Origin of the sequence: Pseudomonas sp. NBRC 111124, assembly GCF_001320245.1 — a bacterium.
Classification (GTDB): domain Bacteria; phylum Pseudomonadota; class Gammaproteobacteria; order Pseudomonadales; family Pseudomonadaceae; genus Aquipseudomonas.
Genome location: NZ_BCBA01000001.1, coordinates 57,672 through 171,058, shown reverse-complemented (window position 1 = coordinate 171,058; position 113,387 = coordinate 57,672). Strand labels below are relative to the sequence as shown.

At 63.3% G+C, this 113,387-nt stretch carries 105 protein-coding genes, 2 pseudogenes and 1 riboswitch (2 of these 108 cut by a window edge); of the genes and pseudogenes, 49 read left to right on the top strand and 58 right to left on the bottom strand.

All coding sequences use genetic code 11. The annotated features are described in order from the left end of the window. Positions 1-48: the 3' end of a Rieske 2Fe-2S domain-containing protein gene (locus APH28_RS00730; RefSeq protein ID WP_060507130.1), read on the top strand. Its footprint begins 279 nt before the window's first position; only the last 48 of its 327 coding nucleotides appear in the window; its start codon lies beyond the left edge, outside the window; the stop codon is at positions 46-48. Beyond that, positions 45-1,055: a YeiH family protein gene (locus APH28_RS00725; protein ID WP_060507129.1), complete on the top strand. Its 1,011-nt coding sequence runs from the start codon at positions 45-47 to the stop codon at positions 1,053-1,055. The genes APH28_RS00730 and APH28_RS00725 overlap by 4 nt, the downstream gene beginning before the upstream one ends. Here APH28_RS00725 and APH28_RS00720 read toward each other — a convergent pair. Continuing rightward, a complete protein-coding gene (locus APH28_RS00720; protein WP_060507128.1) occupies positions 1,052-2,062 on the bottom strand; it encodes an AraC family transcriptional regulator in 1,011 nt (336 codons plus the stop codon). The genes APH28_RS00725 and APH28_RS00720 overlap by 4 nt on opposite strands. 179 nt (positions 2,063-2,241) lie before the next feature. Here APH28_RS00720 and APH28_RS00715 point away from each other — a divergent pair, with 179 nt between their 5' ends. From APH28_RS00715 to APH28_RS00680, 8 genes are all read left to right on the top strand, one after another. Further along, on the top strand, positions 2,242-2,808 hold the full coding sequence (locus APH28_RS00715; RefSeq protein WP_060507127.1) for an alpha/beta hydrolase: 567 nt from the start codon (positions 2,242-2,244) through the stop codon (positions 2,806-2,808). Between the two features lie 87 nt (positions 2,809-2,895). Beyond that, complete coding sequence (locus tag APH28_RS00710; protein WP_060507126.1) at positions 2,896-4,851, top strand: DUF1302 domain-containing protein; 1,956 nt, start codon at positions 2,896-2,898, stop codon at positions 4,849-4,851. 38 nt (positions 4,852-4,889) lie between these two features. Beyond that, on the top strand, positions 4,890-6,248 hold the full coding sequence (locus APH28_RS00705; protein ID WP_060507125.1) for a DUF1329 domain-containing protein: 1,359 nt from the start codon (positions 4,890-4,892) through the stop codon (positions 6,246-6,248). Between the two features lie 22 nt (positions 6,249-6,270). Further along, positions 6,271-7,248, top strand: coding sequence for a YCF48-related protein (locus APH28_RS00700; RefSeq protein ID WP_060507124.1), 978 nt, complete (start codon positions 6,271-6,273; stop codon positions 7,246-7,248). Beyond that, positions 7,248-9,713: an RND family transporter gene (locus APH28_RS00695; RefSeq protein WP_060507123.1), complete on the top strand. Its 2,466-nt coding sequence runs from the start codon at positions 7,248-7,250 to the stop codon at positions 9,711-9,713. Before APH28_RS00700 ends, APH28_RS00695 begins: the two co-directional genes overlap by 1 nt. Continuing rightward, a complete protein-coding gene (locus APH28_RS00690) occupies positions 9,706-11,475 on the top strand; it encodes an acyl-CoA dehydrogenase C-terminal domain-containing protein (RefSeq protein ID WP_060507122.1) in 1,770 nt (589 codons plus the stop codon). The genes APH28_RS00695 and APH28_RS00690 overlap by 8 nt, the downstream gene beginning before the upstream one ends. Before the next feature lie 11 nt (positions 11,476-11,486). Beyond that, positions 11,487-13,133 carry a fatty acid--CoA ligase gene (locus tag APH28_RS00685; protein WP_060507121.1) on the top strand — a complete coding sequence of 549 codons (1,647 nt, stop codon included), beginning with the start codon at positions 11,487-11,489 and terminating at the stop codon, positions 13,131-13,133. A 77-nt stretch (positions 13,134-13,210) separates the two neighbouring features. Continuing rightward, entirely contained in the window at positions 13,211-13,711 is a 501-nt protein-coding gene (locus APH28_RS00680) for a methylated-DNA--[protein]-cysteine S-methyltransferase (protein WP_060507120.1), read from the top strand. 20 nt (positions 13,712-13,731) lie between these two features. On the opposite strand, the gene APH28_RS00675 is transcribed toward APH28_RS00680, so the two are convergent. Both APH28_RS00675 and APH28_RS00670 read right to left on the bottom strand, forming a co-directional pair. Beyond that, a complete protein-coding gene (locus APH28_RS00675) occupies positions 13,732-14,466 on the bottom strand; it encodes a carbon-nitrogen hydrolase family protein (protein ID WP_060507119.1) in 735 nt (244 codons plus the stop codon). Between the two features lie 79 nt (positions 14,467-14,545). Then, positions 14,546-15,061, bottom strand: a complete 516-nt coding sequence (locus APH28_RS00670) for a DUF3016 domain-containing protein (RefSeq protein ID WP_060507118.1) — start codon at positions 15,059-15,061, stop codon at positions 14,546-14,548. A 74-nt stretch (positions 15,062-15,135) separates the two neighbouring features. Here APH28_RS00670 and APH28_RS00665 point away from each other — a divergent pair, with 74 nt between their 5' ends. Continuing rightward, entirely contained in the window at positions 15,136-15,861 is a 726-nt protein-coding gene (locus APH28_RS00665) for a metallophosphoesterase (RefSeq protein WP_060507117.1), read from the top strand. On the opposite strand, the gene APH28_RS00660 is transcribed toward APH28_RS00665, so the two are convergent. Continuing rightward, positions 15,809-16,423 carry a LysE family translocator gene (locus tag APH28_RS00660; RefSeq protein ID WP_060507116.1) on the bottom strand — a complete coding sequence of 205 codons (615 nt, stop codon included), beginning with the start codon at positions 16,421-16,423 and terminating at the stop codon, positions 15,809-15,811. The two genes, APH28_RS00665 and APH28_RS00660, sit on opposite strands and share 53 nt — an antisense overlap. A 62-nt stretch (positions 16,424-16,485) precedes the next feature. Continuing rightward, positions 16,486-17,304, bottom strand: coding sequence for an AraC family transcriptional regulator (locus APH28_RS00655; RefSeq protein WP_060507115.1), 819 nt, complete (start codon positions 17,302-17,304; stop codon positions 16,486-16,488). 131 nt (positions 17,305-17,435) lie between these two features. Here APH28_RS00655 and APH28_RS00650 point away from each other — a divergent pair, with 131 nt between their 5' ends. Continuing rightward, on the top strand, positions 17,436-18,059 hold the full coding sequence (locus APH28_RS00650; protein WP_060507114.1) for a LysE family translocator: 624 nt from the start codon (positions 17,436-17,438) through the stop codon (positions 18,057-18,059). Here the strand turns inward: APH28_RS00650 and APH28_RS00645 are convergent. From APH28_RS00645 to APH28_RS00595, 11 genes are all read right to left on the bottom strand, one after another. After that, entirely contained in the window at positions 18,056-20,434 is a 2,379-nt protein-coding gene (locus APH28_RS00645) for an autotransporter outer membrane beta-barrel domain-containing protein (RefSeq protein WP_060507113.1), read from the bottom strand. The genes APH28_RS00650 and APH28_RS00645 overlap by 4 nt on opposite strands. Before the next feature lie 133 nt (positions 20,435-20,567). After that, a complete protein-coding gene (locus tag APH28_RS00640) occupies positions 20,568-20,843 on the bottom strand; it encodes a peptidylprolyl isomerase (protein ID WP_008095636.1) in 276 nt (91 codons plus the stop codon). Between the two features lie 99 nt (positions 20,844-20,942). After that, positions 20,943-21,422 (bottom strand): serine protease inhibitor ecotin, encoded by a 480-nt coding sequence (gene eco / locus APH28_RS00635; protein WP_060507112.1) that lies wholly within the window; start codon positions 21,420-21,422, stop codon positions 20,943-20,945. Between the two features lie 55 nt (positions 21,423-21,477). Further along, entirely contained in the window at positions 21,478-22,248 is a 771-nt protein-coding gene (gene hbdH / locus APH28_RS00630; protein WP_060507111.1) for a 3-hydroxybutyrate dehydrogenase, read from the bottom strand. An 11-nt stretch (positions 22,249-22,259) separates the two neighbouring features. Beyond that, positions 22,260-23,651 carry a GntP family permease gene (locus tag APH28_RS00625; protein ID WP_060507110.1) on the bottom strand — a complete coding sequence of 464 codons (1,392 nt, stop codon included), beginning with the start codon at positions 23,649-23,651 and terminating at the stop codon, positions 22,260-22,262. 272 nt (positions 23,652-23,923) lie between these two features. After that, positions 23,924-25,306: a sigma-54-dependent Fis family transcriptional regulator gene (locus APH28_RS00620; RefSeq protein WP_060507109.1), complete on the bottom strand. Its 1,383-nt coding sequence runs from the start codon at positions 25,304-25,306 to the stop codon at positions 23,924-23,926. Positions 25,307-25,323: 17 nt separating this feature from the next. Continuing rightward, positions 25,324-26,340, bottom strand: coding sequence for an ABC transporter permease (locus tag APH28_RS00615; protein ID WP_060507108.1), 1,017 nt, complete (start codon positions 26,338-26,340; stop codon positions 25,324-25,326). Beyond that, positions 26,340-27,398, bottom strand: a complete 1,059-nt coding sequence (locus APH28_RS00610; protein ID WP_060507107.1) for a microcin C ABC transporter permease YejB — start codon at positions 27,396-27,398, stop codon at positions 26,340-26,342. Before APH28_RS00610 ends, APH28_RS00615 begins: the two co-directional genes overlap by 1 nt. Continuing rightward, positions 27,395-29,320: an extracellular solute-binding protein gene (locus tag APH28_RS00605; protein WP_082432228.1), complete on the bottom strand. Its 1,926-nt coding sequence runs from the start codon at positions 29,318-29,320 to the stop codon at positions 27,395-27,397. Before APH28_RS00605 ends, APH28_RS00610 begins: the two co-directional genes overlap by 4 nt. 13 nt (positions 29,321-29,333) lie before the next feature. Then, a complete protein-coding gene (locus APH28_RS00600; RefSeq protein WP_009686645.1) occupies positions 29,334-29,615 on the bottom strand; it encodes a peptidylprolyl isomerase in 282 nt (93 codons plus the stop codon). 82 nt (positions 29,616-29,697) lie between these two features. Then, on the bottom strand, positions 29,698-30,759 hold the full coding sequence (locus APH28_RS00595; protein WP_060507105.1) for a 3-deoxy-7-phosphoheptulonate synthase: 1,062 nt from the start codon (positions 30,757-30,759) through the stop codon (positions 29,698-29,700). Positions 30,760-31,392: 633 nt separating this feature from the next. Here APH28_RS00595 and benA point away from each other — a divergent pair. From benA to APH28_RS28530, 10 genes are all read left to right on the top strand, one after another. After that, on the top strand, positions 31,393-32,751 hold the full coding sequence (gene benA / locus APH28_RS00590; protein ID WP_060507104.1) for a benzoate 1,2-dioxygenase large subunit: 1,359 nt from the start codon (positions 31,393-31,395) through the stop codon (positions 32,749-32,751). Next, entirely contained in the window at positions 32,748-33,233 is a 486-nt protein-coding gene (benB, locus tag APH28_RS00585; RefSeq protein ID WP_060507103.1) for a benzoate 1,2-dioxygenase small subunit, read from the top strand. The genes benA and benB overlap by 4 nt, the downstream gene beginning before the upstream one ends. A 70-nt stretch (positions 33,234-33,303) precedes the next feature. Further along, positions 33,304-34,314, top strand: a complete 1,011-nt coding sequence (gene benC, locus APH28_RS00580; protein ID WP_060507102.1) for a benzoate 1,2-dioxygenase electron transfer component BenC — start codon at positions 33,304-33,306, stop codon at positions 34,312-34,314. A 78-nt stretch (positions 34,315-34,392) separates the two neighbouring features. Beyond that, a complete protein-coding gene (locus APH28_RS00575; RefSeq protein WP_060507101.1) occupies positions 34,393-35,154 on the top strand; it encodes a 1,6-dihydroxycyclohexa-2,4-diene-1-carboxylate dehydrogenase in 762 nt (253 codons plus the stop codon). Positions 35,155-35,367: 213 nt separating this feature from the next. After that, on the top strand, positions 35,368-36,447 hold the full coding sequence (locus tag APH28_RS00570; RefSeq protein ID WP_060507100.1) for a metal-dependent hydrolase: 1,080 nt from the start codon (positions 35,368-35,370) through the stop codon (positions 36,445-36,447). A gap of 3 nt (positions 36,448-36,450) precedes the next feature. After that, the gene (locus tag APH28_RS00565; RefSeq protein WP_060507099.1) at positions 36,451-37,125 is read left to right on the top strand and encodes a TraX family protein; all 675 of its coding nucleotides are present in this window, start codon (positions 36,451-36,453) and stop codon (positions 37,123-37,125) included. A 63-nt stretch (positions 37,126-37,188) separates the two neighbouring features. After that, positions 37,189-38,100: a LysR family transcriptional regulator gene (locus APH28_RS00560; protein WP_060507098.1), complete on the top strand. Its 912-nt coding sequence runs from the start codon at positions 37,189-37,191 to the stop codon at positions 38,098-38,100. 99 nt (positions 38,101-38,199) lie between these two features. Beyond that, complete coding sequence (locus APH28_RS00555; RefSeq protein ID WP_060507097.1) at positions 38,200-39,180, top strand: LLM class flavin-dependent oxidoreductase; 981 nt, start codon at positions 38,200-38,202, stop codon at positions 39,178-39,180. 152 nt (positions 39,181-39,332) lie between these two features. Then, positions 39,333-39,545, top strand: a complete 213-nt coding sequence (locus APH28_RS00550; RefSeq protein WP_060507096.1) for a cold-shock protein — start codon at positions 39,333-39,335, stop codon at positions 39,543-39,545. Positions 39,546-39,618: 73 nt separating this feature from the next. Beyond that, positions 39,619-39,825, top strand: a complete 207-nt coding sequence (locus tag APH28_RS28530) for a hypothetical protein (RefSeq protein ID WP_156340847.1) — start codon at positions 39,619-39,621, stop codon at positions 39,823-39,825. A gap of 49 nt (positions 39,826-39,874) precedes the next feature. On the opposite strand, the gene APH28_RS00545 is transcribed toward APH28_RS28530, so the two are convergent. Further along, positions 39,875-40,972, bottom strand: a complete 1,098-nt coding sequence (locus tag APH28_RS00545) for an alkene reductase (RefSeq protein ID WP_060507095.1) — start codon at positions 40,970-40,972, stop codon at positions 39,875-39,877. 169 nt (positions 40,973-41,141) lie between these two features. Then, positions 41,142-42,152, bottom strand: coding sequence for an aldo/keto reductase (locus APH28_RS00540; protein ID WP_060507094.1), 1,011 nt, complete (start codon positions 42,150-42,152; stop codon positions 41,142-41,144). Between the two features lie 262 nt (positions 42,153-42,414). Between APH28_RS00540 and APH28_RS00535 the strand changes: the two genes are divergently transcribed. Both APH28_RS00535 and aldA read left to right on the top strand, forming a co-directional pair. Beyond that, on the top strand, positions 42,415-44,583 hold the full coding sequence (locus APH28_RS00535) for a PQQ-dependent dehydrogenase, methanol/ethanol family (protein ID WP_060507093.1): 2,169 nt from the start codon (positions 42,415-42,417) through the stop codon (positions 44,581-44,583). A gap of 7 nt (positions 44,584-44,590) precedes the next feature. After that, entirely contained in the window at positions 44,591-46,024 is a 1,434-nt protein-coding gene (aldA, locus tag APH28_RS00530) for an aldehyde dehydrogenase (RefSeq protein ID WP_060507092.1), read from the top strand. Between the two features lie 43 nt (positions 46,025-46,067). On the opposite strand, the gene APH28_RS00525 is transcribed toward aldA, so the two are convergent. From APH28_RS00525 to APH28_RS00510, 4 genes are all read right to left on the bottom strand, one after another. Beyond that, positions 46,068-47,966, bottom strand: coding sequence for a sigma-54-dependent Fis family transcriptional regulator (locus APH28_RS00525; RefSeq protein WP_060507091.1), 1,899 nt, complete (start codon positions 47,964-47,966; stop codon positions 46,068-46,070). An 85-nt stretch (positions 47,967-48,051) separates the two neighbouring features. Then, entirely contained in the window at positions 48,052-49,572 is a 1,521-nt protein-coding gene (locus tag APH28_RS00520) for an FAD-dependent oxidoreductase (RefSeq protein ID WP_060507090.1), read from the bottom strand. 177 nt (positions 49,573-49,749) lie between these two features. After that, positions 49,750-51,078, bottom strand: a complete 1,329-nt coding sequence (locus APH28_RS00515) for an MFS transporter (RefSeq protein WP_060507089.1) — start codon at positions 51,076-51,078, stop codon at positions 49,750-49,752. A gap of 235 nt (positions 51,079-51,313) precedes the next feature. Continuing rightward, complete coding sequence (locus APH28_RS00510; RefSeq protein WP_060507088.1) at positions 51,314-54,241, bottom strand: RHS repeat-associated core domain-containing protein; 2,928 nt, start codon at positions 54,239-54,241, stop codon at positions 51,314-51,316. Positions 54,242-54,459: 218 nt separating this feature from the next. On the opposite strand from APH28_RS00510, the gene APH28_RS00505 reads away from it, so the two are divergent. Continuing rightward, entirely contained in the window at positions 54,460-55,557 is a 1,098-nt protein-coding gene (locus APH28_RS00505; RefSeq protein WP_060507087.1) for a sugar diacid recognition domain-containing protein, read from the top strand. 112 nt (positions 55,558-55,669) lie between these two features. Then, complete coding sequence (locus APH28_RS00500) at positions 55,670-56,812, top strand: glycerate kinase (protein ID WP_060507086.1); 1,143 nt, start codon at positions 55,670-55,672, stop codon at positions 56,810-56,812. Between the two features lie 34 nt (positions 56,813-56,846). On the opposite strand, the gene APH28_RS00495 is transcribed toward APH28_RS00500, so the two are convergent. The 4 genes from APH28_RS00495 to APH28_RS00480 all read right to left on the bottom strand — a co-directional run bounded on the left by APH28_RS00495 (position 56,847) and on the right by APH28_RS00480 (position 64,793). Then, a complete protein-coding gene (locus APH28_RS00495) occupies positions 56,847-57,797 on the bottom strand; it encodes a site-specific integrase (protein ID WP_060507085.1) in 951 nt (316 codons plus the stop codon). Between the two features lie 136 nt (positions 57,798-57,933). Then, positions 57,934-60,261, bottom strand: coding sequence for a bifunctional diguanylate cyclase/phosphodiesterase (locus APH28_RS00490; RefSeq protein ID WP_060507084.1), 2,328 nt, complete (start codon positions 60,259-60,261; stop codon positions 57,934-57,936). A gap of 80 nt (positions 60,262-60,341) precedes the next feature. Next, the gene (locus APH28_RS00485) at positions 60,342-61,337 is read right to left on the bottom strand and encodes an SCO family protein (RefSeq protein WP_060507083.1); all 996 of its coding nucleotides are present in this window, start codon (positions 61,335-61,337) and stop codon (positions 60,342-60,344) included. A 63-nt stretch (positions 61,338-61,400) separates the two neighbouring features. Further along, positions 61,401-64,793 carry an Ig-like domain-containing protein gene (locus tag APH28_RS00480; RefSeq protein WP_060507082.1) on the bottom strand — a complete coding sequence of 1,131 codons (3,393 nt, stop codon included), beginning with the start codon at positions 64,791-64,793 and terminating at the stop codon, positions 61,401-61,403. 251 nt (positions 64,794-65,044) lie between these two features. Further along, a riboswitch (TPP riboswitch) is annotated at positions 65,045-65,159 on the top strand. A gap of 30 nt (positions 65,160-65,189) precedes the next feature. On the opposite strand from APH28_RS00480, the gene APH28_RS00475 reads away from it, so the two are divergent. Next, complete coding sequence (locus tag APH28_RS00475; protein ID WP_060507150.1) at positions 65,190-65,837, top strand: TenA family protein; 648 nt, start codon at positions 65,190-65,192, stop codon at positions 65,835-65,837. Beyond that, positions 65,834-66,499 carry a thiaminase II gene (gene tenA, locus APH28_RS00470; protein ID WP_060507081.1) on the top strand — a complete coding sequence of 222 codons (666 nt, stop codon included), beginning with the start codon at positions 65,834-65,836 and terminating at the stop codon, positions 66,497-66,499. Before APH28_RS00475 ends, tenA begins: the two co-directional genes overlap by 4 nt. A gap of 15 nt (positions 66,500-66,514) precedes the next feature. Here tenA and APH28_RS00465 read toward each other — a convergent pair whose 3' ends face one another. Further along, positions 66,515-66,709 (bottom strand): hypothetical protein, encoded by a 195-nt coding sequence (locus APH28_RS00465; RefSeq protein ID WP_060507080.1) that lies wholly within the window; start codon positions 66,707-66,709, stop codon positions 66,515-66,517. A gap of 256 nt (positions 66,710-66,965) precedes the next feature. Here APH28_RS00465 and APH28_RS27680 point away from each other — a divergent pair. The 3 genes and pseudogenes from APH28_RS27680 to APH28_RS29035 all read left to right on the top strand — a co-directional run. Continuing rightward, a pseudogene (locus tag APH28_RS27680) lies at positions 66,966-67,454 on the top strand (type VI secretion IcmF C-terminal domain-containing protein); the annotation flags it as partial. A 193-nt stretch (positions 67,455-67,647) separates the two neighbouring features. After that, a complete protein-coding gene (locus APH28_RS00455; protein WP_060507078.1) occupies positions 67,648-68,628 on the top strand; it encodes a DNA-binding protein in 981 nt (326 codons plus the stop codon). Positions 68,629-68,685: 57 nt separating this feature from the next. Next, positions 68,686-68,856: a DUF6021 family protein gene (locus tag APH28_RS29035; RefSeq protein WP_256248211.1), complete on the top strand. Its 171-nt coding sequence runs from the start codon at positions 68,686-68,688 to the stop codon at positions 68,854-68,856. 47 nt (positions 68,857-68,903) lie between these two features. On the opposite strand, the gene APH28_RS00450 is transcribed toward APH28_RS29035, so the two are convergent. Both APH28_RS00450 and APH28_RS00445 read right to left on the bottom strand, forming a co-directional pair. Then, positions 68,904-69,155: a hypothetical protein gene (locus APH28_RS00450; RefSeq protein WP_060507077.1), complete on the bottom strand. Its 252-nt coding sequence runs from the start codon at positions 69,153-69,155 to the stop codon at positions 68,904-68,906. 24 nt (positions 69,156-69,179) lie between these two features. Next, the gene (locus APH28_RS00445) at positions 69,180-69,680 is read right to left on the bottom strand and encodes a DUF4142 domain-containing protein (RefSeq protein ID WP_060507076.1); all 501 of its coding nucleotides are present in this window, start codon (positions 69,678-69,680) and stop codon (positions 69,180-69,182) included. A 162-nt stretch (positions 69,681-69,842) separates the two neighbouring features. On the opposite strand from APH28_RS00445, the gene APH28_RS00440 reads away from it, so the two are divergent. Beyond that, positions 69,843-71,408, top strand: a complete 1,566-nt coding sequence (locus tag APH28_RS00440) for a sensor domain-containing diguanylate cyclase (RefSeq protein ID WP_060507075.1) — start codon at positions 69,843-69,845, stop codon at positions 71,406-71,408. A 4-nt stretch (positions 71,409-71,412) separates the two neighbouring features. On the opposite strand, the gene APH28_RS00435 is transcribed toward APH28_RS00440, so the two are convergent. Both APH28_RS00435 and APH28_RS29370 read right to left on the bottom strand, forming a co-directional pair. Continuing rightward, a complete protein-coding gene (locus APH28_RS00435) occupies positions 71,413-71,919 on the bottom strand; it encodes a GNAT family N-acetyltransferase (RefSeq protein WP_060507074.1) in 507 nt (168 codons plus the stop codon). Between the two features lie 12 nt (positions 71,920-71,931). Beyond that, entirely contained in the window at positions 71,932-72,093 is a 162-nt protein-coding gene (locus tag APH28_RS29370) for a hypothetical protein (protein WP_156340846.1), read from the bottom strand. An 86-nt stretch (positions 72,094-72,179) separates the two neighbouring features. Between APH28_RS29370 and APH28_RS00430 the strand changes: the two genes are divergently transcribed. Continuing rightward, on the top strand, positions 72,180-72,653 hold the full coding sequence (locus tag APH28_RS00430) for a sterol desaturase family protein (protein ID WP_060507149.1): 474 nt from the start codon (positions 72,180-72,182) through the stop codon (positions 72,651-72,653). Here APH28_RS00430 and APH28_RS00425 read toward each other — a convergent pair. Next, positions 72,610-73,497: a bile acid:sodium symporter family protein gene (locus APH28_RS00425; protein WP_060507073.1), complete on the bottom strand. Its 888-nt coding sequence runs from the start codon at positions 73,495-73,497 to the stop codon at positions 72,610-72,612. The two genes, APH28_RS00430 and APH28_RS00425, sit on opposite strands and share 44 nt — an antisense overlap. Positions 73,498-73,690: 193 nt before the next feature. Here APH28_RS00425 and APH28_RS00420 point away from each other — a divergent pair, with 193 nt between their 5' ends. The 9 genes and pseudogenes from APH28_RS00420 (at position 73,691) to APH28_RS00385 (ending at position 80,490) form a co-directional block, all read left to right on the top strand. Continuing rightward, positions 73,691-74,572: a Dyp-type peroxidase gene (locus APH28_RS00420; RefSeq protein WP_060507072.1), complete on the top strand. Its 882-nt coding sequence runs from the start codon at positions 73,691-73,693 to the stop codon at positions 74,570-74,572. A 307-nt stretch (positions 74,573-74,879) separates the two neighbouring features. Further along, positions 74,880-75,020: pseudogene (locus tag APH28_RS00415) on the top strand (KGG domain-containing protein); the annotation flags it as partial. A 59-nt stretch (positions 75,021-75,079) separates the two neighbouring features. Beyond that, positions 75,080-75,277 carry a hypothetical protein gene (locus APH28_RS00410; protein WP_060507070.1) on the top strand — a complete coding sequence of 66 codons (198 nt, stop codon included), beginning with the start codon at positions 75,080-75,082 and terminating at the stop codon, positions 75,275-75,277. An 18-nt stretch (positions 75,278-75,295) separates the two neighbouring features. Beyond that, the gene (locus APH28_RS00405; protein WP_060507069.1) at positions 75,296-76,624 is read left to right on the top strand and encodes an iron-containing redox enzyme family protein; all 1,329 of its coding nucleotides are present in this window, start codon (positions 75,296-75,298) and stop codon (positions 76,622-76,624) included. Continuing rightward, positions 76,624-77,577, top strand: coding sequence for a class I SAM-dependent methyltransferase (locus APH28_RS00400; RefSeq protein WP_060507068.1), 954 nt, complete (start codon positions 76,624-76,626; stop codon positions 77,575-77,577). The genes APH28_RS00405 and APH28_RS00400 overlap by 1 nt, the downstream gene beginning before the upstream one ends. A 4-nt stretch (positions 77,578-77,581) precedes the next feature. Further along, on the top strand, positions 77,582-78,718 hold the full coding sequence (locus APH28_RS00395; protein WP_060507067.1) for a carboxylate-amine ligase: 1,137 nt from the start codon (positions 77,582-77,584) through the stop codon (positions 78,716-78,718). A gap of 74 nt (positions 78,719-78,792) precedes the next feature. Beyond that, positions 78,793-79,371, top strand: coding sequence for a nucleosidase (locus APH28_RS00390; protein WP_060507148.1), 579 nt, complete (start codon positions 78,793-78,795; stop codon positions 79,369-79,371). Between the two features lie 132 nt (positions 79,372-79,503). Beyond that, complete coding sequence (locus tag APH28_RS29330; RefSeq protein WP_305729005.1) at positions 79,504-79,632, top strand: PSPA7_2676 family Cys-rich small protein; 129 nt, start codon at positions 79,504-79,506, stop codon at positions 79,630-79,632. A 9-nt stretch (positions 79,633-79,641) separates the two neighbouring features. Next, positions 79,642-80,490, top strand: coding sequence for a Ku protein (locus APH28_RS00385; RefSeq protein WP_060507066.1), 849 nt, complete (start codon positions 79,642-79,644; stop codon positions 80,488-80,490). Between the two features lie 88 nt (positions 80,491-80,578). Here APH28_RS00385 and APH28_RS00380 read toward each other — a convergent pair whose 3' ends face one another. Genes APH28_RS00380 through ligD form a run of 5 tightly spaced genes read right to left on the bottom strand, consistent with a single transcriptional unit; the run spans position 80,579 to position 86,106 of the window. Further along, on the bottom strand, positions 80,579-81,226 hold the full coding sequence (locus APH28_RS00380) for a glycosyltransferase family 2 protein (RefSeq protein WP_060507065.1): 648 nt from the start codon (positions 81,224-81,226) through the stop codon (positions 80,579-80,581). Further along, a complete protein-coding gene (locus APH28_RS00375) occupies positions 81,223-81,822 on the bottom strand; it encodes a bifunctional 2-polyprenyl-6-hydroxyphenol methylase/3-demethylubiquinol 3-O-methyltransferase UbiG (protein WP_060507064.1) in 600 nt (199 codons plus the stop codon). Before APH28_RS00375 ends, APH28_RS00380 begins: the two co-directional genes overlap by 4 nt. Before the next feature lie 11 nt (positions 81,823-81,833). Continuing rightward, positions 81,834-82,589, bottom strand: coding sequence for a PIG-L deacetylase family protein (locus tag APH28_RS00370; RefSeq protein WP_060507063.1), 756 nt, complete (start codon positions 82,587-82,589; stop codon positions 81,834-81,836). Then, positions 82,586-83,629, bottom strand: coding sequence for an acyl-CoA dehydrogenase family protein (locus APH28_RS00365; RefSeq protein ID WP_060507062.1), 1,044 nt, complete (start codon positions 83,627-83,629; stop codon positions 82,586-82,588). Before APH28_RS00365 ends, APH28_RS00370 begins: the two co-directional genes overlap by 4 nt. Next, the gene (ligD, locus tag APH28_RS00360; RefSeq protein ID WP_060507061.1) at positions 83,626-86,106 is read right to left on the bottom strand and encodes a DNA ligase D; all 2,481 of its coding nucleotides are present in this window, start codon (positions 86,104-86,106) and stop codon (positions 83,626-83,628) included. Before ligD ends, APH28_RS00365 begins: the two co-directional genes overlap by 4 nt. Before the next feature lie 130 nt (positions 86,107-86,236). On the opposite strand from ligD, the gene APH28_RS00355 reads away from it, so the two are divergent. Continuing rightward, the gene (locus APH28_RS00355; RefSeq protein ID WP_060507060.1) at positions 86,237-86,704 is read left to right on the top strand and encodes a hypothetical protein; all 468 of its coding nucleotides are present in this window, start codon (positions 86,237-86,239) and stop codon (positions 86,702-86,704) included. After that, the gene (locus APH28_RS00350) at positions 86,701-86,931 is read left to right on the top strand and encodes a metallothionein (protein ID WP_060507059.1); all 231 of its coding nucleotides are present in this window, start codon (positions 86,701-86,703) and stop codon (positions 86,929-86,931) included. The genes APH28_RS00355 and APH28_RS00350 overlap by 4 nt, the downstream gene beginning before the upstream one ends. Before the next feature lies 1 nt (position 86,932). Here APH28_RS00350 and APH28_RS00345 read toward each other — a convergent pair whose 3' ends face one another. From APH28_RS00345 to APH28_RS00325, 5 genes are read right to left on the bottom strand one after another with little or no spacing between them, the layout of a single operon-like run. Next, entirely contained in the window at positions 86,933-87,361 is a 429-nt protein-coding gene (locus APH28_RS00345) for a hypothetical protein (protein ID WP_060507057.1), read from the bottom strand. A gap of 18 nt (positions 87,362-87,379) precedes the next feature. Beyond that, positions 87,380-88,327 (bottom strand): lysylphosphatidylglycerol synthase domain-containing protein, encoded by a 948-nt coding sequence (locus tag APH28_RS00340; protein ID WP_060507055.1) that lies wholly within the window; start codon positions 88,325-88,327, stop codon positions 87,380-87,382. Beyond that, positions 88,327-89,529 carry a cardiolipin synthase ClsB gene (clsB, locus tag APH28_RS00335; protein ID WP_060507054.1) on the bottom strand — a complete coding sequence of 401 codons (1,203 nt, stop codon included), beginning with the start codon at positions 89,527-89,529 and terminating at the stop codon, positions 88,327-88,329. Before clsB ends, APH28_RS00340 begins: the two co-directional genes overlap by 1 nt. Then, positions 89,526-90,311: an endonuclease/exonuclease/phosphatase family protein gene (locus APH28_RS00330; protein ID WP_060507051.1), complete on the bottom strand. Its 786-nt coding sequence runs from the start codon at positions 90,309-90,311 to the stop codon at positions 89,526-89,528. The genes clsB and APH28_RS00330 overlap by 4 nt, the downstream gene beginning before the upstream one ends. Then, on the bottom strand, positions 90,308-91,225 hold the full coding sequence (locus APH28_RS00325) for a DUF72 domain-containing protein (RefSeq protein WP_060507147.1): 918 nt from the start codon (positions 91,223-91,225) through the stop codon (positions 90,308-90,310). The genes APH28_RS00330 and APH28_RS00325 overlap by 4 nt, the downstream gene beginning before the upstream one ends. A gap of 266 nt (positions 91,226-91,491) precedes the next feature. Here APH28_RS00325 and APH28_RS00320 point away from each other — a divergent pair, with 266 nt between their 5' ends. Beyond that, positions 91,492-92,043: an ATP-dependent Clp protease proteolytic subunit gene (locus tag APH28_RS00320; protein WP_060507050.1), complete on the top strand. Its 552-nt coding sequence runs from the start codon at positions 91,492-91,494 to the stop codon at positions 92,041-92,043. A gap of 24 nt (positions 92,044-92,067) precedes the next feature. On the opposite strand, the gene APH28_RS00315 is transcribed toward APH28_RS00320, so the two are convergent. Continuing rightward, positions 92,068-95,841 (bottom strand): CheR family methyltransferase, encoded by a 3,774-nt coding sequence (locus tag APH28_RS00315; RefSeq protein ID WP_060507047.1) that lies wholly within the window; start codon positions 95,839-95,841, stop codon positions 92,068-92,070. Positions 95,842-96,150: 309 nt separating this feature from the next. Between APH28_RS00315 and APH28_RS00310 the strand changes: the two genes are divergently transcribed. After that, positions 96,151-96,363, top strand: a complete 213-nt coding sequence (locus tag APH28_RS00310; RefSeq protein WP_054884495.1) for a general stress protein — start codon at positions 96,151-96,153, stop codon at positions 96,361-96,363. A 172-nt stretch (positions 96,364-96,535) separates the two neighbouring features. Next, positions 96,536-96,805: a DUF6555 family protein gene (locus APH28_RS00305; protein ID WP_060507045.1), complete on the top strand. Its 270-nt coding sequence runs from the start codon at positions 96,536-96,538 to the stop codon at positions 96,803-96,805. A gap of 4 nt (positions 96,806-96,809) precedes the next feature. Here the strand turns inward: APH28_RS00305 and APH28_RS28520 are convergent, their stop codons facing one another. Together APH28_RS28520 and APH28_RS00300 are read right to left on the bottom strand one after the other, a co-directional pair. Then, the gene (locus APH28_RS28520) at positions 96,810-96,980 is read right to left on the bottom strand and encodes a hypothetical protein (RefSeq protein WP_156340845.1); all 171 of its coding nucleotides are present in this window, start codon (positions 96,978-96,980) and stop codon (positions 96,810-96,812) included. A gap of 154 nt (positions 96,981-97,134) precedes the next feature. After that, complete coding sequence (locus APH28_RS00300) at positions 97,135-97,749, bottom strand: response regulator transcription factor (protein ID WP_060507043.1); 615 nt, start codon at positions 97,747-97,749, stop codon at positions 97,135-97,137. A gap of 116 nt (positions 97,750-97,865) precedes the next feature. On the opposite strand from APH28_RS00300, the gene APH28_RS00295 reads away from it, so the two are divergent. Beyond that, positions 97,866-99,527 (top strand): hybrid sensor histidine kinase/response regulator, encoded by a 1,662-nt coding sequence (locus tag APH28_RS00295; protein ID WP_060507041.1) that lies wholly within the window; start codon positions 97,866-97,868, stop codon positions 99,525-99,527. Here APH28_RS00295 and APH28_RS00290 read toward each other — a convergent pair. The 3 genes from APH28_RS00290 to APH28_RS00280 all read right to left on the bottom strand — a co-directional run bounded on the left by APH28_RS00290 (position 99,514) and on the right by APH28_RS00280 (position 101,405). Further along, the gene (locus APH28_RS00290; protein WP_060507039.1) at positions 99,514-99,813 is read right to left on the bottom strand and encodes a hypothetical protein; all 300 of its coding nucleotides are present in this window, start codon (positions 99,811-99,813) and stop codon (positions 99,514-99,516) included. The genes APH28_RS00295 and APH28_RS00290 overlap by 14 nt on opposite strands. 99 nt (positions 99,814-99,912) lie before the next feature. Next, entirely contained in the window at positions 99,913-100,713 is an 801-nt protein-coding gene (gene fetB, locus APH28_RS00285) for an iron export ABC transporter permease subunit FetB (RefSeq protein WP_060507037.1), read from the bottom strand. Continuing rightward, the gene (locus APH28_RS00280; protein ID WP_060507035.1) at positions 100,710-101,405 is read right to left on the bottom strand and encodes an ATP-binding cassette domain-containing protein; all 696 of its coding nucleotides are present in this window, start codon (positions 101,403-101,405) and stop codon (positions 100,710-100,712) included. Before APH28_RS00280 ends, fetB begins: the two co-directional genes overlap by 4 nt. Positions 101,406-101,547: 142 nt before the next feature. On the opposite strand from APH28_RS00280, the gene APH28_RS00275 reads away from it, so the two are divergent. Next, a complete protein-coding gene (locus APH28_RS00275; protein WP_156340844.1) occupies positions 101,548-101,862 on the top strand; it encodes a hypothetical protein in 315 nt (104 codons plus the stop codon). Between the two features lie 3 nt (positions 101,863-101,865). Here the strand turns inward: APH28_RS00275 and APH28_RS00270 are convergent, their stop codons facing one another. From APH28_RS00270 to APH28_RS00225, 10 genes are all read right to left on the bottom strand, one after another. Next, on the bottom strand, positions 101,866-103,461 hold the full coding sequence (locus APH28_RS00270) for a glycosyltransferase family 39 protein (protein WP_060507031.1): 1,596 nt from the start codon (positions 103,459-103,461) through the stop codon (positions 101,866-101,868). After that, on the bottom strand, positions 103,458-104,831 hold the full coding sequence (locus APH28_RS00265; protein ID WP_060507029.1) for a UDP-glucose/GDP-mannose dehydrogenase family protein: 1,374 nt from the start codon (positions 104,829-104,831) through the stop codon (positions 103,458-103,460). The genes APH28_RS00270 and APH28_RS00265 overlap by 4 nt, the downstream gene beginning before the upstream one ends. Further along, positions 104,828-105,241 (bottom strand): 4-amino-4-deoxy-L-arabinose-phosphoundecaprenol flippase subunit ArnF, encoded by a 414-nt coding sequence (arnF, locus tag APH28_RS00260; RefSeq protein ID WP_060507027.1) that lies wholly within the window; start codon positions 105,239-105,241, stop codon positions 104,828-104,830. The genes APH28_RS00265 and arnF overlap by 4 nt, the downstream gene beginning before the upstream one ends. Next, on the bottom strand, positions 105,238-105,582 hold the full coding sequence (gene arnE / locus APH28_RS00255; protein WP_060507025.1) for a 4-amino-4-deoxy-L-arabinose-phosphoundecaprenol flippase subunit ArnE: 345 nt from the start codon (positions 105,580-105,582) through the stop codon (positions 105,238-105,240). The genes arnF and arnE overlap by 4 nt, the downstream gene beginning before the upstream one ends. Beyond that, on the bottom strand, positions 105,579-107,228 hold the full coding sequence (arnT, locus tag APH28_RS00250; RefSeq protein ID WP_060507022.1) for a lipid IV(A) 4-amino-4-deoxy-L-arabinosyltransferase: 1,650 nt from the start codon (positions 107,226-107,228) through the stop codon (positions 105,579-105,581). Before arnT ends, arnE begins: the two co-directional genes overlap by 4 nt. Then, positions 107,225-108,109, bottom strand: a complete 885-nt coding sequence (arnD, locus tag APH28_RS00245; protein WP_060507020.1) for a 4-deoxy-4-formamido-L-arabinose-phosphoundecaprenol deformylase — start codon at positions 108,107-108,109, stop codon at positions 107,225-107,227. Before arnD ends, arnT begins: the two co-directional genes overlap by 4 nt. Continuing rightward, entirely contained in the window at positions 108,109-110,115 is a 2,007-nt protein-coding gene (gene arnA, locus APH28_RS00240; protein ID WP_060507017.1) for a bifunctional UDP-4-amino-4-deoxy-L-arabinose formyltransferase/UDP-glucuronic acid oxidase ArnA, read from the bottom strand. The genes arnD and arnA overlap by 1 nt, the downstream gene beginning before the upstream one ends. Continuing rightward, positions 110,112-111,134 carry an undecaprenyl-phosphate 4-deoxy-4-formamido-L-arabinose transferase gene (gene arnC, locus APH28_RS00235; protein WP_060507015.1) on the bottom strand — a complete coding sequence of 341 codons (1,023 nt, stop codon included), beginning with the start codon at positions 111,132-111,134 and terminating at the stop codon, positions 110,112-110,114. The genes arnA and arnC overlap by 4 nt, the downstream gene beginning before the upstream one ends. Continuing rightward, a complete protein-coding gene (arnB, locus tag APH28_RS00230; protein WP_060507013.1) occupies positions 111,131-112,282 on the bottom strand; it encodes a UDP-4-amino-4-deoxy-L-arabinose aminotransferase in 1,152 nt (383 codons plus the stop codon). Before arnB ends, arnC begins: the two co-directional genes overlap by 4 nt. Before the next feature lie 405 nt (positions 112,283-112,687). Beyond that, a protein-coding gene (locus tag APH28_RS00225; protein WP_060507011.1) for a glycosyltransferase family 39 protein crosses the window boundary here: on the bottom strand, positions 112,688-113,387 show its end. Its footprint extends 815 nt past the window's final position; the window shows 700 of its 1,515 coding nt (coding positions 816-1,515); the start codon falls outside the window, past its right edge; it ends in the stop codon at positions 112,688-112,690.

The following is a 113,387-nucleotide window of genomic DNA, read 5'->3' as shown; positions in this document are numbered from 1 at the left end:
GGCCAGCAGGCGTTCATCGTGCTGAATGACGAGGAGGGCGGGCAATGAGCACGCTGGCGATAACGGCGACACAGCAGCGCATTCGCGCATTGGCTCCGGGTCTAGCGGTCAGCCTGATCGTGGGCGCGGCGGCGAGCTTTCTCAGTGAGCACTATGCGGCCCCGGTCATGCTGTTTGCCCTGTTGCTGGGCATGGCGCTGAACTTCCTCGCCGTCGACGGGCCGTGCAAGGCCGGTATCGAGTTCACCGCCCGCGGTGTGCTGCGCCTGGGCGTGGCCCTGCTGGGCATGCGCATTACCCTGGACCAGATTGCCAGCCTCGGCTGGAAGCCGGTGGCGTTGGTGGTCATCCTGGTGGTGGTGACCATCGTGATGTCGGTGATTGTAGCCAAGGCGCTGGGCTTTTCTCGGCTGTTTGGCCTGTTGACCGGTGGCGCCACGGCCATCTGCGGCGCCTCCGCGGCCTTGGCGCTGGCGGCGGCGCTGCCCCAGCACCCGCGCAAGGAACACGCCACGCTGTTCACGGTGATTGGCGTGTCGGCGTTGTCGACCCTGGCGATGATCCTCTACCCGATGATTGCCAATTGGCTCCACCTGCCGCCGGGGCAGGCCGGCGTATTCCTCGGGGCCACCATTCACGACGTGGCCCAGGTGGTGGGTGCCGGTTACAGCATGTCCACCGAGACCGGCGACATCGCCACGGTGGTCAAGCTGATGCGTGTGGCCATGTTGCTGCCGGTGATCGTTTGCGCAGCGATGATCACTCGCCGCCAGGGCCTGGATGCCGGTGGTCAGCGCCCGCCATTGTTGCCCTGGTTCGCCGTCGGCTTCGTGCTGCTGGCCTGCGTCAACAGCACGGGCTGGGTACCCGCAGCGGTACAGGGGGGCATCAATGACCTGTCCCGTGGCTGCCTGGTGGTGGCCATCAGCGCCCTGGGCATGAAGACCCAGCTCAAGGCCCTGGCGTCCGTCGGCCTAAAGCCCATCGCGCTGATGGTGGGTGAAAGCGTGTTCCTGGTGTTGCTGGTGCTGGCCCTGATGCACTGGGGGCTTTAAGAATCCTGCACGGCATGCTGCGCCCGCCAGGTGGCGGGCGGCATGCCGAACTGGGCGATGAACCAGCGGGTGAACGAACTGGGCATCGAATAACCGAGCATGTCGGCGATGCGTCCCAGCGAATAGCTGGGGTTTTCCAGGTAACGCATCACCAGGTCGCGGCGCACGTTGTTGATCATGTCCTTGAACGTCAGCCCGTCTTCCTCCAGGCGCCGTTGCAGCGTGCGCACATTCATGCCCTGGGTCTGCGCCACCTGCTCGATGGTGGCGCGGCCCATGGGCAGCAGCAGGTAGATGGTCTTGCGCAGTTCCAGTTCGAGTGATGGCGTGCCGCCGGCCGGCAAGGTGTCCAGGTAGCGCCGCGCCAGGCGCGCCATGGCCTCGTTGGCCTGGGGGCTGGCGCTGTCGAGGTCGGCGGCGGGGCAGACGATGCCGTTGAACTCGCTGCCGAACACCAGCGTGCAGCCGAAGATGCGCCGGTGGATGGCCTGGTCCGCTGGCGCGGCATGGGTGAAGTTGGCGCTGATCGGATGCCACTGGCCCCCCAGCAGCGCTGCGCAAAGGCGCAGCATCACGCCGATGGCCAGCTCCGTGGCCTGGCGGCTGCACGGCGCCCGTTCATTGATTACTTCCTCGCGAATGATCACCGTCTTGCCGGCTTCCTCGACATGGATGGCCAGCGCGTCGTTGAGCAAGTGGCGGTACTGCACGATCACTTCCAGGGCATCGCGCAGGTTGCGCTGATGGCTGAGCAGCAGGCTGATCTCGCCGAAGTCCGAGAGCTGGCGCGATTCGGCCATGCGCAGGCCGAAGGTTTCGCAACCGCTGATACGGGCCGACTCTTCCAGCAGGGTGATCACGTTGGCCGCCGGGATACGCCGGTTGGGGTCTTCGAGCAGTGCAGCGCTGAGGCCGACCTGGGCGAGCAGGGCATGCGGGTTCAGGCCCACGTGGCGAGACACTTCGAGGTAGTTGGTGAGGCTGGCGGCACGGACTAGGGCGGGCATTTTTATTGTTTTCCGTCAGGCGGTTCGTCAGTTATAGCCTGCGTGTCATCAATTGAGAAGCACAAGGCCGAAACGTTGGCTTGTCATCAAATGAAAAGTCACTGACGCGCAATGTGAAGCACCCGCCGAGCCCCCTCTTTACTGTGAACCACGTACCCGATCCAAGCCGAGGTCCCGACGTGGAAAGACTGCAAACCACCGCCACCGTGCTGATCATTCCTGGCCTGCGCGAGCATGTCAGCGAACACTGGCAAACCCTGCTTGAAGCGCGCCTTGCCAAGGTCCGCAGCGTGCCGCCGCTGCTGGTCGACGGGCTCAGCTGCAGCGCCCGTGTCGAAGCCATCCAGCGCGAGCTGGAGCAGATCGACGGCGAGGTGGTGCTAGTGGCGCACAGTGCTGGCGTGCTGATGGTGGCCCACTGGGCCGCCCGTTATCAGCGGCCGATCAAAGGCGCCTTGCTGGCAGCACCGCCTGACCTGCGCGCCCAGTGGCCGGCCCATTACCCCAGCCCGCAAAGCCTCGCCGAACAGGGTTGGTCGCCCTTGCCGATGGCGCGGCTGCCGTTCCCCAGCATCGTCGCCGCCAGCAGCAATGACCACCTGGCCAGCTTCGACGCCGCCGGTGCCATGGCCCAGGCCTGGGGCAGCGAACTGATCGCCCTTGGGCCGGTCGGCCACCTCAACCCGGCAGCCGGCTTTGGCCCCTGGCCGCTGGCCGACAACCTGATCCGCCGCCTGGACCACTGATCTGCCAACCGCGCACGGATGCCCAGGCCAAGCCCGCAGATGACGGGCGGCCCAAAAACAACAAGAAAAACACCTGGAGTCATCGCAATGCCAAAACACCGCATTCACCGTGCTGTGAAACCACAGCGCTGCCTGCTCGCCTGCGCCATCAGCCTGCTCAGCCTGCCCGGCGCACAGGCCTTCGAGGTCACCACCGGCAGTGAAGACTGGGCGGTACGCTTCGACAACACGGTCAAATACAACTATGGCGTGCGCACTGAAAGTGCCGACAAGCGCATGCTCGGCACGCCCAACAGCAATGACGGTGACTACAACTTCCGCAAGGCCGGCACCACTATCACCAACCGGGTCGACCTGCTGACCGAGCTGGACGTGGTGTATCAGGGCAACACCGGTTTTCGCATCAGCACTGCCAGCTGGTACGACAAGGCTTATGACAACACAGGCTCCAACAGCAACCCGTTCGTCAACGGCAACGGTGACCGCTCCGGCATCAACCCCAGCCTCAATGGCCTGCCGGGCACGGGTGTGCCGCTGGGCAGCCCGCACCTGAGCAACTATGCCCAGCGCTACTACAGCGGCCCGTCCGGTGAAGTGCTGGATGCCTTCGTGTTCTTCAGCCGCGACGTGGGCGAGGCGTCGCAGGTCAGCGCCAAAGTCGGCCAGCACAACTTGTTCTGGGGTGAAACCCTGCTCAACCCGGTGCACTCGCTGAGCTACGGTCAGTCCGGGCTGGACCTGGCCAAACTGGCAGCCTCGCCAGGCACAGAGGCCAAGGAACTGTTCGTGCCGCGCAACCAATTCTCCACGTCGTTCATGGTCAACCCCGAACTGACCTTGGGCGCACAGTATTTCTTCGATTGGGATGCCGCTCGCCTGCCGGAAGCCGGCACCTACTATGGCGGCTCCGATGTGGTGGGCGAGGGTGCCCAGAGCCTCCTGCTCGGCCACACGGGCACCCCCGGGCTGATCCCGGTACGCGGTGCGCTCACCACCCTCCGTCGTGGCGACGACCTGACGCCGCGCAACAGCGGCGACTGGGGCGTCATGGCCAAGTGGTCGCCCGAATGGCTCGGCGGCACCCTGGGCTTCTACTACCGCAAGACCTCCGAGATCCTGCCCCAGGCCTGGCTTGACGCTCGCGGCATGACCGTGGCCCGTGGCCCGTTCGGCACGCCGCCGGCCAGCCGCCAGGGCGCCGTCGGTAACCTGTACAACTCGCTGCAGAGCACCACCTACCAGTTCGCCTATTCCGACGACATCGACATCTATGGCCTGAGCCTGTCCAAGGACGTCGGTGGCGTCAGCGTTGGCAGCGACCTCAACATTCGCCACCACATGCCCTTGGCGAGTATCCCGGCGATCGTCAGTGCCCCCGGCACTGCGGGCCTGGGCGGCGGCTTTGGCCTGCTACCACCGCGCCTGGCCAGCAGCGGGGTGATCTACGACGTGCCCAAGGATGGCGACAGCCTGAGCGCCACCGGCGAAACCCTGCACTGGACCCTCAATGGCCTGATGACCATCGGCAACACGCCGCTGTTCGACTCGGCGACCCTGCTCGGCGAGCTGTTCTACAGCAACCTGCTCAAGCTCGATGGCCACAACGAGGCCTTGTACAAGGGCAAGAGCAGCTACCGCGGCATCGACAAGCCGACCCGTGACAACTGGGGTATCGCCGTCAACTTCACCCCCACCTGGTTCCAGGTGATGCCAGGTGTCGACCTGAGCATGCCGCTGTCGGTCAACGTCGGCATCGACGGCGTGTCGCCTGTGCAGGGCGGCGGTGCCAAGGACACCGGCAACTATGCGGTCGGCGTCGGCGCCGCCATCTACAACCAGTACTTCGTCGACCTCAAGTACGTCGACAGCTTCGGCAAGACTCAGTCCTGCAAGGATGGCCAGACCGACGGCAGCACGCCGAACGCCCTCGATGGCGAACAGGACTACACCTGCTACGGCGGCGGCTATGCCTCCTTCTCCGGCGGTGGTGCCACCACCGAAGACCGTGGCGCCTTGTACCTGACCCTCAAGACCACGTTCTGAGACCTGTCCCCCACAGACTTCACAGGAAAACAACAAGCATGAACTACGTGAAAACCCTGTTGGCCACCTGCCTGTCGCTGGCTGCCCTCAACGCGGCCCACGCCGCCGTATCCCCTGACCAGGCTGCCAAGCTGGGCAAGAGCCTGACCACCCTGGGCGCGGACAAGGCCGCCAATGCCGATGACTCCATCCCGGCCTACCAGGGCGGCCTGCTGACGCCGCCGGCCAACTACCAGAGCGGTGCCAGCATGCGCCCCGACCCGTATGCCAATGAAAAACCGCTGTTGGTCATCGATGGCAAGAACGCCGAGCAGTACAAGGGCCAGCTGACGGCCACCACCCTTGAACTACTCAAGCGCTTCCCGACGATGCGTGTCGATGTCTACCCGACCCACCGCAGCGTGGCGCTGCCCCAGGCGGTGCTTGACAACACCCTGAAGAACGCCACCGGCGCCAAGAGCCAGGAGGGTGGTACTGCGGTGGACAACGTGCTGCCAGGCATCCCGTTCCCGATCCCGCAGAATGGCGCCGAGGCCATGTGGAACTTCCTGCTGCGCTACCAGGGCGTAAGCATGACCGCCAAGTACGACTCGTGGAACGTCGACGCGGCCGGCAAGCCCACGCTGTCGACCACCGGCCAGGCCAACATCAGCTACCCGATCTACGAAGACATGAACAAGCCGATCGGTGCCAAGGACACCTACTACCAGATGAAACTGGTGTACACCGGCCCCGCCCGTCGCGCCGGCGAAGCGATGATGCTGCGCGATGCCGCCAACCCGCTGGTGCAGCCGCGCAGCGCCTGGCAATACCTGCCTGGCCAGCGCCGGGTCAAGCTGGCGCCGAACCTGGCCTACGACACGCCCAACCCGGGCACTTCGGGTTCCGGTACTTACGATGACGTGTTCGTCTTCAACGGCGCCCTCGACCGCTACGACTGGACCCTGGTCGGCAAGCAGGAGATGTACGTGCCGTACAACACCTACCAGCTGACCTACAACACCGACGTCAAGCAGCTGATCACCCCCAACCACCTCGCGCCGCAGTTCGTGCGCTGGGAAAAACACCGCGTGTGGGTCGTGGAAGGCAAGCTCAAGGACGGCGCGCGGCACATCTACCACAAGCGCCGTTTCTACCTCGATGAGGACAGCTGGGTGGCCCTGGCTTCCGACCAGTATGACGCCCGCGGCCAGCTGTACCGTGGCTCGTTCGCCTTCCTCACCCAGAGCTACGACAAGCAGACCCCGGATGCCACGCCGTTCATGATCTACGACCTGGTCGGCGGCACCTACAACCTCAACGGCGTGGTCGGCGCTTATGGCGGTATTCGCTACATCGACCCGCTGTCCAAGGCCCAGTGGTCGCCTGAATCGCTGGCCGGCAACGGCATCCGCTGAGCGCATGGCGCAGAGGTTCGCAATGTCTGTCTTCAAACGATGCAGCGTGGCGATGCTGGTCTGGGCTGCGTTGCAAGGCGCGGCCCAGGCCGCGCCCTTCACCGACGTGCTCGACCTGCCGGCGATGCCCAGTGCATTGGCCGCCAGCAGTGCGCTGCGTGACGTGACCCGGGCCGGCGAGCGCCTGGTGGCGGTGGGCCCGCGTGGGCACGTCGTGTATACCGACGACCATGGCGCGCACTGGCTGCAAGCTCAAGTGCCGGTCAGTGCCGACCTCAATGCCGTCAGTTTCCCCACGGCCGAGCATGGCTGGGCGGTGGGGAACGACGGGGTGGTGTTGCACAGCCGCGACGGCGGCCTGCACTGGGAAAAACAGCTCGATGGCCGGGCACTGGCCGACGGCACCGACAGCACTTTGCTCGATGTGTGGTTCAGCGACGACCAGCACGGCTATGCCGTGGGCCTGTTCAACCTGTTGCTGCGCACCGAGGACGGAGGCCAGCACTGGTTGCCGTGGCAGGACCACAGTGACAACCCGCAAGGCCTGCACCTGACCCGCCTGGCACCGGTCGGTGACACGCTGTACATCACCGGTGAGCAGGGCCTGCTGCTCAAGCTCGATGGCGCCGGTGAACGCTTCAGCCAGGTGCCGACACCCTATGCCGGCACCTTGTTCGGGGCCGTGGGCAAACCCGGCCTGCTGCTGATCTACGGCTTGCGCGGCAATGCCTACCGCAGCACCGACGGCGGCCAGCAGTGGCAACCGGTCAGCAGCGGGGTGAAGACCAGCCTCACGGCGGCCAGCCTTGGCGCCAGCGGCGAAGTCTGGCTGGCCAGCCAGGCCGGCGACCTGCTGCTCAGCCGCGACGGCGGCGCCAGCTTCAGCCCGCAGCCACAGGCCACACGTGGCCCGGTGACCGCGCTTGCCGACGACGCCGGTACCGGCCTGGTACTGGTGGGCGAGCGGGGCGTGCGTACCTTCGACGAGAGAAGACCCTGATGGCCGATATCCGCCAAGACCCACTGCCGGTGATCCACAACCTCGCCGACTTCGACCCGCGTTCTGGCAATCGCCTCGAGCGCCTGGTGTTCAACCACCGCCTGGCCTTCGTGCTGTGCATGCTGCTGACCACCCTGGTGCTGGGCTACATGGCACTCACCCGCCTGGAACTGCGCCCCAGCTTCGAGAAGATGCTGCCGCAGAGCCACCCCTACATCCAGAACTACCTGGCAAACCGCCAATCACTGCGCGGCCTGGGCAACTCGGTGCGGGTGGTGGTGGAGAACACCCGCGGCGACATCTTCGACCCCGACTACCTGCAGACCCTGCGCCAGATCAACGACGAGCTGTTCCTCAGTGACGGCGTCGACCGCGCCTGGATGAAATCCTTGTGGAGCCCGGCGGTGCGCTGGACCGAAGTCACCGAAGAGGGCTTCCAGGGCGGCCCGGTGATGCCTGATGGTTACCAGGGTGGGGCCGCCGACACCGAACAGCTGCGGCAGAACATCGAGCGCGCCAACATCGTCGGCAGCCTGGTGGCCCGTGACTTCAAGTCGAGCATGCTGATCGTGCCGCTGCTGGACCAGGATTCGGCCACCGGCAAGGGCATCGACTACCACGGCTTCTCGCAAAAGCTTGAACACCTGCGCAGCCAGTACCAGGCCAGCGGCCAGTACCAGATCCATGTGATCGGCTTTGCCAAGCTGATGGGCGACCTGATCGATGGGCTGATCCAGGTGATGGCGTTCTTTGCCCTGGCCGTGGTCACCAGCCTGGTGATCATCTACCTGTACACCCGCTGCGTGCGCAGTACCTTGCTGGTGGTGCTGTGTTCGCTGACGGCGGTGGTCTGGCAGCTGGGCATCGTCGCCTGGCTGGGTTATGCCATCGACCCGTACTCGATCCTGGTGCCGTTCCTGATCTTCGCCATCGGTGTGTCCCACGCCGCGCAGAAGATGAATGGCATCCTTCAGGACATCGGCCGTGGCACCCACCGGCAGATCGCCGCGCGGTACACCTTCCGCCGCCTGTTCGTGGCCGGGGTCACCGCACTGCTGGCCGACGCGGTGGGCTTTGCCGTGCTGATGCTGATCGATATCCCGGTGATCCAGGACCTGGCCATCACCGCCAGCATTGGCGTGGCGGTGTTGATCTTCACCTCGTTGCTGCTGATGCCGGTGGCGCTGTCGTATGTCGGCGTGGGCCGCAAGGCCGCCGAGCGCGCCTTGTACATCGATGGCCGTGCGGCCCAGCACCGAGGCTTTGGCCGCTTGTGGGACCTGCTCGACCGCTTCACCGAACGCAAGTGGGCCACGGGCGCCTTGCTGGTAGCCGTGGTGTTGGCCGCTATCGGCGTGTGGGGCAGCCTGCAGCTGAAGATCGGTGACCTCGACAGCGGCGCTCCGGAGCTGCGCGCCGATTCGCGCTACAACCGCGACAACGCGTTCATCACCAGCCACTACGCGCTCAGCAGCGATACCTTCGCAGTAATGGTCAAGACACCCCCGGAAGGCTGCCTGCGCTACCAGACACTGGTGCTGGCCGACCGCCTGGCCTGGGAGCTGCAGCAGTTGCCCGGGGTGCAGACCACCCTGTCGCTAGCCAATGCGGTGCGCCAGATCACCGCCGGCACCTACGAGGGCAACCCGCGCCTGAACAGCCTGCAGCGCAACCAGGACGTGCTCAACTACGCCGCACAGCAGGCCTCGGTCAACACCCCAGAGCTGTTCAACAACGACTGTTCGCTGATGCCGGTGATCGCCTACCTCAAGGACCACCGCGCCGACACCCTGGCGCAGGTCGCCGCCACCGCCGAGCGCTTCGCCCAGGCCAACGGCAGCGAGGATCAGCAGTTCCTGCTGGCCGCTGGTAGTGCCGGTATCGAGGCCGCCACCAATAGCGTCGTGCGCGAGGCCAACCACCGCATGCTGTTGCTGGTGTACCTGGCCGTTACCGTGTTCTGCCTGTTTACCTTCCGCAGCTGGCGCGCCACGGTGGTGGCCGTCCTGCCACTGATGCTCACTTCGCTGCTGTGCGAAGCGCTGATGGTGGCCCTGGGCATTGGCGTCAAGGTCGCCACCTTGCCGGTGATCGCCCTGGGCGTGGGCATTGGCGTCGACTATGCCTTGTACCTGCTCAGCGTGCAGTTGCATCACCAGCGTGCCGGCCTGCCACTGGCCCAGGCCTACAAGAAGGCGGTGGCCTTTACCGGGCGTGTGGTCGGTCTGGTGGGCATCACCCTGGCCGCCGGTGTGGTCGGCTGGGCCTGGTCGCCGATCAAGTTCCAGGCTGACATGGGCCTGCTGCTGACCTTCATGTTCCTGTGGAACATGCTCGGCGCGCTGGTGCTGATCCCGGCGCTGTCGCATTTCCTTCTGCGTGGCCATGGTGCCCCGGCGGCCAGCCGGGCTCGCGCCGCGTCACGTTCGTCAACCCAAGAAACCGAGTGTTCGCCTCATGTCTGATTACCTTCCGCCCCTGCGCGACATGGCTTTCCTGTTCAACGAAGTGTTCGATATCCCGGCCTGGTGGGCGCAGACCCCGGCGCTGGCCGAGCAGGTCGATGCCGACACCGCCCGTGCCGTGCTCGAACAGGCCGGCAAGCTGATTGCCGAGGTGGTGGCGCCGCTCAACCGCAGGGGTGACGAACAAGGTTGCCGCTGGGAAGACGGCCGGGTGATTACCCCTGACGGCTTTGCCGAGGCCTACCGGGCGTTTGCCGAAGATGGTTGGGTGGGTGTGGCCGGTGCGCCCGAGTACGGCGGCATGGGCATGCCGAAAGTGATCGGCGCCCAGCTCGAAGAGATGCTCAACGCCGCCAACCTGTCGTTCGGCCTGTACCCGATGCTCACCGCAGGCGCCTGCCTGGCACTGCTCAACCACGCCAGCGAGCCGCTCAAAGCCCGTTATCTGCCGCCGATGTACGAAGGCCGCTGGACCGGCTCGATGTGCCTGACCGAGCCGCACTGCGGCACTGACCTGGGCCTGCTGCGCACCCGCGCCGAACCGTCGGCCGATGGCCGCTACCGGGTCAGCGGCACCAAGATTTTCATCACTGGCGGTGAGCAGGACCTGAGCGAGAACATCATCCACCTGGCGTTGGCGCGCCTGCCCGACGCACCTGCCGGTGCCAAAGGCATTTCGCTGTTTCTGGTGCCGAAAGTGCTGGTCGACGACGATGGCGCGCTGGGCGAGGCCAATGCCGTCAGCTGTGGCTCCATCGAGCACAAGATGGGCATCAAGGCCTCGGCCACCTGTGTGATGAACTTCGACGGCGCCATCGGCTACCTGGTAGGCGAACCGAACAAGGGCCTCAACGCCATGTTCACCATGATGAACTACGAGCGCCTGGGCGTAGGCATCCAGGGCCTGGCCCTGGGCGAACGCTCCTACCAGAATGCCATCGCCTATGCCCGCGACCGTCAGCAGGGGCGCGCGCCGACCGGCGCCGAGGCGCCTGGGCAGGCGGCCGACCCGATTGTCGTGCACCCAGATGTGCGGCGTATGCTGCTGACCATGAAAGCGCTGAACGAAGGTGGGCGGGCATTCTCCACCTACGTGGCGCTACAACTGGACTTGGCCAAGTACAGCGAGGATGCCGGTGCCCGCCGCCTGGCCGAGTCCAAGGTGGCCTTGCTGACTCCGGTGGCCAAGGCCTTCCTCACCGACATGGGCCTGGAAACCACCGTGCATGGCCAGCAGGTGTTCGGTGGCCACGGTTACATCCGTGAATGGGGCCAGGAGCAGCTGATCCGCGACTGCCGCATCACCCAGATCTACGAAGGCGCCAACGGCATCCAGGCCCTCGACCTGGTAGGGCGCAAGCTGCTCGGCGACGGTGGCCAGGCGTACCGCCTGTTGTCGGCAGAGATCAGCGCATACGCCGAAACGTTGCCAGCCGAATTTGGCGCGCCGTTGCTGGCGGCCATGCACAACCTCGATGAACTGACCGCCTGGGTGCTCGACCGTGGCCAGGGCGACCCGCGGGAGGTCGGTGCCGCCTCGGTGGAATACCTGCAAGCCTTCGGTTACACGCTCTATGCCTACCTGTGGGCACGTATGGCTGAAGTCGCCTTTAACACGGCGCAGCCCGAGCCGTTCCACCAGAGCAAGCTGGCCACCGCGCGCTTCTACTTTGCGCGCCTGCTGCCGCGCACCCACTCACTGATGGCCAGCGTCAAGGCGGGCAGCCACAGCCTGTACCTGCTCGATGCCGAACTGCTGTGAAGGATACCGCAATGACCACCCCCCGTATCATGCCGGCCGCCGAACAGGCCTATGGCTACCCGCTGCTGATCAAGCGCCTGCTGTTGTCAGGCGTGCGCTACCAGCCGAACCAGGAAATCGTCTACGCCGACAAGTTGCGCTACAGCTACACGACGCTGATCGAACGCATCCAGCGCCTGGCCAATGTGCTCAGCGAAGCCGGGGTCGGGCCTGGCGACACCGTCGCCTTGCTTGACTGGGACAGCCACCGTGCCCTGGAATGCTTCTTCGCCGTGCCGATGCTCGGCGCAGTGCTGCACACCGTCAACGTGAGGCTGTCCGCCGAGCAGGTCCGCTACACCATGAACCATGCCGAAGACCGGCTGGTGCTGGTGCATGACGACTTCCTGCCGCTGATGGAGCAGCTGCGCGAGGAACTGCCGACCGTGCAAGGCTACATCCGCCTAAGCGATGGCGCCTGTGACCAGCCGACACTGCCCACGCTGGGCGAGTACGAGGCGCTGCTGGGCGCGGCGGGCGCCAGCTTCGACTTCCCCGACTTCGACGAAAACGCCCTGGCGACGCTGTTCTACACCACCGGTACCACCGGCCTCCCCAAGGGCGTGTACTTCAGCCACCGTCAGCTGGTGCTGCACACCCTGGCCGAACAGGCGACCCTGGCAGCCTGCGGCGCTGAACCGCTGTTGCGCGAGGGCGACGTGTACATGCCGATCACGCCAATGTTCCATGTGCATGCCTGGGGCGTGCCCTATGTGGCCACAGCCCTGGGCATCAAGCAGGTCTACCCGGGGCGCTACGAGCCCAACCGCCTGGTGCAGCTGTACCGGGAGGAGGGCGTGACCTTCTCGCACTGCGTGCCGACCGTGCTGCAGATGATGCTCGACTGCGATGAGGGGCGGCGCACCGACCTGGTCGGCTGGAAGATGCTGCTGGGCGGCAGCGCGCTGACCGTGGGGCTGGCACAACGGGCCAGCCAGCGCGGCATTCGCGTGCATTGCGGCTATGGCATGTCGGAAAGCTGCCCGCTGCTCAGTGTCACCCGCTTGAACCTGCAGGACCTGGCACTGCCCGTGGCCGAGCAGGTGCCGCTGCGCATCAATGCCGGCGTGCCGATCGTGCTGGTGGACCTGCGCATCGTCGATGATGCTGGTAATGACGTGCCTCACGATGGCGAACGCCTGGGTGAAGTGCTAGTGCGTGCACCGTGGTTGACCCAGGGTTACCTCAAGGAGCCGGAGCAAGGCGCCGCGCTGTGGCGCAGTGGCTGGCTGCACACCGGCGACCTGGCCTGCGTCGATGCAGGCGGTGTGGTGCGCATCCGCGACCGAATCAAGGATGTGATCAAGACCGGTGGCGAGTGGATCAGCTCGGTCGAGTTGGAAAGCCTGATCAGCCAGCACGCGCTCGTCGAGGCCGTGGCAGTGATCGGCGTGCCTGATCCGCAATGGGGTGAGCAGCCGCTGGCGTTGCTGGTGTGTCGCGACGGTCGGCAGCTGGACGCGGCGGCGTTGGCCGAGCACTTGCAGCCCTTTGTCGACAGCGGCCAACTGAACAAGTGGGCGATTCCCCGGCAGATACACTGTGTCGAGCAAATCCCGAAAACCAGTGTGGGCAAGGTCGACAAGAAGCTGATCCGACAATCGCTGCTGACCGAATAACTGCGCAAGAAAGCGGATGCAGCGAGGGGCGGCCGACGTTAAAGTGCGCTGAAACTGGTTTGCCGTAGGAAACTCAGATGTCCAGCGCCTTTACGTTCATGTCGTCTCCGGTCGGCACCTTGACCCTGGTGGCACGGGGCGATCGCCTCGCCGCCGTGCTGTGGGAGGCGGAACGCGAGAACCGCGTGCGGCTTGGCGAGTTGCACCGCGATGACCACCACCCGATGCTGTTCGAAACGGCCCGCCAGCTGGGCGAGTACTTCGACGGCACCCGTCAGCGCTTCGAACTGCCACTGGACTTTGCCGGCACCGAATTCCAGCGCCAGGTGTGGGCGGCCTTGCTGACCATTCCCTTTGGCCAGACCCGCAGCTACAGTGATATCGCCCGGCAGATCGGCAACCCCGGTGCCGTGCGTGCAGTGGGCGCGGCCAACGGGCGTAACCCGATTTCGATCATTGCCCCGTGTCATCGCGTGATCGGCGCCTGCGGCAGCCTGACCGGGTTTGCCGGTGGTTTGCCGGCCAAGCAGTATCTGCTGGCGTTGGAAGGTCGGCAGAGCCTGGCCCTGGACCTCTGAGCAACCTGCTCGGATGGTTGTCACGCAGACAGCGGTAGACCCAGCGCGATATGGCTGGCGGTGTCCAGCAGAATCAGGCCTTCAGCCTTGTCATCCAGCGCTGCCAGCAGGTTGCCCTGGCTGTCCCAGGCCGCTGAGCCACCGGCACCAATGAAGGTGTCGGCCGGCCCGACGCAGTTGGCCATTAACACCGGAATGGCCAGGGTGCGCGCCACCTCCGGGTAATGTTCGTTGCCTTCGCGGATGCCTTTGGCGGTCTTGGCCACGCTGACCAGGTACAGCTCGGCACCGAGCGCCTGGGCCTGCGCAGCATGTTCGATGAACATCGATTCGTAGCAGATGGCGGGGGCAATCTGCAGCTGCCCCGCTTCGAACACCAGTGCTTGATCACCGGGGGTGAAGAATGGCAGCTCGTCGTCATGCAGGCGCTGCTTGGCATACGCCATCGGTGGCAGGCCAGGGCGCAGGATGGGCATGCCGATGCGAATGCCGTCGGCTGTCGGCAGGGGCAGCCCAACGGCCACGCTGATGGTGAGTTGGTCGCAAAGCGCCTGCAACGGCTCGAGCCGGGCAGAAGTGAGCGGCAACGCCACCTGGCGCGCCAAGGTCGGCTCGTAGCCGGTCAACGACAGTTCCGGGAACACCACCAGCTCGGCGCCCAGCGCCGCCGCTTGCTCGATACAGCGCAGATGGCGGGCCAGGTTGCCCGCCAGGTCGCCTTTGCGCGACGCCAGTTGTACGGCACAGAGTTTCATGGTGCGTCCCTTCCCTGGTACAGGTCGAAGGGCCGAGCATACTCTCAGCACGCTCGCCTGTACCAGCAAAGGGTGACATTCAGGAGGTCGAATGCGGGCCGAAACGCTGGCGGAACCAGTCGTCGAGCATGGCCTTTTCCGCATACAGACGGTCGCTGCTGTGGGAGGCCCGGCCCGGCCGGCTCAGGTACATCTTGTCGCTGACCCGCTCCTGAGCCTGCTGCTCAGGTTTGCCCGGCTGGGTGAGGGTGTAGCTCAGCTCGATGGTCGGCCAAGTGATCTCACGCATGAAGCGCACATCGTAGGCCTGGCTGTGCCACGGCTCGTAACGGCCGGCCAGGTCGATGTCGCGAATGTCGATGACCAGTTGCTGGCCAGGCTGCAGGTAGCGCTGGCCGAGCTTCTGCAGGTACTCGGTCAGGGTCTTCATCACGTAAGGGTCGGCGCCGCGTTCATAGCCAGGGCCATCGAGGCTGGCGTCGCGGAATGTTTCCGGATGGTCGAAACGCACCTCGACCTGCGCAGGCGGGGTGCCTTGTGCCATGCTGTTGAATGACAGCGCCATGAGCACGGCACACACAAGAGCGATACGCATGATGCACCTCCGGGGCGGACTGCGTGTTGCTCCATTTTACGCCGGCCCGGGCACGGCAACAGAGGAAGATTGTAATGAGCCGGTTTCGGCGAGTAGCCGCCAACAGCAAGGGGCGTGACCTGGCCGTGGGCGATATCCATGGGCATTTTCGGCGACTTGAGCAAATCCTGGATACGGTCGGTTTCGATCCCGAAGTGGACAGGCTGTTCAGTGTCGGCGACCTGGTCGACCGCGGGCCGCACAGCGAAGAATGCCTGTGGTGGCTGGATCAGCCCTGGTTCCACGCGGTGCAGGGCAACCATGAATCGCTGGCGATCACCTGCCTGCATGGCGGGCGCCTGGATCTTGAGATGTACCGTGCTGCAGGGGGTGGCTGGTTCATCGACATGCCCAGGCCGCAGCAAGCAGTCTTTGTCGAACAGTTTCTGCAACTGCCGATTGCCATGGAGGTGCAGACTGATGCCGGCCTGATCGGCCTGCTGCATGCCGACAGCCCTTTTAACGACTGGAGTGCGTTACGCGATAGCCTGCTGTTCGATGACGACGCTGGCGTGCGCGAGGTTTGCCAGTGGTCGCGACAACGCCTGAAAGACGGCAACACCGAGGTTGTGGCGGGGGTGCGTGCCTTGCTGGTCGGCCATACCCCTGTGATGCGGGCCAAGCAGCTGGGCAACGTCTGGCACCTCGACACCGGTGGCTGGGCCAGTGGCCATTTCAGCCTGATGGAGATGGCCAGCCTGCGCCTGGTCAGCCCGGCAGCAGATGCACCAGCAGCGCCACGGCCAGCACCACCAGCATGACCCCAGAGGCCCGCTCCAGCCAGGGCAGTGCACGGGCGAATCGCCGCAGCAGGCGCTGGTTGCCGATGGCCACGGCTACCAGCAGGTCCCACAGCAGCACCATGCTGAACATCCAGATGCTGCAGGCCCATTTCCAACCTGCGCTGCTGTTGCCCACCATGCCGGCAAGGCTGGCGTAGAACAGCGCGTTCTTTGGGTTCAGCACGCCGGACACCAAACCCATGCCGAGGCCACGCCACCAGCCCTTGATCGCGCCCTGGGCCGCAACGGCCGTCAGCTCGCTTCTACCCGCATGGCGCAGGAAAAGCAGGCCGATGTACAGCAGGTAGCCGGCACCGGCCAGTTGCAAGGTGATGAACAGCACGCTGCCTTCGCGCAAGATGGCCAGGCCGGCGAAGGCCAGGGCAATGAACAGGCCATTGGCCAAGGCGATACCCAGGCAGGCCCCGCTGGCCACACGCCAACCCGCTGATACAGACGTGCGAGCGACGAGGAAAAAGTCCGGCCCCGGTGACAGTAGAGCCAAAAAGTGGGCGAGGGCGACGATCAGGAACTGCTCCATGGTGGGCTTTCTCGGATGGAAAACCGCAGTTTGGGAGGCTGCCCTGGTGCAGGTATTGAAGATTATTGCGCGTGCCGGTATTGCCCCGGCGTCACCCCGACATGGGCTTTGAACACCCGCTGGAAATGGCTCTGGTCGGCAAAGCCCAGTTGGTAGGCGACTTCTGCCAACGCCAGCCCGTCACGCAGCAGTAGCCGGCCACGGTTGACCCGTGCGTTCAGCAGGTAGGCATGCGGTGTGAGCCCGGTGGCGGCGCGAAACGCCCGTATCAACTGATAGCGACCAAGGCCCGCTTGCCCGGCCAGGCGCTCGAGGCTCAGTTGCGCCAGGTCGTGCGCTTGGATGTGTGCGATCAACCCGCGCAAGGTGGGCATCCCCAGCACCGGTGCGGGCGCTGCCAGCGAAACCGGTTGCGCAGAAAAGTCGTGATCGCCGAGAAATGCCACGAGTGCCGCTTCCTTCTCGCCAACGCTGGCTGCCGAGAACAGCAGGTCGTTCAGCGCGCAGAACTCACGGTACAGCGCCGGTTCGCGGCTGATCCGCGCAGGGGCACCCGGGCTGGCCGCTTCGAGCCCGGATTCCAGGCGTAACTGCGCCAGCCAGCCGGCGTCCACATGCAGCATCTGGTAGCTCCAGGCCTTACCGGGCTCAGGGTTGCAGGCATGCACCCGCTGCGCCGGCACCAGCACCAGGGTGCCCGGCGTCAGGCGCTCCTGTCCTTCGCCTGCGCCCGAGAAGCAGCTGCTGCCGGCATCCACTGCGCCGATGGAGAAGGTTGGGTGACTGTGCGCCTTGTAGCAGGCGCGGCTATGGCAGGCGCGGCGGCTTTCTACCCAGGGCAGTGCCGGGTCGCGCCAGAGCTGTGAGCGAGCAGTGGGCATGATGGGGTCCTCGATCAGCTCGGCAGCTTAGCAGCGGCGGGCGCTTGACCGTACAGTTTTTGCAGTTGGCTGTACCATGACCGGGCACCCGCCCGGCATCGACAGTAACGGTTGATTGCCTGGAGAACAAAATGGACCTGTCGAGCCTGTTGCTATTCATCCCTGCCTGTTTCGCCCTGAACCTGGCGCCGGGGCCGAACAACCTGTTGTCGTTGCACAATGCCAGCCGCTACGGCTTGCGTACCGCCTGCGTGGCCGGTGGCGGGCGGATTCTTGCCTTCAGCGGCATGATTGCCCTGGCCGCCATGGGCCTGGCGGTGGTGCTGCACACCAGCGAATACCTGTTCCTGGCGATCAAGGTGGTGGGCGCGGCCTACCTGTTCTATATCGCCTGGCAGCTGTGGCGCGCCCCGGTCGGCGAGGCCGTGGTAGCCAGCGATCACCCGCGCGGTACTTGGCGCCTGGCGCGCCAGGAATTCTGGGTGGCGGCGGGCAACCCGAAGGCCATCCTGATCTTCACCGCCTTTCTGCCACAGTTCGTGTCGGTTGGCAGCGCTACCCCGGTGAGCGAGCAGTTCCTCTGGCTGGGCGTGCTGTTCTTGCTGCTGGAGTGGGCGGCAATCGCCATCTACTCGGGCCTGGGTGCCTACATGCAGCGCTGGTTCAGCCAGCCTGGGCCACGCCGGCTGTTCAACCGGGTCAGCGCCTCGCTGCTCGGTTGCGCCGGCCTCGGCCTGCTGGCGGCGCGCCGTTAGAACTGCCAGCGTACGCCCAGGTTCACGCCACTGCCTTCCTGCTGGCGGCTGTCGAGGTTGCTTGAGTACTGCACGCCGCCGTGCAGGCTCAGCGCCTCGCTGACCTGGGCCACCAGGCCGGTTTCAAGTTGCAGCGAGGTGTAGCGGTAGTCGGTCTTGATCTTGTCCACCCCATCGAACGTTAGCGTGTCGCGGCCGCCGTCGCCGTGCCACAGGTTCACTTGCGCATAGGGTTGCAGCGAACGCACGCTGCTCGTTTTGTAGGCGCCTTCAAGGCGCACGCCGAGCCGGCCGGTGAGCTCGACCTGGGCATCGTGGCTGATGTGCGAGACGCTGTCATTGGCGCTGTCCAGCGAGACTTTCTGGGCAATCAGCTGGGCTTGCGGCTCCAGGGTCCAGTGCCCGGACAGGCTGATCGGGTAACCGGACTCCAGCGATGCGGTCCAGGCGTGGCCGTCGATGTTCAGCTTGTCGCCGCGGTCGGAGCGGGCGCGGCCATCGAGTTTGGTGTATTGCAGCACGCTGTCGAGGTACCCGCCTTGCGGGCCCACCAGCGTCCAGTAGCCGCCGACACTGTCGCCATCGAGCTTCAGGTCACCGACGCTGCGGTCCTCCACAGCCAGGGCAAAGCCTTTCACATCGGCATCCAGCCGGCTCTGGCTGACATACAGGCCCAGCTGCTGGCGGTAGCCGTCATCGCTGACCTTGGCGTACAGGTCCTGACCCACCTTGAAACCATACAGGTCACCGTTCAGGCTCGGGCTGACGGAGCCGCTCCATTGCTGGCGCAATGCACCGCCGTAGGCTTGCCCCCAGCTGGCGGGCAGGGCGCCTTGGCCCTGCAGCAATTGCTGGTCACCTTGGCGCTGATGGAAGGTGCCCAATGCCTGGCGGGCAATGATCGCGGCGCCCCTTGGTGCTGCCGCATAAACAGGCACTTCCGGGCGATACAGCGGCAGGCTTTCGCCTTGCACCGGTGCTGGCAGGTCGAGCTGGCCGGGGGCAGGCGCGGCGACAGGCGATGTCGCGGCCGGGGCGATCAATGGCGGCTCGCCCGGCTGTGTTGGCTGTGTTGGCTGTGAGGGTTCCCCAGGCTGCGTTGGCTGTGAAGGGCTTGCGGGTTGTGGCGCGGGGGCCGGAGCGGGCGGCGCGACCAGCGTCGAGCGCAGGTAGAAACTGTTTTCACTGCCCGCAGTCACACCGCCTTTGAACAGCCGGTAGTCATAAGCACCGACCGACAGCGTCTGGGTCTGGACAACGGCCGTGGCGCTGCTGGTGGCGCCATCACGGGCTTCGACGACCTGGATACCGTTCTGGCGGGTGACGGCACCCGCGCCACCCAGGTTGTTCACCTCCAGGCGCGTGCTGCCGCTGATGCTGCCCTGGCTGACCACCAGCCGATCGGAAGCCGCGTCGTCGTCCGCGAGCACGCTGTTCACGCGCAACAGGCCATTGTCGCCTTGGTAGTTGCCATTGATGGTCAGGCGGCCCTGGGCGTCATTGCCCGTGCTCAGGTCGATCGTGCCGGCGTTATGAACGCTGGCAAGCTGCCCCGCAGTGAAGGGCGCAACCGTCCCTTGGCGAGCAACCAGCGTACTGCTGGCATCGATCCCCAGGCTGCCAGAGCCGCTGCCTGCATCTCCCAGGGTCAGCGTATCGTTCAGGGTCAGGCGGCTGTTCTGGTTCACCTCGACAGCCTCGAAGTTCAGGTAGCGGGCGCCGCCGTCGATCTCGCTGTTGATGAACTGCAGGTTGTCATTGCCGGCACCGCCATCGATGTTGATGGTCAGGGTTTGCGGGTTGAGGTTGCTGATGATGACCTTATCGTCATCGACGCCCATGTCGACCCGCCCTCTGATGGTGCCCCCCGACCAATTCAGGACATCATTGCCGGTACTGGCCAGCACGTTGCCGATCAAGGTACCGCCGTCGATGGTGATGTTATCCACGCCGCCGCTGGTGCTGATGTTTCCGCCAATGGTGCCGCCGCGAAGGATGATGGTGTCGTTGCCGAAACCGCTGACCAGGTTGCCATCGATAAGGGTTTCGATGCCGAGCTCCTGGGACATTATGAACACGTTGTCAGCGAGCTTGAGGTCGACCCGGCCGATCCGGCCACCTTTGAACACGGCGCTGTCACCATCCTCAAAGGCGCCTACGATCCGCCCGCCCGTCATTTCGAAGGTGTCATAGCCTTGACCCTGGTTCAGCGACCGGACGATACCCCCCGTCATCTTGAAATCGTCGACGTCCTGGGTCTGCACGACGGCACCCAGGTTGTCGCCAGGCGAAACCACCAAGGCTTGCGCATGAACGATCAGCGGCAGGATGAGGAGGGGAAAGGCAGCAGGCAGCAGCAGGCGAGGGCAACGCATCGGCAGGTCTCCGTGTCCATTAGAGGGACCACTACCTGAAGCAGCATTTCAGATGCCGCTTCGGCCCTGCCTGAGTTGTATGTAATGGGCAAATACGGGGCAACTGGCAAAAATGCTAGGTGGCCCGTGGCTATCAATCGCGATAGAAGGTCTGCACCAGGTGGTAGCCGAACTTGCTCTTGATCGGCCCGTGCACCACACGCAAAGGTTTCTTGAAGATGACCTGGTCGATCGCGCCCACCAGCTGGCCCGGGCGTACTTCACCCAGGTCACCGCCGCGCTTGCCCGAAGGGCAAGTGGAGAACTTTTTTGCCAGCACGTCGAAGGCCTCGCCGTTGGCGATGCGCTGCTTGAGCTTTTCGGCTTCGTCAGCGGTCTTGACCAGGATGTGGCGGGCTTGAGCTTTCATGGGACACCTGTGCTTCGGGCAAAAAAGGCCGACATTATGACTGATCGCGTAGCTTGCTGCTTGGGGTTGAGGGCCCCATCCAGGGGCCCTCGGAGTCACTTACTCCACTTTAGCGGTGTGCACGTCGGCCGATGCCGACCACACGCGATAACGCACTTCGACACCTTTGGGTACATACACCACCACCGGCAGCTTGCTGTTGTAACGCAGCATGAAGCCTTCACCGACCACCGGCACGAAGGCCTGGGTCTTCTTGCCATCCGGGCAGGCCATCAGGGTGCTGGCCGGGCCACCGACCTTGTCCAGGCGGTAGTAGCTGTAGCCCCAGCCTTCAAGGGTATGCTCTTCCAGGCTGCCGGCCAGGCGTTGGTGGTTGCAGTCCACTTCCAGCGTCTTGCCCGCGAGGATCTCCAGCTTGTGGGCCGATTCATCGGTTTGTGCCGGCAGGTGGATGACCTGCCGGGTGAAGCCTTTTTCCGCCTCGGGATAGGGCGCGACGTCCTTGAGGCTGGCTGCCATCGCCGGAGCGGCGGCGGCCAGGGTAAGGGCCAGGATCGCGGTCATTGGGTTTGGGCGCATAGGGCCTCCTTGCAGATAAACGAGTGCAAGACCGTTGCCAGGCCCAGGCCGCCCGTCACTGGGCCAACCAGCCACCATCGACGTTCCAGGCGGCACCGCGAACCTGGCTACCGGCCTCGCTGCACAGGAATAGTACCAGCTCACCGAGGTGTTCGGGGGTGACGAAGGCCAACGACGGTTGCTTCTCGGCCAGCAGATCATGCTGTGCTTGCTGCGGATTGACGCCGTTGGCGGCACGATCGTCGATCTGTTTTTGCACCAGCGGAGTCAGCACCCAGCCTGGGCAAATGGCATTGCAGGTGACATTGCTGGTGGCGGTCTCCAGCCCTACCACCTTGGTCAGCCCGACCACGCCATGCTTGGCCGCCACATAGGCCGCCTTGCCGGTGGAGCCGACCAGCCCGTGTACCGAAGCGATATTGATGATCCGCCCCCAGTTACGCGCGCGCATGCCGGGCAGAGCCAGGCGGGTGCCATGGAACACGGCCGACAGGTTGAGAGCGATGATCTTGTCCCAGCTTTCCACCGGGAACTGTTCCACCGGCGCCACGTGCTGGATGCCGGCGTTGCTGACCAGGATGTCGACGCCACCGAATTCGCGCTCGGCCATCGCGAACAGTGCTTCGATTTGCGCGACATCGGACAGGTCCGCCGGGTGGTGGGCCACCTTGACGCCGTGGCTGGCGATCTCTGCCAAGGCCGGCGACGGGTCGCCGAAACCGTTGAGCACAATGTTCGCGCCGGCGCGGGCCAACACTTGCGCAATGCCCAGGCCGATGCCGCTGGTGGAGCCGGTGACGAGTGCAGTCTTGCCTTTCAAAGTCATGCAGAAACTCCTTAGACGATGCCGGTGGCGTAGAACGTGGCGATGACCACGAAGACCGCCAGGGTCTTGATCAGGGTAATACCGAAAATGTCCTTGTAGGCTTCGCGGTGGGTCAGCCCGGTCACCGCCAGCAAGGTGATCACCGCGCCGTTGTGCGGCAGGGTGTCCATGCCGCCACTAGCCATCGCGGCCACCCGGTGCAGCACTTCAAGGGGAATGTTGGCGGCATGGGCCGCAGCGATGAAGCTGTCGCTCATGGCCGCCAGGGCGATGCTCATGCCACCCGAGGCGGAGCCGGTGATGCCCGCCAGCAGGGTGACGGTGATCGCTTCGTTGACCAACGGGTTGGGAATGCCGCGCAAGGCATCGGCGAGCACCAGAAAGCCCGGCAGCGAGGCGATAACGGCGCCAAAACCATATTCGGATGCGGTGTTCATGGCCGCCAGCAGGGCGCCGCCGACCGCACTCTTGGTGCCCTCGGCCAGGCGTTCGCGGATTACCCCGAAGGCGCATACCAGCACCATCAGGATGCCCACCAGCAATGCTGCCTGCACCGCCCAGATCGCCGTGAGCTTGGCCACGTCGCTGTTGACCGGCGCGGTCATGCCCGGCAGTTGCAGGGTATGGCTGGGGCCGTACCACTGCGGGATCCAATGGGTGAACAGCAGGTTCATCACCCCCACCAGCACCAGCGGCGAGAGGGCCAGCCAGGGATTGGGCAGGGCCAGGTCGGCCGCTGTCTCAGGTTCGTTACGCAGGTTGCTGCCGTAGCCTTCGCCCGCACGCTGGGCCTTGTTGCGCTGGCGCTGCAGGTAGAGCATGCCGCTGCAAAACACGAACAGCGTGCCGATCAGCCCCAGCCACGGCGCGGCCCAGGCCGTGGTGTTGAAGAAGGTGCTGGGGATGATGTTCTGGATCTGCGGGGTGCCGGGCAACGCGTCCATGGTGAATGAGAACGCGCCCAAGGCGATGGTTGCCGGGATCAGGCGTTTGGGGATGTCGCTCTGGCGGAACATCTCGGCGGCGAACGGGTATACCGCGAACACCACCACGAACAGCGACACGCCGCCGTAAGTGAGCAGGGCGCAGACCAGCACGATCACCAGCATCGCCTGGCGAGTGCCGAGCAGGCGGATGGCGGCGGCGACGATCGAGCGCGAGAAGCCGGACAGCTCAATCAGCTTGCCGAACACGGCGCCGAGCAGGAATACCGGGAAGTACAGCTTGATGAAGCCGACCATTTTCTCCATGAACACCCCGGTGAACGCGGGGGCCACGGCGGCAGGGTCGGTGAGCAGGACGGCGCCGAGGGCGGCGATGGGGGCAAAAAGGATCACGCTGTAACCGCGGTAGGCGGCCAACATCAGCAGGGCCAGAGCGGCGAGGGCGATGAGCACGGTCATCGGGATGGATCTCCTGGGTAAGTCTTGTTGTTATGGGTGACCGGGAGATAGCGGGAATCGTGCCAACGTTGTAACTTATTGAAATTAAAAGAAAATCATCTTTAAATTTAATGGCATGTCTACGCTTTGAGACGGTAGGGGGCTGCTTTGCAGCCCATCGCCGGCAAGCGCGGCTCCCACAGGGGGGCACGGAACCCTGTGGGAGCCGTGCTTGCCGGCGAACGAGGGCGAAGCCCTCGCGGAAATCTCAGATCAGAAACGCAAGTCTCCAATCAGAGACCAAATACAACCATCTTTTTATACAAGGTCGAGCGTCCCAACCCCAGCGCCTTTGCAGCCTCGGGCACATTCCCCGCATGCTCGGCCAAAGCCCCGGCAATCAGCCGCCGTTCAAACTGTTCACACGCCTCACGATAGCTCATCGCTTTTTCCTGACCCGCGACCGGGCTCAATGGCCCCAGCGCCGCAGACAGGTCGGCGAGGCCAAGGCGCGGCTGGTCAGCCAGCAACGTCGCGCGCTCCAGCACGTTGCGTAACTCGCGAATATTCCCCGGCCAGGCATGGCGCGCCAGTAATGCCTGCGCCTCGGGCTCCAGTTCGTACTGGCTGCCCAGTTCGGCCAGGATCGCCTCGCACAGCGCCGGCAAGTCTTCGACCCGCTCCCGCAGCGGCGGTACCTCGATCGGCAGCACATTCAACCGGTAGTACAGGTCGGCACGAAACGCCCCACGTGCCATGGCCGCCTGCAGGTCGATGGAAGTGGCGGCAATGATACGCACATCGCTACGCAGCATCTGGTTCGAGCCGACTGGTTCGTACTCCTTTTCCTGCAGCACACGCAGCAGCTTGCTTTGCAGCGCCAGGGGCATGTCGCCGATCTCATCGAGGAACAACGTACCGCCCTCGGCCAGTTGCAGCTTGCCGCTGCGGCCCTTGCGGTCGGCACCGGTAAAGGCACCGGGCGCGGTGCCGAAGAATTCGGCTTCCAGCAAGGTTTCGGGGATCGCCGCGCTGTTGACACTGACGAAGGCCTTGTGTGCCCGCGCCGAAGTGGCGTGGATGGCATGGGCCAAAAGCTCCTTGCCGGTACCGGTCTCGCCCAGCAGCAACACTGGCGAATCGCTGCCTGCCCCACGCCGGGCGCGACGCTTGGCCTCGAGGCTGGCCGGGCTGCTGCCGACGAACTGGGCAAAACTGTACTTGGCCTGGCGTGCGCGCAATTGCGAGCGGGTGCTGGCCAGTTCCTGCTGCATGCTCGAATAGCGTTTGAGCAGGGGCGACAGGCTGCGCAGCTCCTCGAACAGGGCAAAGCCGATGGCGCCGATCAGCGCGCCCTGGGCATCAACGATCGGCAGGCGCATCACCACCAGCGGCTCGTTGGGGGTGTCGAGCATGTCCAGCAGGATCGGGCGGCCATTGCTCACCACCTGGCGCATCAGGCTGCCCGGGATGACCGCCTCGCAGGGTTGGCCGATCGCGCTGGCAGCATCGCTCAGGCCGAAGCGGCGGGCGTAACGTTCGTTCATCCAGACGATACGCGCTTCACGGTCAACGATCACCGTGCCTTCGCTGGACTGCTCGATGATCTCGAACAGCGAGCGGATCGCCAGTTGCCGTACCTGGGGGTAGTCCTTGAGGCTATCGCTGTCGTGCATGGGTAAAATCCTGAAACCTATCCTCTGGGGTCGAACGCCTCGCGCAGGGCATCCCCGATAAATACCAAAAGCGACAAGATCACCGCTAAAGCAAAGAACGCGGTAAAGCCCAGCCAGGGCGCCTCCAGGTGCTGCTTGCCTTGGGTCACCAGCTCACCCAGCGAAGCACTGCCGGCGGGCATGCCGAAGCCGAGGAAATCCAGCGCCGTCAGCGTGGTGATGGCCCCGGTGAGCATGAAGGGTACATAGGTAAACGTCGCGTTCATCGCGTTGGGCAGTACATGACGCAGCATCACCCGGGTGTCGGACAGCCCCAGGGCGCGCGCCGCCTTGACGTATTCGAGGTTGCGCCCACGCAAGAATTCGGCGCGCACCACATCGACCAGGGCCAGCCACGAGAACAGCGCCATGATCCCCAGCAACCACCAGAAATCCGGCTCGACGAAGCCGCTGAGGATGATCAGCAAGTACAGCACCGGTAGCCCTGACCACACCTCCAGCAGGCGTTGCCCGAACAGGTCCACCCAGCCGCCGTAGTAGCCTTGCAGCGCGCCGGCGCCAACACCGATCAGCACGCTGATCACCGTCAGGGCAAAGGCGAACAGCAACGAGGTACGGGTGCCATACAGTACCCGTGCCAGCACGTCGCGCCCCTGGTCGTCGGTGCCCAGCCAGTTGCTCGCGCTGGGCGGGCTGGGGGTCGGCACCTGCAAATCATAATTGGGCGTGTCAGCGCTGAACGGGATAGGCGCGAACAGCATCCACCCGCCCTGATCCTCGATCAGTTGGCGCACGTAAGCGCTGCGGTAATCAGGCTGGAACGGCAGTTGGCCACCAAACTGCTGCTCGCTGTAGCGCTTGAGCGCCGGCATGTACAACTTGCCTTTGTAGCTCAGCAGCAGTGGCTTGTCGTTTGCCACCAGTTCGGCGCACAGGCTCAGCATCAGCAAGCCGCCGAACAGCCACAGCGACACCCAGCCCAGGCGGTTGCGGCGAAAGCGCTGCAGGCGGCGACGCGAGACCGGCGACAGCATCAGTGCGCCCTCGAGTCGAAGTCGATGCGCGGGTCGAGCACGGTGAAGGCCAGATCACCGATCAGGCGGAACAGCAGGCCGGCCAGGGTGAAGATGAACAGCGTGCCGAACACCACCGGGTAGTCGCGGGACACGGCCGCTTCGTAGCTCATGCGGCCAAGGCCATCGAGGGAGAAAATCACCTCGATCAGCAACGAGCCGGCAAAGAACACCGTGATCAGCGCCTGCGGCAGGCCGGCCAGCACCAGCAGCATGGCGTTGCGCAGCACGTGCCCATACAGCACGCGGCGTTCGCTGAGGCCCTTGGCGCGGGCGGTGACCACGTACTGGCGAGAGATTTCATCGAGAAAGGCGTTCTTGGTCAGCAGGGTAAGGGTGGCAAAGCCGCCGATCACCAGGGCGCCGACCGGCAGCACCAGGTGCCAGAAGTAATCGGCGACCTTGCCCAGCAGGCTGAGCTGGTCGAAGTCATCCGAGACCAGGCCACGTACCGGGAACCAGTTCAGCGAAGTGCCGCCGGCGAACAGCACGATCAGCAGCAGCGCGAACAGGAACGAGGGCAGGGCATAGCCGACCACGATCAGCGCGCTGCTCCAGGTATCGAAGCGGCTGCCATGGCGCACCGCCTTGCGGATGCCCAGCGGGATCGACACCAGGTAGGTGATCAACGTGGCCCAGAAGCCTAGCGACAGGGTCACCGGCAGCTTGTCGAGGATCAGGTCGGTGACCTTGGCACCCCGGAAGAAGCTCTGGCCGAAGTCCAGCCGGGCGTACTGGCCGAGCATCAGCCACAGGCGTTCCGGGGCGGTCTTGTCAAACCCGTACTGGCGCTTGATCTCTTCGATCAGCTTAGGGTCCAGGCCGCGGGTGGCACGGGATTCGCCGTGTACCACCTCGACCCGCGAACCGGGCGCGCCGCCGCCCAAGCCCTGCAACCGAGCCACCGCCTGTTCGACCGGGCCACCGGGGGCGGCCTGGACGATGGCGAAATTGACCAGCAGGATCGCCAGCAAGGTCGGGATGATCAGCAGCAGGCGCCGCAGAATGTAGTGCGTCATGGCTTGGCCTTCTGCCGTTCGGCCATCTGCGCGTTCGTCAGCGCGGTCGGGCTGACTTCCCACCAGCTGTCCAGGCCTTCGTCATAGGCGGGCTGGACTTTCGGCACGCCGAAGCGGTTCCACCACACGGTTGAGCTGCCCGGCGGGTAATAGTTGGGGATCCAGTAATAGTTCCACTGCAGCACCCGGTCCAGGGCATGGGCGTGGTGCAGCATGGCGGCCTGGGTGTCGGCGCGTACCAGGCCGTCGATCAGTTGGTCCACCACCGGGTCCTTGAGCACCATCAGGTTGTTCGAGCCCGGGTCGTTGGCGGCGGCTGAACCGAAGTAGTTGTAAAGCTCGGCGCCTGGCGACAGCGTGACCGAATAGCCGGTGACGATCATGTCGTAGTCGCGGGCCATCAGCCGGTTCACGTACTGCGCCGAGTCGACGTTGCGGATATTCAGGGTGATGCCGATCTGCGCCAGGTTGCGCTTCCACGGCAGCAGCAGGCGCTCCAGGCCGGACTGGCCGTTAAGGAAGGTGAATTCCAGCGGCTCGCCCTGGGCGTTGACCAAGCGATCGCCGTCAGGGTGCCAGCCCGCTTGCTGCAACAACGCCAGCGCCTGCAGTTGCTGAGGGCGAATGATCCCTGAGCCGTCGGTAACTGGCGCGGTGAACACCTGGCTGAAGACTTCGTCCGGCACTCGGCCGCGTAGCGGTTCGAGCAGCTTGAGCTCACCTGCATCCGGCAGCGCGCGGGCGGCCAACGGGGTATTGGAGAACACACTCTGCTGGCGGATGTACAGGTTGCGCATCATCTGCCGGTTGCTCCACTCGAAGTCCCAGAGCATGGCCAGTGCCTGACGTACGCGGCGGTCCTTGAACGGTGGCTGGTCCAGGTTGAACACGAAGCCCTGGGCCGCCTGTGGCTTGGCCGGGCCCAGGTGGGCACGCTGCAGGCGGCCATCGTCCAGCTGCGCGCCGTTGTAGCCCAGGGTGTAGGCGGTGGCGGAAAACTCGCGGTTGTAGTCGTAGCCGCCGCCCTTGAGCACCTGGCGCGCCACTTCGGTGTCGCCGAAATACTCGATACGGATGTGTTCGAAATTGTAGCGCCCGCGATTGACCGGCAGGTCCTTGGCCCACCAGTTCGGGTCGCGCTCGAAGGTGATGCTGCGGCCGTTGTCGATGCGCCCGATGCGGTAAGGGCCGCTACCGACCGGTTTGTCGAAGCCGGCGCCGTTGGCGAAGTCGCGCTTGGCCCAATCGTGCTCGGGCAACACCGGCAGGCTGGCCAGGTCCAGGGCCAAGGTGCGGCCGTGGGGTTGCTTGAAGTCGAAACGCACCTGCTGCGGGCCTTCGACCGTGACGCCGGCGACATCGGCGAACTGCGTGCGGTATTTGAGGCTGCCTTCGGCCATCAGCTTGTCGAAGCTGAAACGCACATCTTCGGCGCGCACCGGCTTGCCATCGGCGAAGGTCGCCTTGGGGTCGATCTCGAAGCGCAGCCAGGCGTCATCCGGGCCGCGTTCCATGCGCCGGGCGATCAGACCGTAGACGGTGTAGGGCTCGTCGAACGAGCGTTGCGCCAGGGGTGCATACAGCCAGCCATCGACCTCGCTGACGCCGATGCCTTTGTCGATGTAGGGCAGGATATGGTCGAACTGGCCGATTTCGATGGCCGAACGGCGCATCAGGCCACCCTTTGGGGCATCAGGGTTGGCGTAGTCGAAGTGGCGGAAGCTTTCGCTATAGCGGGGGGCTTCGCCGTAGACGGTCAGCGCGTGGGTGGGCGCGGCTTGCGCCATCCAGCCCATACACAAAAGCACGGCCGCAAAAATGACCTGTGGGAGCGGGCATGCCCGCGAATGGGCCCGCCCAGACAACCTTGTTGTCTGCTCAGGCCTGTTCGCGAGCACGCTCGCTCCCACAGGGATAATCATCGGATGCGATGACTTAGTCCTGGCGGCTGGTCACTTCCAGCAGGTGGTAGCCGAACTGGGTCTTCACAGGGCCCTGTACGGTGTTGACCGGGGCGCTGAACACCACGGTGTCGAATTCCTTGACCATCTGGCCTGGGCCGAACGAACCCAGGTCACCGCCTTGGCGGCTGGACGGGCAGGTGGAGTTGGCCTTGGCGATTTCAGCGAAGTCGGCACCGGCTTCGATCTGGGCTTTCAGTTCGTTGCACTTGTCTTCAGAGGCAACGAGGATGTGACGTGCGGTGGCGCGTGCCATGGATACTGCTCCTTGGGGGGTGAAAACGGCAAGCCTAGCGCACTTGATTGGGTCGTGTCTCGCCGGGCTTGCTGTAGGCACTTCACATACGCGCTGCGGCCTCGCGCAGCAGGCTTTCGGTCGAGCTCCAGCCCAGGCAGCCATCGGTGATCGACACGCCATATTTCAGCGCGCCCTTGCCCAGGGCCTGGCAGCCATCGAAGAGATGGCCTTCGAGCATTACGCCGACAATCGAGCGATCACCGGCCAGACGTTGGGCCAGGACATCCTCGAACACTGCGGGCTGGCGGGCAGGGTCCTTGCCGCTGTTGGCATGGCTGCAATCGACCATGATGCGTGCCTCCAAACCGGCCTTGGCCAGCCCTTGGCGAGCCTGGGCGATGCTCTTGGCATCGTAGTTCGGGCCCTTGTGGCCGCCGCGCAGCACCAGGTGGGTGTCCGGATTGCCCAGGGTCTCGATGATCGCCGGGTAGCCCTGGGCATCCATGCCGAAGTGACGGTGCGACGCCGCGGCGCTGCGCATGGCGTCACAGGCGATGCCGACGCCGCCGTCGGTGCCGTTCTTGAAGCCGACCGGCAGCTCCAGGCCGCTGACCATTTCCCGATGGATCTGCGATTCGGTGGTGCGCGCGCCAATTGCCGCCCAGCCCAGCAGGTCGTCGAAGTACCCGGCGGCCATCGGTTGCAGCAACTCGGTGGCGACCGGCAGGCCGCGTTCGATCATGCTCAGCATCAAACCACGGGACAGGGCGATGCCGGCATGCATGTCGTCGCTGCCGTCCAGGTGCGGATCGTAGGCCAGGCCTTTCCAGCCCACCGTGGTACGGGGTTTTTCCACATAGGCGCGCATCACCAGCAGCAGCTTGTCATCGACCTCGCGGCTCAGCGCCGCCAGGCGGTCGGCGTATTCCAGGGCTGAGCGGGGGTCGTGGATCGAACACGGCCCGACGATCACCAGCAGGCGCTCATCGCGGCCTTCGAGGATGGCGCGGATGGCCTGGCGGTGGCTGTGGACTTGTTGGGCGAGTTCGGTAGACAGCGGCATCTGCTGCTTGAGCAGGTGCGGGCTGGGCAGGCGCTGGCTGACGGTGGTGTTGGCAGCGTGCGGTTGGGTCAGGGGCAGAGCGAGGTTCGAGGCGTGCATGGCGTATGTTCCCTGGGCGGACGGCGGGTTCTGGCCCGCGCGGTCGGCCCTATCGATGTGTTCGACTATTCGTTGATTGATTGTCTGCAGCATTGCCACCGGTGATGGACCGATCGGAGGCGGCAGGCTGGCCCGAACGGGATTGGCTAAATCGCCAGGCATAGGTGCTTGCGTAGTAATAAGTGGCGTAGTTCATGAGTCTGTCCTCAGTTCGAATCGGTAAAAGTGCAATGGCCTGAAAAGCAAAACCCCCGGTCGGGGAGCCGACCGGGGGTTTGAGTATTCTCATGTTCGGCGGCCCCTCGAAGGTGGGCGCCGTGTGGGTATCGGCGCCTAGTGGCTAAACCAATACCCAAAGTAATAGCTGGCAGCAGCCTGGCAGCCGGCAACGGCCAGCACAGGGCGCAGGGTGCGACCGGTGTGGTTGGCGTGGTTGCGGGTGTGTTTCGGCATGTTGCTCTCCAGTGAATGAGCCCGAGCTTACTTCAGGCGATGCGCACTGTTCAATGGATAAATGCTATCGCGCCGATAATTGCACAAAACGGATAGCACTCTGCACTCAGTGGATATTGCCGCCCCAGGGCAAACCCTAACCTGACCCGGCCTGAACAATAACAATTGGAGACCCTGGCCATGTCCCTGGGATTCGACTACCTCAATGCCATGCTCGAGGACGATCGCGAAACGGGCGTCTATCGCTGCAAACGCGAGATGTTCACTGACCCGCGGCTGTTCGACCTGGAGATGAAGCACATCTTCGAGGGCAACTGGATCTATCTGGCCCATGAAAGCCAGATCCCCGAAAAGAATGACTTCCTCTCCCTGACCATGGGGCGCCAGCCGATCTTCATCGCGCGCAACAAGGATGGGATGCTCAATGCCTTCCTCAACGCCTGCAGCCACCGCGGCGCCATGCTGTGCCGGCACAAGCGCGGTAACCGCGCAAGCTACACCTGCCCGTTCCACGGCTGGACCTTCAACAACAGCGGCAAGTTGCTCAAGGTCAAGGACCCGAGCAACGCCGGTTACCCTGACAGCTTCAACTGCGACGGCTCCCACGACCTGACCAGGGTCGCCCGCTTCGAGTCGTACCGGGGCTTCCTGTTCGGCAGCCTGAATGCCGACGTCAAGCCGTTGGTCGAACACCTCGGCGAGTCCGCCAGGATCATCGACATGATCGTCGACCAGTCCCCGGAGGGCCTCGAAGTACTGCGCGGTGCCAGCTCGTACATCTACGAGGGCAACTGGAAGCTCACCGCCGAGAACGGCGCCGACGGCTATCACGTCAGCTCCGTGCACTGGAACTACGCCGCCACCCAGAACCAGCGCAAGCAGCGCGAAGCGGGTGACGAGATCAAGACCATGAGTGCCGGATCCTGGGCCAAGCAGGGCGGTGGCTTCTATTCCTTCGACCACGGCCACCTGCTGCTGTGGACCCGCTGGGCCAACCCCGAAGACCGCCCGGCCTTCGAACGCCGCGACCAACTGGCTGCCGATTTCGGCCAGGCCCGTGCCGACTGGATGATCGAGAACTCGCGCAACCTGTGCCTGTACCCGAATGTGTACCTGATGGACCAGTTCAGCTCGCAGATCCGCATCGCCCGGCCGATTTCAGTGAACAAAACCGAGATCACCATCTACTGCATCGCACCGAAAGGCGAAAGCGCCGATGCCCGCGCCAAGCGCATCCGCCAGTACGAAGACTTCTTCAACGTGAGTGGCATGGCCACCCCGGACGACCTGGAAGAGTTCCGCTCCTGCCAGACCGGCTATGGCGGCGGCACTGGCTGGAACGACATGTCCCGTGGTGCGCAGCACTGGGTCGAAGGTGCCGATGACGCAGCGAAGGAAATCGAACTCAAACCGCTGCTGTCGGGCGTGCGCACCGAGGACGAGGGCCTGTTCGTGCTGCAGCACAAGTACTGGCAGGACACCATGATCAAGGCCCTCGAAATGGAAACCCAGCTGATCCCCGTGGAGGCCGTGCAATGAGCCTGCATGACACCGTGCGCGACTTCCTCTACCGAGAAGCGCGCTACCTGGACGATGCCCAGTGGGACCAATGGCTGGAACTGTATGCCAGCGACGCGACCTTCTGGATGCCGGCCTGGGACGATGACGACACCCTTACCCTCGATCCACAGAGCGAAATCTCGCTGATTTGGTACGGCAACCGTGGCGGCCTTGAAGACCGGGTGTTCCGCATCAAGACCGAGCGTTCCAGTGCGACCGTGCCGGACACCCGCACCTCGCACAACATCAGCAACATCGAGATCGTCGAACAGGGCGAAGGCAGCTGCCAGGTGCGGTTCAACTGGCACACCCTGAGCTTCCGCTACAAGACCACCGACAGCTACTTCGGCACCAGCTTCTATACCCTCGACCTGCGCGGCGAGCAGCCGCTGATCAAGGCCAAGAAGGTGGTGCTGAAGAACGACTACGTGCGTCAGGTCATCGACATCTACCACATCTGATCCGAGGTAATGCGAGCCGCTCGGTGTGCCATTTGGCGCGCCGCAGCCAGGCTCGCCCGCGAGGTGCAACATGAGCTTCCAGATCGCGCTTAATTTCGAAGATGGGGTCACCCGCTTCATCGAGGCCAGCGGCCATGAAACCGTGGCCGATGCCGCCTACCGCCAGGGCATCAACATCCCGCTGGACTGCCGCGACGGCGCCTGCGGCACCTGCAAGTGCAAGGCCGAGTCCGGGCGCTACGACCTGGGCGACAACTTCATCGAAGACGCCCTGAGCGAGGATGAAATCGCCCAGGGCTACGTGCTGACCTGCCAGATGCGCGCCGAAAGCGATTGCGTGGTGCGCATCCCGGCTTCGTCGCAGCTGTGCAAGACCGAACAGGCCAGTTTCGAGGCGGCCATCAGCGATGTGCGCCAACTGTCGGCCAGCACCATCGCCTTGTCGATCAAGGGTGAGGCATTGCGTCGCCTGGCGTTCCTGCCGGGGCAATACGTCAACCTCAACGTGCCGGGCAGCGACCAGCGTCGTGCCTATTCCTTCAGCTCGCTGCCGAAGGACGGCGAGGTCAGCTTCCTGATACGCAATGTGCCAGGGGGCCTGATGAGCAGCTTCCTCACCGGCCTGGCCAAGGCCGGTGACAGCATGACCCTGGCCGGTCCGCTGGGCAGCTTCTACCTGCGGCCAATCCAGCGCCCGCTGTTGCTGCTGGCGGGTGGCACGGGCCTGGCACCGTTCACGGCGATGCTCGAAAAGATCGCCGCGCAGGGCAGCGAACACCCGCTGCACCTCATATACGGGGTGACCAACGATTTCGACCTGGTCGAGCTGGACCGCTTGCAGGACCTGGCGGCGTGCATCCCCAACTTCACCTTCAGCGCCTGCGTGGCCAGCCCCGACAGCCAGTACCCGCAGAAGGGCTACGTGACCCAGCACATCGCGCCGCAGCACCTCAATGACGGCGACGTCGATGTGTACCTGTGCGGGCCACCGCCGATGGTCGAGGCGGTGAGCCAGTACCTGCGTGAGCGGGACATCAACCCGGTGAACTTCTACTACGAGAAATTCGCGGCGGCGGCCTGAGTGTCCTTGAGGTCACCGGCATCGTGCGGGTGACGGTGGCCTCTTTTTTATTGACTGCGGGATTGAAAGGAGATCGACGTGAACAACCGATTCCACAACAAGGTCGCTTTGGTCACCGGCGCCGCCCAGGGTATTGGCCGCGGCGTGTGCTGGCGGCTCAAGGCCGAAGGCGCGCAGGTAGTGGCGGTGGACCGTTCCGAGCTGGTGCACGAACTGGCCGGGGAGGGCATGCTGACCCTCACCGCCGACCTTGAACTGCATGCCGATTGCGCCCAGGTCATGGCCACGGCAGTGGAGACCTTCGGCCGCCTCGACATCCTGGTCAACAACGTCGGCGGCACCATTTGGGCCAAGCCCTTCGAGCACTATGAAGTCGAGCAGATCGAGGCCGAAGTGCGCCGCTCGCTGTTCCCGACCCTGTGGTGCTGCCATGCGGCACTGCCGTACATGCTCGAGCGTGGCAGTGGCGCCATCGTCAACGTCTCGTCGATCGCTACCCGCGGGGTCAACCGAGTGCCCTACGGCGCGGCCAAGGGCGGCGTCAACGCACTCACTGCGTGCCTGGCCTTCGAAACCGCTGGCCGCGGCATCCGCGTCAACGCCACCGCGCCCGGCGGTACCGAGGCACCCCCGCGGCGGGTGCCGCGCAACAGCAGCGAACAGAGCGAGCAGGACAAGGCATGGTACCAGCAGATCGTCGACCAGACCCTCGACAGCAGCCTGATGCGCCGCTACGGCAGCATCGACGAACAGGTCGGCGCGATCCTCTTCCTGGCCTCCGACGAAGCCTCCTACATCACCGGCGTGACCCTGCCGGTGGGGGGCGGTGACCTCGGCTGACGCCCGCACAAGCTGGAAGACACAGCGCCCCTGTGGGGCGGTTTTAGCCGCGAAGCAGGCGACGCGCAGAATGGCACGGGCTGTGCCCGGCCGCGGGCGTTGCAGGGAGCCTGATACAAAGCGCTTTTGCTATCTGTTGTCACACTCCAGCATTTGCAAGCGCCGGGTTTACAAGGTTAGTTTTCCACCCTTGTTACTTCAGGAAGCTGACCCTTGGACTCGATTACCCAAGCCGTACTTGGCGCCGCCTTGCAAGGCACGGTCCTCGGCCGCATCCAGGGCCGGCGTTCGCTCATCTATGGCGCTGCGCTGGGCACCGTGCCGGACCTCGACGTGGTCATCCGCTATGCCGACCCGGTGTCGCAGATGACCTATCACCGCGGCTTCTCCCATTCGATCTTCGTCCTCAGCGGGCTGGCTTTGCTGCTGGCCTGGCTGGTCTCCCGGCTCGCCCGAACACGATGGCCCAACAAAGGTTACACGCTGCCCCGGCTGTTCCTGGCGTTCTGGCTGGTGCTGGTGACCCACCCGATCCTCGACGCCTTCACGGTCTACGGCACCCAGCTGTTCTGGCCGCTGCAGTTCACACCGCTGAGCTGGGCGGCCGTGTTCATCATCGACCCGGTGTATACCGTGCCGCTGTTGGCGGCGGTGATCTACGCGACATTCAAGGGCCTGCAGGGCAGGGCGGTACGGTTGCTGAGCCTGGCACTGCTGTTCAGCACGGCCTACTTGGGCTTCGGCCTAGCCGGGCGGATGGCCGCCGAACAGCGCTTGCAGGCTGCGTTAGACGCACAGGGCATCGTGGTGAGCGAAGTGCGCGCCGTGCCGATGGCCTTCAACAGCCTGGTCTGGCGGGTGTTGGCGAAGACTCCGGATGGCTATTACTACGAGGGCATCAGCAGCGCATTCGACCGAGAACCGCCAGAGATGCAACGCCTGCCGTTGAACCTGGATTTGGCGAAGGCGTTGAGCAGCTCTGCGTTGCTCCAGCGTTTACGCTGGTTCACCGATGACTGGCTGCGCTATGACCAGATCGGTGACGCGCTGGTGGTCACCGATCTGCGCATGGGCATCCCGGGCAATTACACCTTCCGCTTCAACATGGCCCACCGTGATAGCCAGGGCCACTGGATTGCTGAACGGCCGAGCCCGTGGCAGGGCACCGGCGCGATGTTCAACCGTGATGACTTGGCGTTGATCTGGCGGCGCATCCTTGACCAGCAACCACCGTTGCCACTGGCCGCCTGGACCCGCAATTACCTGGGGCCGGCCGGCGAGCCCGGGCGCTAGCGCATGCGCTCGGCGGGGCTGGACCTGGTCAAGTGGGTGGCGATCGTGACGATGGTCGCCGACCACGTGCGGTTCATCTGGCCCGAAGCGCAAGGCTTGTTCATCGTTGGCCGATTGGCGTTTCCCTTGTTCTGCCTGGCCATGGCGGTCAACGTGGGGCGTGCTGGCAACATCAACGTGCGCTACCTCGGCTGGATGCTGGCGTTCGCCGTGGTGTCCGAAGCGCCTTATCGCTGGCTGGACCCTGACTCGCAGACCTTCAGCATCATGCCTACGCTGACCCTGGGGCTGCTGGTTGCATGGAGTCTGCAGCATCAGCAGGCTTGGGTTCGGCTGGGCGGGCTTGCTGCTGCTCTGCTCGCTGCACTTTACAGTGAGTATTTGATGTACGGCCTGCCGGGTGTGTTGCTACCCGCTGGCTGGCTGCTGGCGCGTCGGCAGGGCGCACTGGTCTGGCTGCTGCCTTGCCTGCTGGCCGTGGCGGGCAACCTGACCAACAGTTGGCTGCGTGGGCATCTCGAGGCTCCGGTGACCTTGCTCACCATGGCCGCTGCGGCCCTGGCGATTCCCCTTGGCTGCCTGCTGTTGCGCGTCGAGCATTGGCCGGTACCCGCAGTGCGGCGCTGGGGCTATCTGTTCTACCCTGTGCACCTGTTGCTCATCAACGTGTTGGTGTAAGCCCTTGCAATGGCGCCAATCGCACCCATCTAAGCGGGTCTTTCGTATCCGCAGGAACCTGCCATGGAACCCAACCGCTTCGGCGATATCGCCGCCTTCGTCAGTGCCGTGAAGGCTGGTAGCTTTACCGCCGCTGCGGCCAGCCTGGGCCTGACCCGCTCGGCGGTGGGCAAGAGCATCGCCCGGCTGGAAGCGCGCATGGCGGTGCGCCTGCTCAACCGCACCACACGCAAGCTGAGCCTGACTGACGAGGGCCTGGTGGCGTTCGAGCGCTGGCGGCAGATTCTGGACGACCTGGACGAAGTGGAAAGCAACATGGCCCAGCGTCGTGGCAAGCCCACCGGCACCTTGCGCCTGACTGCACCGCTGTCGCTTGGTCAGCGCCATGTGCTGCCGATTCTGGATACTTATCTCAAGCAGTGGCCGGAGCTGCGCGCTGATATCCGCTTCACCGACCGCTTCGTCGACCTGGTCGAGGAGGGCGTCGACGTTGCCGTACGCATCGGTGCGCCCAAGGAAGATTCGCAACTGCTGACCCGCACAGTGGCGTGGCAGCAGTTCGTCACTTGTGCTTCGCCCGCGTACCTCGAAGCACGTGGCAGACCACAGGTTCCCGCCGACCTCTATGGCCATGACAAGATCGCCTTTCTCGCTGGCGAAAAGGCCATGCCCTGGCGCTTTCATACCGACGCGGGCCTGCACCTGTGCGAAGACCCTGGACGGCTGAACATCGACAGTTCCGAGGCCATGCTCGACGGTGCCAGGGCGGGTTTCGGGCTGATCCACCTGCCGACCTACATCACTGGCAGCGACCTGCGCGCAGGCACGCTGGTGGAGGTGTTGCACGACTACCGGCCCCCGGCCGATCCGATACGCATCGTTTACCCGAGCAAACGGCATCTGTCTCCTCGGGTGCGGGGCTTCATCGACCTTTTGGTCGCGAGCTGGGCGCAGGGCGTGCCCTGGGAAGGCTGATTGGGGATTGTCAGGCCCGTATATGGGGCCTGATTTCGGGTTTATCCCTGGCGCCACAGCGCAGACACTGGCGTCACTGATAATCCCTTTGGAGACCCCATGACTGCCTTGTCCGTACTGGATCTGGTCATGATCGGCGAAGGCAAGACCTTCGCCGACGCGATCGAAGAATCCCGCCAGCTGGCTCGCCATGTCGAGCAGCATGACTATCGCCGCTACTGGATTGCCGAGCACCATGACATGCCCGGCATCGGTTCGGCGGCCACCTCACTGGTGATCAACGAAATCGCCAATGCCACTCGACACATCCGCGTAGGTGCCGGCGGCATCATGTTGCCCAACCATGCACCGCTGGTCATCGCTGAGCAGTTCGGCACCCTCGATACGCTGCACCCGGGCCGTATCGACCTCGGCCTGGGCCGCGCGCCCGGCACCTCTGGGCCGACCGTGCGGGCCCTGCGTGGCGCCGCGCCGGAGCGCGACTTCAACCAGGACATCGCCGAGCTGCGCGACTATCTGGCCGACAACGGCAAGCGCCAGGTCCGTGGCGTGCCGGGCGCGCACGAGGTCCCGGTGTGGATCCTCGGCTCCAGCTTGTTCGGTGCCGACCTGGCGGCGAAACTGGGGCTGCCGTATGCGTTCGCCTCGCACTTTGCGCCGCGTTACCTGCTGCAGGCCATCGCCCATTACCGGGCGAATTTCCAGCCCTCTGGGCAACTGGCCAAGCCCTATGTGATGGTGGGCGTGAACCTGTTCGCCGCCGACAGCGATGCCGAGGCCGATTACCAGGCCAGTTCGCACCGCAAGTGGATGCTCGACCTGCATGTCGGGCGCTTCGGTTTGCTGCCCAAACCGCAGGAAGGGTATGTGCAGCGCTTGCCGGCTCACGAGCGGGCGGTACTGGAACAGGTCATGGCCTGCAGCATTGCCGGCGGGCCGGAGCGGGTGCGGGAAGGGCTGCGTTCGCTGATCGAGCAGACCGCAGCGGATGAGCTGATGATCGATTGCCGAATCCATGATCCGTTGGCGCGGCTGCGCTCGCATGCCTATGCGGCGCGGGCTTTGACCGAACTCGGATAATGCCTATTACGTTTTCTCGTATAAAAACGAACAGACCTGATAAAAATGCCAGTAGATAATCTTGTTGGATCGTTCGAAGATAAGGCTGCGCTGGACATCACTGTTACATCAGTTGCCCAGTAAAACAAAATTCAGCGATCAAAGGTGAAGACATGTCTGGAGAACAAACGGGCACGGTGAAATGGTTCAACGATGAAAAAGGCTTTGGATTCATCACGCCTGAGGGGGGCGGCGATGATCTTTTCGTCCATTTCAAATCCATTGAGGCGGACGGCTTCAAGAGTTTGAAAGAGGGTCAAAAGGTGAAATTTGTCGCTGAAAAGGGCCAGAAAGGTATGCAGGCAGCGCACGTGCGTGCTGTATAGCAAGCCTTAACCTTGCGCTCGTTCGTTCATTGCACGAATGAGCGCAAGGCTTGTCCGCACGGAGGTGTTGATCATGTCCAGTAGCGATCGCAAGTCTACTCCCATATCCGTATCTGCTGACCCAGAGATTGAGGCAGCCGAACAAGGCATGTACTTTCTGCAAGAACCCGGCAAACAGTTCCGTGAAGGCCAGTCCGTCTCCTACGAGGTGGGCATTGATGAGCAAGGCCGCCTTTACGCTTTCAATGTGCGGATTGAAGTCGAACCCCCTTTGCATTAGTCAGACTGACGATTGAAAGAAGGGAGCCTTCGGGCTCCCTTTTTCTGTATCAGGCCTGCTTGAGGAACGGATAGTCCGTATAGCCCTCAGGCCCGTTGGCATAGTCGAACTGCGCGCGATGTTCGTTCAACGGCGCCTGCACTCGCAGCCGCTCCACCAAATCCGGGTTGGCGATGTAGCTACGCCCAAAGGCCACGGCGTCGATCAAACCACGACCGATCAGGTCTTCGCCTTTCTCGGCGGTATAGGCACCCGCTGCGATGATCACGCCCGGGTACGCTGCACGAATCTGCTCACGGAATGAATCGCGCAGCGGCTTGCCGCCTGCCCAATCCGGCTCGGACAGGTGCAGGTAGGCGAGGTTGCGCTTGGCCAGCGCTCTGATCAGGTACAGGCCAGCGGCTTCCTGATCTTCACCGTTGTCCACGCCATTGAAACCACCCAGCGGGAACACGCGGATGCCGATGCGCTCGGCGCTCCAGTTGGCGATCGCGGCGTCCACGGCTTCGAGGACGATGCGCGCACGATTCTCGACACTGCCGCCGTAACGGTCTGCGCGCTGATTGGCGCTCGGGGTGAGGAACTGGTGCAGCAGGTAGCCGTGGGCGGCATGCAGCTCGATGAAGTCGAAACCGGCCTCACGGGCGTTGACTGCGGCCTGGCCGAAGTCGGCAACGATCGCGGCAATTTCATCTTCGCTCAGGGCGCGAGGTGTGGAGGTTTCCACCCGCATCAGGTTGCCTTGTTCGTCTCGCAGGGTAGTCCGCGCGTTGGCCGGCAGGGCGGAGGGTGCGACCGGTGCTTCACCGTCGGGTTGCAGCGAGGTATGCGAAACGCGTCCAGTGTGCCAGACCTGCACGGCACTGTGACCGCCCTCGGCGTGGATGCCTTCGTTCACGGCTTTCCAGGCGGCGATCTGCTCGGCGCTGTGGATGCCTGGCGAGCCGGAGTAGCCCTTGGCCTGGAAGGAGATCTGCGTGGCTTCGGTGATGATCAGGCCGGCGCTGGCGCGCTGGCGGTAGTACTCGGCCATCATTGGCGTTGGCACGTCGCCAGGTTCCAGGCTGCGCAGGCGGGTGAGCGGGGCCATGAATACGCGGTTAGGCAGGGTCAGGGGACCGATCTGCAGGGGTTGCAAGAGTTTCATTGCTGCTCCAGAGGTGGGAAAACCTATGGCGCGAACGATACCCGGATGATTGGGGAAAGGGGGGACCGGGACCCCGGCGTAGAGCTCCCCAATGGACAGTGCCTGCACCGTCCTCTTCGCGGCTAAAGCCGCTCCTACAACCGCGAAGAGGCCGCTGCTGAAGGAACGCTTAGCTTCGCGCCAACCGCCCACTCACAAAGTGCGCCACATCGTTGAACCCTGGCGTCGAGGCATGCCCCGGCGTGACCAGCGAATCGATGAATGCCTCGTCTTCGGCCGTGATCTTCACCTCCAACGCGCCACCATAGGTATCCCACTGCGCCTCGGTGCGCGGCCCGACGATGGCCGAGCTGACCAGCTGGCTGTTGAGCACCCAGGCGATCGCGAACTCGACCAGCCCTACACCCTTGGCTTGTACGTAATCCTGCAACTGCCGGGCAATGGCCAGCGACTCCTGGCGCCATTCCACTTCCATGATGCGCTTGTCCTGGCGCGCCGCACGGCTGCCGGCTTCAGGCGCTGCCCCCGGTGCATACTTGCCACTGAGCACGCCGCGGGCCAGTGGGCTGAACGGCACTACGCCCAGCCCGTGATACCCAGCGGCAGTCATCTGCTCCGGCTCAGCCTGGCGGTTGACGATGTTGTACAACGGCTGGCTCACCACCGGCTTGGCCACGCCCAGGCGCTCGGCGACATTGCAGATTTCAGCGATACGCCAGCCTCGGTAGTTGGACACACCCCAGTAGCGGATCTTGCCTTGCTGCAGCAGGTCGCCGATGGCCCGTACGGTCTCTTCGAGCGGCACCTTGTGGTCTTCGCGGTGCAGGTAGTAGATGTCCAGGTAATCCAGGTGCATGCGCGTCAACGTGGCATCGATGCCATTGAAGATGTGCTTGCGCGACAACCCGCTGCGGTTGGGCAGGCCATCGGTAGGCCCCATGCCGACCTTGGAGGCGACGATCCAGTCCTGGCGATGGCGCGCCACCGCTTCGCCGACGATCTCCTCGGAGCGGCCGGCGTTGTACACGTCGGCGGTGTCGATGAAGTTGATGCCCTGGTCCCTGGCCTTGTCGATGATACGCAGCGCATCTTCGGTGCTGGTCTGCTCGCCGAACATCATGCTGCCCAGGGTCAGGGCGGAGACTTGCAGGCCAGATTGGCCCAGGGGACGGTAGATCATGCCGAGTGTCCTTTGCGGAGGATGATCCGCTTGTTTTACACACAACCGGCAGCGTTTGAAAGGCTGGCACAGTTGTGTCAGCACTGCTCCAGCTGTGTCGTTGCTGCGGCACTGCTCGCAACCCAGCGGTTTCTCCCGCATTGAACACGAAACGCTCTATCTCAATGCTTTCATCAAGATTGCCTGGTGCTGGCACAGCCGTTGCTCTGTCTGTTGCCGACGCCTGCCGCGGTGTCGCCATAACAAGAACGGAGAACCGAGCATGAACCGAACCGGCCCACACTGCCTCCTCTTCAGCTGCCTGGCCTTGGCCCTGGCCTTTGTCACCCCTGCCTTCGCCGCCGAAGTCGATGGCAAGCGCATCATCGATGCCGACAAGGAACCCGGCAACTGGATGAGCCACGGCCGTACCTACGACGAGCAACGCTACAGCCCGCTCAAAGCGATCGACCAAAGCAACGTCAACCAGCTGGGCCTGGCCTGGAGCTACAAGCTCGACCTCGACCGTGGCGTGGAGGCCACGCCGATCGTGGTTGACGGTGTGATGTACACCACCGGGCCGTTCTCGGTGGTGTATGCCCTGGATGCGCGCAACGGCAAGCTGCTGTGGAAGTACGACCCGCAATCGGACCGCAACCGCGCCGGTGAGGCTTGCTGCGATGCGGTCAACCGCGGCGTGGCAGTGTGGCAGGGCAAGGTCTATGTCGGCGTGCTGGACGGGCGCCTGGAAGCGATCGATGCCAAGACCGGCCAGCGCGTGTGGTCGGTGGATACCCGCGACGACCACAAGCGCAGCTACACCATCACTGGCGCACCACGGCTGGTCAACGGCAAGGTCATCATCGGCAATGGCGGTGCCGAGTTCGGCGTGCGCGGCTACGTCACCGCCTACGATGCCGAAACCGGCAAGCAGGCCTGGCGTTTCTTCACCGTGCCGGGCGACCCGAAGCTGCCACCGGAAGACAAGGCCATGGAGATTGCCAGCAAGACCTGGCACGGCGACGCCTACGTCGAATGGGGCGGCGGCGGTACCGCCTGGGACTCGTTCGCCTATGACCCGGAGCTGAACCTGCTGTACATCGGCGTCGGCAACGGCTCGATGTGGGACCCGAAATGGCGCAGCCAGGCCAAGGGCGACAACCTGTTCCTGTCGTCGATCGTGGCGGTCAACGCCGACACCGGCGAATACGCCTGGCACTACCAGACCACCCCCGGCGATGCCTGGGACTTCACCGCCACCCAGCACATGATCCTCGCCGAGCTGCCGATCGACGGCAAACCGCGCAAGGTGCTGATGCAAGCGCCGAAGAACGGCTTTTTCTACGTGCTCGATCGCGCCACCGGCGAGCTGCTGTCGGCGAAAAACATCGTGCCGGTGAACTGGGCCAAGGGCATCGACATGAAGACCGGGCGGCCGATCCTCGATGACGAGGCCGCCGCCTACTGGAAGGACGGCAAGCGCAAGCTGGTGACGCCGGCCTTCTGGGGCGCCCATGACTGGCACCCGATGTCCTACAACCCGCAGACCGGGCTGGTGTACATCCCGGCGCACATCATGTCAGCCTATTACGAGCACATTCCCGAAGCACCCAAGCGCAACCCGTTCAAGAGTGTGTATCAACTGGGCCTGCGCACCGGCATGATGCCCGAAGGCGCCGACGGCCTGCTGGACATGGCCAAGAGCTGGTCCGGCAAGCTGATTGCCTGGGACCCGGTCAAGCAGGCTCCGGCCTGGGAGGTGCCGTACATCACCATCTTCAACGGCGGCACCCTCAGCACCGCCGGCAACCTGGTGTTCGAGGGCAGCGCCGATGGCCGGGTGATCGCCTATGCCGCCGAATCGGGCAAGAAGCTCTGGGAGTCGCCAGCGGCCAGCGGCGTGATGGCAGCGCCGATCACCTATTCGGTAGATGGCGAACAGTACGTGACCTTCATGGCCGGGTGGGGTGGGGCGTTTTCCACCTTTGCCGGGGCGTTGTCGCTGCGTGCCGGGGTCCAGCCGTTTTCCCAGGTACTGACCTACAAGCTCGGGGGCACTGCCAAGCTGCGCGAACCGGCGCCACCGGCCAACGCACCGGAGCCACCACCACTGACCGCCGATGACCAGACCGTTGCCGCCGGTGCCGCGCTGTACGACGGCAACTGCTCGCAATGCCACGGCATCCACGCCGTCAGCGGCGGCGTGCTGCCGGACCTGCGCAAGCTGACCGCCGAAAAACACCAGATGTTCCTCGGCATTCTCTATGGCGGCCGGGTGCCGGATGGCATGCCTTCGTTCGCCGACAACCTCAAGCCCGAGCAGGTCGAGCAGGTGCACCAGTACCTGATCAAGCGCGCTCACGACCTCAAGCGCGAGGGCAATGCCTGGCAGCAATTCAGCGCCAAGCCCGCCGCACAGTCACCGCTGGCCGACAACCCCCCACAGGAGTGATACGACCATGACCGATTCGGTTTACCAGAACTTCATCGACAACGCGTTCGTTGCCAGCGAGTCATTGCTCGAGGTCTACAACCCGGCCAATGGCCAATTGCTCGGCCGCGTGCCCGAATCGCCCGCCGAGCAGGTGGAACGGGCCGTTGCCGCAGCGCGCAGGGCGCAGAAAGGCTGGGCTGCAAAAACCGCTATCGAGCGTGCCGGCTATTTGCGCCAGATCGCTGCGAAGGTACGGGCCAATGCAGACCGCCTGGCGCGTATCATCACTCAGGAAGGTGGCAAAGTGCCGGGGCTTGCCCAGGTCGAAGTCAACTTCACCGCCGATTACCTCGATTACATGGCCGAGTGGGCGCGCCGCCTGGAAGGCGAGGTGCTGACCAGCGACCGTGCCAATGAACACATTTTCCTGATGCGCAAACCGCTCGGCGTGGTGGCTGGCATCCTGCCGTGGAACTTCCCGTTCTTCCTGATCGCCCGCAAGATGGCTCCGGCTTTGCTGACGGGGAACACCATCGTGATCAAGCCCAGCGAAGAAACCCCGATCAACTGTTACGCGTTCGCCAAGCTGGTGGCTGAAACCGACCTGCCGGCGGGGGTGTTCAACGTCATTGGTGGCAAAGGTGCAAGCGTTGGTCACGGCCTGTCGAGCCACGCCGGGGTGGACCTGGTGAGCTTTACCGGCAGCGTGGCCACCGGCGCACGCATCATGGCTTCGGCGGCGCCGAACATCACCAAGCTCAACCTGGAGCTGGGCGGCAAGGCACCGGCCATCGTGCTGGCTGATGCCGACCTTGAGCTGGCGGTGAAGGCCATTGTCGCCTCGCGGGTGATCAATACCGGGCAAGTGTGCAACTGTGCCGAACGTGTCTATGTGGAGCGCAAGGTCGCCGATGCCTTCATCGACAAGGTAGCCCAGGCCATGGCCGCTACCCGCTATGGCGACCCTTCGCAGCAGGCTGACCTGGACATGGGACCGCTGATCAACCAGGCCGGGCTGGACAAGGTGGCGCAGATGGTGCGCACGGCGATCGGGCAGGGCGCGCAACGGGCCACCGGTGGCCAGGTGGCCGACCTGGGCGCAGGGTTCCACTATCAGCCGACCGTGCTCGCGGGTTGCAAGGCAGACATGGAGATCATGCGCAAGGAGATCTTCGGGCCGGTGCTGCCGATCCAGGTGGTGGACGATCTGGATGAGGCGATTGCGCTGGCCAACGACAGCGAGTACGGGTTGACCTCGTCGATCTACACCCGCGACCTGAACGCGGCGTTGAAAGCCTGCCGCGAGATCGATTTCGGCGAAACCTACATCAACCGGGAGAACTTCGAGGCCATGCAAGGGTTCCATGCCGGGGCACGCAAATCGGGGATTGGCGGCGCTGATGGCAAGCATGGGTTGTATGAGTACACCCGGACCCAGGTCGTCTATATCCAAGGCTAACGGGTAAACCTGTACCGGTCCCTTCGAGAAGGGGCCGGTACAGTCAACCTTGCTGGTTCGGCTGAACGATCCCGTAGCGTTTCATCTTCCGATACAAGGTGGATCGCGATATCCCTGCTGCCTGCGCCGCCGCGCTCATGTGCCAGCGTTCGCGCCGCAATACCGCCAGCAAATGCCGCGCTTCGAGATCCTCGACCTGCTGCTCCAGTGCCGTCGCCCTGGCAGCCGACACCGGCTCCAGCAGATCCTCCGGCAAGTCAGCCAGTTCGATCACGTCACCTTCGGCCAACGCTACCGCCTGGCGCAGCGCATTGAGCAACTGCCGCACGTTGCCGGGCCAGGCTTGGCTGAGCAAACAGTCACGGGCCTCATCGCTTAAACGCATACCACTGGACAGCCCGGCGAGCAGCTGTTCGATCAATTCGCGCCGGTCACTGCGCTCACGCAATGCTGGCAGCTGCATGCGCAGGCCGCACAAACGGTAGTAAAGGTCTTCCCGGAAACGCTTGTCGGCAATCATTGCCGGCAAGTCCTGGTGCGTCGCTGAAATGACTTGAACATCCAGCGCGACAGGTGTTTCCGCGCCCAATGGCACCAGCTCGCGCTCGGCCAGCACCCGCAGCAACCGGGTTTGCAGGTGCGTCGGCATGTCGCCGATTTCATCGAGGAACAGTGTGCCGCCGTTGGCCTGCTCAAGCTTGCCTTTCATCCCTTTGCGGTTAGCCCCGGTGAAGCTGCCAGCGCGGTAGCCGAACAGCTCGCTCTCGATCAGCGATTCGGGTATCGCGGCGCAGTTGAGTGCCACGAACGCTTTGCCATGCCGCTGGCTGGCCTGGTGCAGGGCGCGGGCGAAGGCCTCCTTGCCGGTACCGGTTTCGCCGCAGAGCAGAATGGCGATGTCCTTGTCGAGCACCTTGCGCAGCCGTCGCACGCCTTGTTGCAAGTGCAGGTCGTTGCCAGCCAGCTGCGCAAGGCCTGGGGGACCCTCGCACAATACCGACGGGCGAACGGCTGCAGCTTGGCGGTAGCCGCCCGGTACGCGCAGGCCGACGTCGAGCAACCGTTGTTGGTCATGGCTATGCAGTCGGGTGCCCTGGGCGCCGCCACGGGTGAGGTCGAGCAGCTGGTCGATGTCGGCGGGCAGCAACTGGTTGATGCACAGGCCCAGCAGGTTGCCGTCATGGGCCAGGAACGCTGCACGGTTAGCGCCGATCACCCGGCCGCCTTCGTCCAAGGCCAGCAGCTGCTCGGCGGCCAGGTCGGTGAAGTCGTCGCGCGGTTTCAGCGCCAGGGTCAGGCGGTCGCGGTAGCGTTGGCGAAAATGGGTGTTCTCGATCAGCCGGGCATACAGGGTCACCAGTTGCAGGGTCAGGTGCTGGGCCTGCTTGGGCCCATCGTTGTACAGGCAGGTGGCATTGAGGCAACCCAGCAGCTGGTTGTGGGCGTCGAAGATCGGCGACACCGAACAACTGAGCCGGGCGTTGGCGGCCAGAAAGTGTTCCTGGCGGTGGATGGTCAGCGCCTGTTGTGAAGCCAGCGCGGTGCCGATGCCATTGGTGCCGGCGATGGACTCGTCCCAGCGGGCGCCGACGATCAGGCCAGAACGGGTGTAGCGCTGGTGATCGACAGGCAGGCGGGCATCCAAGGTGATACCGTCGGCGTCGCTGAGCAGCACGGCGAAGCCGGCGTCCACCACACGCCGGGCGAGGCCGCTGACACCTTGGCTGGCGATCGCCAGGTAGGCTTCGTGTTGGGCCTGGTGCTGGCGGATCTCGCCAGCACTGAGGATGTTGTCGACGTGGCGCAGGCCAGGGTCGAGGCGGTGCTGATTGATGCTGCGGTACCAGGACTCGGCGATGACGGTTTCCGGCACCAGGCCTCGGCTGGCGAAATGGCTGTCGACGAAGGCGGCCAGTTCCCTGGCGCGGGTCTGAGCGGGCATGGGCGCTCCAAGGGGTTCTTGTTATTGGATGTGGAGAAACCTTAGCTGGTTTTGTGCTGCCTGGTCCGCAAAAAGGCCGGTGAAGTTAACGGATCAACGCCAAGGCTTCATCCAGGGTCAAAGGCCGCTTCATACGCTGCGACAGCGTCGCCATGGCATCCGAGTAACCTTTGGCAATCACCGCCTCGACCAGGTTTCCGGCGCATTGCAAGGCAATGAAGTCGCCTTTTTCCGGCTCCCCGACGAACTCGATGCGGTCCCAGTCCCGTGCATGCCCCAGCACCTCGTAGGTGCGCCCGTGCTGGTAGGTCCAGAAAAACGGCACATCGTTGTAGCGGCGTTGCTCACCCAGCATATTGGCCGCCGCTATCACTCCATGCTGCTGGGCCAGGCGCCAGTGCTCGATGCGCACCGGCCGCCCTGCGTGAGGGAAGGTGGCGATATCGCCAGCAGCCCACAGGCCATCTGCCGCGTGCAGTTCGGCATCGACCGGCAACGACTGGTCCTTGGCCAGTTGCACACCTTGCACGAAGGCCGTGGCCGGCTTTACACCGGTGCCGAGCAGTACCAGCGAGGTAACCAGCTTTTCGCCATTGGCCAGCAGCACGGCTTCGACCTTGTCTTCACCCAGGAAGCGCTCGACATCGGTCGGGCCATGGAACACCACGCCCTTGCGCTCATGCAGCTCGCGAATGCAGCGGCCGATACGCTCACCTAGCTGTTTGGCCAAAGGCACCTCATGACGCGTGACCACATGCACCTGCGCGCCATACTTTCGCAGCGCCGCGGCGGCTTCCAGACCAATGAAGCCGTCTCCGACAATCACCAAGTTCTGCCCAGGTTCGGCAGCATCGAGCAGGCGTGCAGCATCTTCGCGCGAGCGCAGGGTCATGATGCCGGGCAGGTCGACACCTGGCAGCTGCGGGCGCAGCGGCTTGCCGCCCGTGGCCAGCAGGGCGGCGTCGTAATCGATATGTTGGCCGTCGGCGAGGGTGATCTGGCGCTTTTTGGCATCCAGTGCACGCACTTTGCCGAAGCGCCGATCCAGATGGCCTTTGCGCAGCTGGTCGGGCTCGAGCAAAGGAGACACCTCGTCGGGCGCCATTTCACCGGCGATGACGAATTTGCTCAGGGCCGTGCGGTCATAGGCCGGTTGGCGCTCCTGATCTAGCCAGATCAGGCGCCCGCCAAAGCCGTGGTCGAGCAGCGTGGCGACTGCCGCCGAGCCAGCCGCACCGGCACCAACAACCACGAAGGTGCGGGCATCGCTGTGGCGTGGTGGCTCGTTCTTCGGCAAGGGCTGGTCGTCGACCCACACTTCGCCATCCTTGACCCAGGCCCGGTACCTGCGCAGGTCCGTCAGGGCCGGTGGTTCGCACACCGCACCTTCATCGACGGCAAACGCGGCCTTGTGCCAGGGGCAGACCAGCAGGCCACCGCAGATCACGCCTTCTTCCAGCGGCGCACCTTCGTGCGGGCAGTTGCCTTGGTAAGCGTGGACCTGGTCGCCCTGGCGGATGAGGATCATTTCTTCGTTGCCGGCCTGGACGCGCAAGGGGCGCTTGGGGTCGAGCTGTTCGAGGCGGGCCACGGCGTGCTGGGTCATGGGGCTTCTCCAAAGGGGCCTTTGGAACCATTTGACGCCTGGGGTAAGGGGGGGATGCGTTGATCTGACGATCGGTGGAGAATTGTACCGGCCTCTTCGCGGGTGAACCCGCTCCCACAGGTACTGCATGGCCCTTGAGGCCTGTGGGAGCGGGCGCGTCGAACGGCCGCGAATGCCTCAATGGGCCCGGGCAGTATTCAGTGCACCGGCCCGGGTAACCCGCAGGGCCACCAGGCTACCCAGTACGATCAGCGCGGCCAGTGAATACAGCGCGGCATCGGTCGAGCCGGTCTGGTCTTTGATAAAACCAACCAGGTACGGGCTGAGGAAGCCGGCCATCTGGCCCACCGAGTTGATGATCGCCAGGCCCGCCACTGCGGCACTGGCGCTGAGCAGCGCGGTCGGCATCGGCCAGAACATCGGCAGGCCGGTGAGGGCGCCCATGGTTGCAATCGACAGGCCAAGGATGGCGATGGTCGGGTTGCCGGCGAAGTTGACCGCGATCAGCAGGCCGACGGCGCCCATCAGCATCGGGACTACAAGGTGCCAGCGGCGTTCGTTGCGCAGGTCTGCCGAGCGACCGCAGAGGATCATGAACACCCCGGCCAGCAGGTACGGAATGGCGCTCAGCCAGCCGATCAGTAGCGGGTTGTCGAAGCCCATGTTCTTGATGATCGACGGCAGCCAGAAGTTGATCGCGTACACGCCGCTCTGGATGCAGAAGTAGACGAAGCCGAAGGTCCAGATCAGCGGGTTGGTCAGCACAGCCATGACGCTGTCGCCGGTGGTGTTCGGCTTGCTGGCGGCGTCGGCCTCCAGGTCGGCGGCGATCAATTGACGTTCCGCTGGGCTCAGCCAGGCGGCTTTCTGGTAGCCATCGCTGAGCAGCTTGACCGCCAGCACACCGAGGATCACGGTTGGCACGCCCTGGATCAGGAACATCCACTGCCAGCCGGCCAGGCCATGTTGGCCGGCGGCGAAGTGTTCGAGGATCCAGCCGGAGAACGGCCCGCCGAGCAGGCCCGACACCGGGATCGCCGACATGAACAGGGCCATGATGCGGCCGCGGCGGTCAGCGGGGAACCAGCGCGAAAGATACAGCACCACGCCGGGGAAGAAGCCCGCTTCGGCGGCGCCAGTCAGCAGGCGCAGGCTGTAGAACTCGGTGGGGGTGGTGACGAACAGCAGGCAGGTCGACAGGCTGCCCCAGGCGATCATCATCGCCGCAATCCAGCGCCGCGGGCCGAAGCGGTTGAGCGCCAGGTTGCTCGGCAGGCCGCAAAGCACGTAGCCGATGAAGAAGATGCCGGCGCCGAGGCCGTACACGGTTTCGCTGAACTTCAGTGCATCGAGCATCTGCAGCTTGGCGAAGCCGACGTTGACGCGGTCCAGGTAGTTGAACAGGTAGCAGATGAAAATGAACGGGATCAGCCGCAGGGTTATGCGCCGGTACAGCGCGTTGCGGGTGATATCGGTGCCTTGGTCAGGGGCGGGGCTGTGTGCCATGATCGTGGTCTCTGTTGTTATGGTTGTCGCCGCGTCGCCTGTGCCGGCGCTCGCCCTGACGAGTCTCGGGGAGTGCGATGCGCCTGTCTTTGTGCTTTTGCACAACATAACGTTCATGACGCTGTGCCTTGCAACAAAAGCAGAGGGTGCATGTGCTCCAGTAACCATCAACCCAACGCCGCATTACAGTCACGTACGGGATCGGCCCGATAGCTATGGCTGCGATTTACTGAGGTTACTGTCGAACATGGCTCGCTTTCCGTTGTGAGGGATTGCTAGGGGTCTTAACTACCAACGCTGGATTCACTCGACTGCGCCCGAAGGAAAATAATGCAAAATCCAGAGCTTCCGCAGGTGTGGGTGATGTTGGGTGATTCTTACGCTGAAGCGCGGAAGTTATAATATCGCTCACTCTTTCCGCAATGGTGGCCGCCCCTCGAGCATTCTCGACAGATGAAAACTCCCTATAATGAACGCCCTTGAACACTCTCATCATCCCGACACTCGGATGATCAGCCATGGTGTCCTGCACCTTTATGTCTGTGCCTGCGAACATTTCTTCGTATCTCGAACTCAGGTAGGTTATTACTTGCTTGGCTGACTGTTGGTCTTGCGTGTGAAGGTACAATACCGCACTTTCAGATGCGTGACCAATCGTGTCGTGAGCAGCGATTTTGCTTTGTCGTATATACTGCGGTAGTGCTGTTGTGGTTTCTGCTACTGCTGCGCTGAGCTCATTTATATAGGCTTTTTTCACTGAGATGTTGAAACGGGATCTAGTGGTTTTTGGCCGCTTTGCTGCACCGTTAGGCTTCATTCGAAAATAGCCTGCGCTCTGCGTCGGTAACTGCTGGAGCTGATGGCTTCGTGCGCTGAGCTGTCCAAGCTTTACATCGGGTTGCTGTTGAGGATAGATGTCAAGGAGTGTTTTGTACTGTTTCGCCAATTTTGCCAAGTGATAGACTTGCGCCGTTGACTCTTCGCGGGTCATTTCGGGTGTCGTTTCTTCACTGGAGCTTAACTTGTGGTAACGCGCTATTATTGCTAGTGTGTTCGGTGATGGCTGTTCCCAAGCCCATTGGGTTAGCGCCAGCAGCGATGCATAAGCCGGATCCTCCCCTTGTAGCCCTTCGTTGTCAGTCAGCGTAGACGGATTATTACGACAGAATCGAAATAAATTGAGCCCATCAATGCTAGCTGCAGGATCAGCACTCAACCATCTTCCCAACCAAGGCTGATAATACCTGAATCCGTAATAATAGAGCCCCGTGGTATCTCGCTCTTTGCCTGAATATTTAAACACCTTGTAGTCTGCTTCAACCTGGCTTCGCGCCATGAACATGGCAGTGCCGCCATAGGGATAGTACTCTTCGAAGCTGATCACTTTGCCGGCGCCATCGAGCTCCAGGCCACTGCTGCCATTGAGCAGGGGGTAGCTGTATCGCAGTTGATCATTATCAATGTTTTCCGGCCTGCCGCTCTTCCAGTGCAATGCCCGCACATGCGCAGCGCCGGTAGCGGTCATGCCTATGACTTGCAGGGCTTCCTCAAGGTCGTCACCGTTGAGCCTGTGCCTCAGTTCGAGTCCTTGTAAATAAATGACCTGCCGCGTCTGTCGGGTGTCTTTCAACTGCTGACGAGTGATCTTCAGGCTGCGCTGGCCTTGCGCATCATACCGGTAATACTCACCGTCGTTGGTTGCGTCAACGCGCGTAAGAGGTTCGAAGCTCGATAATTCACCACGTAGTGTCCAATTCAGTTGCTGGCCAGGTTGCAAGGTTCTCTGTTGCCCGGCTGGGGTGAACAACAGGTCTACTGCAGCGGGATCTTCCGTCAGTGTGCTCAGCACACCCCGGTTGCTTCGGTCGCTCAACGTGATATCAGTGGTGTACCCATTGCCCGTTGCGCCTGCACTGTGCCTCATACGCAACAAGTTGCCAGCGCTGTCATAGTCATAAGTGCGGGTATAGTTTGTATGCGTACTGCTGTCGAAGCCAGAGGCTGGAACGGGTGAATGACATTCATGCCAGCGTGAATTTGCCATTTCACGTCCGGTAGCCTTGACCAGTTGGTAAAGACTGTCATAGGTGTATACGTTCTCTGCGACCACTTTCTGGTTACGCCAGAAATAGACTTCTTGCGCATCATTGCGCACGTTGGTTACGTTGCCTACAGGGTCGTAGGTATAAGACAAATCTTGCAGGACGCAGGCGCCGGCAGCATGCCCGCCAGGGCGCTCCGTTCTGTTGCCCGCCAGGCGTTGCGTTTGCGCTTGGTAAGCAAAGGTAGTCATTACACCATTGCCGTGCACCTCGCGCAGCGTTGCACCGGTGGCTGAATGGGTTACGGCCTGGACGATAACTTGCTCTTTAGCGCCATTGAGTGTCAGTGAGCTACCGCGGGGTAGCCCCGCCAGGTCATAGGTCATGCGTTGCCGATTGCCTGCCGCGTCGACAGTAATCAGCGTAGCGCCGAGGGCATCTGTGGTGATCAGAGAGGTATACGTAGCTGAACCCAGTGCGTTATCCCCAAGAACCATGCGATCAGGGTTTTCGGCATCGTCAAGCAAGCGGCGGGTCACTGAAAAAGGGACATCTGTCAGGGAGATACTGTCCGTCTGTACAAATCCTGCAGGGTCAAAATGGCCAACTTTCCGCCCACACAGGTTCAAGGCCTGTTCGCTTGGCGTATTCCCGCCGTATATAAAACGCTCTGTATCTCGGGCAGTTTCACCGCTGGCCTGTTCGCAGATGCTTAGCAGGCGTCCGGTCAGACCGCTATCTTCGTAATACCAAGTATGGGTCACGGCCTGCTCATCGTCTGCCGTACCATCGTCAGCGATGCCGATATTATTAACGGCTACCAGCGGCTGTCCGCCGACACTGCTGAGTGACAGGACGGTCCCGTTATCCACGCCCTGTGCGCGTACGACATTGCCGAGCAGTTCATTGTTGTAGTTGAAGTTCGTCAACCCGGCAGCATGCAGACGCGGGTCTGCGCGCCAGGCCAAAAAACCGCGAGCGCCGTAGAAGTGATGGCTGATTTGCTCAGACCTTGTAACCGGTGCGTCCGGATGACAGTGGTAGGCGATGTTGCGTACGGCTAAGCCACGGTTGTCGAAGACTGCAATGGTGGGAGTGCTGCTCAGTATCGGTTCAGCCATGGTGACCTTCCATATGCATTGCGGGACGCCAATGAGTCCACTTCATCCTTATCGAGTGTAGTGCTTCAGAAGCTTGCAGTTGGCTTGCTTCTGCCAAATGCCCGTCTTTGTCCACCTTGGTCTAGGGCAACGCCGTATGCCATCATCTGAGCCTCAGTTGTACAGCTATCGCTCCTCCATGGATGATGGCTGCAAACTTCTTCTGCAAGGACTCTTGAATGTTCGAACTGGACCATGACCTGGCGCAGGATATCGTCGATCGGGCGATGGCCATTCTGCCCTGCAACGTCAATGTCATGGACAGCCAAGGCTTGATCCTCGGCAGTGGCGAGCCGGAGCGCATCAATACCCGCCACGAGGGCGCGCAGCTGGTGTTGGCCAATGGCCGGGTGGTCGAGCTGGACGTCGATGCGGCCAAGTGCCTCAAGGGCGTGCAGCCGGGGGTCAACCTGCCGTTGATGCTCGACGGGCGCCTGATCGGCGTGCTCGGGCTGACCGGTGACCCTCAGCAACTGCGCACCTACGGCGAGCTGGTGCGCATGACCGCCGAGATGCTCCTGGCGCAACGCCACCTGCAGGTCGAGCAGCAGTGGCGGCGCCAGCGTTGCGACGACTTGCTGGCGTTGCTGCTCGGCAGCAGTGGTGATTCGCCGCGGCTGCTGGACGAGGCGCAGCAGTTGGGCCTGAAACCCCACTTGCCACGGGTGCCGTGCCTGTTCGAACTGCAATCCGGGCCTCCTGCCGAAACGCTGTCGGCCTGGTTGATGAACCGCTACCCCGAAAGCTGGTGCGTGAGCCCTTCGCGCGAGTCGTTGCTGTGGTGCCGGCCGGCGGGGCTGGTGCTGGATGAGGCCCGCCTGATCGAACGCCTGCAGCGCCACGGCTGGGAGGTCGAACGCCTGGCACTGGGCAGCGCGGCGCAGAGCCTGGAGCAACTGCGTCGGGGTTACCGTCGGGTGCGCGACTTGCTGGCCTATGGCCGTGAGGTGCTGCCGAAGGAACAGCTACTGAGCCTCAGCCGCTACCGCTTGCCGGCCTTGCTCTGGCGCCACCGCAACGAAGATGCGCTGGATGAGCTGCTCGAGCCACTGCAGCGCATTCGCGCCCGCGATGCCAGCGGCCAGCTGCTGACCACGCTGCGCGCCTGGTGTGCACACGATGGCCAGAGCCAGGCCTGCGCCGATGCCCTGGGCATTCACCGCAACAGCCTGCGCTACCGCCTGGAACGCATCGCAGAACTGGGCGAAGTAGACCCGTTGCGCCTGGAAGGCATGCTCAGTCTGTACCTGGGGCTGCAACTGCTGCCGGCCGACTGAACGCTTGCACAGGCATTTGCCCAAACAACGCCGCCGGCCTTTTGTGCATCCGACCGAGGCCGGCGCGCGATGCAACTGTCAGCATGCCAGTCATCAGGACAGGAGAATCCCCATGAAAATCGTCATCGCCCCCGACTCGTTCAAGGACAGCCTCGACGCTGCCGGTGTCGCCCGTGCTATCGCCCTTGGCCTGGGCCAGGCGCTGCCCGCTGCCGAACTGGTCGAATGCCCGATGGCCGATGGCGGCGAAGGCACCATGGAGGCGATCGTGGCGGCTAGCCATGGCGAACTGCGCCGGCAGGCGGTGCGCGGGCCGTTGGGGCAGCGCGTGGAAGCCGGTTGGGGCTGGCTGGCAGACAGCCGCACCGCGGTGATCGAGATGGCCCAGGCCAGCGGTATCCAGCTGGTGCCCAGTGGCCAGCGCGATGCCTGCCGCAGCACCACCTGGGGCACCGGCGAACTCATTGCTGCCGCCCTGGCGGCCGGTGCACAACGCATTGTTCTGGCCATTGGCGGCAGTGCCACCAACGATGGCGGCAGCGGCATGCTGCGGGCCTTGGGCCTGCGCCTGCTGGATGCCGATGGACAAGCGCTGGAGGAGGGTGGCCTGGCCCTGGCCCGGCTGGCGCGTATCGACGCCAGCGACCTGGACCCACGCCTGGCCGAGGTGCAGGTGGAAGTAGCGGCCGATGTCGACAACCCGCTGTGCGGCGCCAATGGCGCCTCGGCGATTTTCGGCCCGCAGAAGGGCGCTAACCCGCAGCAGGTGCAAGCGCTGGACCAGGCCCTCGGCCATTTTGCCGACCATTGTGCGCAGTTGCTGGGTGAAGACGTGCGCGACTTCCCCGGTTGCGGGGCGGCCGGGGGCATGGGCTTTGCGGCCAAGGCCTTCATGGGCGCGCGCTTCCGCCCGGGCGTGGAAGTGGTCGCCGAACTGGCAGGCCTTGACGCGCTGGTGCAAGGCGCCGACCTGGTGATTACCGGTGAAGGGCGCTTCGACGCCCAGACCCTGCGCGGCAAGACGCCCATGGGCGTTGCGCGGGTGGCCAAGCGTCACGGGGTGCCGGTGGTGGTGCTGGCCGGGACCTTGGGCGAAGGTTACCAACAGCTGTATGCCCACGGTATCGACGCGGCCTTTGCCCTGGCCAACGGGCCGATGACCCTGGAGCAGGCCTGCGCGAATGCCGCGCAGCTATTGCAGGATCGCGCCAGTGACATTGCCCGTGTCTGGCAGTGCGCCGGGCAGCACCGCTGATACCGTGCAACCTCCAGCGCCGATCGGTACACCTTCAGGGAATGAGCGCCTGCGCCTGGCTGGCTGGTAACACGGCCAACTCGCCAAAGCGTTGCGCGGCATCGATGTAGCGCAAGGCCGACTTGGCGTCTTTCCAGCCCACGTAGCTCATCAGTGCCTTCAGCTCCCAGCCATTGGCCGTTGCCCAGGTGGCAAAGCCGCGGCGCAGGGAATGGCCGGTGTACAGGGCGGCGGGCACACCGGCACGCTCCAGCATGCGTCGCAGCAGGCCGACCAGGCTGTTGCTGTTGAGCGGCGTGTCGCTGAGGTTGCCCCAACGGTCGAGCTTGCGAAACACCGGGCCGTGGGCGATGCCGGCCACTTCAAGCCATTGCAGATAGGCATTGACCGGGCACAGCGTCTTCAGCGCCGGCGTGCGGTGCTGCACGCCAAGCGCTTCGCGGTCGCCCTTGCTGCGCGGGAGGAACAGGGTGATGCCGACGCCGGCTTCGGCCTGGATGTGCTCGACGCGTAAGCGCGCCAGTTCATCACCGCGAAAGCCGCGCCAGAAGCCCAGCAACAGCAAGGCAGTGTCGCGCCGGGCGCGGCGCAGGGCCGGTAGGTCATGGCCTGCGCGGGCCTGGGTGGCGTCGGCCTCGAAACGTTCCACGGCGGCTTGCAGGTGCTGCAGCAACAGCGGGGCGGCCTGCCGGGGAGGCGTCGGGTGCAAGGTACGAATGCCGCGCAGCACCTGGCGCACCAGCGGCGCCTTGGTCGGATCGGGGAAGCCCTGGCTGATGTGCCACTGGCTGAGCGCGGCAAGGCGTTGCCGCAGGGTGCTGACCGCGTGCTGTTCGGCGTGGTCGGCCAGGTAGCGCGCGATGCTGTCGGCGGTGGCCGGCAGGAACCCGCCCCAATGGGCCTCGAAGTGTTCGATGGCGGCCTGGTAGCTGCGCCGGGTGTTGTCGCGGGTGGCGGCGCGGACGTAGCGCTCGATGTCGGTCATGGTGGTGATGCCAGCTTCATGTTGGCGACACCATAACGCTTATTGGTTTGCCTGTCCGGGCCTCTTCGCGGCTGAAGCCGCTCCTACAGGGTGAACTGCGCCCCTGAGGTTGGACAAAAATCCAACCTCAGAGGGTTCACAACACGCATGGCTTTTCCTCGATACCGTTGAAGGGCGGATATTCAAGCAACTGTGCCGGCGACAGCGGCCGACTGAAGTGGTAGCCCTGCGCGATATCGCAACCGGCAAGCTTCAGGCACACCACCTGCTCGCGGGTCTCGACGCCTTCGGCCACCACTTCCAGCCCCAGGCGCTTGGCCAGGATGATGGTCGAGGACACGATCGGGCTGTCGTCGTAGCTGTTGGACAGCGGCGCGATCAGCGAGCGGTCGATTTTCAGCTTGCTCAGCGGCAGCGACTGCAGGTGCGCAAAGCCTGCGTAGCCGCGGCCGAAGTCGTCCAGGCTGATGCCCAGCCCGGCAGCACGCAGGCGATGCAGGTGGTCGACGGCGGTGCCTTCGGGGTCGAGGATGGTGGTTTCGGTGATCTCCAGCTCCAGGCGCTGCGGGTTGATGCCGTACAGCTGCAGCTTGGCCAGCAGGCGGGTGCTGAAGTCGGCCTGGCGCAACTGCATGGCCGAGACATTCACCGCCAGGCGCGCTTCGCGGCCCTGTGCGTTCCAGCGGGCCAGTTCTTCGCAGGCCAGGCGCAGCACCTCCCATCCCAGCTCGATGATGAAACCGCTGCGTTCGGCCAGGCTGATGAAGCGGTCCGGATAGAGCAACCCGAACTCGGGATGGTCCCAGCGCACCAAGGCCTCATAGCCCAGGACCCGGTGGCTATCCAAGCGGATCTGCGGCTGGTAGTGCAGCACGAACTGGCGTTCGGTCAGGGCCGTGCCGAAGGCCTGCTCGAGGGTAAAGGCCTGGATGTCGGAAAGGTTCAGCGAGGGGTCGAAGAAACGGTACTGGGCACGGCCGGCCTGTTTGGCCGAGTACATGGCGGCATCGGCGCAGCGGATCAGGCTGTCGATGTCCTGGCCATCACGCGGGCAGATGCTGACCCCGACACTGGGGCTGGTGTTGACCTCCTGGCCGTCGAGGGCGTAGGTGGCCGAGAGTTTCTGTACCAGCGTGCGTACCCAGCTGTTGATCTGTTCCTCACTGCGCTCGCCTGCCAGCAGCACCACGAATTCGTCACCGCCGAAGCGCGAGGCTTCGTCGCCAGTTTCCAGCAGGCGCTGAATGCGCCCGGCCACGGCCTGCAGCAGCAGGTCGCCGATCTTGTGCCCGAGCGAGTCGTTGATCGACTTGAAACGGTCCATGTCGATGAACAGGATCGCCATCAGGCGGCGCTTGCCGCGTTGCCGGGTCAGCGCTTGCCCGGCGACTTCGACGAACTGGCGGCGGTTGTGCAGGCCGCTGAGGTGGTCGGTGGCGGCGGCGTGGCTGCTGCGCCGGTGTTCGTCTTCCAGGCGGTCGATCAGTTGCTGGTTGACCTGCTGCGCGTGCTCCAGGGCGTTGAACGCCTCCTGGCGCTTGTGCAGCAGGCGCAGGGTCCAGGCCAGGCTGGCGAGGATCATCAGGGTCATGCTCAGGTTCAGCCAGAACTGCCGCGAGTAGGCCCGCGTCGTCGGGGCAAGCATCTCGTCATAGCGCTGGCTGACCAGCACGCCGAAACCGCGCTCGGGCACCCGCCGGTACAGGCTTTGATAGGGGACCCCTGCCGCGTACTGGGTCAGCTGCCCCGACGCCTCGTCAGTGTTTGCCATGTCCGGCTCGAAGCTGCCCCCAGTCACGACCACGCCGCTGGTATCGATACGTAGGCGCTCCTGGCCATCCTCCTGAATCAGGCGCATCAGGCCGCTGTCGCCGAGGTCGATGTGCTGGAACAGCACCGCCAGGTAGCCGATGTCGAGCTGCACGACCAGAATGTTGTCGATCTCGCGGCCCGGCAGGTCGGTCAATGGCAGCAGGAACGGCAGGCGCCAGTTGGGCAGGGGCTGTGCCGAGGTGTCTGGAGTGACCTGCGGCATGAACGGTTTGAAGCCGTAATGGGCAACATGCACCTGCAGTTGTTTCAGCCAGTCGCTGGGCAGAGTTGCGGCTTCATCGCTGTGGCTGGCAGACAGCAGCCGACCCTGGCGGTCGTACAGGCTCATGCGCTTGAACACCGGGTCCTCGGCCAGCAGCCTGGCCAGGCTCAGGCTGCCCTGACGCAATGTCTTCATGTCGTCCTGGGTTACCCGGCCGACGGCCTGGGCGCGGTCGACCAGCTGGCGCAGGCTTTCGGCAACGATAGAGGCCAGGTTGAGATGCTCGGCCGCCTTGGCCGCCAGTGCATCCTGGCGTGCGGCGGCCTTCTGGGTGACGTGCAGCCCCCAGAGGAAGGCCAGGGTGGCTGCACAGAGCATCAATACCATCAGGCGCAGGAGGCCTGCAGAGGAGAGGGAGCGACGGATCACTGCTGGTTTTCCCGACCCTGGGTGAAGGCCGAAAAATACGACAGATAGATGACAGCCTCATGACTGGTGGCTAATTGCCTTTAAAGTTTTCCCCGGTCAGCCAGGGGGGCCTGTATGCGTGAGGTTTCTTCCTGCAGGTAGGTAATCAGCGCGCTGACCTCGGTATCGCCCAGGCGCATGTTGGGCATGGCCAGGCGGTTGTACTGCTCGTAAAGCAGGGTGGCCAGTGGCTCCTTCTCGGCCAGCATCTGGTCCGGTTCCTTCAGCCAGCGTATCAGCCAGCTTGGGTCGCGTTGCTGGGTCACGCCGAGCAGGTCGGGGCCGATGCCGGGTTGGCCGGGCTCGGTATTACCCACGGTGTGGCAGGACGAGCAGCGGGTGCGGAAGATCTGTTCGCCGCTGCTGGGCGGGCGGATTTGCGGTGCGCTGGCGTAGTCGTTAGCCCTGTCGCTGGCCTGTTTCCAATTGTGCAGGCTGTTGCCCAGACGGTCGGCGAGGATGTACGGGCTTTCGAAGGGCGAGGCCTTCATCCAGCGGCCAGTGGCCTGGTTGCCGATGATCAGGCTCAGGTTGTGGTCCTTGGAGCGACCGTTCTCAAGGCCTTCGATGTACAAGCCCAAGCGCCGGCGCAACTGTTCGATATCCTCAGGCTCGCCGGTGAGCAGGGTCCAGCCGGGGCCAATGCCGAACTTTTCGGCGTAGCGCTTTAGGGTGGCGGGGGTGTCGTTGTAGGGATCGATGCTGATGGAGTAGAGGAAGATGTCCTTGCCAATCCGATCACCGAGGATTTTTTGCACCTGGCGCAAGCGGGCGGTTTCCACCGGGCAGGAGTCGGAGCAGCCGGTGAAGATGAAGTTGATTGCCACCACCTTGTCCTTGATCAGGTCGTCGAAGAACCGCACGTGCTTGCCGTCCTGGGTGACCAGCGGGGTATTGGGGAAGTAGCTGGCGCCCCATGGGGTGGTGGCTACGGTCGATGGCGCCGTTTGTGCCGATTCAGCCGGCTTGATGGGCCAGTAATGGGTGCCGGCGGCGAACAGGGTGAGGGCAAGCAGAACACGCCATGACTGGGCCATGATCACATTCCTCCCGTGTTGATGGAGTTGGGGCCGCAAGGCGGCCCCTTTTCATTGGAACAATCACTTGATGGTTATTGGCGCCGTCACGCTCTGACCCAGTGCCGACTTCACGGTAATGGTTGCCGGGCTAGCCGGGCCGTTACCGGTAGTGGACACCGACAACCGCCAGCGTGCCCCGCTGCTCGCTGCGGTCAGCGTCGCCGTGCCCAGGTTCAGCGGGCCACTGGTGGTGGCTGCGGTCACGCTGATGCTGTTGCCGTTGGCCACCGAGATGGTGCCAGAGATGTCCCAGGTGTAGCGGTTGTTGCTGCGCACCTGGACCACAGCGCTGGTGACCTGGATCTGGTCTGCGACCACTGCCGGGCCCACCGCCACATTGACCGTGGCCGGGCTCAGCGAATCGGCACCCTTGGCGTCACGCGCCGTGTAGGCAAAGCTGGCGGTGAACGGGGTGTCGACCGTGGTCGGTGGCGTGTAGGTCACGGTGGTGCCATCGGTACTGACCGTACCCTTGCCGGAATCCGGCTGGTTCAGGCCCTTGACGGTCAGCGGCAGGTTGCCCTCGGGGTCGGTGTCGTTGGCGAGCACGTTGATCACGATCGGCTTGCCGGCCGTGGTCGCGGCGTTGTCGTTGACGGCCACCGGTGGCTTGTTGGCAGTGTCGTTGTTGTTATTGCTGGCGGTGCGGAAGGTTGGCAGGCCTACCGATGCCATGTATTGCACACCATCCCAGCCCGGCAGCGGTGTGGGCATGACCTGAAACTGCCCCGGGTGCTCGATGTCCCAGCGCAGCAGCATCGAGTTGTCTTCGTGCTGGGTGTTGTGGCAGTGCTCCATGTAAGTGCCGGCGAACTCACGGAAGTGAATGGCCATTTCCACTTCGCTGGAGGAGTCGGCGTCCGGGCCGATGCGGTAGACGTCCTTGCGTGCCCATTTTTCCCACTCTGGCGGAGCTTTGCCGTCACGGCTGAGGACCACGCCTTCCTCGAAGTGCACATGCACCGGGTGGCTCCAGCCGCTGCCGCCGTTCTTGATCTTCCACACCTCCAGGGTACCGTCGCCACTGAAGCCGCCCTGGGTCGCTTCGTTGGCCAGTTGCGCTGCGGCGGAGATACGCCGTGGGTCCATGCTGTAGCCGAAGCCACCGTCGGTCTTGATGGTCCAGGGGGTGGTGTCGGTACCGTCGGAGCGGCCAAAGGTGAACTCGCGGTGGCGGGCGGCCTTGATCTTGGCCTGGTCTGCCACGGCATTGCGATCAATCACCAGCGGGATCATCTTCAGGCCTTCGGCCTTGCCCGGTTTGGCCGGTTCATAGGCGCTCGGGTCCATGCTGACGTCGGTGCCGCTGTAAGGCTGCACAACAAACTGCATGACCTTGCCGACCACTGGGTCGCCGCCGTCCCATTGAGGCCCAATGCTGGTCTGCTTGATCACCGCCTTGTACTTCTCGGACAGCACGTCGGCCAGCGGGATGGGCTGTTTCGGGCCCTTGCCGGTCTCATGCTCCATGATGTTGACGATGTACAGCTTGTCGCCGACCTTGATCCCGTTCTTGGCGAAGTTGATGATGATGTCGTAACGCTCGGCGATGCCTTGCAGCGGCAGGATGCCGTTGTTGTCGTCGGTCTTGCCGTCACCGTTGAGGTCCAGGGTGCCGTCGAACGGCACGGCGTGTTCCATGATGTTGCCGTCGTTGGCGATCATGTGGAACGGCACCCGGGCGTACGACACGTTGGAGCCGGAAGGGCCTTTGAACTCGCCACTGTTGCCGGCGATTTCACGGACCACGGCGAACTTGAAGTAGCGCGACACCGAGCCGTTGAGGATGCGGAAACGGTAGCTGCGTGCGCGGACCTTGAGTTTGGGTAAGTACTGCCAGTTGACCAGTACCTGGTCACCGAGGAAGCCATCGGTGTTGAACGGGTTGAACCACAGCTGGCCGTTCTGATCCCAGGCCTTGTCGGCGATCAGCAAATTGACGTCGTAGTCGCGGTTGCCCCACGCCATCCCCGAGCCGCTGGGGAAACGCAGGTTGACGCCGTCCTGCAGCGCTTCGTTGCCGCGGTCCAGCGCGCTGTAGTAGTTCATCATCACGGCGTTGCCTTTGTAGACGTTCTGCGCCGTGAAATCCATCATGTGGTCGTGGAACCAGTGGGTACTCATGGTTTCGTGCCAGTCGCCACGAATCTTGATGCTGCCGTTCTCGCAGGTCTTGAGCCCCGGGTTGGCGTCGTTGACGAACAGGGTTTCGCCAGGCGAGCAGGGGAAGGCGGCGCGCGGGTCTTCAGCACGGGTGTTGATCGTGTCGTAGCCGGCCAGCTGGATCGGCCAGCGATAGTCGTAATACTGGCCGGGGAAGAAGTAGGCGTTGGCGAAACCGTCACTTTCGGCCGGTGAGTGGCCGTTGTGCTCATGGGTGGAAATGGTGTGCAAGCCGAAGCCTGCGTTCGCCGCCGGGTCGATCGGCAGGGCGTTGTAATGACGCATCAGCACCGGCTGGCCATAGCGGACCATCAGCAGCTTGGCCGGGAAGGTACCGTCGAAGGTCCACAGCGACTTGTGGTTCTGCAGCGGCATGTTCGGGTGGAAACGGGTGTCGATGCCCTTGGTGGTGCCCAGGGTAGTCGGGATGTCCGAGGTCTGGTAATACAGCCCGCCCGGGCCGAACTCGCCCACGGCATAGTTGTGCAACTGCTTGCGGTCGCGCAGCCCCTGGTTGATGCGCGCACCTGCCTGCGCAGTCTTGAACGCCGCCTGGGGGTAAAACTCGTTCCAGCGCTGGTGCGACCAGCCCTTTCCTGGTGGCCGGCCTTCTGCCGGCGAACCGACCGAATTGCGGTTGAGGAACATCTCGATCTGCGCTTTCCACGGGTTGCGGTCCAGGGTGTTGGCGTACTGGGTTGGGTACGGGTACAGGCCCGGTTGCTTGAGGAATGCTTCCAGGGCGTTGCCGTTGGGGCTGCTGCGCGCGACCACGTTGGGGTCTTGAGCAGGTTCTGGGCCCAGTGTGGGAACGGGGAAGGTCAGCGTCGGTGGCGGAATGTTGGGGTCGAGTTTTTCCGGGCCGAATTCTTCGAACAGCAGCAATTGTTGGGTGAACGGCTGCGCCCCGAACAACGGGCTCGGCTTGCCGTTGGTAGGGTAGTTGCGTGAGGTCTGCAAGGCTGGCGGCAGCACGTTATCGACGCGGTTGCTGGCACGGTCGCCGTAGACCCCGTTTTGCAGTTCCAGTGAGCCTTGATTGGCCTCAGGCAGGTTGAACAGATTAAGCAGCGCTGGACCGGGGTCGGCGGGCTGGTCATCGTAATGCGACGGGTCCGTCGGCGGCGGCTGGCTGACATCATCCAGCGAGGCGGCCATGGCTGAGATCAGCCCGAGGCTGAGCATCAGTGCGGTCACGGCAGACAATGTGAAGGCGTGGCTGGTGGGGTGGATCACGGCAGGTGTTTTCATTGCCTGGTGCCTCGCTCGCGGCTAAATGGCTAAGGGCCATCAATGGCGTATTGCCGGGTTTTTATGGCCTGAGCAACCGCTGTGCCAACAGACAATGCGGTAATACTTTGTTAAACAACTCCGTATATCGCCTGAGGCACGCTAAATAACGGGGTATCAAGGACCGGGTACAAGTCCCCGAAAACGGGCAGGATGGGGCCCAACTCCGGTGATGGAATTGGTGACAATTCGCAATTGGCGCTGTATACCTGTTGACCACCAAGGGGAGCCCGGCAACGGGCTGAGAAACCGCTGGCACCTGCAGCGCGGTGACCCTTCGAACCTGATCCGGATAATGCCGGCGAAGGGATGGGGCTGCCGACCTGCCTTTTGCCGGCCTCACTGCGAGGCCACACCATGACCGAACGCTTCAGCGAGACCCTGCAACGCCAGAATCAACCGACCTGGTCGGCCGCCGTCGGCCACCGTTTCGTCACCGAACTCTGCGCCGGCAGCGTGGCAGACCCGATCATGGTCCGCTACCTGGTCCAGGATCACCGCTTTCTCGACAGCTTCCTGACCTTGCTCGGCGCCGCCATCGCCACCGCCGACACCTATGAAGCCCGCCTGCGTTTCGGTCGCTTCGCCGGGATGATCTCCAGCGACGAAAACACCTACTTCCTGCGTGCATTCGAGGCCCTGGACGTCAGCGCGGCGCAACGCACCGAGCCCGCCGACACTGCACCAACCGCAGGTTTCAAGGCCATCATGCGCGAGGCGGCGGCCACCCGTTCCTATGCCGCCGCACTGGCCGTGCTGAACGTTGCCGAAGGCCTGTACCTGGACTGGGCCCTCAAGGCGCCTAAGCCGTTGCCGGCCAACTTCGTCTACGCGGAATGGATCACCCTGCACGACAACCCGGCGTTCTGCGATTTCGTGGCATTCCTGAAAGCCGAGCTGGACCGTGTCGGCCCTCAGGAGGCCGCGTTGGCCAGTGATTTCTATGCCCGTACCGTTGAGCTGGAGCTTGCCTTCTTCGACGCCGTTTACAGCGAGGAGGCATGAGCATGGACATTTTCGAGCGTTTGAAGGCCGCTACGGCCGGGCAGTGGAACAGCTATGTCGACCACGACTTCGTGCGGCAGATGGGCGAGGGCACCTTGTCGGAAGAAGCCTTCCGCACCTACCTGATCCAGGACTACCTGTTCCTCATCCAGTTCGCCCGCGCCTGGGCCCTGGCCGCCTACAAGAGCCGCCTGCCGGCGGATATCCGCGCTGCCCAGGCGGGCCTGGCGGCGATTCTTGACGAGACCGAACTGCACCTGCGGTTGTGCGCGCGCTGGGGGTTGTCGCAGGCCGATATTCAGGCAGCGCCTGAGCACCAGGCGACCGTGGCTTACACCCGCTACGTGCTCGACTGCGGCGCGGCCGGTGACCTGCTCGAATTGCATGTGGCGTTGGCGCCGTGCGTGATCGGTTACGCCGAGATTGGCCGTACGCTGACGGAGCGCATTGGCGACCTGAGCGATCACCCGTACCGGGAGTGGATTGGCGAGTATGCCGGGGAGGCTTATCAGGGTGTGGCAGCGGCGGCCCGCAAGCACCTGGATGAACTGGCGGCGCGGAGCATGACCGAGCAGCGGTTTGTGGAGCTGGCACAGATCTTTGGCCAGGCTTCACGGCTGGAGGCTGATTTCTGGCAGATGGGGCTGGATGTCGTTGCCTGAGGCCGGGCTCAGCCTTCAATCGTGCGTTTTGGGGGAGGATTTGTGAATCGCCGTGCACATGAACCGCACGGCGATCCGGTCGCGTTCGGGCAGGGTGCGGAAGTAGTTGATCAGGTTCACCTCTTCCTTTGTGAGGCGGCGCAGGAACAGGCGCTGGTTGAAGGGGGTGAACGCACGGAGGATGCGAAACAGAACGGAATCGATTGCCATGGAATCGCCTTGCGGGGTTGTGGGCCTCGTCCGTGAGAATTTGCTTACTTTGTCAGGGGATAAAGGTGAAGTCTAGCGACATGGGTCAATGTTTTGTATTGGCGGCTCAAGCGGCGTAAACACGGCTTTGGCTGGTCGCCACCCCTGTTTGACTGTGCAGCTTTTCACTGTGGGCAAAGCGATAGACGTATAGGCGCACGGTCTTCTGCTGGAAGATGCGCCAGTTCGAGCCAGGCCGGCACGGCCCAGTTGTGGCTTGACCAGCGGCTTGCCGGAGCCGATCAACCACCAGGTCAGGAAAATAGCCGACCAAACGGCGCAAGTGCTGTATGTCGAAGCCCTTCGCGAGCTTGAGCGGCGCTGGGATGCCGAGGTGTACAGCTTCTTTCAGCAGCGCCTGGCCGGGCGGTACCCGTTCGTTGTGCGGGCTCCTCCACCCCGAGGCTCTGCAAATCGGCCAGCACGGGCAGTCGTTGGTCCGTAGCGACGTGATAGAACAATTGGCGCTGGCAGATCGCATTCGAACAGCAGCAGGCTGGAGTACAGGGGGCCATGGTCGATGTTCCGGTTGCTGAGCCGCGGCGCATTGAATGGTCGCACGCCCACCAGCGTTGACCTGAGCTTCGCGACAGGCGATGGCGTGATGCGCTACCGGCTAAATGCGGAGAAGGCTTTCAATCCCATCACCCAAGAACCCTTCAAAGGCTTCAAATTGCCACGTGGCCTGTTACAGAACCCCGGCTGAGCAGGTGCCACAGCAGGCTCACTACCGTACTGACGTCATCGTTCAACGACCCAGAGAGCGCTTTTTCGTCCTTCACATGCGATAAGCCGTGATTATTAAGCCTTAGATTTCACTTGAAATATCGCCTGGCAATGAACAAAATCCCCACGTATTTACATGGTACGTATCATGTTACGAAATCGTAGGAGCAACCATGGCCCGGGGCGGTATCAACAAGGCGGTAGTGCAGCAGGCGCGGCAGGTGCTGATCGCACGAGGCGAGTACCCCAGCATCGATGCGGTACGTATCGAGCTGGGTAATACAGGCTCGAAGACCACCATTCATCGCTACCTGAAGGAGCTTGAGGGGCCCAAGCCTGTAGCACTGCAGGGGCAGGCTGCATTGAGCGATTCACTGACCCGGCTGGTATCGCAGTTGGCTGCCCAGGTGCAGGAGGAAGGTGACGCCCGCGTCGAACAGGCCGAAGCCGCGTTCAATGAGCAGCGCGAGCAATTGCAAGCGCAGTTGCAATTGGCGCAGCAGGCGCTGGCCGCCGCGCACCAGCAACAAGAGATCCAGGCAGCTGCGCTGGCTGCCGAATCGGAGCGCTTGGTGACCACGCAGAATTCGCTACAGACCGAGCAGTTGCGCAGCGCAAGCCTCAATCAGTCTTTGGGTGAATTACAGGTGCGCCTCGCCGACAAGGAAGAGCAGGTGCGCTCGCTGGAAGACAAGCACCGCCATGCCCGAGATGCGCTGGAGCATTACCGCACTGCCAGTCGCGAACAGCGCGAGCAGGATCAGCGCCGGCATGAGGCACAGACCCAGCAGCTGCAGGTGGAGCTGCGCCAGTTGCAGCAAGGCATGATCGTCAAGCAGGACGAACTGACCCGCCTGCACCGCGACAACGAGCGTATGCTCGGCGAGCACCGCCAGGCCACCAGTCAATGCAAGGTCAAGGATGAGCTACTCGAACAGCGCGACGCGCAGATCCAGGGATTGCGGACCATCCTGGCGCAGGCGCAGGGCGCCAGCGACGAAATGCGTCGGCAATTGCAAGTACAAACTCAGAGCCTGGAAGAAAACCGTGCCATCTGTACGGAGCAAGGCAGGCAGTTGCAGCTCTTGCAGGACGAACTGATCAAGCGCGATGAAGCGCTACAGGCACTCAGGGCGCAGCAAGCTGGCAATTGAATAAAACTTCCTGATGCAGGCGCGTTCTTCCATAGACATTCCTTGGGAGAGCGAATAATGAACAAGCCAGAACAGCATCAGCAGGGCCCACACTCGTCGGACCATGCAAACAAGAAGGGCGAGCTGGGTTTTGACCCCGATTCCCCGGACCTGAGCGACCCGCAAGTTGACCCGCAAGGGCCAGCGAAGCCCCCACGGGACGTTGAAAAAACCAACAAGGGCCAATGATTCAACCCGCCCCATCGCCGCTCTTCGGGCGATGGGGCGGTTGAGCCTTAACCCTCCACTTGCTTGGCCGCCTCGACCCCCGCCGAAGACAGCTTGATCGGGTAGTTCAGGCTGATCTGGTGGTCATTATCGACCGCCACGGCGCCATCCTGGATCAGGCCGTGTTCCTGCAGCGTCTTGAGCATGCCGGCCACGGCTTTCTCGCCGCGGTAGTTGTCCAGTAGCTCCTTGCCCAACCCTTGCGGGTGAGCGTGCAGCAGGCGGGTGAGGATTTCGCTTCGCAATGCATCGTTAGTCATGTGTGGCCTCGTGTCATAGGGCGGTCACTTGCCGTGGGTGGCCTGCAGTGCCTTGGCCTGCTCCAGATGGTGTTCAAGCTTTGGCAGGGTTTCGCTGGCAAAGGCTTTCAGCTCCGGCTTGTCGGAAGACGCTGCTTCTTTCTTGAACAGCTCCACGGCTTTTTCGTGGGCGTCAACCTGGTTGTTGACATAGGATTTGTCGAACGACTCGTCGCGCCATTCGAGGATCATCTTCTTCACTTTATCGGTCAGCGCCGCTTCGTCCGGCACGCTGATGTCCAGTTTGCGGGCAATGTCGCCGAGCTTCTGGTTAGCCGCGGTGTGGTCGGTGACCATCTGCTGGGCAAATGTCTTGATCTCGGCGTTCTGGCTTTTTTCAAGGGCCAAATTACCGGTGACCACCTCGGCGATGCCGGATTCGGTGGCGGCCTCGACAAAATCGTCGGAGGTGGCGGCCATTGCCTGCAACGATGCCATGCCCAGTACCAGGGACAACCCAGCGCGTTTGATGAACAGATTGCTCATGCCTGACTCCTCATAACCGTTGGCGCGACCTCAGTGTCGCGTACGGTTGAGCAGCGATCACGGGCAAAGGTTTCGTTTTTCTAGGCGCCGGTCGTTCATCGAAAGGCACCCGGGCGCTGAACTATAGTCATAGGTGGCATACGCTTGAGGGCAAGGACTTCCATGGTTGCAGCCAGAAAGCAGGACGAGGACGGGCTGTTCACGGCGAACGGCGAGGGGCGAGCAGTGGCCTTGTTCCGCCTGGTGCTGTCGTTCATGGCCGTGGCGATGCTGGCATTCGTGCTGGTCGAGGGCTGGCGTACCTGGCGCGACTATCGGCACGCGTTCGCCAATGCCGAGAACATGGTCACCAACCTCGCCAGGGCCACCAGCCAGCACGCCGAAGATGCCATTCGCCAGGTAGACGCGATTACCGCAGCACTGACCGAGCGCATCGAAGGTGACGGTTTCGACCACCTGAACCGCCCTCGGCTGCATGCATTACTGGCTCAGCAGAGGGCCATCATGCCGCAGCTGCACGGCCTGTTCGTCTTTGCTCCGGACGGTAGCTGGATCGTGACGGATCGCGCCGCGATACCGCCAAAGGCCAACAATGGCGACCGCGATTACTTCATCTACCACCGCACACATACCGATCGCAGCGTGCAAATCGGCTCGGTGGTGCGCAGCCGAACCACCGGCGACCTGATCATCCCCATCTCGCGCCGGCTGGATAACCCCGATGGCAGCTTTGCCGGGGTCATGCTTGGCACCATCAAGGTGGACTGGTTCGTCCGCTATTACGGCGATTTCAAGATAGACGAACGAGGCGCACTGGTATTGGCCAAGCGCGATGGCACCATCCTTGTCCGTCGGCCGTTCGTGGAACAGGTGGTCGGACGCAGCCTGGCCAACAGCGAGGTGTTCCGCAATCACCTGCCTTACGCCGCCGAAGGCCTGGCCGATGCGGTGGCGGTTGTCGATGGTACTCCGCGTCTTTATGCCTACCGGGCACTGACAAGCTACCCCTTGGTGGTAGAGGCGGGGTTGTCACGCGAGTCGATCATCGCCCCGTGGCGCCATGATGTGATCAAGTCGGTCACGGTACTGCTGCTGATGTTGGTCGGTCTGGCTGCGTTCGGCTGGGTGGTGTTGCGCCAGTTGCGCGAGCGTATCGCCATCGAGCGGGCGTTGCACCAGGCGCATCAGACCCTCAAGTCGTTGGCTCTGACCGACAGCTTGACCGGGCTGGGCAATCGCCGGCGGCTGGATGCGGTGTTCGAAGCCGAGCTCAAACGGGCGCGCCGCCAGGGCTACCCACTGGCGCTGGTGATGCTCGATCTGGATTACTTCAAACTGTACAACGACCGCTATGGCCACCTGGCGGGTGACCAATGCCTGCGCCGCTTTGCCGAGATCATGCAGCAAGCATTGAAGCGGCCGGCGGACCTGGCCGTGCGCTATGGCGGTGAAGAGTTCACCGTGCTGTTGCCCGATACCGATGCCGCCGGCGCGGAACTGGTCGTGGAAGAGATCATGCAGTTGCTGCGCCGCCACGCGATCCCCCACGCCGGTAGCCCTTTGGGGCTGGTATCGGTCAGTGCCGGGATCGCCGTTGGTCACCCAACGCGTGATGCCTGCACAACGGAAAGCCTGATGGCGTCGGCCGACGCTGCGCTGTACCAGGCCAAGCGGCAGGGCCGTGACGGTTACACGGTGGCAGCCAAACTGACGGTGAATGCCGAGTGAGCGGTCACACCAGCGGCAGGCGCATGGCGCAGCGCCCTGACAAGCCATGGGCGCGCTCTGTTGCCAGAATGCCCTGCAACCTTGCCCCCAGTTGCGGTTCAGCGAGCACCTCGAAGCCGTACCTGGCATAGAACGGGCCATTCCAGTGCACTTGGGCAAAGGTGGTCAAGGTCAGTTCCACGGCACCCCATTGCCCCGCCACGGCACAAGCCTGATCCAGCAACTGCCTGCCGATCCCCTGGCCCTGGGACTGCGACCGTACCGAAAGCTCGTGAACATGCAGCGCCTGACCTTCCAGGCTCAGGCACACAAACCCCAGCGCCTCCCCCTGATTATCCTCGGCCAACCAGCTGCCATTGGCAGCAATGAAGGCTTCGTGGGCTTTTTCATCCAGCCCCTCGGCGCTGGCCAACCAGGCCAGCTCCGGGAGCTGCAGGAACGCCTGAGCGGCTGACTGCTCGATTGCCATCAGCTGAGTGATGTCAGCCAGCAGAGCAGGGCGAATGCGCATTGTGTGCTCCTTTCAGGTAAGGGCAGTAGTCGGTCGCATGCAACGCGGGGATTGCTCAAGGCGCTCCAGTTGCGCCGGGGCGTGTGGGTTGCCAAGCAGTTCAGCATGCATCTCAAGGCACGCCGGGTTGGCCAAGTCCTCGCTGTGCAGCATCAGGCTGCGTACCTGGATCACATCCTACAGCCGGTCACGACGTCATGGAAAAAAACCTGGGTAATCGTTACCCTTGCGCCATTCTCCGCCACACCCCGGACCGTTACATGCTGTTCAATCTCGCCGTGCTGCTCGGCACCCTGGTGGCCATGGAAGGTGTCGGCACGCTGGCTCACAAGTACATCATGCATGGCTGGGGCTGGTGGCTGCACCGCTCGCACCATGAGCCGCAGCTGGGCATGCTGGAAACCAACGACCTGTACCTGGTGGCGCTGGGCCTGATTGCCACGGCATTGGTCGCCCTGGGCAAGGCCGGCCATGCGCCGCTGCAGTGGGTGGGCGCAGGCGTGGCCGGGTACGGCGTGCTGTACGTGCTGGCCCATGACGGTTTCTTTCACCGGCATTGGCCGCGCAAGATGCGGCCGGTCAACCGTTACCTCAAGCGCCTGCACCGTGCTCATCAGCTGCACCATGCCGTGAAGGGGCGCACGGGCAGCGTCTCGTTCGGCTTCTTCTACGCGCCACCGCTGAAGGTGCTCAAACGCCAGTTGCAGGCGCGGTTGCCACGCGACCGCGGCTGACCCACCAACCGAACCCTGCCGCCGTGAAGAACATGATCAGGCTGTAAAGCGCAGCCGGCACAGCCATGGTGGGGTTGTTCAGCAGCGATGGGCTCAGCGCCAGGGCGATGGCCAGGGTACCGTTGTGGATGCCGATTTCCATGCCGATGGCGATCGCCTGGCGCTTGGGGATGCTTAGCAAGCGGGGCACCCAGTAGCCGAGCGCGAGGCTGATCAGGTTGAACAGCAAGGCGGCCAGGCCCACCAGCGGTGCATATTCGACGACGGTATGCCAGTCCTTGGCCAAGGCCAGAACGATGGTGAATGCCAGGAATAGCGCTGCCACCAGCTTCATCGGCTTCTCCATGCGTGCGGCAAAGCGCGGTACCCAATGGCGGATCAGCATGCCCAAAGCCACGGGCAGCAGGACGATGGCGAACACCTGCATGACCTTGGCAAATTGCAGCGGGATGGCCTGGTCTGAGGCCATGAACCAGGCCAGGGACAGGTTCACCAGCAGTGGCATGGTCAGGATCGCGATCAGCGAGTTGACCGCTGTCAGGGTGATATTCAGCGCCACATCACCGTGGGCCAGGTGGCTGAACAGGTTGGCGGTGGTGCCACCCGGGGAAGCCGCCAGCAGCATCAGGCCGACCGCCAGCGCCGATTCCAGCCCAAAACCATTGGCGATCAGGAAGCACACCAGCGGCAACAGCAGGATCTGGCAGCACAGGCCGATCACCACCGGTTTCGGGTATTTCACCACGCGGGCGAAATCGGCCAGCGTCAGAGACAAACCGAGGCCGAGCATGATGATGCCCAACGCCAAGGGGAGGAATGCAGTGAGCAAGGGGGAGGCGGTCATGGGCAGGTACTCGGGCAAAGGATGCAAGCAGTCTAGGCAGGCCCTGCGGGCTGGCTAATTGCAATACGCCAGTACTTGGTAACTGTTTGTTACTGGATTACCGCCAAGCCTTGGCGCACCGCGCCTGCATGCCGCGTTGCGATAGGCGCCTGGGCGCAGTAGCATTCCGCTTTTTGCCGAGGATTAGCCTTTCATGCCGTTCCAGCAAGGTCTGCTTGCCACCCCCGTGCCGGCCCACGCCCGTCACCTGTTCTTCGCCGTGCAGTTGCCCGAGGCGCTGCCTGCTGTACTGGATGCCCTGCTGCCGCTGGTGGATGGCCAGAACCTCATCGTCGGTATCGGTGCGCCGTTGGTAAGAGCGCTTGGTCGCGACATACCTGGCCTGCGCGCGTTCCCGCAGCTCGATGCCGCCGTGGAAAACCCTAGCACCCAGCACGCCCTGTGGCTGTGGTTGCGTGGCAACGAACGTGGCGACCTGTTGCTCCAGGCCCAGGCACTGGAGCAAGTACTGGCCCCGGCAATGCGCCTGGCTGATAGCGTCGATGGCTTCCTGCACCGGGGTGGCCATGACCTCACTGGCTACGAAGACGGCACCGAGAACCCGGTGGACCAGGACGCTGTGGACGCAGCCATTGTCGCTGGTGGGCAGCCGGGCCTGGCCGGTTCCAGCTTTGCCGCCTTCCAGCTGTGGAAGCACGACCTGGAGTATTTCAAGTCGCTGCCCCAGGCCGACCAGGACAACATCATCGGCCGTCGCCTGAGCGACAACGAAGAGCTCGACGACGCGCCAGCGTCGGCCCACGTCAAGCGTACCGCCCAGGAGAGCTTCGAGCCGGAAGCCTTCATGGTCCGCCGTTCGGTTGCATGGACGGATAGCCGTGGTGCAGGCCTGGCGTTCATCGCCCTGGGTCACAGCCTCGATGCGTTCGAGGTGCAACTGCGGCGCATGAGCGGCCTGGAAGACGGCATCATCGATGGTCTGTACCGCTTCAGCCGGCCGCTGACCGGCGGTTATTACTGGTGCCCGCCGATGGCCGCATCGGGTCTGGACCTGAGCGCGCTGCTGCAGGCCTGAAGACTTCACATCCAGGTAAAGAATCACCCGCCAGCGCTGGGTAGGGCGGCTAGCCTTGAAAGTCGCGATGTCCTACGCGCTGGTGCGGCTTTACAGCCGCTGGCCGCCATCCACTGGCGCACCAAATATCTCGCCGCTGCTTATTTAATGCCGCCGGTCCGAACCCTTCGTAATAAAGCGAATCCTCCGATATTGCCGAACTCCGACCTTATGTACGGCGCAGCGCCGTGCACACTTCGAAAGCCACAAGAGGTTAGAGACCATGGCCAGCAAAGAAAACAGCCGCAGCGGCAGCCAGGGTGGCAACAAGAACCCAGGCAACTTCGCCAATGACCGGGAAAAAGCATCCGAAGCCGGGCGCAAAGGTGGGCAAAGCTCCGGCGGCGGCCAAAGCTCGGGCAGCGGGCGCAGCAGCAGCGATTCGAGCCGCAAGGGCGGCCGTTCGTAAGTGAGTGTACGCGGTGCTGGGGCGACCTGGCACCGCGGTTGGATGAACTGGGAGGTCCCATGCGCCTGAAGCCGCTGATCGCCTTGCTTGGCAGCCTTACACTGCTTGGCGGGTGCTTTGATCGTGACAATAACCACCCTGGCAAGGACAACGCGTCAAACAAGGCCTCGGTGCAGATGCAGCAGCATGATGAAAAACCAGCGCCGCAACCTGCCCCGGATCCTGAGCCGATGCCGCAAGAAAATAAAAGCCAATGATTGCATAAGGAGCATGGCATGACGGTCATGACCCGCACCCTTGCCGCAGCTGCCGGTTCTGCGACGGCGGACTGCCTGCTAAACCGTTATCAGGCCATGATTGAGGGGCATGATCCCTCAGCTGCTCAATGGCTGGAAATGCAGCTCGCACGCGCCGACCAATTGCCGGACGACTTGCCGGACACACCCGCTCAGTTGAATGCCTGGAGTGCACAGCACACTGACCAGGTGGCGAGTGACTACGCGGCGTATCTTCGAGCCCGCCAGCAAGGTGCACCGCGTTACTATTTCAACAACCGCTCCCAAGCGATGTGGTTCCTGCAGCAGGTTGCGCCAACAAAAGGTGTGGATGGCGCCTGGCTGCAGGGCACCTTGCAGCATTGGGCGGACCCACGCTATCACGGGTTGATTCAGACCTATCTGGAAGAGCTGGGTAACGGCGACCCCCGATGCAATCACGTGCTGATCTACCAGCGTTTGCTGAGCCGCCTGGGGGCACACTCGTCTCTGCTGGATGACGAGCGCTATCTACAAGGTGCGTTGCAACTTGCCTTGGGGCAGCACAGTGAGCGTTATCTGCCCGAGGTAATCGGCTACAACCTGGGTTATGAACAACCGCCACTGCACCTGCTGATCACTACCTATGAGCTGGCGGAGCTTGGCATCGATGGCCATTATTTCCAGTTGCATGTGACCATCGACAATGCTGCCAGCGGCCATGCGCAAAAGTCGATTCAAGCTGTGCATCAACTGTGCCCTGCAGGTGATGAAGCACAATTCTATGCGCGCGTGCGCCGAGGCTATCGCCTCAATAATTTGGGTATCGACACGCCAAGCCTCATCGCCAGCTTCGATCTGCATGCGCAGCTGATTGCCGCTTTGGAACAAAAAAGCCTGTTCGGTCGCTTCATGCATGCCGATCGTTGCCGCCTGCAAAAGCGCACGATCAACCAATGGCTCGCCGAGCCGGGCGCGATGCCAGCCTTTATCGATGCGATGTGCGAGCAGGGCTGGATCAAGCGCGGCGAGGACCCCACCCAAAGTCGCTGGTGGAAGGTGATCGAAGGGCCCACCGCGCCGATGTTCGGCGTATTTACAGCGTACGAAAAGCAGCTCTGGCATGACTGGATAGCCGCAGACTGGCAAGCTCCGCTGCGCCGCGTGCAACCCGGCAGCTGGGAACCGCAGTCAGGCATGGACACACCACTGGCCCCGTTACCCGTCGATCAGAACATCGCTTCACTGATCGAGCGCATGCTTGGCAATCGCCATGCGTCCCCGGACGGGCTGCTGGCCACCCGTGCCTATTTGCGCGCCACTGGCCTCACTCAGGAGGCGTTCGATTGATGATGCCAGCCCCACAACACATGGGCGCTGATGAAGCGCTGCTGCAACTTGGTAAACGGTTGCGCGCCGACGGCTACCACTTTACCTGCGTGACACCTGCCACCCACAGCCGCAACAATGCACGCAGCTGTGCTGAGCGGGCTACGACACTGCGCGACGTATTTGGCTGGAGCCGGCCCTTTGCGCCTTCTTTGTTATCAGCTGACGAATTGCAGCAGCTGCGACAGGCACAGCTACTGAGCGAAACAGAAGGCTTGCTACGCAGCAAGGTACGCTTTTCCAGCCTGGATGAGCTGCTTCTGGTGCATTCCGCTTATCCGACCGAAGCCAGCGATGCGGTGTTCTTTGGCCCCGACAGTTACCGCTTTGCGCAGGTCATTCATGACCACTTGCAGCGCAGCCATACGCGTGTCCAGCATGCGGTCGACATCGGCTGCGGCAGTGGTGTGGGCGCTTTGGTGATCGCCCGGGCCGTGCGGCATGCGCAGGTCAGTGCCGTCGACATCAACCCCTTGGCGCTACGCTATACCGCTATCAACGCCGCCTTGGCTGGCGTGAGCAATCTTTCTGCGCAGTCCAGCGACCTGCTCGACGGGATAACGGGTACTTTCGACCTGATCGTAGCGAACCCGCCGTACATGCTCGATGCCGGGCAAAGAACCTATCGCCACGGCGGCGGCTCGCTGGGTGCCGAACTGTCGCTGCGCATCGTTGATCAGGCGCGCGAACGCCTAAGCGCCCATGGCACGTTGCTGTTGTATACCGGCGTGGCCATCATCGACGGCCGTGATGCGCTGCTCGAGGCCATTCGGTTACGGCTTGCCGGCCCGCACTGGTCGTGGAGCTATCGAGAGATCGATCCCGACGTGTTCGGTGAACAATTGGACGAAGCAGGGTATGAGCGGGTCGAGCGCATTGCCGCAGTCGCGCTGACCGTCACTCGCAATAGATAAAACCATGACGCTGCCCTGTACGTTCGGCATCGAAGAAGAGTACTTGCTGGTGGACCTCGCCAGTGGCCGGGTGCAGGTGACGCCGTCATTGACCGTCATGCGGCGCTGCCGCGAAGTGTTGGGCAAACACTTCGCCGAAGAGATGTTTCGCAGCCAGGTAGAAGTGGTGTCACCGGTGTTCACCTCAACCTGGGAAGCCCGCGAGTTTTTTACCCTGAGCCGTCAACGCCTGCAGCAAGCCCTGGCAGCAGAGGGCGTTGGCCTGTACGGCGCTGCCAGTCACCCTAATGCGCCGTGGTTGAAGCAGAAAGCCAGGCCTTCGGCGCATTACCGGCAGGTATTTGACGATTACCGGCACGTTGCGCGCCGGTCGCTGCTCAATGGCCTGCATGTACATGTGGGCGTGCCTGGGGGGTGCGACCGGATGCAGCTGATCAACCGAGTCGTGGACTGGTTACCGCTTTTTCTGGCATTGAGTGCCTCGTCGCCGCTGTGGGAGGGCCAGGAAACCGGCTACATGAGTTACCGGCGGGTAATCTGTGGCGAGTGGCCGCACATGGGGCTACCCGAACCGTTGGCCGACTGGGCAGCCTACGAGCGTTATCGGGCGTTGTTGCAGCGCACAGGTTCGATGGCAGAGGATGGCGATTTCTGGTGGGCGATCAGGCCCTCGCGCCGCTATCCGACCGTGGAGTTGCGCATCTGCGATGCCTGCCCCAACCTTGAGGACGGGTTGTGCATCGCCGCATTGTTACGGCACCTGGTGGAGCATGCACTGGCGCATCGTCAGCCTTGGGCCCCGACCAATCGAGAGCTTCGCTGGGTCACTCAGGAAAACTACTGGCGCGCCCAGCGCCATGGCCGACATGCCGAATTCATCGGCATTGATGGGCAACTGCCGGTCACGGCTGAGGGCTGGTTGGCTCAGCTCGAAGCTCAGTATCCAGTGGACAGCATGGACGCCGAGCGCGCCTTCAGCCACGCGCGGCAGATCCTGCGGGAGGGTAACAGTGCCGACAAGCAGCTGGCCTGCCTGCGCGAAGCCCGTGACAATGGCTTGAGCCCTGCGCAGGCGCAGCGCCAGGTGATCGACCAGGTATTGCGCCAAGGGTCATGCACAGCTGCCAGCAGCGCCGCCTGAAATCATCGACTTGCATTCCTTCGGGTTTCGCTGAAAATGGCTGCGCATTTCGCCAGCCAGCCCGGACCCGCGCCATGATCACGCCCATCACGCTGCATGACATCCCTCTGACCGACATACTCTTTGTTTTCGCCCTGGAAGCCGAGGCGGGGAGCGCCTTCATTGGCTGCAATCTGGTGTTCACGGGCATTGGCAAGGTAAACGCTGCTATTGCGCTGACCAGGGCGCTGCAGCGCCAGCGCCCGCGCTTGATCGTTAACCTCGGGTCGGCAGGCAGCCAACGCTACGGCAAGGGCGAGGTGGTGTGCTGCAACCGCTTTGTGCAGCGCGACATGGACGTGACACCACTGGGTTTTGCCCGCTACGAGACACCCCTTTCGCACATACCGGTCGTGCTTGAGCACGGGCTGGTACAGTCCGGCGTGCCGTTGGGCATATGCGGCAGCGGCGACAGTTTTGAGACTGGGCATGTCGAAGCCCCGTACGACGTGGTCGACATGGAGGCCTACGTACTGGCCCGGATCGCCCTTGATGAGGGCATCCCGCTGCTGTGCCTGAAGTACATCTCCGATGACGCAGGCAACGATGCTGCCGGTGATTGGGCAGTGCAGGTTCATCTGGCGGCCGAAGCCTTCAAGCGCGTACTTTTTTAAGCCCATAGTACAGGTGAGATCTTTGTCGTCACCGTAAGCAACCCTTTCCCTTGGCGCAGCTGAAGTAAACCTTCAGCGCACTGCACAGTCAGTTCAGATAAGGGCCCAGCATTTCGGGCAGGGAGGTGACAAATGAGCTTTATCTGCTTGCTGCGTGGTTGCCACTGGCGCCCCATGCCAAACGTCGAAATCAATGAATTGCAATGCCATTGCTGCGAGCGCTGCGGCACGCTGCGCTACAGCCAGCGTGGCCAACGATAGGAGTCACTCATGGCCAGGGCTATCTGGAAAGGTGCAATCAGCTTCGGCTTGGTGCACATCCCTGTTTCCCTCAACACCGCAGTGCGTACGGAGCGTGTCGATTTCGACTGGCTCGACAAACGCAGTATGGAACCGGTGGGCTATAAACGGGTGAACAAGGTGACCGGCAAGGACATCGACAAGGAAAACATCGTCAAGGGTGTGGAGTATGAAAAGGGTCGTTACGTCGTGATCAGCGAGGACGAGATTCGCAAAGCGCGCCCTGAAGCCACGCAGACCATCGATATCTTCTCGTTCGTTGAAGCAAGCGATATCCCCCTTCAACACTTCGACACCCCGTACTACCTCAGCCCGGACAAACGCGGCGGCAAGGTCTACGCGCTACTGCGAGAGACGTTGGAGAGCACCGGCAAGGTCGCGCTGGCCACCGTCGTGCTCCACACACGCCAACACCTGGCACTGCTTCGACCGCTTGATGACGCGCTGGTGATGATTACCCTGCGCTGGCCTGAAGAGGTTCGCGGGTTGGAAACATTGGAGCTGGACAAGAGCGTGACCGACACCAAGCTCGACAAGCGTGAGCTGGACATGGCCAAGCGGCTGGTGGAAGACATGAGCGGCCCTTGGACGCCTGATGACTATCACGATGCCTTCCGCCAGACCATCATGGACCTGGTAGAGGAGAAGGCCAGCAAGGGCAAGATTGCAGTGGTGGAGAAGGGCGAGGGCGGTGCGAGCGAGAAGGGCGCAGACATCATCGACCTTACCGAGCTGCTCAAGCGCAGCCTGGGTGGCAAGGCAACGAAGAAAGCCGCACCCGAGAAGAAACCGGCCAAGCGTACTCGCAAGGCATCTTGAATCCTGCTCCGGCCCTTCGCAGGTCTGTCTGTGTAAGGGCCTGTGTAAGGGCCTGTGAAAGGGCCTGTGAAAGGGCCAGAGCAGGCAGCTACAGGCTCGCCAAGTAGTCGCCAAACCCTTCCCGGGCCCGGCTGTCCGTCCTGCTGCTGGTCGCCACACTGTGCCTCGCAGTCCAGACGATCTGTGCACCATCGGCCTCAAGGTCGCGCACCAGCTGCACATCTTCATGGGCTGCCAGCGGCTGGAACCCGCCAACCCGCTCATAGGCGCGGGCACACACGCCCAGGTTGGCCCCGTGGATATGCCGATGACCCTCGCGCGCTTCGTAGCGGCTCAGGTACAGCTTGCGCAGCGCCGCCCGCTGCCAGGGCTGCCAGCGGGAGATATGCACCGTGCCGCACACCACCTCCGCAGTGCACGCCAGTTGCGAGAGCAGCCAGTTCGCCGGCACCTGGCTGTCGGCGTCGGTGCAGGCCAGCCAGCTGGCGCCGCGCTCGAGCATCCATTCGGCTCCCAGGCGGCGCGCCATGCCGACACTACCGGCGTCTACCACCAATGCATCAACAGCATAACGCGCCGTCACCCGGGCGCTGCCGTCGACACAGCGGTCGAGTACAACCAGCACCTTGACCCGGTGCCCTGCCTCTTCGGCCAGCGCCACGGCCCTTGCCATCGCTTTCAGGCAACGCCCCAGGCGCCGGGCCTCGTTGTGTGCGGGAATTACCACGCCGATCATAGGCAGGTGTCATCCAGGTCGACCACGCTGGGCTGGCAGGACCAGTATTCGAGCAGAAAATCCGCTTCCTCGTGCCGGTACACCGCGAACAGCGGCAGATGCTTGGCGAGCAACTGGTGCACTTCACGGCCATCCTGTGGGCAGCCGGCAATCGGATGCTTCCAGTGGCAGGCCAGCAGACCGCCGTCATAGGTGAGGCTGGCGGCCGACTGTTCGATGACCTGCAGCCAATCGGTGGGGTCGAGGTAGTAGCCCACTTCACTGAGCACGATCAGGTCGAAGCGCCCACCCGGCCAATCACCTGGCAACTTGGCCAACTCGATCGAAGCATTCGGCACATCGGCCAGGCGCTCACGAGCAAGGCCCACGGCGGTCGGGTCGAGATCCTGGCATAGGAGCTCGGCGCAGCGATCCGCCAGCAGGAGGCTCAGTTCACCATTGGCGCAGGCAGGCTCGAACACCCGCTGGTAGCACTGGCGTGGCAGGCTGGCCATGACCAGTTCTCGCTTGCGCTTTTCGTACCAGCGGGTACGAAAGGCCCATGGGTCGTCATTGTTGGCATAAAGGTTGGCGAAATACTGTGCATCAAGGCTCATGACAACTCCGTTTACAGGAACACCAGTTCAAAAGGTTGCATCAGGCAATCCAGCAACCGGGCAGGCAGCACCGGCGGGCGCGGGCCGTCCGGTGCCAGCTGGCTGGCATGGGCTGACAGGGCCTTGCGCTTGCGCGCCAGGGTCGCTTCGTCCAGTTCGATGCGGTGGGCGCGAGGCCAGGGCAGGCGCGGGTCGTCTGGCTGCGCCCAATACCAGGCCCACACCGGCACTTCGATCAATTGTGCCTTGCGCGCCAGGGCTGCCTGGGCAGCCGCCCTGCCGACGGCTTCGTGGTCGCAGTGGCCGTCGCCGCGCCAGGTGGCCATCAGCACATCATCGGGGCGCAGCGTCTGGGTCAGGTGATTGACCAGGAACGCTTCCTCGCGGGGCAAGGTGCTGTCCTTGAGGTTCAGCCGGCGCCAGTCCAGGCGGTTGAGGTCCAGATCGAGCTGTTGCAGGGCCTGGCGGCTTTCCAAGGGGCGCTGCCGGCGCAGGCGATGTTCGGTCCAGTGCTCGGAGCCTGGGTGGCTACCCTCGCCGTCGGTAGCGGAAATCAACACCAAGTCTTGTTCGCGACCGCGAAAATGCGTCAGCAAGCCGCCGGCCATGAGGATTTCATCATCCGGGTGCGGTGCGACCAGTACCAGCCTGCGCCCGGGAGGGCACAGCTGCTGCGGGGTTATCCAGGTGGCGCGGGCCAGATGCGCGGCCTGCTGCCACTCGGCCCATGGGGTGCCTTCGCTCGACTCGATCAGGTTTGCATTCATAGCGTCCAGGCTCCTGCCGGCACATGTGTCAGTTGTTCGCCCAGTGCAGCCAGGTCGCGCTCGGCATGGCTCTGGCGAAGGAACACCGGCAGGTCGGCGCTGAGCCTGGCGAAGTGGCTGTTACAGCAGAACGGCGTCGCGCCCAGCGCGCGGCCGACGTGGCTGATCACCTGCTCCACGGCCTGCTCGACCTGGGCGCGGGTACGCCGCACTTCGAAGCTGGCGTCTGCTTCGGGCTGCCTGTCTATCCAGGCCGCGCATTCGCGCAAGGCTGCGCGGGCGCCATACAGGGCGGCGTCCACCGCGCCGAGGTGGGCTTGGGCGTGGGCATCCGGGTGCGGCTTGCGACAATGCGCCCGCAGATAATCGGCCAAGGCCTCGGCGGCGCCGTACCAGCAGGCGGCAACGCCTGCGCCGCCGTGCCAGAAGCCGGGGCGCGACAGGTACTGGCCAGGCTGGCCGATGGCGATGCCGGGCGTGTTGTCGAACAGCACCTCGATGCTCGCGGTGGTTGCCATGCCCACGGCCTGCCAGCGGTCGATGCTCAAACCCTGGCTGGGCTGTGCCAGCTCGATCGCCACCAGTTGCGGCTGGTCATCTTCGGTCCAGGCGGTAATCAGTGCCCGGTCGATCTGCAATGCGCCGGAGCACCAGGCCTTGCGCCCGGCCAGCTGCACCTGGTCACCATCGCGGGTGACGATGCGCGCCCTGGCGTCTGGCGGTTCCGCGGCCCAGACGCCCCAGGTGCCGTCACCCACCTGATGCGCCGCGCCGCACTCTGCGAGGATCGCCAGTGCGTCGGTATGGCCTTCGTACAGCTTGGCCAGCGCCAGGTCGCAGCCCGCTACCCGCGCCAGGGTCTGCCAGCGGCGCAAAGTGTTGCCTTGCCCGGGCAGTGGCAGCAGGTCCAGGTGGTCTGCCTTGAGCGCCTGGATCAGCTGTGGCAGCTGGGTGTCGAGGTTCAACGGTTGCGGCCGCTCGCCAAAGGTGCGCAGCAGCCGGTCGAGGTTGTTGAGGTCGAAATCCTGGATGATGCTCATGCCATCCCCATCTGTTTGCGCATGCCTGCAGTGATCGATTGGCGGGTCTTGGCCATTTCGGCCCAGGGATCGTCAACTTCCGCCAGGCGCTCACGCACGTTGCCGATATGCCACTGGTTGGCGCCTTTGAGCTGGGCCAGTTCTTCGCGCCAGATCGGCACCGACACCGGCAGGCCTTCGCGGGCGCGCAGGGAATAGGCACAGACCGTAGTGGCGCCTTTGCCGTTGCGCAGGTAGTCGATGAAGATCTTGCCGACCCGGTTCTTGGGCCCGGATACCGCGCTGAGGCGGTCGGGGAACAGCCTGGCCAGGTAGTCGACGATGGCGTGGCTGAAATCCTTCACTTCGTCCCAGCCGGCGCGCCGGGTAAGCGGCACGACCAAGTGCATGCCCTTGCCACCGCTGGTCTTGAGAAACACCTTCAGGCCCAGTTCGTCCAGCAGGGTAAGGGCCAGCTGCGTAGCTTCCAGCATGGCTTTCCACGGCAGCGCGGGGTCCGGGTCAAGGTCGAGGACGAAGCGGTCGGGCTTGTCGAAGTCCTTGTCGGTCGCGTTCCAGGTGTGAAGCTCGAGCATGTTCATCTGCACGGCGCCCAGCAGCGTATCGGGGCGGTTGATGACCATGGCGGCCTGGCCAGCTTCGGCCTTGTCGTAGCTGAGCACATGGGGGATGTGCAATTGCCCCGCGTTCTTCTGGAAGAACAGCTCACCCGCCAAACCGTCAGGCGCGCGCACCAGCGCCACGGGGCGGTCCTTGAGCTGCGGCAGTAGCCACTCGCTGACTTCGGCGTAGTACTCGGCGATTTGCCGTTTGGTGGCGCCGATACTGGCATCGATCACCCGCTCGGGGTGGGTCAGGCGCAGCTCGCCGAGGTCGTCCGGCAGGGCGGCTTGCTTGTTTTTGGGTACGGATTTGCCGGGCATGGCGCGCTCCAGGTCGATGGCGGTGGCCGGTTTGTCGTCGCGCAGCCCATGGAATACCGAATGGCGCACCACGCCGTCGCGGGTCATCTGCGCGTAGGCCACCTCGGCCAGCAGCTGCGGCTTGAGCCAATGCACGCCACGGGCCTCGGCACCGGTGGGCGGCTTGGGCAGGGCGGGCTTGGCGATTTCCAGGGGTTTGAGCCGGGCGTGGATGCCTTCCAGCGTGGCCGCGCTGAAGCCTGTGCCGACCTTGCCGGCATAACGTAACGCGCCGCTGTCAGGGTCGTGCAGAGCCAGCAGCAGGGCGCCGAACCCGGTGCGGCTGCCTTTGGGGTCAGTGAAACCGACGATCACGAACTCCTGGCGTTGCTTGCACTTGAGCTTTACCCAGTCTGCGCTGCGTCGACCCACGTAAGGGCTGTCGGCCCGTTTGCCGATCAGGCCTTCCAGCTCAAGGCGGCAGGCGCTGTCGAGCAGCGAGTCGACGGGCTGGTCGAAATCCTCGGAATACCTGAGTACCTCCGACTCGCTGTGTTCAAGCAGTTGGCGCAAGGCAGCGCGGCGCTCCTGGAGCGGCAACTGACGCAGGTCCCGGCCGCCCAGATACGGGAGGTCGAAGAGGTAGTAGCGAATCTGTTCGTCATGGTCGGTGTCGAAGGCGTTCTGCAGCGCCTGGAAGTCGGCCTTGCCGCTTTCGTCGTTGACCACCATCTCGCCATCGAGCCACGCCGAGTCGACGCCCAGTGCCCGCAACGCCGCGACTTGCCCCGGCATTCTGGCGCTCCAGTCATGGCCGTTGCGGGTAAACAGACGAACATCGTCACCTTCGAGGCGGGCGAGAATGCGGTAGCCATCGAATTTCACTTCGTAGCGCCAGTCACCGCTAGGTGCGGAGTCGACCAGTGTGGCCAGTTGCGGCTGCAGCTGTTCAGGCAGCGCGGCTTTCACGGCTCGGCGACGTGCAGGTGAACGCTTGGCTTCTGGCGCCTGGCGCGGCAGCAGCGTGCGGTCACTGAGCACGCTGTCGGGCTGGGCTTCGACGATGCTGTACTCGGCTTCGCTGCGCGCTTCGCCGTCATGGGACTTGACCAGCATCCATTGTTCTTTCTTGCCGGCCAGGTGGGTGCGAAACAGGTTCCAAACGCCGTTGAGCTTTTCGCCTTGCAGGCGAAAGCGCAATTTGCCCTTGGCGTAAGCCTGATGGGCATCGCCCTCCGGCTCCCAGATACCCCGGTCCCAGACGATCACGTCACCGGCACCATAGTGGCCCTCGGGGATATGCCCCTCGAAGTCGGCATAGTCCAGTGGGTGGTCTTCAACATGAACGGCCAGGCGCCTCACCTTGGGGTCAAGCGAGGGGCCTTTGGGGATCGCCCAGCTTTTCAGCGTGCCATCGAGTTCCAGGCGGAAGTCGTAATGCAGGTGGCTGGCGTCGTGCTTCTGAATGCAGAATTGCAGGGCGTGGGCGCCCTTGCCCCGGCCGCGCTTGCCACTGGGTTCGGGTGTGGCGTTGAAGTCGCGCTTGCGCTCGTATTCTGCAAGGGGCTTGGCCATGGCGGGCTCCGCGGAGGTTCACTGTCTGTAAATTGGGAGGGGGCCGCCCGCACGGTAGTTCAAAAAAACTCTGAATCATCCGCAGCTTGGCGCAGTCGACCGTCTGTAACTTCACTGTTGGAGAGCACCAATGAGCCGAGCCGATGATCCCAAGCCCTACACACCGACTGAAATCGACGACACCGAAGACCGCATGGGCAGTGTCCGTGAACTGGATTTCAGCGACCGCAACGATGACCGCGAAGGCCGCGCCGGTGATGAGCGGCCGACCGCAGAGGTTGAACAGGAATTTCCTGCGCGCCGGGTTGCCGAGAGCGGCATGACTGGCGGCGAGGCCCTGAGCGACAGCCTGCACGAAGACAACGTGACCTACGATGACCTAAGCCCCGACACCCTGCTGGACGAAACCGGCGCCCGCGACCCGCATGAACCTGGCGGCAACGGCGGGCCAGCGGACAAGACCCTGCGCCACGTCGACGCCGACGAGATTGGCGGCGGCAACGGCCTGGACGAGGCAGAACTGGCACGTTCAGCACCGCTGGACGGTAAACCGTGGACCGATGACGTCATCGAGGATGACGAGGGGAGTGCACCATGAACGAGCAACGTTGTGCCTGTAACCATTGCAGTTGTACAGTCGATGCCAACGCCGTGCAGCAGGGCGGCAAGGCCTATTGCTGCGAAGCCTGCGCCAGTGGGCACCGCAACGGCGAACCCTGCCGCATGGCCGATTGCAAATGTGGCGACACCGTGCAACCGAATGAAAGCGCGGTGGACAACGCGCTGGACGAGACCTTCCCGGCCAGCGACCCGATTTCGCCTTGATTCAATGCGTCTGCCAAATGCCTTCGTTGCGTTCACAATCGGCCCTGGCCTGGCCGAGGCTGGGGGTGTCGTAGTAGTAGGTGATTACCCTGGCATCCTTGGGCAGGGCCGCCTTCGATGAAGGCTGGTCCCGCCCGGCCGCCTTGGGATTGGCCAACGTTTCCTGCGTTAAAGGAGCAATGCAGCTGCCCACGCTGCCGTCGGCGCAGCGCGCCACTTTGTGTTTTTCAGTGCTGAGCATGTCCTTGCTCTCGTTGCTGCACGACCAGTTGATCGCTTCGGCGGGCATGTTGCTGAAGCTATAGCAGGTGCGTTGCTCCACCGGCTTTACCGCCTCGCTGGATGAGCGTGTCATCACATCGCAGGCCTCTGCCAAGGCTTCGCCACTGGCCAGGCTAGCGAGCAACATGATCATTGCAGGAACGCGCATGATGACCTCCCGGGCCAACTAGGCCGGCTTGTCGCGCCGGCGCATGGCCCGGGCGCGTTTTTCCAGGATCAGGTAGGTGAGTACCGCGACCACCAGCGGTACCAAGTAGTACAGCGTCCGGTAGCCCAGCAGCGCCGCCACCAGCGTGCCTTGGCCGAGCTGCCCGTGAAGCAGGGCGAGAAACACCGTTTCCAGTACCCCGAGGCCAGCCGGAATGTGGGCAACAACCCCCGCCACACAGCTGATCAGCAAGATGCCGAGAATTGATGGGTAGAACGCCTCGCCAGGCAGCAGCCAGAAGATCAGCAAGGCCATTACTGCCCAGTTGCTTGCCCCCAATGCCACTTGGCACAGCGCCAGGCTCAGCGAGGGCAGGGTGACTTCATGCTCGCGCCAGCGCCAGGTGCGTTTTTTCGCCAGGCCGCAAGCCAGCAGGTAAGCGAGCGCAATGGCCAGCAACAGCACGCCGATCAGCCGCAGGCCAGTGGCCCCGACCGCCCAGTTCGGCGGCAGATCGACCAGCCCCAGGGCGAACACACTGCCGGCCAGCAGCATGTAACCCATCCAGTTGGTCAGCAGACCCAGGGTCAGAATGCGGGTAATGGTCGGTGTATCCAGGCCCAGGCGGCTGTACAGGCGGTAACGCAGGGCCACGCCGCCCACCCAGGTGGTGAAGTTGAGGTTGAAGGCATAACAGACGAATGCCACTGGCAAGACCTGCCGGGCGGGCAAGCGGTGGCCCGTATAGGTGCGGGCCAGCAAGTCGTAGCTGGCGAAGATCAGGTAGCTGCACAGTGCCAGGCCAAGACCGATGGCTAGGGTGCTTGGTTTGTAGGCCAATAGCGACTGGCGCACCTCATTCCAGTCCAGATTGCGCGCCAGAAAATACAGCAACAGCGGGATGAGGATAAGGAACGCCACGGTGAACAGCCGTTTGCCCCAGACTTGCCAGGTTTTTTGCGCCATCAGGTCTTGCCCTCATGTAGATCGCCCTGGGCCTCGACCTCCGGTTGCACCGAACGCAGGCGCTGCCGGTGCGCGGGGAACCAGCCGGCGATCTGCGGAACATGCCGTATCACGTGAAAGCACGCGAAGATCAGGGGTGCACGCCACCAATAGCCGCGGATCATGCGTTCCAGCGTTACAGGTTTGCATTGCTCGTCTGCCAATGCTTGCAGGTGTTCGTACAGGTGTTTGTTGAACGCCGGGTCACGTATGAACAGGTTGGCCTCCAGGTTGAACGACAGGCTCAGGGGGTCGAGGTTGCTGGAGCCGACCGTGGCCCACGCGTCGTCCACCAGTGCCACCTTGCCGTGCAACGGCCGTTGGCAATACTCGAGAATGCGCACGCCATCGCGCAGCAGGTAGTTATAGAGCAGACGCGACAGGGCACGAACCCAACGCATGTCTGGCTGGCCCTGGAGAATCAGGGTGACTTCAACCCCGCGGCGCGCGGCGTTGCGCAGTTCACGCAGCAGGCGGTATCCCGGGAAGAAATAGGCGTTGGCCACCACCACCCGCTGTTGCGCGGTGCGCAGAGCCTGCAGGTAATGGGCTTCGATATCAGTGCGGCGCAACCGGTTGTCACGCTCCACGAGCACTGCGCTGCTGGTGCCTGTGGCGGCGGTCACAGGCCGTATCTCGCTGGGCGGTTCCAGCACCGGGGCCATCAGCCGGCGGCTGGCAGCATGCACCTGTGCCACCACCGGCCCGGTCACCTCGACGGCATAGTCCTGCTTGGCCATGGGGCCGAAATCACCCAGGTGGTCGGCGCTGTAGTTGATCCCGCCGATAAAAGCCCGTTCGCCATCGATGACCACGATCTTGCGGTGCAGGCGCCGGAACAGGTTGGTGCGCATCCCGGCCAGCCTGGGTTGCGGGTCGAAAGCATGGAAACTGACCCCGGCATCGGTCAGCGCCGAGACAAAGCCGTCGGGCAGGTCGGCAGTCCCGTAGCCATCCACTGCCACTTCCACCCGCACGCCACGCCGGGCGGCATCGATGAGCGCGCGCTGCAGCTGCTGACCGACCTTGTCGTCGTAGATGATGAAGGTTTCCAGCAGGATCTCTTCCCGGGCCTGGGCCATTGCCTCGAATACCCGGGGGTAATACTGCTCGCCATTAATCAGCAGTTCGACACGGTTGCCGTCTACCCAGGGTCGCTTCACAGGTTAATCTCCGCAGCAAGGGGGGCATGGTCGGACAGATGCGACCACGGGTACATGGACAACACCTGAGCCTTGGCGGGCATGGCATTGCGCAGGTAGATACGGTCCAGACGCAGCAGCGGCAAGCGCGCTGGGAAGCTGCGCGCGGGGCTGCCGAAATGCTCGCCGAAGGCCTCGACCAGGCGCCGGGAGAGCACGGCATCGGCCTTCAGCCGCCAGTCATTGAAGTCGCCGGCGATAATCACCGGTGCGTGTGCCGGAAGGCTGTCGAGCAGTTCTAGCAGCAGCTGGACCTGGCTCTGCCGGTGCGCTTCACGCAGCCCTAGGTGCACGCAGACTGCGTGAACCTGCTCATGGCCCGGCACTTCCAGGCGGCAGTGCAACAGGCCGCGCTGTTCATTGCCGTGGATCGACACATCCAGGTTGTCGTGCTGGGCGATCGGGAATTTCGATAGCAAGGCATTACCGTGGTCACCGTGGGGGTACACCGCGTTACGGCCATAGGCGAACTGCGGCCACATGCTGTCGGCGAGGAACTCATATTGCGGCGCCTCCGGCCATGCCGGATGGCGCAAGGCGTGCTGCTGGTGGCTGCCGTGCACTTCCTGGAGGAATACCAGGTCGGCGTTGGTGGCGCGTACCGCTTCGCGCAGTTCAGGGAGGATGAAGCGCCGGTTGAACAGGGTAAAGCCCTTGTGCACGTTGATGGTCAGTACGTTCAGACGGTGCACCGCGGTCACCTTGTCGATGATGCAGCGCGGCGAGGGCAGGGTCTTGTTCACAACTGCACCTCAGGTGTCACGCCCGGTTCGGTGAGCAGGTGGTAATCGAGCTTGAGCTTTTCCAGCAGCCGCCGCGCATCGTAGGGCGCATGCACTTTCTGATCATTGTCGAAGTAGCAATAGATATCGCGCGACGCCCGCCGGGGCGGCGCCCCTGGCACGATCAATTGTGCATCGTCGGCCTGGCTACCCACCGCCCAGGCCTGAATGCGCTGCTTCCAGCGGCGCAGGGCACGGGCGGTGTAGCCGCTGCTGTAGAGCTCGACGTCACCGTGCAGGCGCATGTAGACGAAATCGGCCGTGACATCCTCGACATAGGGCCACTTGCCAGCGCTGTCTGCCACCACCAAGGCCACGCGGTGCTTGCGCAGCAGTTTGACGAAGCGTTCGCAGAGGAAGCTTTCGTGGCGGACTTCAACGGCATGGCGCAACCGTGCGTTGCCTTTGATGGCGGTACCACCGCTGTCCTTGAGGCGTTCCGAGCAACCTTGGGCGCAGTCGCGTGCGGCCTTGCGGTCCTTGGGCAGCAATTCGAAGAAACGTTGAAAGCGCTCTTCGTCGAACTTCATGTTCGGTGGAAACTGCCACAGGAACGGGCCCAGTTTGTCACCCAGCAGCAGTGGCCCGGAAGCGAAGAAATTGGCGATAGGCTCTTCGACGTCCTTGAGGCGCCGCACATGGGTGATGAAACGGGGGCCCTTTACCGAAAAGATGAAGTCGTCGGGCGTTTCGTCGCGCCAGTTCATATAGCGTTCGGGTGTCTGCAGGGCGTAGAACGAGCCATTGATCTCGATGCTGTTGACCGCCCGCGAGGCGAACGCCAACTCGCTGTTCTGGCGCAGGCCCTCGGGGTAGAAGTCCTTGCGCCAGGGCCCATAGCGCCATCCGGAAATGCCGATGCGGATATCGCTCACGCTGTCGTCCTCATAGCCTGATCTGTTGAATGTCGCTTTGAAGTTGCGACCGGGGTGGGGCGGCAAGGGTTCAGCGCAGTTGATCGAAGGCAACATCGCGGCGCCGAGTTGAACTTTGCCGGCGCCAGCGATTCCACCGCATAGCGGATATGCAGCGCAGGAGACCGTTGGCAAGAAATTCGAACGTTTCAGTCAGTGGCTGGCCAACCGGACCGGGCGGCCGCTGACGTTCGGCGGTGCCTGACCTGCCACAACCGGAGATAAACATGGCCAGACATATCATTCACTTTACCGGGCCGATCAATTCGTCTACCTGCGGCAACCTGATCAACACCTGCTCGCGCGCCATGCAGCAAGGCGCCGAGGTGTTGCAGTTGAACATTGCCACCATGGGCGGCGAGTGCAGCTACGGCTTTACCCTGTACAACTTCCTGCGCGCCCTGCCGATCAGCGTGCACACGCACAACCTGGGCACCGTGGAGTCGATGGGCAATATCCTGTTCCTGGCGGGCGAGCATCGCACGGCGTGCAGCTACAGCAAGTTCCTGTTCCACCCGTTCCACTGGACGCTGCACGGCTCGGTGGACCACTCGCGCATGGCCGAATACGCCATGAGCCTGGATTACGACCTGCGTCTCTATGCGCAAATCGTCGCCGAGCGCACCGAGGGCAGCAGCGAAGTGCTGGATGTGCCGCGCTACCTGATGGCTTACCCGCGAATACTCGGGCCCAAGGAAGCGCTGGACAGCGGCATCATTCATGCCATCGATGAGATGCCGATCGAGGCCGACGCCACCCAGTGGAGTGTGCATGCCTGAGCGCTGAGCCTGTTTACGGGCGGCTCAGTAGGGCACCGTGCCGATAAGTGCCTCGATGGCCTCGACCAGTTCGTCATATCCCACTGGCTTGTTCAGATGGCGATCGAAACCGGCCTGCCGCGACTTGTACTGGTCGGCACTGGCGCCATAGCCGGTAAGGGCAATCGCTGGCGTGTGCCGCAGGTGGGCGAGGCCGCGCAGCGCCCTGATCAGGGCGTGGCCGTCCATGACCGGCATGCCGATGTCAGAGATGATCACGTCGTACTGGCCGCTGGCTGCAGCGTCCAACGCCTTCAGCGGGTCGTTGTAGGCTGCCACTTCGGCGCTCTCCATCTCCAGCAACTCCTGCATGACCTCCAAGACTTCGACCGAGTCGTCGACCAGCAAAATCGTCGTGCCTTGCAACCGCCCCTCACTGAAAGCCTCGGGGGCGTCTGAACGCAGTTGCAGGCCGGGGTCGCACAACGGCAGGCGGACGGTGAAGGTGCAGCCCTTGCCGAGCCCGGGTGAGCTTGCCTGGACGCTGCCACCATGGGCTTCGGCGAGTTGACGCACCAGTGACAGGCCGATACCGAGGCCTTCACGGCCATGGCTGGCCAGCTGCGGCGCCGCCTGGCTGAACAGGTCGAAGATGTGCTCCAGGTTGTCGTGGCTCAGCCCCACGCCCTGGTCGATCACCTGCAGCCGTGCGTGCGCCTCGTCGTGGCTCAGCACCAAACGAATGTCGCCGCCTGACGGGCTGAATTTCAGCGCATTGTTCAGCAGATTCCAGATGATCTGCTCCAGGCGCGTCGCGTCGCCCTCGATCATCAGCGGCAGGTCGTCGGCAGGCAGTTCCAAGCGCACCGAGCAAGGGTGCTGCTCGCCCAGCACCACGGCATGAATACCCCGCAGGATGGCGCTGAGGTCCAGTGGTTCGGTCTTGAGCTTGAGCTTGCCGGTGCGGATGCGCGCCACATCCAGTAAATCATCGATGATCCGTGCCTGGCTGGACACGGCATCGCAGATGGTACCGACGGCCTTGCTGGCAGCGCCGATGCCCTTGAGGGTGGGCAGCCGACGCAGAATCTCGGCATTGAGCTGAATCAGGTTGAGCGGGTGCTTGAGCTCGTGGGACATGACCGCGAAGAACTCGTCCTTCATATGGCTTGAGCTCTGCGATTCGGCCAGTTGCTTGCTCAGGCGCTCTTCGCCCAGGCGTACGCGTTCTTCGGCGGCGTGGTTCTTGCTGATGTCGATGAACGTCAGCACCGTGCCGTCGATCTTCTGCTCGCTGGAGCGGTAGGGCAGCAGGCGCGCCAGGTACCAGTGGCCCGCCTCGCCGCCGATCTCGCGCTCGATGATGGTTTCACCTTTGGCCACGGCGCGGGCGTCATCGGCCAGGCGGGGGTAATCGAGGCGGTGGGTGATGTCCAGCAGCGAGCGGCCGGTGTCCACCGGCAGCATGTTGAACAGGTCGGTGGCGCGTGGGGTGAACCAGCGAATGTGCAGGTTGCGGTCGACGAACACCGTGGCGATGTCGGTCGAGGCGATCAGGTTGCTCAGGTAGTCGTTGACCTTGTCAGTCTCCTCGACCTTGTTCTTGAGCTCGTAGTTGACGGTGAGCAGCTCTTCGTTGATCGACTGCAGCTCTTCCTTGCTGGTTTCCAACTCTTCGCTGGCCGAGCGCAATTCTTCGTTGATGGCCTGCATTTCTTCGTTGGAGGCGGTCAGCTCTTCGCTGGAGACCTCCGATTGCTCGATGGTTTCCTGCAATTGCAGGCGGGTGCGCTGCAGCTCACGCTCGAGGTTGTTCAGCACCATGCTGTCGGTCTGGCGGATGACCCCAGGCAGCGGTAGCGACGGGTCGGGCGCCCGCTCTTCGAAGACCACCAGCAGGCATTCGCTGGTGCTGAGCTCGTCCTTGTAAGGCTGCACGGTGATCTCGACCTGATGGTTGTGCTCACCTTCACCGAGGTCGACCGGCCGCGAAGTGACTGCCTCGCTGCCCTGTCGGGCCTGGAACAGCGTGCTGCGCAAGGCCAGGCGCAGGCTTGGCAGCACCAGGTTGAGCAGGTTGCGGCTGGGCTCACCACCGGCCAGCTGCAGGTAACGGCCGACACCTTCGCTCATGTGCAGGATATTGCCGTCGCCGTCGATGATCAGGCTCGGCGGTGTGCGCCGGGCCAAGGCGCGGTAGTGGACTTCGGCATAGGACGGTTTGCGACCGGACTTGGCCTTCGCTTGCGGGTCCTGGGTCAGGCTGGGCAGCTCTGCGCCGGGCAGCTGCCGGCCTGAACTGCGGGCGACCGGGCTGACATCGCGGGCACGGAAGATCCGGTTGCGCTTGTCCACCGGTGCAAACAGCTCACTGGCCACATCAGCCGATTCTGAGGTGCCAAGAAACAGAAAACCGCCACTGCGCAGGGCGAAATGGAACATCTGCAGGATGTCCTGCTGTACCTCGCGGTCCAGGTAGATCAGCAGGTTGCGGCAGACGATCAGGTCGATCTGCGAGAACGGCGGATCGGAAAGCAGGTTGTGGCGCGCAAACAGGACCTTCTCCCGGACCTCCTTGCGCACCCGGTAATGCTGGTCTTCCTTGACGAAGAACTGGCGCAGGCGGCTGGGCGGCACATCGGTGACGATCGCCTCGGAATACGTGCCGCTGCGGGCGATGCCGATGGCGCGCTCGTCCAGGTCGGTGGCGAACACCTGCACCCGTGTGGCGCGTTGCTCCAGCGCCAGTTGCTCGCTGACCAACATGGCCAGGCTGTACGCTTCTTCGCCGGTGGAACAGCCCGCCGACCACACGCGGATCTCGCCGTTGTCCTCGCCCTGGCTGACCAGGGGTGGCAGCACATGGCGCTCCAGCGCTTCGAAGGCCTCGCGGTCGCGGAAGAAATTGGTCACGCCAATCAGCATGTCGCCCAGCAGCGCAGTCGCTTCATCCCGGTGTTGCTCCAGATAACGCAGGTAACCGCCGAGGTCGGTCTGCCCGGTGACATGCAGGCGGCGCTCGATGCGGCGCAGCACGGTCGCGCGCTTGTAATGCTGGAAATCGTGGCCGGTGGCGCTGCGCAGCTGCAGCAAGATCTCTTCGAGCAGAGGCTCTGCGGCCTGGGCATCGCCGGCGCGGGTGCCCAGCGCCGGTGGCAGGGTATCGTCCTCGATCTCCGGCAGCTTCACCTGCCGCGCCGTGCGCCACAACTCCAGAAGCTTTTGCGGTATCTCCGCTGCTGGCAGCACCAGGTCGACCATGCCGGTTTCAATGGCAGCCCGCGGCATGCTGTCGTACTGGGCGTCATCCGGCGTCTGCACCAGGGTCACACCGCCCTGTTCCTTGATGCGCGAAAGCCCGACGGCGCCATCGGCGCCCGTGCCCGACAGCACTACACAGAACGCGTGGTCCTTGTGCACATCGGCCAGGTCGCGGAAGAACAGGTCGATGGCCACATGGTCACCGCGCCGGCGGTTGGCCGGCGTAACGCGCAGGTAACCGTCGTTGGTGGACAGGCGGTTGGCCGGGGAAATCACATAGACGTGGTTGCGCTCGATCGGCACCGGCTCGGTGACCTGGCGCACCGGCATTGGCGTGGCTTCCTGGATGATCCGGTCGGCCACGCTCTGGTGGTCAGGCGACAGGTGCAGCACCACCACGAAGGCCATGCCGCTGTCGCCAGGCATTTGCTGGAAGAGCGTGCGAATGGCTTCAAGCCCGCCAGCCGAGGCGCCTATGCCGACCACCGGGAAATCCAGATGGCTCGGGCTCAAGGCTGGATTTTGCGGCGATGCGGGTTGCTCAGGGGTCGACTTCATTGAAATGCCTTGTGCAGACCTGGAAGTTCACCCTTTGAAGCATCGCCGGGCGCGGGACGCGCATTATAGGCCGTTCATCGGCTCTACCGCGAGGCATTGCAACATAGGGCTGCTTGCAATTGTGACCGTTGCCCACGCGAAAAATTGCCTGGCCAACACCCGCTGCACAAGCATTTGTACAGCGAGTCTTTCGCGCCGCCGGTCAGCCGATCGTAATTCAAGTGAGTAGACCCGCCCATTGCCGGTTCGGAAACAAAGCATGGCACCGTTTCATGCGCCCAACCCCTGTGCATCGCAAGGAGAAACGACATGGCTGGTGATCAACAACGGACCGGACAACGTGGCGGCACCAAGGAAACTAACCCAGGCAACTTCGCCAATGACCGCGAGCGGGCGTCCCGCGCCGGCCACAAAGGCGGCCAGGCTTCAGGCGGCAATTTTGCCAATGACCGCCAACGGGCCTCGGAAGCCGGCCGCAAGGGCGGGCAGAACAGCCACGGCGGAGGCCGCCAGCAGCAGTAGCCGCGTTCGCTGAGGCCCGCCGGCGTGGCTGGCGGGCCTACCTCCTGGCAGAACTGCGACGCATCCATGGCGCCCGGGCCAGTACCTTGAATTGTTCGACAATTTTTTTGAATCTTTCCCGGACGGTATCACTCAATGAATAGTCATCCATGGAGAAGAGGAGGGCCGCGTGATGCCTAGTCCCGAGCTGTACATTATCGATTACCTGCTGCACGGTCAGCCACGCAGCTTCATTATTCGGCTCGATAAAATCGATAACGCCGAGGCATGGCACTGGGCAAGCTGTGATGCGGGAATCGGTATCATCCCCAAGTTCGGGCGAGAAAAGATCAGGAAGGTAAGCAGGCCGATGGCTGAGCGCTACGGGATAACCGCGGTGAGTTGGCGGCTATCGGGCAGCAGGCCCAGCCACACGGTCAGTGATTCCAGCGTAACCAGCTGATCCCTCATGCACCTGACTCGGGGTCGCTGGCTGGCACCCCGGGTCGATTCTGATCATCATCCGTCAGGTCCGGATCCACGTCCGGGTCATCCGCCTGATCATTGCGTGGGTCCGGGTCCAGTTCCGGCCAGTCATCCTGGGCATTACCCCCACCCATCTGCAGTCCTCTGTTCATGACTTTACCCTCAGCTCGGTGGAAAAAAGGCCCACCCCAGGGATGGGCCAATCACAGGAGTGAGAGGCAATGCCATTGACCACCTCTCGTGGATTGAGAGTGCCGGTCGCCCTCGCATGATCACTTCAAACCAGGCTGGCAGCGACCAACGGTATCAAGTGCCGCTGTACTTCACTGCGGCCGCCGTGCGCGAGGTGACATTGAGCGCCTTGAGCAACGATGACACGTGAATGCGCACTGTGAACGGCGAGATGTCCAGCGCGCGGGCAATTTCCTTGTTGGTCTTGCCTTGGGCGATCAGGCGCAGCACCTCGTGCTGGCGATGGGTGAGCTGTTCCAGCTCGCTGGCGCTGCCCAGGCTCGGCAATAACCCCGAAGGGCTGTACTTCACCAGCACCTCACCCTCCCGGATGGCCAGGAGCGCCGCGCCAAGCTCGTCGGGGGCGATGCTTTTGCCGATGAAGCCATCCGCGCCGGCGGCCATGACATGTTCGATCAGTGTCGGGTCGTCGACCATCGACACAATGATCAAGGTGGTGCGCCGCAATTGCTGGCGCAGTTCGACCAGTTGTTCGAGGCTGTCCAGCCCCGGGAAGCGCAGGTCGAGAATCAAGGTGTCCGGCGCCTCGCCTTGGCAGGCGAGCGAAAGCACCTGCTGCAGGTCGCCGGCTTCTTCGAGCTGCGCCTGGGGCAATACCCTTTGTACGGTCCTGACCATCGCTTCCCTGAACAGTGGATGGTCGTCCGCCACGATGATGCGGCACGTCACGTCCTGGCACTCCCTGTGAATGACGCTTTTGCTGACCATGCTAACTTAGCAGGCGAGAACGGCAAGCGCTGCGCCACGAAGGCGTTTATGCGACCCCGTGCACAAGGACGTCGACCATGGACTACAACAAGAACAACGAACTCGACCAGGCCAACCTGCGCGTCATCGTCGCCAGTTTCGCGCTGGTGTACATCACCGTGCTGGGTTTCCTGCCGGGTGAATCGATCGAAAGCTACCTGCCGGTGATCTACTACATCATCAGTTTCATCGCGCTGTCGATCGGCCTGCGCCAGGCCATTGCCCGCTGGCCAGGGCACTACCCGTGGCGGCGGGTGCTGGGCATCGTGCATGATTACACCGGCACCTGCTTCGGCCTGGTGCTCGGTGGTGAAGCGGCGCTGCCGCTGTATGCGGTGATGGTCTGGGTCAACCTCGGCAACGGCATGCGTTTCGGTACCCGCTACCTGGCCATCGCGACCGTGCTGGCATTGACCGCGCTGGTCGCGGTGTACCAGCTCAACCCGTACTGGCAGGCCAACCCGTTCATGGTGCTGATGCTGCTCACCACCAGTACGGTCATCCCGCTCTACGCCCATATGCTGCTGGAGCGCACACGCAAGGCCTCGGAACTGGTGATGGCCGCCACCCAAGAAAAATCGCGCTTCCTGGCCCAGGCCAGCCATGACCTGCGCCAACCGATCCACTCCATTGGTCTGTTCACCGCCTGCCTGCGTGAAGCGCCGCTGGCCGAACAGGAGCGGCGCCTGGTGGACAGCATCGACCGCTCGCTGCTCAACGTGTCGCAGCTGTTCCGCTCGATCCTCGACCTGTACACGCTGGACAATGGCCGGGTGCAACCGAAGTACGAGACTTTTTCGGTGCATGAGTTTCTCGCCGAACTGCTGCGCCAGAACGCCGAGGCGGCGCGCTGGGCGGGCGTCGAGATGCGCTTGCGCCCTTGCGATTACTGGACGCGTGCCGACCGTGGCATGCTCGCGACCATGGTGCAGAACGTGCTCTCCAACAGCTTCAAGTACGCAGCCCAGCGGCCGCTGCTGATCGGCGTGCGACGTGTGGGTGAAGCATTGGCGATCGTCGTCTATGACCAGGGGCGCGGGATCGATGAGGTGCATCAGGGCTTGGTCTTTGAAGAGTTCTACCGGGTGCGCCAGGTACGTGACAAGGATGTCGAAGGGGTTGGCCTGGGCCTTTCGATCGTCAAGCGTCTGGGCCATCTGATGGGCTTGCAGGTACAGCTGCGTTCGCACGTCGGGCATGGCACTGCAGTCAGCCTGCAAGGCTTGCCGCGCCTGGCTGCACAGCCAGTGGCCGCCAGCAACGAACAGCAGGTTCTGCAAGGCGCGATGCTCGGTGGCCTGAAGGTGTGCCTGGTCGAGGATGATCACAACGTTCTGCGTGCGACCTCGGCGCTGCTGCAGCGCTGGGGCTGCGAAGTCGAAGCGCATGGATCACCCGTGGGACTGGTCAGCGAATGTGACGTGATCGTCGCCGACTACGACCTGGGCCAAGAGGCCACCGGGGTCGATTGCATCGACAGCTTGCGGGCGCAACGGGGCTATGAAGTCCCGGCACTGATCATGACCGGGCATGACCTTGAGAAGATTCAGGCAATCGTGCATGGGCGCAATATCGCGATCTTGTCCAAGCCGGTGCGCCCGGCAGAGTTGCGCACGGCCCTGCGGGCATTGCGCGAGGTGCCGGCGGCGCCGGAAATGCAACGCGGCGCCGGGGGCAGAGGCGGCATCACTGCAAGATGATCGCCTGGCCTTCCTTGAGGCAGGATGGGGTCGGCTCATAGAGGCCCATGCTGCCCACCGCGACAATGGCCCCGCTGGGCATCTGGCAGTTGTACTCGCCCTTGGCGGTGGTGGCGGTGTAGTAGGTGAGGGTGCTGTCGCTGCGCACGTTGGCGACCTTGGTGACCGGGGTATTGAGCGCGAACTCGGCACGTTCCTTGAGGGTCTGCTCGGAAGGCTTGATGGTCTGGCAGCCGGCGACGGCGAACAATACAGCGGCGCTCAGCAGGAGCTTGGCGGGTTTCATGGGGGCTTCCTTGGCGTTGGGGGTGTGGCGGATGGCCGGACTATAGCGCCGAGGAGCGGGCAGGGCATTAGGGCGGATGTACGAGGTGGCCATGTGCCTTTAGTGATGCCTGCGCCGAGCGAGCTTGTGCGCCATGAACTGGTGGCCGGGTGAAAACAGCCGGTTGAAGGTCATCAACACGGCGCAGACCGTACCCAGCGCCGAGGCTGCAGCGATCAGGAACATGATGACGATCTGGTAACGCACCGCGTCCCCAGGCTGCTGCCCGGCCAATATCTGGCCGGTCATCATGCCCGGCAGGCTGACGATGCCCACCACCGACATCTGGTTCAGCGTCGGCATCATGCCGGCCTTCAGTGCCTGGCTCGCCGCCGCACGGGCCGCCTCCCAGCGCGTGCCGCCGAGCGACAGGATCATGTCCACCACCGGCCGCTGGGCGCTCAGCTCACGGGTCATGCGGTCGATGCCCAAGGCTACGGCGGTCAGGGTATTGCCGAGGATCATGCCAAGAATGGGAATGGCGTATTGCGGCTCGTACCAGGGGCGCACGCGCAACACCACGAACAGGCCGATGGCCGTGACCAGCCAAGCACTTAACCCAACCGACAACACGCTGTCAGCCAACTGCCCACGGTGGCGAAGCTGGCCACGGCCGGCTGCTGAGAACCCGGCAATCAGCGTCATGCTCAGCATCAGCGGCAGCACGATGTACCACTGGGCATGCTGGAACACCCAGCCAAGCAGGTAGCCGATGGCCAACAGTTGGGTGATGGTGCGCAGCGACGCCCAGAGCAACTGGCGTTCCAGCTGGAGTTTCAGTAGCAGTGACACCAGGCCGTTGACCAGGATCAGCGCAGCGGCAATCGCTACGTCGGTGTAAGCAAGATTGTGGTAGTTCATTGCTGCAAGGCGCCTTGGTGCATCGTCAAGGTGCGCGTACTGGTGCGCTGGGCTTGGGCATGGTCGTGGGTGATCCACAGGAATGCACGATCGTTGGGGGATTCGTCGAGCCAGTTCATGACCAGCGTCTCTACGGCGGCCACCGATTGTGGGTCGAGCGCCGAGGTTGGTTCGTCGAGTAGCATCACCTGTGGCGCCAGCAGCAGGGCCCGCACCAGCGCGACCAACTGCGCCTCGCCACCCGACAGGTCGGTGCCGGCCTTGTCGAGAAAGCTGCGCGGCTTGCCAGCCAGCGTAAGGAGGCGCGTCGCCGTGTCGGCATCGAAACGGTACTGGCGGTTGTGCTTGAGCGTGAAGGGCAGTTGCACGTTGACCATCACACTGCCCTCCACCAATGCGGCACGTTGGGCCAGGTAGCAAACGCGGGAGCGAAAATGCGGTATCAGCGGCGCTGCTACCGCCTCGCCCCGCCACAGCACTTCACCTGAGCTGGGCGCATCCAGCAACGCGAGGGTGCGCAGCAAGACACTCTTGCCCGAGCCCGACGCACCAATGAGCGCCAGGCGTTCGCCCGCGCGCAGCGAAAAATCGGTGGGTGACAGCAAGGTGGCCTGAGTCTGCAGATCGACGCGGCCCAGTTGCCTGGCCTCGAGCAAGACCGCTTCGGCATGAGAGTTCTGCGGGCCTTTCAATGGTCGGGTTCCTTGACGCCAAATGGGGAAGCGACATTTTAAGCAGTCCAGTCACGAGGTCAGGTTTTTTTGACGGAACTTTCACTTCCAATGGCTTAAACCAGCGCTAACGCGACACGCTACTTGAGCAGGGCTGCCCACCATGCACACTTCTATGTTTAGCCATCATTTGTGGTTCCTGATGCTGTTCATTGCATCCGTAGTCAGCTGGCTTTACCTGTGGCTGGTCGGTTTCCTGCATTCATCGGTAGCGAGTAGCGATTGCCCGGTGCTCAAACCAGACGCCTTGACCATCCTGGGGCTGCTGTTGACCCTGGGCTGCGCCGTGCTTGAATTCTTCAGCCCGTTCGAAGGGGTCACGTTGTTGATCCTGCTGCTGGTGATCGGCCTCATCATGCCTTGGGGCGGCGCACTGGGCGGCCGGTTTCACGAGCGCTTGCGCGCTCGCAAGCCCTGATCGTCAATGCCCGAGATACACCAGCACATAGTCGTTATTGTCGAAGCGCCCGCTCAGCTGCGGCTGCAGCGAATGCATCGGGGTGCCTTGCAGCGCCTGAAAGTCGTGCCGGTCCATCATCAGCCACGCTGGCCCCTGCACGGCCTGCAGTTGCGAGGGGGTTTCGGTGAATTGAGGCAGCAGATCCTGGTCGAGGTTGACCATGAACTTGATGGCCTTGGCATCCTGGCCCAGACGGTGCAGCACCAGCGGGGCAGGTTGCCGTGAAACCTGTTCGAGCACTGCCAGGGTGAAGCTTCGGGTGTCATACAGGCGACGCTCCACAGGCTCGACCACGGCGACATAGACCAGCCACAACGCCATGACTGCGCAAGCGGCAGTGACCTCGACACGCCAGCGTGCCTGCACCAGGCGCGACAACGCCCAGAGTTGCAATGCCGCCAGCAGCACCATCAGCACGGTGATGGAGCCGGTTTCCTCGGGGTAACGGCGCTGAGCCACCAGCAAGGCGATCATCATCAGCCCCGGCATCAGCAGCCATACCCCCTGTATGGCACCGCGTAGCCCCGCGAACAACCGCCCCTGTGCCACCTGGAACGGGTAGGCGGCGATGATCGCTGCCATCGGCAGCATCGGCAGCAGGTAACGGGCCTTTTTCGCCAAGGGGATAGACAGCCCGACCATCACCAACAGTGCGGCCGCTGCGCAATAACCGACCAGGCGCAGCGCCGGCCCTTGCAGATGCGCCCGGCCCAGCCATGCAGCAAGCAAAGCCAGGATTGCCAGTGGATAGGCCAGCGCGTAGTTGCCCAGCGAACTGGTGAAGTAGTACAGCGCGCTGCTGGCGCCCTCGCTGCCATCCATGCGCCCCATGAACTGCATGCGAATCACATCATCCAGGAACGCCTGGCCACCGCTGGCCTTGGCCATCCACAGCAGCAGGGCGACACTGGCGACCAGCAGCAGACTGGCCAGCACGCCAAATAGCAACATCCGCCGCCATTGGCCGGTCAGCAGGTAGTAGCTGCACAGCATCCCGGTCGGCACCACCAGGCCGATTGGTCCGCGAATGCCGAAGCCCAACAGCAACAGGGCGAACACCAACGGCCAGCGACGCCCGGCGGCGCCCTGGTCGTGGGCGTAACCCAGGTAGAACACGCTGAAGGCGACGGCCGCCAGCATGAGGTCTTGCGACACGGCCCGAACTTCGCTGACGAAGGTGACGGTTAGCAGCAGCAAGGCAATGCTGCTCCACGCCCAACGCAGCGAAAAAGGCGCCAGCAGCCGGTACATGAGGGTCACGATCACCGCGCCGGCGATGGCGCTGGGCAGCCATGCCGTCAGCCCGTTGACCGCGCCGAACGGCAGTGACAGCAGCCAGATGAACAGCGTCGAGAGCGAGGTGTAGTCGGCGTAGGGTTGCCCATAGGTGGTCGGGAATACCGTTGGCCCATGGCGCAGCATCTCCTGAGCGAACAGCACGAAGCGTGAGTCGAAACCGATCGGCGCCTGCCCATACACCCCGGCGCAGAACAGCAGCAGTGCCAGCAGCCCTGCAAGCAGTGACTGCCGGCGAACGGTGAGTGACAGGGTATTCACGCCGCTTTCGAATCCCGGCGGGGCAGTTGCGGGGCCACCGGCAACTGGCAGGAATCGCCGCGGCCGATAGGGAAGTACTTGAAGCCTTTGCGTGACAGCCGCTCGGCATCGTACAGGTTGCGCCCATCGAAGATCACCGGTGCTTTCAGGCGTTGCTGGATCAGGTCGAAATCCGGCGCCTTGAATTGTTGCCATTCGGTGCAGATGATCAGAGCGTCGGCGCCGGACAGCACCGATTCCGGCGTCCCCATCAGCATCAGTTTCTCTTCATCAGGATACAGGTGCTGGGTTTCCTGCATGGCCTCGGGGTCGAAGGCACGCACGTTGGCGCCGGCAGCAAACAGCGACTCGAGCAGCACGCGGCTGGGGGCGTCGCGCATGTCGTCGGTGTTGGGCTTGAATGCCAAGCCCCACACGGCAAAGGTCTTGCCGGCCAGGTCGCCGTTGTAGAACGCATGGATGCGCTCGAACAGCTTGTGCTTCTGGCGCTCGTTGATCGCCTCGACGGCCTGCAGCAGGTCGCTGGAGCAATGCACCTGCTCGGCACTGTGGATCAGCGCGCGCATGTCCTTGGGGAAGCACGAGCCGCCATAGCCGCAGCCGGGGTAGATGAAGTGATAACCAATGCGTGTGTCGGCGCCAATGCCCTGGCGCACCGCCTCGATATCGGCTCCGAGGTGTTCGGCCAGCTCGGCGATCTGGTTGATGAAGCTGATCTTGGTGGCGAGCATGCAGTTGGCGGCATACTTGGTCAGCTCGGCACTGCGCAGGTCCATGAACATGATGCGGTCGTGGTTGCGGTTGAACGGTGAATAGAGGTCGCGCATCACATCGCGCACGTCTTCACCCTCGCAACCGATGACGATACGGTCCGGCCGGCGGCAATCGGCGACGGCCGAGCCTTCCTTGAGGAACTCCGGGTTGGACACGATATCAATGCGCAGTTCACGCCCATTGAGCGCCGTATTGATGTGGGCGCGCAGGGTGTCACCGGTACCGACCGGCACGGTGGACTTCTCGACCAGAATCAAGGGTTGCTGGCGGTGGCGAGCGACCGCGTCGCCGACCGACAGCACATACTTGAGGTCTGCCGAGCCATCAGGGCAGGAGGGGGTGCCGACGGCAATGAAAGCAACGCGACCATGATCGACGGCAAACTTTTCATCGGTGGTGAACTGCAGCCGACCGCCGTCGAGGCCTTCGCGCACCAGGCTCGAGAGACCGGGCTCGAAGATGCTGACATGACCTTGGCGCAACAACTCGACCTTCTTCTCATCGATGTCCATGCACACCACATCATGGCCGACTTCGGCCAGTACTGCGGCTTGCACCAGGCCGACGTACCCGCTACCAAACACTGTAATTTTCATGGAGCACTCCTTAAGGCGGGCGAACGGGCCGGACGCGTATTGATGGTAATGACCCCGAGCATGACCAGTGCCACGCCCAGTGATTTGTTCAAGCTGAATGATTCGTCGAACAGCGGCAGGCTGGCCGCCAGCAGGTAGACCAGGGCGTAACTCAGGCTCAGCAGCGAGTAGGCCCGGCCTAACGGCAGGTCGCGCAAAGCCAGCAGCCAGCAGAGCATGGACAGGCCATAGGCAGCGATCGCCGCCAGCACCACGGCCAAGGCGACGGCATCCACGCCTTGGCCAGTCAGCGCCGACAGCCACTGGTCGGGCAGCGGCAGGCGGGACATGCTCCAGCGCATGGCCAGCTGGGCGCTGCTCACCAGCAGCACGCTGCTCAGGGCGAAGGCAATACCAAGCCGCTGGTTCATGATTGCTGCCCCAGCAGCGCCACGCCGGCGATGACCAGGGCCACCCCCAGCCAGTGACGGCGATCGACCGGCTCATGGAAACCGAAGCGGGCGATCAGTGTGATCAGCACAAAGTTCAGGCTGAGCATCGGATAAGCGATGCCCACCTCCATGCGTTGCAGTACCAGCAGCCAGACCAGCAAACCGCTGCCGAGGGCGAGCAGTGCCAGCCACAGCCAGGGCGAACGCAACTTGTCCGTCCATGGCCCTGCTTGACCACGCCAACTTTCCACGGCGAACTTCTGCGCCACCTGGCCCAGGCAGGTCAGCAGGCAGGCCATCAACAGCAGCAGCCAGCTCATGGCGATACTCTGGGCAGAATGAGGATCACCATCTTGCCTTGCTGATAGCGGGTGCCGTCGTCGGGCAGCAGGGCAAGTTCACGTTGCTCATCCTCACCCTTGACCCGCATCACCACCGCGACCGTGCCACTGCGGCGGGCGTCATCGACCCATTGGCGAACGTTCTTGTCGTTCAACGTGCGTCCCTGACCTTCCGGGGTCGCCAGGCCGTACTTCAGTTCGCCAACCGTGTTGTAGAACGCAACGTTCGGCTGTTGCAGGCGCCAGGCCAGTGCCGATGCCGCTCCCAGGTCGTTGCTCATCAGGTGAGTGGCGTCAGCCAGTTCGTCGAGGTGCTTGAGGATGAACTGGTCGGGCATCTTGTTGCCCTCTATCGACTTGGGCAGTGCCGCCGGCAGCAGGGCCATCAGCACCAGGCTGCCCAGCACGGGAGCCGCCCAGCAGCGCAGGGGCGACAGGGCCTGGGCCAGGCTGGCGACAGTCCAACCCGCCAGCGCAACGCACATCAGCAGCAAGCCGGTCAGCTCGTGGTCGTACACGGGTTTTTTCAACTGCAGCCAGGCCAGTGCAATCAAGGCTACCGCGCCCAGCACCACGTTGAGCCAGCCGTTGATACCCAGCGCGCGGCCTTGATGCAGGCGCAGCCGTTCTTCGACTGCGTGGCCGATCAGCAGGGCCAATGGCAGCAGGCACGGGAAGATGTAGGTTGGCAACTTGCCCTTGCTCAGGCTGAAGAACAGCAACGGCATCAGTAGCCACAGCAGCAGGAACACAACCTTGGCCTGTGAACGGCTCTGCCAAGCCTGTTTCAGGGCCGGCGGCAGCAGGGCGATCCAGGGCAGGCTGTAGGCCACCAGCAGCGGCAGGTAGTACCAGAAGGGCGCGCTGTGCTGGGCATCGTCACCGGCAAACCGGCGGATGTGCTCATGCCAGAAGAAGAACCGCCAGTAGTCCGGTTCCTGAACATGCACCGCGAGCACCCAAGGCAGGCTGACGACGATCGCCACCACCACGGCCACCGGCCCATACACCAACAGTTCGCGCCAGCGCTTCTGCCAGAGCATCCACGGCAGTGCGATCAGCACCGGCAGCAGCCAGGCGAGAAAGCCCTTGGTCATGAAGCCCATCGCACAGGCCAGGCCCAGCACCGCCCAGGCTGCAAGACGCTGGCCTTTGCTGCGGCTGTCCACGGCGAACCACAGGGCCACCAGGCTGAGGTTGACCCACAAGGTGAACTGCGGGTCGAGGTTGGCATAGACGGCCTGGCCCACCAGGACGCAGAAGCTCATGTAGATCAGGGTGCAGACCAGGCTCTTGCGCGGGTCGTTCCACAGGCGACGCGCCACTATGTAGCACAGGACCAGGCTCAGCCCGACACTCAGTGCCGAGGCAAAGCGCACGCCGAACAGGTTCTGGCCGAACAACCCCTGGCTGAGGGCGATCATCCAGTAGCCGGCAGCGGGTTTTTCGAAGTAGCGAAGCCCCATGAAATGGGGCGAGACCCAGTTGCCGGTCAGCAGCATTTCCTGGCTGACCTGCGCGTAGCGGGTTTCGTCAGGGATCCACAAGCCATGGCCGCCCAGTGGCAGCAGGAAGGCCAGCACGAACAGGCCGAGTAGCAGCGGTAGCGTCCAGCGTCTGCTCATGAGCCTTGCACTCCCAGCCAGCCTTCACGGCCTTGCAGGGTGCCGCGTTGCACGCTGGCAACGGGCAAGGTGTCGAGCGAGGCGGGGAGCAGCTCGCCCAACGGTTTGAACGCAATCTCGCGCTGGCGTGCATCGGCCAGCAATTGGCGAAAGTCCTGGGCCATCAGAATCCCTTCTACCTCTGCATGGATGGTGTAGACGTTGAGTGCCTGTGGGCGAAATTGCCCCAGGATGAATGCGTTGAAGTGCGCGGCAGACACCTGCGGGCCCACAACCTCGTCGAAGGTAGGCATGTCCACCGGAATCTGCGGCGCCCCAGGTGAGCCGTCGGCCAGCCGGGGACGGAACAGGTGGGTACCTCGGCAATCGCTGTTGTAGCGAAAACCGAAAGCCTGCTTGGCCTCGACCACCCGTTCGTCCGCACGCCAACCGGCGACGGCCGAGCAGTCGACCGGAGCGCCAAGGATGTCACTGAGGGTGTCGACGCCTTGACGGATGTGCTCGGTCAGTTGCGCCATGCTCCAGCGCCCGGCATTGGCCTGCCAGCCATGGTGGTCCCAGGCGTGCAGGCCGACCTCGTGGCCGGCGTCCCGGGCCTGACGCATCAGGTGCCCGAGGTCGCGGCCAATCGGTTTGCCGGGCCAGGCGGTGCCAGCCAGGAGAATGTCCCAGCCGTACAGCCCAGCGGCATTGGAGCGCAGCATCTTCCACAGGAACTGGGGGCGGATCAGGCGCCACAAGTGGCGCCCCATGTTGTCCGGCCCGACACTGAAGAAAAACGTCGCCTTGACCTGCGCCTCGTCGAGCAGCTCCAGCAGGCGCGGCACACCTTCACGGGTGCCGCGGTAGGTATCGACATCGATGCGCAACCCAGCTTGCATCACCGGGCTTCTTCTGCCGGACGGGCCTCGATCTCGCGCATCGCTTCACGCAGGAAGAAGTCCAGGGTATTGCCGATGGTTTCGCGCATCTCCACGGTCGGTTCCCAATTCAGCAGGCGCTTGGCGTTGGCGATGCTCGGCTTGCGGTGGGACACATCCTGATAGCCGCCGCCGTAGAACGCCTTGCTCTCGACATCGCGGAAACCGGCGAACGGCGGGAAGTGGCTGCGCAGCGGGTGGGCTTCAAACTGGCGCAGCAGCTCTTCGCCGAGCTGGCGGATGCTGGCTTCGTTGTCCGGGTTGCCGATGTTGATGATCTGACCGTTACAGGCATCGTTGTCGTTGTCGATGATCCGCGCCAGGGCCTCGACGCCGTCGGCGATGTCGGTGAAGCAACGCTTTTGCGCACCGCCGTCGAACAGGCGGATCGGGGTGCCTTCCACCAAGTTGAGGATCAGCTGGGTGATGGCACGGGAGCTGCCGATACGCGCGGAGTCCAGGCGGTCCAGGCGGGGGCCCATCCAGTTGAACGGGCGGAACAGGGTGAAGTTCAGGCCTTTCTGGCCATAGGCCCAGATGACGCGGTCGAGCAGCTGCTTTGACACCGAGTAGATCCAGCGCTGCTTGTTGATCGGCCCGACCACCAGGTTGGAGGTGTCTTCGTCGAAGTTCGTATCCTGGCACATGCCGTAGACTTCCGAGGTCGACGGGAAGATCACGCGCTTGTTGTATTTGACGCAGTAGCGCACCAGGCGCAGGTTCTCTTCGAAGTCCAGTTCGAACACGCGCAGCGGGTTGCGGGTGTATTCGATCGGCGTAGCGATGGCCACCAGTGGCAGCACCACGTCGCACTTCTTGATGTGGTACTCGATCCACTCGGAGTGAATGCTGATGTCGCCTTCGACGAAGTGGAAGCGTGGGTGGTTGCGCAGGCGCTCGATGGCGTCGGAGCCGATGTCCAGGCCGTAGACTTCGTAGCGCTCGTCGTTGAGCAGGCGCTCGGACAGGTGGTTGCCGATGAAGCCGTTGACGCCCAGGATCAACACCCGGGTGCGGCGGGTGGCACTGCGCGAGTCGGTGCCACGCAGCAGCGAGCCTTCAACCAGGCCCAGTTCGTTGGCCAGTTGCGGGCCGCTCAGGTACAGGCCGTTGTCATTGCGCTGGCCAGCGATGATCACCAGCGAGTCCTCGCCACAGGCGATGCGCAGCGGGTCGGTGCTGATTACGCGGCCAGGGGCCAGGCCATCGTTGCCCTTGACCACGTCGGCGCTCCAGACGATCAGCTTGTGCTCGCCGACCTGGCAGAACGCGCCAGGGTAGGGCTGGGTCACCGCACGCACCAGGTTGAACAGGGTTTCGGCGGGTTGTTGCCAGCTCAGCCGGCCATCGGCGGCGGTGCGACGGCCGAACACAGTGGCTTTCGACTCATCCTGTGGGGTTTCGCTTATTTTGCCCTGGCGCAGGCCCGGCAAGGTGTCATGCAGCAGGTCGGCAGCGGCGGTACGCAGTTTGCCATGCAGGCTGAGCGCGGTGTCGCTGCGCTCGATGGCCACGCGCAGCTGGGCGACGATGGCGCCGGCATCGGCGCGCTTGACCATGCGGTGCAGGGTCACGCCGGTTTCCGTTTCGCCATTGACCAGCACCCAGTTGGCCGGGGCGCGGCCGCGGTAGCGCGGCAGCAGCGAGCCATGCAGGTTGAACGCGCCCTTGCGGCCGGTGGCCAGCAGCGGTTCGCTCAGCAGGTTGCGGTAGTAGAACGAGAACAGGTAGTCCGGGTCGATCTGGCTGATGCGCTCCACCCACAGCGGGTGGTTGACGTCCTCTGGCGCATGCACCGGGATGCCCTTGCGTGCGCACAGCTGCGCAACCGAGCCGTAGAAGGTGTTTTCCTTGGGATCGTCGGCATGAGTGAACACCGCTGCGATGTCATAGCCGCTGTCGAGCAGGGCTTCAATGCCGGCGCAGCCGATGTCGTGGTATGCGAAGACAACTGTTTTTGCACTCATGAGTGAACCTGACCAGAAGTAGAGGAATTGAAACCGTCAACGGTGACGTTATGGGCCGGAACGGGCGCGGGGCCGCTGCGCAGTACTTTTTCGATGAAGAACCGTGGGCGGGCGCGCACGTCGCTGTACATACGCCCCAAGTACTCGCCGAGAAGGCCCATGCCGATGAACTGGCCACCGGTAAACACGAACAGGACGGCGAACAGCACGAACAGGCCGTTACCCGCCCAGCCCGCACCGAAGGCCAGACGCAACACGATCAGCGCCAGGGCGAACAGCACGCCGAGTGCGGCCATGCTGAAACCGACAATGCTCAGCAGGCGCAACGGTGTGGTGGTCATGCAGGTGATCAGGTCGAACATCAGGCTGATCAGGCGCATCGGGCTGTACTTCGAATCGCCATGTTCGCGCTCGGCGTGGTGCACGGTGATCTCGGTGGTGTGGCGGGCGAAGCTGTTGGCCAGGATCGGGATGAAGGTGCTGCGCTCGCGGCAGGCGAGCATGGCGTCGATTACCGTGCGCCGGTAGGCACGCAGCATGCAGCCGTAGTCGCTCATGGCAACGCCGGTGGAGCGCTTGACCGCGTAGTTGATCACCTTCGATGGCCAGCGGCGCAGGGCCGAGTCCTGGCGGTTGCTGCGCACTGTGCCGACCACGTCGAAGCCGCGTTCGGCCTCGGCTACAAGGCGCGGGATTTCTTCCGGTGGGTTCTGCAGGTCGGCGTCGAGGGTAATCACCACGTCACCCTTGCACTGCTCGAAACCGGCCATGATCGCCGCATGCTGGCCGTAGTTGCGGTTGAGGATGACCGCCACGAACGGGCTGTTCTCGGCCTGGGCGGCGTCTTCGAGGATTTGCGCAGAATCGTCGCGGCTGCCGTCGTCGACCAGCACGATTTCATAGGGGTGACGCAGCTGCTGGCAGGCTGCGCCAGTGCGACGCAGCAGCTCGGGCAAGCTTTCCTGCTCGTTGTAGACCGGGATGACGATGGACACGCAATGGATCGGGTAAGGTCTCACGAGCGATTTCCCACAAGCTGTTCGATGGCGGTGACGACCCGGTCCTGGTCCAGGTCGGTCATGTCGGGGAACAACGGAATGGAGCACAACCGCGCCGAGTTCCATTCGGTGTTCGGCAGCGACAGCTGCGGATCACGCTGGCGGTACCAGGTGTGCAGGTGGGTGGCGATGAAGTGGATGCCGGTACCAATGCCGCGCTCTTGCAAGCCTTTCATGAAAGCTTCGCGGTCCAGGCCGCAGCGTTCGCTGTCGATACGCAGGATGTACAGGTGCCAGGCGTGCTGCTGTGCATAGGCAGTCGGCACGGCCAGGGGCTGCACGGGCAGGCCTTCGAAGCGTTGCTGGTAGCGCGCGGCCAGCTCGGTGCGGCGGGCATTGATCGCATCCAGGCGCTTGAGCTGCACCAGGGCGATGGCAGCGTTGATGTCAGCGAGGTTGTACTTGAAGCCTGGCTCCATGACCTGGGCCTGTGGCTTGCGGCCGTGGGTCATGCGGTCATAGGCGTCGACACCCAAACCATGGAACTTGAGCATGCGCACGCGGCTGGCCAGGGCTTCGTCGTCGCTGACGAACATCGCGCCTTCGGCGCAGGTCATGTTCTTGATCGCATGGAACGAGAAGATCGCCGTGCCACGGGCACCGACATGGCGGCCCTTGTAGCGGGTGCCGGCGGCGTGGGCGGCGTCCTCGATGACGGCGATGCCGTGTTTGTCGGCGAGTGCGTAGAGCGGGTCCAGGTCAAAGGCTGCACCGGCGTAATGCACCGGAATGATGGCCTTGGTCCGCGGGGTAATGGCCGCTTCGATGCGTGCCGCGTCGGTCATCAGGGTGTCGCGATCGATATCGACAAACACCGGTGTGGCCCCGAGCAGGGCAATCATGTTGGCCGTGGACACCCAGGTCTGCGACGGGGTGATGACTTCATCCCCCGGGCCGATACCCAATGCCAGCAGGGCGATATGCATACCGCCCGTGGCCGATGACAGGGCTACCGCATGCCGGCAACCGACGTACTGTGCGAACTGCTCTTCAAGTGCCTGGTTCTGTGGCCCGGTCGTGATCCAGCCCGAACGCAGGACTTTTTCGACAGCCGCAATTTCTTCTTCGCCCATACTTGGACGAGAGAAAGGGAGAAACGCCTCACTCATGAGCACCTCGGTGATACAGGAAAATGACAGAACCCATTGATTTAATTGGTTCAATTGCCAGCGTAGACGCAAAGTTTTTTTTTGCATCCAGGCCACAGGCTAAAAGTTGCTGTATTGCGCTAAATCAGGTTTTTGTGCGGGGCTCAGTCATCCGTGCCGTAGTGATCGTCAGTGGCTTATCCAGCCAAGGTTATGCTCGAATTTGTGAAAGAAGTATAAAAAAAGGGTCGCCTTATCATTACATTGCTATCACAGACAGCTGAGGTTCAGGTTACTGACCAAGTGTGAACATACCCATAAATTCGATACGCATAAACATCCATTCGGATGGCTGTAAAACGGTGCGGGTAGTTGACCGAAAAGTCGCCCTTAGTTACAGGATTACAGCCGAGTCGAGGCGCTGGCCTAGGCTTTTGGAATGTAAGCCACGCTTTGATCAGCATGGGTGTGCAGCCACTGTTCGCCACGGCTGGGTTGGGTGGTTACGACCTGGTGATCGCTTTCCAGGTAGCCGAAGGGCGGCGCCTCGCCATGCAGATAATGCGCGACGATGATCGTGCGCTGCGGGTCCCAGTGCTTGCCGCTGGTGCGTTCCAGCCAGGCCATCAAGGTGGCGGTGTCGCCACTGCGGGGGTAATCGTCGGTCTGCGCTACATAGTAGAAGGGGGCACCACCCGTTTGGAGGTACATCGGCACCTTGTTATCCACCTCGACCATAACCAGCTGCCATTGCGCCAGAGGGGCCTGCCGGCTCGCCTGCTCACGCACAGCTTCGCCGAAGCGGATCACGCCACCGCCGCCATTGCTCCAGGGCACCAGAATGCCCAGCACCGCCAGGAGCAACACGGCAGTCACCGCGAAACCGGCCCGAAGGTTGCGAACGGAGGTTCTGCGCACCGCCATTCGCTGGGTGACCCACCAGGCACCCAACAACTGCGCGAACGGCACCAGTGGCAGCACATAGTAGCTGCGCCGGCTACCGCTGGCGGTGAAGAACAGCATCAGCAGACCAAGCGCCTGGATCAGCCAACGGGTATCCGGCTCGATGTGCCGCCAGCGGCGCAGGGCGACCCACAAGGCAATGATCCAGCAGGGCGCCCAGGGC

Excerpts from the sequence above, each read along its gene's own strand:
- APH28_RS00695 (WP_060507123.1), top strand. The coding sequence starts at position 7,248 with ATGGCCGATATCCGCCAAGACCCACTGCCGGTGATCCACAACCTCGCC.
- benA (WP_060507104.1), top strand. The coding sequence starts at position 31,393 with ATGTCCCTGGGATTCGACTACCTCAATGCCATGCTCGAGGACGATCGC.
- APH28_RS00350 (WP_060507059.1), top strand. The coding sequence starts at position 86,701 with ATGAACGAGCAACGTTGTGCCTGTAACCATTGCAGTTGTACAGTCGAT.
- APH28_RS00620 (WP_060507109.1), bottom strand. The coding sequence starts at position 25,306 with ATGCACGACAGCGATAGCCTCAAGGACTACCCCCAGGTACGGCAACTG.
- APH28_RS00680 (WP_060507120.1), top strand. The coding sequence starts at position 13,211 with ATGTCCAGCGCCTTTACGTTCATGTCGTCTCCGGTCGGCACCTTGACC.
- fetB (WP_060507037.1), bottom strand. The coding sequence starts at position 100,713 with ATGAACTACCACAATCTTGCTTACACCGACGTAGCGATTGCCGCTGCG.
- APH28_RS00560 (WP_060507098.1), top strand. The coding sequence starts at position 37,189 with ATGGAACCCAACCGCTTCGGCGATATCGCCGCCTTCGTCAGTGCCGTG.
- APH28_RS00385 (WP_060507066.1), top strand. The coding sequence starts at position 79,642 with ATGGCCAGGGCTATCTGGAAAGGTGCAATCAGCTTCGGCTTGGTGCAC.
- APH28_RS00485 (WP_060507083.1), bottom strand. The coding sequence starts at position 61,337 with ATGGCCCAGTCATGGCGTGTTCTGCTTGCCCTCACCCTGTTCGCCGCC.
- APH28_RS00595 (WP_060507105.1), bottom strand. The coding sequence starts at position 30,759 with ATGCACGCCTCGAACCTCGCTCTGCCCCTGACCCAACCGCACGCTGCC.
- APH28_RS00535 (WP_060507093.1), top strand. The coding sequence starts at position 42,415 with ATGAACCGAACCGGCCCACACTGCCTCCTCTTCAGCTGCCTGGCCTTG.
- APH28_RS00395 (WP_060507067.1), top strand. The coding sequence starts at position 77,582 with ATGACGCTGCCCTGTACGTTCGGCATCGAAGAAGAGTACTTGCTGGTG.
- APH28_RS00370 (WP_060507063.1), bottom strand. The coding sequence starts at position 82,589 with ATGAATGCAAACCTGATCGAGTCGAGCGAAGGCACCCCATGGGCCGAG.
- APH28_RS00320 (WP_060507050.1), top strand. The coding sequence starts at position 91,492 with ATGGCCAGACATATCATTCACTTTACCGGGCCGATCAATTCGTCTACC.
- APH28_RS00465 (WP_060507080.1), bottom strand. The coding sequence starts at position 66,709 with ATGGCAATCGATTCCGTTCTGTTTCGCATCCTCCGTGCGTTCACCCCC.
- APH28_RS00405 (WP_060507069.1), top strand. The coding sequence starts at position 75,296 with ATGACGGTCATGACCCGCACCCTTGCCGCAGCTGCCGGTTCTGCGACG.
- APH28_RS00515 (WP_060507089.1), bottom strand. The coding sequence starts at position 51,078 with ATGGCACACAGCCCCGCCCCTGACCAAGGCACCGATATCACCCGCAAC.
- APH28_RS00315 (WP_060507047.1), bottom strand. The coding sequence starts at position 95,841 with ATGAAGTCGACCCCTGAGCAACCCGCATCGCCGCAAAATCCAGCCTTG.
- APH28_RS28530 (WP_156340847.1), top strand. The coding sequence starts at position 39,619 with ATGTCCAGTAGCGATCGCAAGTCTACTCCCATATCCGTATCTGCTGAC.
- APH28_RS00400 (WP_060507068.1), top strand. The coding sequence starts at position 76,624 with ATGATGCCAGCCCCACAACACATGGGCGCTGATGAAGCGCTGCTGCAA.
- APH28_RS00445 (WP_060507076.1), bottom strand. The coding sequence starts at position 69,680 with ATGAGCAATCTGTTCATCAAACGCGCTGGGTTGTCCCTGGTACTGGGC.
- APH28_RS00275 (WP_156340844.1), top strand. The coding sequence starts at position 101,548 with ATGCACACTTCTATGTTTAGCCATCATTTGTGGTTCCTGATGCTGTTC.
- APH28_RS00310 (WP_054884495.1), top strand. The coding sequence starts at position 96,151 with ATGGCTGGTGATCAACAACGGACCGGACAACGTGGCGGCACCAAGGAA.
- APH28_RS00710 (WP_060507126.1), top strand. The coding sequence starts at position 2,896 with ATGCCAAAACACCGCATTCACCGTGCTGTGAAACCACAGCGCTGCCTG.
- APH28_RS00605 (WP_082432228.1), bottom strand. The coding sequence starts at position 29,320 with ATGATTATCCCTGTGGGAGCGAGCGTGCTCGCGAACAGGCCTGAGCAG.
- APH28_RS00670 (WP_060507118.1), bottom strand. The coding sequence starts at position 15,061 with ATGCGTATCGCTCTTGTGTGTGCCGTGCTCATGGCGCTGTCATTCAAC.
- APH28_RS28520 (WP_156340845.1), bottom strand. The coding sequence starts at position 96,980 with ATGAACAGAGGACTGCAGATGGGTGGGGGTAATGCCCAGGATGACTGG.
- arnD (WP_060507020.1), bottom strand. The coding sequence starts at position 108,109 with ATGCAAGCTGGGTTGCGCATCGATGTCGATACCTACCGCGGCACCCGT.
- arnF (WP_060507027.1), bottom strand. The coding sequence starts at position 105,241 with ATGAACCAGCGGCTTGGTATTGCCTTCGCCCTGAGCAGCGTGCTGCTG.
- eco (WP_060507112.1), bottom strand. The coding sequence starts at position 21,422 with ATGCGCCCAAACCCAATGACCGCGATCCTGGCCCTTACCCTGGCCGCC.
- APH28_RS00495 (WP_060507085.1), bottom strand. The coding sequence starts at position 57,797 with ATGACCGACATCGAGCGCTACGTCCGCGCCGCCACCCGCGACAACACC.
- APH28_RS00305 (WP_060507045.1), top strand. The coding sequence starts at position 96,536 with ATGCCTAGTCCCGAGCTGTACATTATCGATTACCTGCTGCACGGTCAG.
- APH28_RS00685 (WP_060507121.1), top strand. The coding sequence starts at position 11,487 with ATGACCACCCCCCGTATCATGCCGGCCGCCGAACAGGCCTATGGCTAC.
- arnB (WP_060507013.1), bottom strand. The coding sequence starts at position 112,282 with ATGAGTGAGGCGTTTCTCCCTTTCTCTCGTCCAAGTATGGGCGAAGAA.
- arnA (WP_060507017.1), bottom strand. The coding sequence starts at position 110,115 with ATGAGTGCAAAAACAGTTGTCTTCGCATACCACGACATCGGCTGCGCC.
- APH28_RS00345 (WP_060507057.1), bottom strand. The coding sequence starts at position 87,361 with ATGCGCGTTCCTGCAATGATCATGTTGCTCGCTAGCCTGGCCAGTGGC.
- APH28_RS00525 (WP_060507091.1), bottom strand. The coding sequence starts at position 47,966 with ATGCCCGCTCAGACCCGCGCCAGGGAACTGGCCGCCTTCGTCGACAGC.
- APH28_RS00725 (WP_060507129.1), top strand. The coding sequence starts at position 45 with ATGAGCACGCTGGCGATAACGGCGACACAGCAGCGCATTCGCGCATTG.
- APH28_RS00450 (WP_060507077.1), bottom strand. The coding sequence starts at position 69,155 with ATGACTAACGATGCATTGCGAAGCGAAATCCTCACCCGCCTGCTGCAC.
- APH28_RS00700 (WP_060507124.1), top strand. The coding sequence starts at position 6,271 with ATGTCTGTCTTCAAACGATGCAGCGTGGCGATGCTGGTCTGGGCTGCG.
- APH28_RS00675 (WP_060507119.1), bottom strand. The coding sequence starts at position 14,466 with ATGAAACTCTGTGCCGTACAACTGGCGTCGCGCAAAGGCGACCTGGCG.
- APH28_RS00355 (WP_060507060.1), top strand. The coding sequence starts at position 86,237 with ATGAGCCGAGCCGATGATCCCAAGCCCTACACACCGACTGAAATCGAC.
- APH28_RS00510 (WP_060507088.1), bottom strand. The coding sequence starts at position 54,241 with ATGGCTGAACCGATACTGAGCAGCACTCCCACCATTGCAGTCTTCGAC.
- APH28_RS00565 (WP_060507099.1), top strand. The coding sequence starts at position 36,451 with ATGCGCTCGGCGGGGCTGGACCTGGTCAAGTGGGTGGCGATCGTGACG.
- APH28_RS00480 (WP_060507082.1), bottom strand. The coding sequence starts at position 64,793 with ATGAAAACACCTGCCGTGATCCACCCCACCAGCCACGCCTTCACATTG.
- APH28_RS00390 (WP_060507148.1), top strand. The coding sequence starts at position 78,793 with ATGATCACGCCCATCACGCTGCATGACATCCCTCTGACCGACATACTC.
- APH28_RS00425 (WP_060507073.1), bottom strand. The coding sequence starts at position 73,497 with ATGACCGCCTCCCCCTTGCTCACTGCATTCCTCCCCTTGGCGTTGGGC.
- APH28_RS00380 (WP_060507065.1), bottom strand. The coding sequence starts at position 81,226 with ATGATCGGCGTGGTAATTCCCGCACACAACGAGGCCCGGCGCCTGGGG.
- APH28_RS00520 (WP_060507090.1), bottom strand. The coding sequence starts at position 49,572 with ATGACCCAGCACGCCGTGGCCCGCCTCGAACAGCTCGACCCCAAGCGC.
- APH28_RS00455 (WP_060507078.1), top strand. The coding sequence starts at position 67,648 with ATGGCCCGGGGCGGTATCAACAAGGCGGTAGTGCAGCAGGCGCGGCAG.
- APH28_RS00720 (WP_060507128.1), bottom strand. The coding sequence starts at position 2,062 with ATGCCCGCCCTAGTCCGTGCCGCCAGCCTCACCAACTACCTCGAAGTG.
- APH28_RS00290 (WP_060507039.1), bottom strand. The coding sequence starts at position 99,813 with ATGAAACCCGCCAAGCTCCTGCTGAGCGCCGCTGTATTGTTCGCCGTC.
- arnT (WP_060507022.1), bottom strand. The coding sequence starts at position 107,228 with ATGAGCAGACGCTGGACGCTACCGCTGCTACTCGGCCTGTTCGTGCTG.
- tenA (WP_060507081.1), top strand. The coding sequence starts at position 65,834 with ATGAGCATGGACATTTTCGAGCGTTTGAAGGCCGCTACGGCCGGGCAG.
- APH28_RS29330 (WP_305729005.1), top strand. The coding sequence starts at position 79,504 with ATGAGCTTTATCTGCTTGCTGCGTGGTTGCCACTGGCGCCCCATGCCA.
- APH28_RS00615 (WP_060507108.1), bottom strand. The coding sequence starts at position 26,340 with ATGCTGTCGCCGGTCTCGCGTCGCCGCCTGCAGCGCTTTCGCCGCAAC.
- APH28_RS00475 (WP_060507150.1), top strand. The coding sequence starts at position 65,190 with ATGACCGAACGCTTCAGCGAGACCCTGCAACGCCAGAATCAACCGACC.
- APH28_RS00420 (WP_060507072.1), top strand. The coding sequence starts at position 73,691 with ATGCCGTTCCAGCAAGGTCTGCTTGCCACCCCCGTGCCGGCCCACGCC.
- APH28_RS00555 (WP_060507097.1), top strand. The coding sequence starts at position 38,200 with ATGACTGCCTTGTCCGTACTGGATCTGGTCATGATCGGCGAAGGCAAG.
- APH28_RS00435 (WP_060507074.1), bottom strand. The coding sequence starts at position 71,919 with ATGCGCATTCGCCCTGCTCTGCTGGCTGACATCACTCAGCTGATGGCA.
- APH28_RS00265 (WP_060507029.1), bottom strand. The coding sequence starts at position 104,831 with ATGAAAATTACAGTGTTTGGTAGCGGGTACGTCGGCCTGGTGCAAGCC.
- APH28_RS00610 (WP_060507107.1), bottom strand. The coding sequence starts at position 27,398 with ATGACGCACTACATTCTGCGGCGCCTGCTGCTGATCATCCCGACCTTG.
- APH28_RS00550 (WP_060507096.1), top strand. The coding sequence starts at position 39,333 with ATGTCTGGAGAACAAACGGGCACGGTGAAATGGTTCAACGATGAAAAA.
- APH28_RS00545 (WP_060507095.1), bottom strand. The coding sequence starts at position 40,972 with ATGAAACTCTTGCAACCCCTGCAGATCGGTCCCCTGACCCTGCCTAAC.
- ligD (WP_060507061.1), bottom strand. The coding sequence starts at position 86,106 with ATGGCCAAGCCCCTTGCAGAATACGAGCGCAAGCGCGACTTCAACGCC.
- APH28_RS00375 (WP_060507064.1), bottom strand. The coding sequence starts at position 81,822 with ATGAGCCTTGATGCACAGTATTTCGCCAACCTTTATGCCAACAATGAC.
- APH28_RS00690 (WP_060507122.1), top strand. The coding sequence starts at position 9,706 with ATGTCTGATTACCTTCCGCCCCTGCGCGACATGGCTTTCCTGTTCAAC.
- arnE (WP_060507025.1), bottom strand. The coding sequence starts at position 105,582 with ATGAGCTGGCTGCTGCTGTTGATGGCCTGCCTGCTGACCTGCCTGGGC.
- APH28_RS00500 (WP_060507086.1), top strand. The coding sequence starts at position 55,670 with ATGAAAATCGTCATCGCCCCCGACTCGTTCAAGGACAGCCTCGACGCT.
- APH28_RS00365 (WP_060507062.1), bottom strand. The coding sequence starts at position 83,629 with ATGAGCATCATCCAGGATTTCGACCTCAACAACCTCGACCGGCTGCTG.
- APH28_RS00295 (WP_060507041.1), top strand. The coding sequence starts at position 97,866 with ATGGACTACAACAAGAACAACGAACTCGACCAGGCCAACCTGCGCGTC.
- APH28_RS00655 (WP_060507115.1), bottom strand. The coding sequence starts at position 17,304 with ATGCCCACTGCTCGCTCACAGCTCTGGCGCGACCCGGCACTGCCCTGG.
- aldA (WP_060507092.1), top strand. The coding sequence starts at position 44,591 with ATGACCGATTCGGTTTACCAGAACTTCATCGACAACGCGTTCGTTGCC.
- APH28_RS00340 (WP_060507055.1), bottom strand. The coding sequence starts at position 88,327 with ATGGCGCAAAAAACCTGGCAAGTCTGGGGCAAACGGCTGTTCACCGTG.
- APH28_RS29035 (WP_256248211.1), top strand. The coding sequence starts at position 68,686 with ATGAACAAGCCAGAACAGCATCAGCAGGGCCCACACTCGTCGGACCAT.
- APH28_RS00640 (WP_008095636.1), bottom strand. The coding sequence starts at position 20,843 with ATGAAAGCTCAAGCCCGCCACATCCTGGTCAAGACCGCTGACGAAGCC.
- APH28_RS00430 (WP_060507149.1), top strand. The coding sequence starts at position 72,180 with ATGCTGTTCAATCTCGCCGTGCTGCTCGGCACCCTGGTGGCCATGGAA.
- APH28_RS00705 (WP_060507125.1), top strand. The coding sequence starts at position 4,890 with ATGAACTACGTGAAAACCCTGTTGGCCACCTGCCTGTCGCTGGCTGCC.
- benC (WP_060507102.1), top strand. The coding sequence starts at position 33,304 with ATGAGCTTCCAGATCGCGCTTAATTTCGAAGATGGGGTCACCCGCTTC.
- APH28_RS00665 (WP_060507117.1), top strand. The coding sequence starts at position 15,136 with ATGAGCCGGTTTCGGCGAGTAGCCGCCAACAGCAAGGGGCGTGACCTG.
- APH28_RS00410 (WP_060507070.1), top strand. The coding sequence starts at position 75,080 with ATGCGCCTGAAGCCGCTGATCGCCTTGCTTGGCAGCCTTACACTGCTT.
- APH28_RS00645 (WP_060507113.1), bottom strand. The coding sequence starts at position 20,434 with ATGCGTTGCCCTCGCCTGCTGCTGCCTGCTGCCTTTCCCCTCCTCATC.
- APH28_RS00540 (WP_060507094.1), bottom strand. The coding sequence starts at position 42,152 with ATGATCTACCGTCCCCTGGGCCAATCTGGCCTGCAAGTCTCCGCCCTG.
- APH28_RS00600 (WP_009686645.1), bottom strand. The coding sequence starts at position 29,615 with ATGGCACGCGCCACCGCACGTCACATCCTCGTTGCCTCTGAAGACAAG.
- APH28_RS00505 (WP_060507087.1), top strand. The coding sequence starts at position 54,460 with ATGTTCGAACTGGACCATGACCTGGCGCAGGATATCGTCGATCGGGCG.
- APH28_RS00440 (WP_060507075.1), top strand. The coding sequence starts at position 69,843 with ATGGTTGCAGCCAGAAAGCAGGACGAGGACGGGCTGTTCACGGCGAAC.
- APH28_RS00625 (WP_060507110.1), bottom strand. The coding sequence starts at position 23,651 with ATGACCGTGCTCATCGCCCTCGCCGCTCTGGCCCTGCTGATGTTGGCC.
- APH28_RS00660 (WP_060507116.1), bottom strand. The coding sequence starts at position 16,423 with ATGGAGCAGTTCCTGATCGTCGCCCTCGCCCACTTTTTGGCTCTACTG.
- APH28_RS00650 (WP_060507114.1), top strand. The coding sequence starts at position 17,436 with ATGGACCTGTCGAGCCTGTTGCTATTCATCCCTGCCTGTTTCGCCCTG.
- hbdH (WP_060507111.1), bottom strand. The coding sequence starts at position 22,248 with ATGACTTTGAAAGGCAAGACTGCACTCGTCACCGGCTCCACCAGCGGC.
- benB (WP_060507103.1), top strand. The coding sequence starts at position 32,748 with ATGAGCCTGCATGACACCGTGCGCGACTTCCTCTACCGAGAAGCGCGC.